The 115,343-nt window shown below is 29.5% G+C and carries 99 protein-coding genes, 11 tRNA genes, 4 pseudogenes, 2 CRISPR repeat arrays and 1 riboswitch (2 of these 117 only partly in view); of the genes and pseudogenes, 29 read left to right on the forward strand and 85 right to left on the reverse strand.

Annotated features, from left to right (window positions below; genetic code table 11):
- Nucleotides 1-729 carry the 5' portion of a pyridoxal 5'-phosphate synthase lyase subunit PdxS gene (gene pdxS / locus MTX53_RS12385; protein ID WP_244834053.1) on the reverse strand. The gene continues 141 nt to the left of window position 1, outside the view, so 729 of the gene's 870 nt are visible here — the first part of the coding sequence; the start codon lies at nt 727-729; its stop codon lies off the left edge, out of view.
- Nucleotides 730-903: 174 nt separating this feature from the next.
- On the opposite strand from pdxS, the gene ade reads away from it, so the two are divergent.
- Nucleotides 904-2,664, forward strand: a complete 1,761-nt coding sequence (gene ade / locus MTX53_RS12390; RefSeq protein ID WP_244834054.1) for an adenine deaminase — start codon at nt 904-906, stop codon at nt 2,662-2,664.
- A 13-nt stretch (nt 2,665-2,677) separates the two neighbouring features.
- Nucleotides 2,678-3,646 carry a small ribosomal subunit Rsm22 family protein gene (locus tag MTX53_RS12395; RefSeq protein WP_244834055.1) on the forward strand — a complete coding sequence of 323 codons (969 nt, stop codon included), beginning with the start codon at nt 2,678-2,680 and terminating at the stop codon, nt 3,644-3,646.
- A 43-nt stretch (nt 3,647-3,689) separates the two neighbouring features.
- On the opposite strand, the gene MTX53_RS12400 is transcribed toward MTX53_RS12395, so the two are convergent.
- The 4 genes from MTX53_RS12400 to MTX53_RS12415 all read right to left on the reverse strand — a co-directional run bounded on the left by MTX53_RS12400 (nt 3,690) and on the right by MTX53_RS12415 (nt 9,159).
- A complete protein-coding gene (locus MTX53_RS12400) occupies nt 3,690-4,628 on the reverse strand; it encodes a LysR family transcriptional regulator (RefSeq protein ID WP_244834056.1) in 939 nt (312 codons plus the stop codon).
- Between the two features lie 12 nt (nt 4,629-4,640).
- Nucleotides 4,641-6,311 carry an acetolactate synthase large subunit gene (locus MTX53_RS12405; protein ID WP_244834057.1) on the reverse strand — a complete coding sequence of 557 codons (1,671 nt, stop codon included), beginning with the start codon at nt 6,309-6,311 and terminating at the stop codon, nt 4,641-4,643.
- A gap of 160 nt (nt 6,312-6,471) precedes the next feature.
- On the reverse strand, nt 6,472-8,064 hold the full coding sequence (locus MTX53_RS12410; RefSeq protein WP_244834058.1) for a methyl-accepting chemotaxis protein: 1,593 nt from the start codon (nt 8,062-8,064) through the stop codon (nt 6,472-6,474).
- Between the two features lie 171 nt (nt 8,065-8,235).
- Complete coding sequence (locus tag MTX53_RS12415) at nt 8,236-9,159, reverse strand: 2-dehydropantoate 2-reductase (protein ID WP_244834059.1); 924 nt, start codon at nt 9,157-9,159, stop codon at nt 8,236-8,238.
- 115 nt (nt 9,160-9,274) lie between these two features.
- On the opposite strand from MTX53_RS12415, the gene MTX53_RS12420 reads away from it, so the two are divergent.
- Nucleotides 9,275-10,180 carry a LysR family transcriptional regulator gene (locus MTX53_RS12420; RefSeq protein WP_244834060.1) on the forward strand — a complete coding sequence of 302 codons (906 nt, stop codon included), beginning with the start codon at nt 9,275-9,277 and terminating at the stop codon, nt 10,178-10,180.
- Nucleotides 10,181-10,250: 70 nt separating this feature from the next.
- On the opposite strand, the gene ltrA is transcribed toward MTX53_RS12420, so the two are convergent.
- The 3 genes from ltrA to MTX53_RS12435 form a co-directional block, all read right to left on the reverse strand.
- Nucleotides 10,251-11,666 (reverse strand): group II intron reverse transcriptase/maturase, encoded by a 1,416-nt coding sequence (gene ltrA, locus MTX53_RS12425; protein WP_244833187.1) that lies wholly within the window; start codon nt 11,664-11,666, stop codon nt 10,251-10,253.
- Between the two features lie 459 nt (nt 11,667-12,125).
- Nucleotides 12,126-12,605 carry a hypothetical protein gene (locus tag MTX53_RS12430; protein WP_244834061.1) on the reverse strand — a complete coding sequence of 160 codons (480 nt, stop codon included), beginning with the start codon at nt 12,603-12,605 and terminating at the stop codon, nt 12,126-12,128.
- A 102-nt stretch (nt 12,606-12,707) separates the two neighbouring features.
- Nucleotides 12,708-13,706, reverse strand: a complete 999-nt coding sequence (locus MTX53_RS12435) for a YeiH family protein (protein WP_244834062.1) — start codon at nt 13,704-13,706, stop codon at nt 12,708-12,710.
- Between the two features lie 125 nt (nt 13,707-13,831).
- Here MTX53_RS12435 and MTX53_RS12440 point away from each other — a divergent pair, with 125 nt between their 5' ends.
- Entirely contained in the window at nt 13,832-14,704 is an 873-nt protein-coding gene (locus MTX53_RS12440; protein WP_244834063.1) for a LysR family transcriptional regulator, read from the forward strand.
- Here the strand turns inward: MTX53_RS12440 and MTX53_RS12445 are convergent.
- From MTX53_RS12445 to MTX53_RS12515, 15 genes and pseudogenes are all read right to left on the reverse strand, one after another.
- On the reverse strand, nt 14,701-16,059 hold the full coding sequence (locus tag MTX53_RS12445) for an MATE family efflux transporter (protein WP_244834065.1): 1,359 nt from the start codon (nt 16,057-16,059) through the stop codon (nt 14,701-14,703). The two genes, MTX53_RS12440 and MTX53_RS12445, sit on opposite strands and share 4 nt — an antisense overlap.
- Before the next feature lie 24 nt (nt 16,060-16,083).
- The gene (locus MTX53_RS12450) at nt 16,084-16,875 is read right to left on the reverse strand and encodes a TrmB family transcriptional regulator (protein ID WP_244834066.1); all 792 of its coding nucleotides are present in this window, start codon (nt 16,873-16,875) and stop codon (nt 16,084-16,086) included.
- 353 nt (nt 16,876-17,228) lie between these two features.
- Nucleotides 17,229-17,459, reverse strand: a complete 231-nt coding sequence (locus tag MTX53_RS12455; RefSeq protein WP_244834067.1) for a purine biosynthesis protein PurH — start codon at nt 17,457-17,459, stop codon at nt 17,229-17,231.
- A 76-nt stretch (nt 17,460-17,535) separates the two neighbouring features.
- A complete protein-coding gene (locus MTX53_RS12460; RefSeq protein ID WP_244834069.1) occupies nt 17,536-18,246 on the reverse strand; it encodes a response regulator transcription factor in 711 nt (236 codons plus the stop codon).
- Nucleotides 18,239-20,941, reverse strand: a complete 2,703-nt coding sequence (locus MTX53_RS12465; protein ID WP_244835500.1) for a sensor histidine kinase KdpD — start codon at nt 20,939-20,941, stop codon at nt 18,239-18,241. Before MTX53_RS12465 ends, MTX53_RS12460 begins: the two co-directional genes overlap by 8 nt.
- Nucleotides 20,942-21,038: 97 nt before the next feature.
- Nucleotides 21,039-21,929, reverse strand: coding sequence for a hypothetical protein (locus tag MTX53_RS12470; protein WP_244834070.1), 891 nt, complete (start codon nt 21,927-21,929; stop codon nt 21,039-21,041).
- 28 nt (nt 21,930-21,957) lie between these two features.
- Nucleotides 21,958-22,563: a potassium-transporting ATPase subunit KdpC gene (gene kdpC, locus MTX53_RS12475; RefSeq protein WP_244834071.1), complete on the reverse strand. Its 606-nt coding sequence runs from the start codon at nt 22,561-22,563 to the stop codon at nt 21,958-21,960.
- An 18-nt stretch (nt 22,564-22,581) separates the two neighbouring features.
- Nucleotides 22,582-24,647, reverse strand: a pseudogene (gene kdpB / locus MTX53_RS12480) (potassium-transporting ATPase subunit KdpB).
- Nucleotides 24,648-24,662: 15 nt separating this feature from the next.
- Nucleotides 24,663-26,405 carry a potassium-transporting ATPase subunit KdpA gene (gene kdpA / locus MTX53_RS12485; protein WP_244834072.1) on the reverse strand — a complete coding sequence of 581 codons (1,743 nt, stop codon included), beginning with the start codon at nt 26,403-26,405 and terminating at the stop codon, nt 24,663-24,665.
- Between the two features lie 277 nt (nt 26,406-26,682).
- Entirely contained in the window at nt 26,683-28,611 is a 1,929-nt protein-coding gene (locus MTX53_RS12490; RefSeq protein WP_244834073.1) for a [FeFe] hydrogenase, group A, read from the reverse strand.
- Between the two features lie 191 nt (nt 28,612-28,802).
- A CRISPR array of direct repeats spans nt 28,803-29,425; the repeat unit is 38 nt; unit sequence AGTTTTAATCCTTGTTTTAATGGATATCACTCTTCAAT.
- Between the two features lie 182 nt (nt 29,426-29,607).
- Nucleotides 29,608-30,411 (reverse strand): AAA family ATPase, encoded by an 804-nt coding sequence (locus MTX53_RS12495; RefSeq protein WP_244833337.1) that lies wholly within the window; start codon nt 30,409-30,411, stop codon nt 29,608-29,610.
- The gene (locus tag MTX53_RS12500; RefSeq protein ID WP_244833926.1) at nt 30,411-31,655 is read right to left on the reverse strand and encodes a DDE-type integrase/transposase/recombinase; all 1,245 of its coding nucleotides are present in this window, start codon (nt 31,653-31,655) and stop codon (nt 30,411-30,413) included. The genes MTX53_RS12495 and MTX53_RS12500 overlap by 1 nt, the downstream gene beginning before the upstream one ends.
- A gap of 81 nt (nt 31,656-31,736) precedes the next feature.
- On the reverse strand, nt 31,737-32,141 hold the full coding sequence (locus tag MTX53_RS12505; protein WP_244834074.1) for a DUF6431 domain-containing protein: 405 nt from the start codon (nt 32,139-32,141) through the stop codon (nt 31,737-31,739).
- Nucleotides 32,142-32,289: 148 nt separating this feature from the next.
- On the reverse strand, nt 32,290-33,558 hold the full coding sequence (locus MTX53_RS12510; RefSeq protein WP_244833863.1) for an IS4 family transposase: 1,269 nt from the start codon (nt 33,556-33,558) through the stop codon (nt 32,290-32,292).
- Nucleotides 33,559-34,057: 499 nt separating this feature from the next.
- Nucleotides 34,058-35,393: a CRISPR direct-repeat array (repeat unit 37 nt; unit sequence GTTTTAATCCTTGTTTTAATGGATATCACTCTTCAAT).
- 277 nt (nt 35,394-35,670) lie between these two features.
- Nucleotides 35,671-36,207, reverse strand: a complete 537-nt coding sequence (locus MTX53_RS12515; protein ID WP_244834075.1) for a GNAT family N-acetyltransferase — start codon at nt 36,205-36,207, stop codon at nt 35,671-35,673.
- A 182-nt stretch (nt 36,208-36,389) separates the two neighbouring features.
- Between MTX53_RS12515 and MTX53_RS12520 the strand changes: the two genes are divergently transcribed.
- Complete coding sequence (locus MTX53_RS12520; protein ID WP_244834077.1) at nt 36,390-38,057, forward strand: methyl-accepting chemotaxis protein; 1,668 nt, start codon at nt 36,390-36,392, stop codon at nt 38,055-38,057.
- A gap of 44 nt (nt 38,058-38,101) precedes the next feature.
- Here MTX53_RS12520 and MTX53_RS12525 read toward each other — a convergent pair whose 3' ends face one another.
- The 18 genes from MTX53_RS12525 to MTX53_RS12610 form a co-directional block, all read right to left on the reverse strand.
- Nucleotides 38,102-39,079: a tRNA-dihydrouridine synthase gene (locus MTX53_RS12525; protein WP_244834079.1), complete on the reverse strand. Its 978-nt coding sequence runs from the start codon at nt 39,077-39,079 to the stop codon at nt 38,102-38,104.
- A 72-nt stretch (nt 39,080-39,151) separates the two neighbouring features.
- Nucleotides 39,152-40,327 carry a phosphoribosylaminoimidazolecarboxamide formyltransferase gene (locus MTX53_RS12530; protein WP_244834080.1) on the reverse strand — a complete coding sequence of 392 codons (1,176 nt, stop codon included), beginning with the start codon at nt 40,325-40,327 and terminating at the stop codon, nt 39,152-39,154.
- Nucleotides 40,328-40,376: 49 nt separating this feature from the next.
- A riboswitch (ZMP/ZTP riboswitch) is annotated at nt 40,377-40,454 on the reverse strand.
- A gap of 36 nt (nt 40,455-40,490) precedes the next feature.
- Nucleotides 40,491-41,963, reverse strand: a complete 1,473-nt coding sequence (locus MTX53_RS12535) for a serpin family protein (protein ID WP_244834081.1) — start codon at nt 41,961-41,963, stop codon at nt 40,491-40,493.
- A 243-nt stretch (nt 41,964-42,206) separates the two neighbouring features.
- On the reverse strand, nt 42,207-42,917 hold the full coding sequence (locus MTX53_RS12540) for a PadR family transcriptional regulator (RefSeq protein ID WP_244834083.1): 711 nt from the start codon (nt 42,915-42,917) through the stop codon (nt 42,207-42,209).
- 275 nt (nt 42,918-43,192) lie between these two features.
- Entirely contained in the window at nt 43,193-44,740 is a 1,548-nt protein-coding gene (locus MTX53_RS12545) for a sodium-dependent transporter (RefSeq protein ID WP_244834085.1), read from the reverse strand.
- Between the two features lie 249 nt (nt 44,741-44,989).
- A complete protein-coding gene (locus MTX53_RS12550; RefSeq protein WP_244834087.1) occupies nt 44,990-45,859 on the reverse strand; it encodes a methionyl aminopeptidase in 870 nt (289 codons plus the stop codon).
- Nucleotides 45,860-45,888: 29 nt separating this feature from the next.
- A complete protein-coding gene (locus tag MTX53_RS12555) occupies nt 45,889-46,668 on the reverse strand; it encodes a class I SAM-dependent methyltransferase (RefSeq protein WP_244835501.1) in 780 nt (259 codons plus the stop codon).
- 112 nt (nt 46,669-46,780) lie between these two features.
- Complete coding sequence (locus MTX53_RS12560; protein ID WP_244834089.1) at nt 46,781-49,684, reverse strand: DEAD/DEAH box helicase; 2,904 nt, start codon at nt 49,682-49,684, stop codon at nt 46,781-46,783.
- 201 nt (nt 49,685-49,885) lie between these two features.
- Nucleotides 49,886-50,515 (reverse strand): cytidylate kinase-like family protein, encoded by a 630-nt coding sequence (locus tag MTX53_RS12565; RefSeq protein ID WP_244834091.1) that lies wholly within the window; start codon nt 50,513-50,515, stop codon nt 49,886-49,888.
- A 71-nt stretch (nt 50,516-50,586) separates the two neighbouring features.
- Nucleotides 50,587-51,849, reverse strand: a complete 1,263-nt coding sequence (locus tag MTX53_RS12570; protein WP_244834092.1) for a Zn-dependent hydrolase — start codon at nt 51,847-51,849, stop codon at nt 50,587-50,589.
- A 26-nt stretch (nt 51,850-51,875) separates the two neighbouring features.
- The gene (gene preA / locus MTX53_RS12575) at nt 51,876-53,396 is read right to left on the reverse strand and encodes an NAD-dependent dihydropyrimidine dehydrogenase subunit PreA (protein WP_244834093.1); all 1,521 of its coding nucleotides are present in this window, start codon (nt 53,394-53,396) and stop codon (nt 51,876-51,878) included.
- Between the two features lie 65 nt (nt 53,397-53,461).
- Entirely contained in the window at nt 53,462-54,826 is a 1,365-nt protein-coding gene (gene hydA / locus MTX53_RS12580) for a dihydropyrimidinase (protein WP_244834094.1), read from the reverse strand.
- 55 nt (nt 54,827-54,881) lie between these two features.
- Nucleotides 54,882-55,997 carry an ABC transporter substrate-binding protein gene (locus MTX53_RS12585; protein ID WP_244834095.1) on the reverse strand — a complete coding sequence of 372 codons (1,116 nt, stop codon included), beginning with the start codon at nt 55,995-55,997 and terminating at the stop codon, nt 54,882-54,884.
- Between the two features lie 54 nt (nt 55,998-56,051).
- Nucleotides 56,052-56,894, reverse strand: a complete 843-nt coding sequence (locus tag MTX53_RS12590) for an ABC transporter permease subunit (protein ID WP_244834096.1) — start codon at nt 56,892-56,894, stop codon at nt 56,052-56,054.
- Between the two features lies 1 nt (nt 56,895).
- Complete coding sequence (locus tag MTX53_RS12595; protein ID WP_244834097.1) at nt 56,896-57,738, reverse strand: ABC transporter permease subunit; 843 nt, start codon at nt 57,736-57,738, stop codon at nt 56,896-56,898.
- On the reverse strand, nt 57,738-58,532 hold the full coding sequence (locus MTX53_RS12600; protein ID WP_244834098.1) for an ABC transporter ATP-binding protein: 795 nt from the start codon (nt 58,530-58,532) through the stop codon (nt 57,738-57,740). Before MTX53_RS12600 ends, MTX53_RS12595 begins: the two co-directional genes overlap by 1 nt.
- 188 nt (nt 58,533-58,720) lie before the next feature.
- Entirely contained in the window at nt 58,721-59,875 is a 1,155-nt protein-coding gene (locus tag MTX53_RS12605; protein ID WP_244834099.1) for an iron-containing alcohol dehydrogenase, read from the reverse strand.
- A 20-nt stretch (nt 59,876-59,895) separates the two neighbouring features.
- Nucleotides 59,896-61,221: an aminotransferase class III-fold pyridoxal phosphate-dependent enzyme gene (locus MTX53_RS12610; RefSeq protein WP_244835502.1), complete on the reverse strand. Its 1,326-nt coding sequence runs from the start codon at nt 61,219-61,221 to the stop codon at nt 59,896-59,898.
- A gap of 318 nt (nt 61,222-61,539) precedes the next feature.
- Here MTX53_RS12610 and MTX53_RS12615 point away from each other — a divergent pair, with 318 nt between their 5' ends.
- Entirely contained in the window at nt 61,540-62,703 is a 1,164-nt protein-coding gene (locus MTX53_RS12615) for a PucR family transcriptional regulator (RefSeq protein ID WP_244834100.1), read from the forward strand.
- 146 nt (nt 62,704-62,849) lie between these two features.
- Here the strand turns inward: MTX53_RS12615 and MTX53_RS12620 are convergent, their stop codons facing one another.
- The 3 genes from MTX53_RS12620 to MTX53_RS12630 form a co-directional block, all read right to left on the reverse strand.
- Nucleotides 62,850-63,458 (reverse strand): hypothetical protein, encoded by a 609-nt coding sequence (locus tag MTX53_RS12620; protein WP_244834101.1) that lies wholly within the window; start codon nt 63,456-63,458, stop codon nt 62,850-62,852.
- Nucleotides 63,459-63,519: 61 nt separating this feature from the next.
- Nucleotides 63,520-64,989 carry a HAMP domain-containing sensor histidine kinase gene (locus tag MTX53_RS12625; protein ID WP_244834102.1) on the reverse strand — a complete coding sequence of 490 codons (1,470 nt, stop codon included), beginning with the start codon at nt 64,987-64,989 and terminating at the stop codon, nt 63,520-63,522.
- Nucleotides 64,970-65,674 (reverse strand): response regulator transcription factor, encoded by a 705-nt coding sequence (locus MTX53_RS12630; protein WP_244835503.1) that lies wholly within the window; start codon nt 65,672-65,674, stop codon nt 64,970-64,972. Before MTX53_RS12630 ends, MTX53_RS12625 begins: the two co-directional genes overlap by 20 nt.
- A gap of 149 nt (nt 65,675-65,823) precedes the next feature.
- Between MTX53_RS12630 and MTX53_RS12635 the strand changes: the two genes are divergently transcribed.
- A complete protein-coding gene (locus MTX53_RS12635; RefSeq protein ID WP_244834103.1) occupies nt 65,824-66,600 on the forward strand; it encodes a histidinol-phosphatase in 777 nt (258 codons plus the stop codon).
- A 52-nt stretch (nt 66,601-66,652) separates the two neighbouring features.
- On the opposite strand, the gene MTX53_RS12640 is transcribed toward MTX53_RS12635, so the two are convergent.
- From MTX53_RS12640 to MTX53_RS12660, 5 genes and pseudogenes are all read right to left on the reverse strand, one after another.
- Nucleotides 66,653-67,030 carry a hypothetical protein gene (locus tag MTX53_RS12640; RefSeq protein WP_244834104.1) on the reverse strand — a complete coding sequence of 126 codons (378 nt, stop codon included), beginning with the start codon at nt 67,028-67,030 and terminating at the stop codon, nt 66,653-66,655.
- 62 nt (nt 67,031-67,092) lie between these two features.
- Nucleotides 67,093-67,371 (reverse strand): annotated as a pseudogene (locus MTX53_RS12645) (MerR family transcriptional regulator); the annotation flags it as partial.
- An 84-nt stretch (nt 67,372-67,455) separates the two neighbouring features.
- Complete coding sequence (locus tag MTX53_RS12650) at nt 67,456-67,611, reverse strand: hypothetical protein (RefSeq protein WP_244834105.1); 156 nt, start codon at nt 67,609-67,611, stop codon at nt 67,456-67,458.
- 174 nt (nt 67,612-67,785) lie between these two features.
- The gene (locus MTX53_RS12655) at nt 67,786-68,037 is read right to left on the reverse strand and encodes a hypothetical protein (RefSeq protein ID WP_244834106.1); all 252 of its coding nucleotides are present in this window, start codon (nt 68,035-68,037) and stop codon (nt 67,786-67,788) included.
- A gap of 722 nt (nt 68,038-68,759) precedes the next feature.
- A complete protein-coding gene (locus tag MTX53_RS12660) occupies nt 68,760-69,455 on the reverse strand; it encodes a hypothetical protein (protein WP_244834107.1) in 696 nt (231 codons plus the stop codon).
- A 309-nt stretch (nt 69,456-69,764) separates the two neighbouring features.
- On the opposite strand from MTX53_RS12660, the gene MTX53_RS13105 reads away from it, so the two are divergent.
- A complete protein-coding gene (locus MTX53_RS13105; RefSeq protein WP_280527251.1) occupies nt 69,765-69,899 on the forward strand; it encodes a hypothetical protein in 135 nt (44 codons plus the stop codon).
- A gap of 55 nt (nt 69,900-69,954) precedes the next feature.
- On the opposite strand, the gene MTX53_RS12665 is transcribed toward MTX53_RS13105, so the two are convergent.
- Both MTX53_RS12665 and MTX53_RS12670 read right to left on the reverse strand, forming a co-directional pair.
- Nucleotides 69,955-70,395: a GyrI-like domain-containing protein gene (locus tag MTX53_RS12665; RefSeq protein WP_244834108.1), complete on the reverse strand. Its 441-nt coding sequence runs from the start codon at nt 70,393-70,395 to the stop codon at nt 69,955-69,957.
- Nucleotides 70,396-70,461: 66 nt separating this feature from the next.
- Entirely contained in the window at nt 70,462-71,364 is a 903-nt protein-coding gene (locus tag MTX53_RS12670) for a YafY family protein (RefSeq protein WP_244834109.1), read from the reverse strand.
- A gap of 266 nt (nt 71,365-71,630) precedes the next feature.
- Here MTX53_RS12670 and MTX53_RS12675 point away from each other — a divergent pair, with 266 nt between their 5' ends.
- Nucleotides 71,631-71,792 (forward strand): hypothetical protein, encoded by a 162-nt coding sequence (locus tag MTX53_RS12675; protein WP_244835508.1) that lies wholly within the window; start codon nt 71,631-71,633, stop codon nt 71,790-71,792.
- Nucleotides 71,793-72,200: 408 nt separating this feature from the next.
- On the opposite strand, the gene MTX53_RS12680 is transcribed toward MTX53_RS12675, so the two are convergent.
- The 3 genes from MTX53_RS12680 to MTX53_RS12690 form a co-directional block, all read right to left on the reverse strand.
- Nucleotides 72,201-73,004 (reverse strand): AAA family ATPase, encoded by an 804-nt coding sequence (locus tag MTX53_RS12680; RefSeq protein WP_244833337.1) that lies wholly within the window; start codon nt 73,002-73,004, stop codon nt 72,201-72,203.
- Nucleotides 73,004-74,248 carry a DDE-type integrase/transposase/recombinase gene (locus tag MTX53_RS12685; protein ID WP_244833926.1) on the reverse strand — a complete coding sequence of 415 codons (1,245 nt, stop codon included), beginning with the start codon at nt 74,246-74,248 and terminating at the stop codon, nt 73,004-73,006. Before MTX53_RS12685 ends, MTX53_RS12680 begins: the two co-directional genes overlap by 1 nt.
- Nucleotides 74,249-74,329: 81 nt before the next feature.
- On the reverse strand, nt 74,330-74,863 hold the full coding sequence (locus tag MTX53_RS12690; RefSeq protein WP_244833335.1) for a DUF6431 domain-containing protein: 534 nt from the start codon (nt 74,861-74,863) through the stop codon (nt 74,330-74,332).
- Between the two features lie 195 nt (nt 74,864-75,058).
- On the opposite strand from MTX53_RS12690, the gene MTX53_RS12695 reads away from it, so the two are divergent.
- From MTX53_RS12695 to MTX53_RS12705, 3 genes and pseudogenes are all read left to right on the forward strand, one after another.
- Nucleotides 75,059-76,327, forward strand: coding sequence for a recombinase family protein (locus tag MTX53_RS12695; RefSeq protein WP_244834110.1), 1,269 nt, complete (start codon nt 75,059-75,061; stop codon nt 76,325-76,327).
- Complete coding sequence (locus MTX53_RS12700) at nt 76,328-76,744, forward strand: hypothetical protein (protein WP_061106162.1); 417 nt, start codon at nt 76,328-76,330, stop codon at nt 76,742-76,744.
- Between the two features lies 1 nt (nt 76,745).
- Nucleotides 76,746-77,480 (forward strand): annotated as a pseudogene (locus MTX53_RS12705) (recombinase family protein); the annotation flags it as partial.
- Nucleotides 77,481-77,624: 144 nt separating this feature from the next.
- Here MTX53_RS12705 and MTX53_RS12710 read toward each other — a convergent pair.
- The 3 genes from MTX53_RS12710 to MTX53_RS12720 all read right to left on the reverse strand — a co-directional run bounded on the left by MTX53_RS12710 (nt 77,625) and on the right by MTX53_RS12720 (nt 81,979).
- The gene (locus tag MTX53_RS12710) at nt 77,625-78,893 is read right to left on the reverse strand and encodes an IS4 family transposase (RefSeq protein ID WP_244833863.1); all 1,269 of its coding nucleotides are present in this window, start codon (nt 78,891-78,893) and stop codon (nt 77,625-77,627) included.
- 274 nt (nt 78,894-79,167) lie between these two features.
- Nucleotides 79,168-80,436, reverse strand: coding sequence for an IS4 family transposase (locus tag MTX53_RS12715; RefSeq protein WP_244833863.1), 1,269 nt, complete (start codon nt 80,434-80,436; stop codon nt 79,168-79,170).
- A gap of 274 nt (nt 80,437-80,710) precedes the next feature.
- Nucleotides 80,711-81,979, reverse strand: coding sequence for an IS4 family transposase (locus MTX53_RS12720; RefSeq protein ID WP_244833863.1), 1,269 nt, complete (start codon nt 81,977-81,979; stop codon nt 80,711-80,713).
- A 115-nt stretch (nt 81,980-82,094) separates the two neighbouring features.
- Here MTX53_RS12720 and MTX53_RS12730 point away from each other — a divergent pair.
- The 7 genes and pseudogenes from MTX53_RS12730 to MTX53_RS12760 form a co-directional block, all read left to right on the forward strand.
- A pseudogene (locus MTX53_RS12730) lies at nt 82,095-82,937 on the forward strand (recombinase family protein); the annotation flags it as partial.
- Nucleotides 82,938-83,079: 142 nt separating this feature from the next.
- Nucleotides 83,080-83,304, forward strand: a complete 225-nt coding sequence (locus MTX53_RS12735; RefSeq protein WP_244834111.1) for a helix-turn-helix transcriptional regulator — start codon at nt 83,080-83,082, stop codon at nt 83,302-83,304.
- A gap of 18 nt (nt 83,305-83,322) precedes the next feature.
- On the forward strand, nt 83,323-83,565 hold the full coding sequence (locus MTX53_RS12740; RefSeq protein ID WP_244834112.1) for a hypothetical protein: 243 nt from the start codon (nt 83,323-83,325) through the stop codon (nt 83,563-83,565).
- Complete coding sequence (locus tag MTX53_RS12745) at nt 83,562-84,326, forward strand: Crp/Fnr family transcriptional regulator (RefSeq protein ID WP_244834113.1); 765 nt, start codon at nt 83,562-83,564, stop codon at nt 84,324-84,326. Before MTX53_RS12740 ends, MTX53_RS12745 begins: the two co-directional genes overlap by 4 nt.
- A 149-nt stretch (nt 84,327-84,475) precedes the next feature.
- Nucleotides 84,476-84,778 (forward strand): hypothetical protein, encoded by a 303-nt coding sequence (locus MTX53_RS12750; RefSeq protein WP_047001639.1) that lies wholly within the window; start codon nt 84,476-84,478, stop codon nt 84,776-84,778.
- A gap of 58 nt (nt 84,779-84,836) precedes the next feature.
- Nucleotides 84,837-86,684, forward strand: a complete 1,848-nt coding sequence (locus tag MTX53_RS12755) for a heavy metal translocating P-type ATPase (RefSeq protein ID WP_348521786.1) — start codon at nt 84,837-84,839, stop codon at nt 86,682-86,684.
- 95 nt (nt 86,685-86,779) lie between these two features.
- The gene (locus MTX53_RS12760) at nt 86,780-87,013 is read left to right on the forward strand and encodes a heavy-metal-associated domain-containing protein (RefSeq protein ID WP_012658662.1); all 234 of its coding nucleotides are present in this window, start codon (nt 86,780-86,782) and stop codon (nt 87,011-87,013) included.
- 1,243 nt (nt 87,014-88,256) lie between these two features.
- Here the strand turns inward: MTX53_RS12760 and MTX53_RS12765 are convergent.
- The 10 genes from MTX53_RS12765 to MTX53_RS12810 all read right to left on the reverse strand — a co-directional run bounded on the left by MTX53_RS12765 (nt 88,257) and on the right by MTX53_RS12810 (nt 96,603).
- Nucleotides 88,257-89,060 (reverse strand): AAA family ATPase, encoded by an 804-nt coding sequence (locus MTX53_RS12765; protein ID WP_244833337.1) that lies wholly within the window; start codon nt 89,058-89,060, stop codon nt 88,257-88,259.
- The gene (locus tag MTX53_RS12770) at nt 89,060-90,304 is read right to left on the reverse strand and encodes a DDE-type integrase/transposase/recombinase (RefSeq protein WP_244834115.1); all 1,245 of its coding nucleotides are present in this window, start codon (nt 90,302-90,304) and stop codon (nt 89,060-89,062) included. Before MTX53_RS12770 ends, MTX53_RS12765 begins: the two co-directional genes overlap by 1 nt.
- 81 nt (nt 90,305-90,385) lie before the next feature.
- Nucleotides 90,386-90,919: a DUF6431 domain-containing protein gene (locus MTX53_RS12775; protein WP_244834116.1), complete on the reverse strand. Its 534-nt coding sequence runs from the start codon at nt 90,917-90,919 to the stop codon at nt 90,386-90,388.
- Between the two features lie 130 nt (nt 90,920-91,049).
- Nucleotides 91,050-91,820: a nitroreductase family protein gene (locus tag MTX53_RS12780; protein WP_244834117.1), complete on the reverse strand. Its 771-nt coding sequence runs from the start codon at nt 91,818-91,820 to the stop codon at nt 91,050-91,052.
- Nucleotides 91,821-92,446: 626 nt separating this feature from the next.
- A complete protein-coding gene (locus tag MTX53_RS12785) occupies nt 92,447-92,674 on the reverse strand; it encodes a hypothetical protein (RefSeq protein WP_244834118.1) in 228 nt (75 codons plus the stop codon).
- Between the two features lie 100 nt (nt 92,675-92,774).
- Nucleotides 92,775-93,254, reverse strand: a complete 480-nt coding sequence (gene rlmH, locus MTX53_RS12790) for a 23S rRNA (pseudouridine(1915)-N(3))-methyltransferase RlmH (RefSeq protein WP_244834119.1) — start codon at nt 93,252-93,254, stop codon at nt 92,775-92,777.
- A gap of 73 nt (nt 93,255-93,327) precedes the next feature.
- Nucleotides 93,328-93,969 (reverse strand): lactate utilization protein, encoded by a 642-nt coding sequence (locus MTX53_RS12795; protein WP_244834120.1) that lies wholly within the window; start codon nt 93,967-93,969, stop codon nt 93,328-93,330.
- A 2-nt stretch (nt 93,970-93,971) separates the two neighbouring features.
- Nucleotides 93,972-94,475 carry an SEC-C metal-binding domain-containing protein gene (locus tag MTX53_RS12800; protein ID WP_244834121.1) on the reverse strand — a complete coding sequence of 168 codons (504 nt, stop codon included), beginning with the start codon at nt 94,473-94,475 and terminating at the stop codon, nt 93,972-93,974.
- Between the two features lie 55 nt (nt 94,476-94,530).
- Nucleotides 94,531-95,322 (reverse strand): MBL fold metallo-hydrolase, encoded by a 792-nt coding sequence (locus MTX53_RS12805; protein WP_244834122.1) that lies wholly within the window; start codon nt 95,320-95,322, stop codon nt 94,531-94,533.
- A 12-nt stretch (nt 95,323-95,334) separates the two neighbouring features.
- Nucleotides 95,335-96,603 (reverse strand): UDP-N-acetylglucosamine 1-carboxyvinyltransferase, encoded by a 1,269-nt coding sequence (locus MTX53_RS12810; protein ID WP_244834123.1) that lies wholly within the window; start codon nt 96,601-96,603, stop codon nt 95,335-95,337.
- Between the two features lie 425 nt (nt 96,604-97,028).
- On the opposite strand from MTX53_RS12810, the gene MTX53_RS12815 reads away from it, so the two are divergent.
- From MTX53_RS12815 to MTX53_RS12845, 7 genes are all read left to right on the forward strand, one after another.
- Complete coding sequence (locus MTX53_RS12815; RefSeq protein ID WP_244834124.1) at nt 97,029-97,568, forward strand: hypothetical protein; 540 nt, start codon at nt 97,029-97,031, stop codon at nt 97,566-97,568.
- Nucleotides 97,569-97,706: 138 nt separating this feature from the next.
- Nucleotides 97,707-98,183 (forward strand): dUTP diphosphatase, encoded by a 477-nt coding sequence (locus MTX53_RS12820; protein WP_244834125.1) that lies wholly within the window; start codon nt 97,707-97,709, stop codon nt 98,181-98,183.
- 49 nt (nt 98,184-98,232) lie between these two features.
- Nucleotides 98,233-98,664: a DMT family transporter gene (locus MTX53_RS12825; protein ID WP_244834126.1), complete on the forward strand. Its 432-nt coding sequence runs from the start codon at nt 98,233-98,235 to the stop codon at nt 98,662-98,664.
- Nucleotides 98,665-98,685: 21 nt separating this feature from the next.
- Nucleotides 98,686-99,501: an MBL fold metallo-hydrolase gene (locus MTX53_RS12830; protein ID WP_244834127.1), complete on the forward strand. Its 816-nt coding sequence runs from the start codon at nt 98,686-98,688 to the stop codon at nt 99,499-99,501.
- A gap of 65 nt (nt 99,502-99,566) precedes the next feature.
- Nucleotides 99,567-100,790 carry a S8 family serine peptidase gene (locus MTX53_RS12835; protein WP_244834128.1) on the forward strand — a complete coding sequence of 408 codons (1,224 nt, stop codon included), beginning with the start codon at nt 99,567-99,569 and terminating at the stop codon, nt 100,788-100,790.
- A gap of 75 nt (nt 100,791-100,865) precedes the next feature.
- Nucleotides 100,866-101,828 (forward strand): DnaD domain protein, encoded by a 963-nt coding sequence (locus MTX53_RS12840; RefSeq protein WP_244834129.1) that lies wholly within the window; start codon nt 100,866-100,868, stop codon nt 101,826-101,828.
- Entirely contained in the window at nt 101,821-102,798 is a 978-nt protein-coding gene (locus tag MTX53_RS12845; RefSeq protein ID WP_244834130.1) for an ATP-binding protein, read from the forward strand. Before MTX53_RS12840 ends, MTX53_RS12845 begins: the two co-directional genes overlap by 8 nt.
- A gap of 87 nt (nt 102,799-102,885) precedes the next feature.
- Here MTX53_RS12845 and MTX53_RS12850 read toward each other — a convergent pair.
- The 11 genes from MTX53_RS12850 to MTX53_RS12900 all read right to left on the reverse strand — a co-directional run bounded on the left by MTX53_RS12850 (nt 102,886) and on the right by MTX53_RS12900 (nt 103,876).
- Nucleotides 102,886-102,962: transfer RNA gene (locus MTX53_RS12850), tRNA-Asp, on the reverse strand.
- A gap of 19 nt (nt 102,963-102,981) precedes the next feature.
- Nucleotides 102,982-103,057 (reverse strand) — tRNA-Val (locus MTX53_RS12855).
- A gap of 18 nt (nt 103,058-103,075) precedes the next feature.
- Nucleotides 103,076-103,150, reverse strand: a tRNA-Glu gene (locus tag MTX53_RS12860).
- Between the two features lie 11 nt (nt 103,151-103,161).
- Nucleotides 103,162-103,236, reverse strand: a tRNA-Thr gene (locus MTX53_RS12865).
- A gap of 13 nt (nt 103,237-103,249) precedes the next feature.
- Nucleotides 103,250-103,326, reverse strand: a tRNA-Asp gene (locus tag MTX53_RS12870).
- 19 nt (nt 103,327-103,345) lie between these two features.
- Nucleotides 103,346-103,421: transfer RNA gene (locus MTX53_RS12875), tRNA-Val, on the reverse strand.
- Nucleotides 103,422-103,439: 18 nt separating this feature from the next.
- Nucleotides 103,440-103,514, reverse strand: a tRNA-Glu gene (locus MTX53_RS12880).
- An 11-nt stretch (nt 103,515-103,525) separates the two neighbouring features.
- Nucleotides 103,526-103,600: transfer RNA gene (locus MTX53_RS12885), tRNA-Thr, on the reverse strand.
- 13 nt (nt 103,601-103,613) lie between these two features.
- Nucleotides 103,614-103,690 (reverse strand) — tRNA-Asp (locus MTX53_RS12890).
- Nucleotides 103,691-103,709: 19 nt separating this feature from the next.
- Nucleotides 103,710-103,785 (reverse strand) — tRNA-Val (locus MTX53_RS12895).
- Nucleotides 103,786-103,801: 16 nt separating this feature from the next.
- Nucleotides 103,802-103,876, reverse strand: a tRNA-Glu gene (locus MTX53_RS12900).
- Nucleotides 103,877-104,346: 470 nt separating this feature from the next.
- Here MTX53_RS12900 and MTX53_RS12905 point away from each other — a divergent pair.
- Nucleotides 104,347-105,594: an NAD(P)/FAD-dependent oxidoreductase gene (locus tag MTX53_RS12905; RefSeq protein ID WP_244834131.1), complete on the forward strand. Its 1,248-nt coding sequence runs from the start codon at nt 104,347-104,349 to the stop codon at nt 105,592-105,594.
- A 62-nt stretch (nt 105,595-105,656) separates the two neighbouring features.
- On the opposite strand, the gene MTX53_RS12910 is transcribed toward MTX53_RS12905, so the two are convergent.
- Together MTX53_RS12910 and MTX53_RS12915 are read right to left on the reverse strand one after the other, a co-directional pair.
- Nucleotides 105,657-105,839: a DUF1858 domain-containing protein gene (locus tag MTX53_RS12910; protein ID WP_244834132.1), complete on the reverse strand. Its 183-nt coding sequence runs from the start codon at nt 105,837-105,839 to the stop codon at nt 105,657-105,659.
- 86 nt (nt 105,840-105,925) lie between these two features.
- Nucleotides 105,926-107,212, reverse strand: a complete 1,287-nt coding sequence (locus MTX53_RS12915) for an adenylosuccinate synthase (protein WP_244834133.1) — start codon at nt 107,210-107,212, stop codon at nt 105,926-105,928.
- Between the two features lie 230 nt (nt 107,213-107,442).
- On the opposite strand from MTX53_RS12915, the gene MTX53_RS12920 reads away from it, so the two are divergent.
- Nucleotides 107,443-108,609, forward strand: coding sequence for a malic enzyme-like NAD(P)-binding protein (locus tag MTX53_RS12920; protein ID WP_244834134.1), 1,167 nt, complete (start codon nt 107,443-107,445; stop codon nt 108,607-108,609).
- A 96-nt stretch (nt 108,610-108,705) separates the two neighbouring features.
- Here the strand turns inward: MTX53_RS12920 and proC are convergent, their stop codons facing one another.
- A complete protein-coding gene (gene proC / locus MTX53_RS12925; protein WP_244834135.1) occupies nt 108,706-109,506 on the reverse strand; it encodes a pyrroline-5-carboxylate reductase in 801 nt (266 codons plus the stop codon).
- Nucleotides 109,507-109,612: 106 nt separating this feature from the next.
- Between proC and MTX53_RS12930 the strand changes: the two genes are divergently transcribed.
- Nucleotides 109,613-109,942 carry a hypothetical protein gene (locus MTX53_RS12930; RefSeq protein ID WP_244834136.1) on the forward strand — a complete coding sequence of 110 codons (330 nt, stop codon included), beginning with the start codon at nt 109,613-109,615 and terminating at the stop codon, nt 109,940-109,942.
- On the opposite strand, the gene MTX53_RS12935 is transcribed toward MTX53_RS12930, so the two are convergent.
- The 4 genes in view from MTX53_RS12935 to MTX53_RS12950 are tightly spaced (at most 35 nt apart) and all read right to left on the reverse strand, a layout consistent with a single transcriptional unit that may run on beyond the window.
- On the reverse strand, nt 109,943-111,280 hold the full coding sequence (locus MTX53_RS12935) for a replicative DNA helicase (RefSeq protein ID WP_244834137.1): 1,338 nt from the start codon (nt 111,278-111,280) through the stop codon (nt 109,943-109,945).
- A 35-nt stretch (nt 111,281-111,315) separates the two neighbouring features.
- Complete coding sequence (lonC, locus tag MTX53_RS12940) at nt 111,316-113,193, reverse strand: Lon family ATP-dependent protease (RefSeq protein WP_244834138.1); 1,878 nt, start codon at nt 113,191-113,193, stop codon at nt 111,316-111,318.
- Between the two features lie 12 nt (nt 113,194-113,205).
- Complete coding sequence (gene rplI / locus MTX53_RS12945) at nt 113,206-113,652, reverse strand: 50S ribosomal protein L9 (protein ID WP_244834139.1); 447 nt, start codon at nt 113,650-113,652, stop codon at nt 113,206-113,208.
- Between the two features lie 4 nt (nt 113,653-113,656).
- A protein-coding gene (locus tag MTX53_RS12950; RefSeq protein ID WP_244834140.1) for a DHH family phosphoesterase crosses the window boundary here: on the reverse strand, nt 113,657-115,343 show its 3' portion. It continues 239 nt past the right edge of the window; the window shows 1,687 of its 1,926 coding nt (coding positions 240-1,926); its start codon lies off the right edge, out of view; its stop codon occupies nt 113,657-113,659.

Here is a 115,343-nt window from a genome sequence, read left to right on the forward strand (position 1 = left end):
CTTTTCTGGATTTTGTGATTTAAATATACCTGAACCTACAAATACACCATCACTTCCAAGCTGCATCATAAGTGCTGCATCCTGAGGAGTAGCAATTCCTCCTGCTGCAAAATTTACAACTGGAAGTTTTCCATTTTTCCAGACATATTTAACAAGATTATATGGTGCATCATACTTTTTAGCAATTGTCATAAGCTCTTCTTCAGATGCACTTTGTATTTCTTTTATTTGACTTGTCATTGTTCTCATATGCTTAACAGCCTGAACTACATCCCCTGTTCCTGCTTCTCCTTTAGTTCTTATCATTGAAGCTCCTTCGCCTATTCTTCTTAAAGCTTCTCCAATATTAGTTGCTCCACATACAAATGGTACTTCAAAATCTTCTTTATTTATATGATATTTATCATCTGCAGGAGTAATTACTTCACTTTCGTCTATAAAATCAATGTTTAGAGCCTGCAAAACCTGTGCCTCTACAAAATGTCCAATCCTTACTTTTGCCATTACAGGTATAGATACAGCTTCCTGAATCTCCTTTATCATTTTAGGATCTGACATTCTTGCAACTCCACCTTCTTTTCTAATATCAGAAGGTACTCTCTCAAGTGCCATTACTGCACAAGCACCTGCTTTTTCAGCAATAACTGCCTGCTCTTTATTTGTAACATCCATTATTACTCCGCCCTTTAACATCTGGGCAAGATTTTTATTAGTCTCTTCTCTTTTCATAATTAATAGCCCCCTCAATTTTTATCACTTTAATAATAAATCTCAATTACACATATTGCAAATGTATTAGTACAATTTGTCAAGATACATATTGGACAATTTATTAGTTTGATAATACTTTAATTACTGTTACAATATAAAATAAAGATTGTTTACAGAAAGAAGTGATTATTTATGAATAAAAGCCTTCTTGTAGATACAATAAAAGCTTCTACAGGCAAGCTTCCCTGTGACTTTTTAATTAAAAATATTACTATTATTGATGTATTTAATAAAAGACGTTTCATTAATTCAGTTGCTATTAAAGATGGATATATTGTAGGTATAGGAAAATATAAAGCGGATACTATTATAGATGGTACAGGAAAATTTATATGTCCAAGTCTTATTGATTCTCATTGCCATATAGAATCAAGCTTTGTAACTCCCGATGAATATTATAAAATAGCTCTCTTAAATGGAATTACCTCAGCAATTGCAGATCCTCATGAAATTGCTAATGTTATGGGTGTAGACGGAATAAAATTTATGCTTAAGTCATCTAAAAATATACCTTTTGATATGTTTTTTATGCTTCCATCATGTGTGCCAGGAACTAATTTTGAAGATTCTGGTGCTGTACTTAATGCAGAAGATTTAAAAGAATTTTATAATAATAAAAAAGTATTAGGTCTCGCAGAAGTTATGAATTATCCTGCGCTTTCTAATACTGAAGATTCAATGATTGATAAAATATATGATGCTATTTCAAATAATAAAATAATAGATGGTCACGGAGCAGGATTTACATTCAATATGAATAACTCTTACAGAACTGCCCATATTGAAACAGACCATGAATCCATCAGTAAAGAAGAAGCTTTATCTAAAATTAGTCTTGGTATGAATATACTAATTCGTCAGGGAACAGCCGCTAAAAATCTTAAAGAACTCTTTCCTGCAATTAATCAAAATAATAGCTCGCGATTTGCATTCTGCACTGATGATATGCATATAGATGATATACTTAAAAAAGGTTCAATAAATTCATCTATAAAATATTGTATAAAAAATGGTTTAAGTCCGGAAACTTCTATATCAATAGGCTCATATAATGGCTTTAATATATATGGTCTTAAAAATAGAGGTGCTATTGCTCCTGGATATAGAGCAGATTTTATAATACTTAATGATTTAAATAATTTTGTAATTGACAGTGTTTATAAAGATGGAAACTTAGTTGTCAAAAACGGTAAACTTATTAATATCTCTTCAAAAAATAGTACTAAATTAAATTTATCTATTCCTAATTCAATAAATATTAAGCGTAATCTCACAAAAGAAGATCTACAAATAAATATTACAAATAAAAGCAAATTAAATGCAATAAAGCTTATTCCAAATAAACTTGAAACAAAACATTTATCATTAGATATTACTGATGATCTTAAAGATAAATTTAATAACGATTATGTATTTAAACAATCTACCAAAAGAGATTTATTAAAAATTACTGTTATAGAAAGGCATAAAGCTACTGGGAAAATTGGAACAGGTATTTTAAATGGACTTCTTTTAAAAAGAGGTGCAATTGGAACTACTATAGCCCATGATTCTCATAATATAATTATTGTAGGAACAAATGATAATGATATGATAGCTGTACAAAAGCAGCTTTCAAAAATAGGTGGAGGACTTGTTATTATAGATAATGAGAAAGTTATAGCTTCTCTTCCTCTTCAAATAGGAGGACTTATGACAAATCTTCCATTTGAAGATATAAAAGAAAAACTTAATAATATTCATACTGCTTTAAACTATATTACTGATAATGCAGATTTTGATATTTTTCTCACAATGTCATTTTTATCTCTTCCCGTAATTCCATCATTAAGAATTACTGATAAAGGTCTTTTTGATGTTCAGAAATTTAAATTCATAGATACTGCATTTTAGAAAGGATTAAATAATGGATTTACCAGCAGAATTAAAAAACTATATTGAAAATCAGACTTTTAATATAAAAAATGAAACTCTTATTAATAGTAGAAAATCATTAACAGACAAATATAAAAATAAAAGTGGAAAAGGACTTAATCTTATTGATTCAGATAATGATGCATCAGTCTATTCAATTGTCAGGATGCCAGCTACCTTTGGTTCTGTTTATTCTGCGCTTAAATACACTTTAGAAAATATAGATTCTACATTTTCTTCACTCATAGATGTTGGTGCGGGTACAGGTGCCGCATCATGGGCAGCTTATTCATTAATTAATTTAGAAAAAATCACATGCCTTGAACGTGAAGATAAAATGAGAAACCTTGGATCTAAAATAATGAAAACTGGTCCTAACATATTAAATAATGCTAATTGGATAAAATATGATATAACAAAAGATAGTCTTAAAGAGAAAGGTGATATAGTCATAACTTCATATATGTTAAATGAATTAAGCGAAGATTTTCGTATAAAAGCTATAGATAAGCTTTATGACATGACAAACAATCTTCTTCTTATAGTAGAACCTGGTACCCCTCAAGGATTTAAAAATATAAAAATGGCACGTGAATATCTTTTAAAAGAAGGTGCACACATAATTGCTCCTTGTCCATCTAATAACACATGCCAAATTGAAGATTCTGACTGGTGTCATTTTTCATGTAGAATTCAGCGTAGTAAACTTCATCGTATATTAAAAAAAGGAGACGCTCCATATGAAGATGAAAAATTTTCATATATAGCCGTTTCTAAAAATGATTTTAAGCTTAAACCATATTCAAGAATATTAAGACATCCTATAATAAAAAAAGGACATATATCACTTCAAATCTGCACAGATAATAATAAAGTAGAAAATTTATCACTAACAAAAAAAGATGGAAGCTTATATAAGTCTTCTAAGAAATTAAAATGGGGGGATTCCCTTTTTAAATAAAATAAGACTGGTTTTTCAAGAAATTGAAAACCAGTCTTAATATCTAATTATATTTATCTTTTGCAATTTTTATAAACTCTTTAGCTGCTTTTGAAATATATCTATCTTTTCTATATCCTATAGCTAAAGTGCCATGTGTTTTTTTGTATTCCAAGTTATATATATTTATCTCTTTAAACATATCCCTAACAAATGTCAGATCTTTATTATTCATGAGTGTTCTTGGATAAAATGTTATCCCCATTCCTTTAACAGAAAGTGCAAGAACAGTTTCTATATTTTCAGTTTCTAATATTATATTAGGCTTAATATTTTTTTCTTTAAACATCTCATCCGCTATTATTCTTACTCTATTTCTAGCATTCACCATTAAAAACGGACAATTTTTTAGAAGCGAAATATCAATATCTCTTTCAAATTGATTTTTTATATTCTGATAAGTATTTTTGCAATATTTTTTTAAAATCTTATCAGGTACTATCATTAATATTTCTTCTTTACATAGCTTCTCTACCGCAGTATTTTCAGCATTAAATGGAAGCATTCCTACTATTATATCAACTTCATCTTTATCAAGAGCTACATCAAGTTCCTTTGAATTTCCTTCAAATATATGAAACTTTATATTAGGAAACTTTCTGCTATACTCTGGCAAAATATCTGGAAGAAGAGCACGTCCTCTTGTATGAGATACTCCAATATAAAGATCTCCTGTTTTAAAATCAATAATATCAGCTATTTCTTTTATAGATTCTTCTTTAAGATCCAACATTTTAGCTGCATTTTTAGCAAAACTCTTTCCTGCATGAGTAAGAGTAAGTGGATTTGAGCGATTAAAAAGCTTAACATTTAGATTTTTTTCAAGTTTTGATATATGTGAACTTAATGACTGCTGTGAAATAAAAAGTTTTTCTGCTGCCCTTGTAAAATTAAGTTCTTCTGCTGCTACTAAAAAATACTTAAGATTTAAGAAATTAATCATATATTTATCTCTCTATATCTCCTGATAAATTTTTTTAAGATGCTCTGTAAGTTTAACATTTTCTCCGTAATCAACAGGGCAATCTATTATAACTGGTACTGTCTGTTTAAATGCTTCTTCTAAAATAGGCATTAATTCCTCTGCTTTATTTACCCTATATCCTTTTGCATGCATACTTTCTGCAAGTTTAACAAAATCAGGATTTGTAAAATCAACGTAGCATGAAGTTCCATATTTATCCTGTTGTTTCCATTTTATAAGTCCATAACTTGAATCAGTAAATATAAGAACTACTATAGGAGTTCTAATACGAAGTGCAGTTTCCATTTCTTGATTATTCATCATGAATCCACCATCGCCTACAATAGCAAGTACTTTCTTATCAGGATTTATAAGTTTTGCTGAAATAGCTCCTGGTACTCCTATGCCCATTGTTGCAAATCCATTAGATATAATGCATGTATTTGGCTCATAGCAATTATAATGTCTTGCTATCCACATCTTATGAGCTCCTACATCTGAAATTACAATGTCTTCTTTTCCCATTACTTTTCTAACATCATTTAATATTTTTTGAGGTTTCATAGGATATGAACTATCATTTTCATAGCTTTCATGTTCTGCTTTCATTTTTTCCTTTATTTTAAGCGCATCTATAGGTTCTTCCTTTGGTGCTGTTCTTCCTAAAATACTATAAAGCGATTCAGATATATCTCCAATAACTTCTACTTCAGGCTGATATAATTTATTTATATGTGATTGACGAGTATCTATATGAAGAATTTTAGTCTTTCCATCAGGATTCCACTTAAGTGGTGCGTACTCAACTATATCATATCCTACCGCAATAACAAGATCAGCTTCCTCAATTATCTTATTTACATAATCTTTTTGAGGAATTCCTATTGTCCACATTGAATATTTATTATCAAATGGAATAATTCCTTTTGCCATCATTGTATTTATTACTGGTATTTTTAACTGTGTAGCGAATTCTGTAACTGCCTTAGAAGCTTTGTTTCTAATTGCTGAGCTTCCTGCAAGAACTACAGGTTTTTTTGCTTTAAAAATTTCACATGCTGCCTCTTCAACTGCTTTTAAATCCGCAGTTTCTTTTGGTGCAATTTTCTTTTTTAAAGGCATTTTGTTTTCCCCTACACTCATTTTTGCTATATTAACAGGTAAATCAATGTGACATGCCCCTGGTTTTTCACTTTCTGCATATTTAAAAGCAATTCTTACTATTTCATTTACAGTATCAGGACGAACTATCTGCTTACTTCTTTTAGTTATTGGTTCAAACATTTTTACAAGATCCAAAAACTGATGTGAAGTAAGATGCATTCTTTCTGTACCAACCTGACCTGTAATAGCTATCATAGGTGCTCCATCACTATCTGCATCTGCAACTCCTGTAACAAGATTAGTAGCTCCAGGTCCCAAAGTCGCAAGACATACTCCAGCTCTACCTGTAAGTCTTCCATAAACATCTGCCATAAATGCTGCGCCTTGTTCATGTCTTGTTGTAATAAATTTTATACTTGAATTTGAAAGTGCATTCATAACTTCAAGATTTTCTTCGCCTGGTATACCAAAAACATATTTTACCTTTTCAGCCTCCAAACATTTTACAAGCATCTGTGCTGTATTTAACTCATTTTTATTAGTATTTTCTATCTCCATAATTATATACATCCCTTCTTAAAAATTAATCGAAAGGATAACCCCATTGTTCTCCTGTCTCGTAATAAAGCATACTATTAAAAACTCTGTTTTTCCAACATTTTTTTATTTTTATTACCACAGCCATATGGCTGTGGTAAATTATAATTTCTTATCTATCCTATTCAATCAATAATTTAAGTTCATCAGCTGATTTATTTAAATTAGTAAGTCTTTCATTTACTTCTTTCATAGCATCCATTACACAATCTGAATCACTATCAAGCTTTTTAGAATCTGAATAGAATGTTTCAGATCTTTCTGTTATCTGAGAAAATAATTTAAGTATACCCTCTGTTCCCTTATTTATTTTGCTAAGAATTTCTGTTTCATTTTTAATTCTTAATGTAATCTTATCATTTAAAGATGAAACGCCCTTAAATGATTCCTCTGTACTTTTAACTATACTGCTTTGCTTTAATACATTATCTTTAGTAACTTTCATTGCATTCGATGTATTCTTTATTTCACTTTGTACATCATTTATAAGTGCTTTTATATCACTTGCTGCTTTACCAGTACTTTCAGACAATTTCTGAACTTCTTGTGCAACAACACTAAATCCTTTTCCATTTTCTCCTGCTCGTGCTGCCTCAATTGATGCATTAAGTGCAAGCAAATTTGTCTGTTCAGAAATATCAGTTATTGTTTCTATAATTAAATTGATTTTCTTTGACTTTTGTGAAAGGATCTCTATTTTTTTATCCACTTCAAATAGCTTGGCTGAATTTTCATTATTCTGATCTTTAAGATTTACCATTTTGCTAAGACTATTTTTATTCATATTTAATATAGAATCAGAACTTTTCTGAATTTCATTATTTATATCTGATGCTTTATGTATAATCTCTGCAAACTCTTCTACATTTTTGTTATTTTCTATTAAAATATCATTCTGATCTTTAGTTGTATAAGACATATTGTTAATAAATCCTTTTATAGATTCTATCTTATTAGCAGAATGATTTACTGATTTCGTAAGATTTGTAACTATATCCATTAAAACCACTGAAACATCCTTAATTTTTGAATTAATAGCTAATATTTTCTTATTTGATTCTTCAGATTTTTCAGCAAGTTCTTTCTGTTTTTTTAATAATATTCTAGGATTATTGATAATTGTATCTTTTATAAAAATAAGAACTATAAGTGTAAAAAATGCATTCATAAGTGTCATAGGAATAAGAAGTGTATTAACCATAGAAACAAATGCTTCTGAAAAACTCTTCTGTCCAAGTAAAGGTACAAAAATTAAAAGATGAATAATTTCAAAGCATGCTGTTACTAAGAAATATAAAATTACTTCTTTAAAAGTAAGTTTATTTATACTTCTTTTTCTTATTATAATTAGAATTGATGCTACTAATCCTGAAAATATTGTAGCCGTGCAGCATCCAAATGTTGTCCATCCTCCAAGCGTAAACCTATATGCTGCTCCTATAAAGGATACGATTATTCCTACAATGGGTCCTCCAACAATAGCTGCTACTACAGCTATACCATCTCTAATATTTATCGATGCTTCATTTATCCGCATAGCAAATTTTGATGTAAGAATAATAGGGATACTAAAAATAGTAACCATAAATATTCTTCCACAAACTGTTTTTAAATTATAATAAATATACTTGTTAACTATATTTACTTTACTCAAAACATAAATAACCAATAAACATAACGAAATAAATTCAAATAATTTTGTATAAATCTCCATAATAATTTCTCCTCCTCAAAAACCCTTTAACTATACTATAGTTTTTTTTACAAAAAAGTCAACATTTTCTTGTAAATGTTTTCGAAAGAAATAGAAAAAAGCACAAATATAGAGCATCTTTAATATACTAAGATGTTCTATATTCATGCCTTTTATTAAATTATTTATTTTTTATGCAGGTTGAAGCATTTTAAGACTTTCATATGCCATTTTACTATATGGTATTGATACTCCAACGTCATTTGCCATTCTGCACAAGTCTCCACAATATGCTTCAAGTTCAAATTTTCTACCCCTTATTAAATCCTTATGCATTGTACTTATTGCTTTTTTTGATAACTTTTTCAAACAATTTATTGCTATATTATATATGTTAGGATTTAATTTAATTCCCCTTGATCTTCCTACGTTTTCACATTCTTTTGCGATATTGCAGAATGTTTCAAACTTAATTCTATCCTGAAGAATTCCATCTGCTCCAACATCATAATATGAATCTGTAATATTAAATGCACAATTAAAAACATACTTATCCCATGCTTTAGCCTGTGCATCATCACTTATGATGCATTCTACTTTTGCATTATCTAAAACATTTTTCACTATATCAAGATTTATTTTATATACAGGATGATTGCTATTTGATGATATTATAAATTCATAACCATCATTAGCAACATAAACAATTCCTGTTCCAATTAGCCTTAAATTTGAGTGAAATGCAGAATCTATAATTTTTCCTTTTTTTAAGGATCTATATAATTTATCACAAGAATTAACTCCACTAACAACTGGAATAACTATAGTATATTCTCCAACAAAATTCTTTATCTTTGCTGCAGCTTTTTCTAAGCACTCAGATTTTACACATACAAAAACAATATCCATAAGCATATCTTGCTTTTCTGAAAAATCATTTATAAATTTAGGCATATTTTTATAATAAAGATTACCGTCTTTTAATGTTATTCCATCTCTTTTTAATAATGAAAGCATTTCTCCTTCTGCAAATAAATAAACGTCTTCCTCTGCTCTTAGAAGTTTAGATGCAATATATGTTCCATTAGCACCAATACCAATTATTCCAATTTTCATTAATATCATCCTTTCTATAAATTTATCACTATTTTTTAGTAACTATATTCTACTATATTTTGTGATATAATTAAAAGATATATTAGTTATGATATTAATAACTGGAGGTTATAATATGTTAGGTGATCTTAACCTATATAAATATTTTTATACTGCAGCTACATGTAGAAATATTTCTCGTGCATCTGAAATTCTTTATGTATCACAGCCTGCTGTCAGTAAATCAATAAAACAGCTTGAATCTGAACTAAATATAAAGCTTTTTGAAAGAAATTCGAAGGGAGTTTCTTTAACATCTGAAGGAAAAGAATTATATAATCATATAGAAAAAGCTTTTAGTGAAATTTTACTTGGAGAAAACATATTAACTAAACTAAAAAATAAAGAAGCAGGACTAATAAATATAGGAGTTAGTACAACTATAGGAAAAAATTATTTTCTTCCTATACTTCATCAATTTATTAAATATTATCCTCATTTTAAAATTAAAATCATTAATAGGCCTACATTTGATAATATAGAACTTATAAAATCTCAAAAAGTTGACATTGCAATTGTAGGGCTTTCAAATTGTAAAGATGAAGATTTAAAATTTATAAAATTAAAAAAACTCCATGATATATTAGTATCTTCTCCAGAATACTTAAAAAATTTAAATTTAAATAATATAGATGAAATATTTACTAAGGCAAGCTTTATGCTTCTTGAGAATCCAAATGCAACACGTCAGTATATTGATAAATATTTTTTATCTCAAAATCTTAATATAGTTCCTGATATAGAAGCAAGTAATATGGATTTTTTAATTGAATGTGCCAGAATTGGTCTTGGAATAACTTCAACACTTAAAGAATTTTTGTCTAAAGATTTAGAAAATAAAACACTACTAGAAATACCAGTAAATATACCAATACCTGAAAGAAATATCGGTATAGTATATAAAAAAAATAGTTCACTGCCTATATCAGTAAACTGTTTAATAGAGTTTTTAAAAGAATATTCTAAATCGAGTAGGAGCTAAATAATTATTTTATTTAGCGTCCTCTCACACCACCGTACGTACCGTTCGGTATACGGCGGTTCATCAGAAATTAATGTATCATTTGATATGTTTGTGTTAGACTAATAAATCCTAGAGATTCTAGGTATTTATTATTTAGAGAGTTGTTTAGTATAGGGCTTTTGGAGATTCTCCAATAGCCTTTTCTTGTATTTGCATATTCCCATGCTTTGTATTTATTGATTCCTAGTTTAGCTAAATTTCTTTGTTTAGTGCTAATCTTCTTCCATTGTTTCCATATGCAAGCTCTTAGTCTTCTTCTAATCCATTTGTCTAGTTCTACTAGCTTTCCGCGAGCGTTAGCAATTCCATAATAATTAATCCACCCTCTTGTGATTTGATTTAATTTTAATAGTCTGTATTCCATGCTAATTCCTTTATTTCTATTAGTATAGAATTTGACCTTCTCCTTAAATCTCTTTAGGGATTTCTCATGGATTCTTATTTCTGCTCCGCTTCTCGAAAAGTAAAACGAAAATCCTAAAAATTTTCGTTTAGATACAAAGTCTACTGCACTTTTATCCTTATTTACTTTAAGCTTTAAATTATTTTCAATTATATTTGTCATAGATTTCATTACTCTAAGTCCTGCTCTTTTACTTTTGACATATACATTATTATCATCTGCATATCTGCAAAATTTGTGACCTCGTCTTTCAAGTTCTTTATCTAATTCATCTAACATTATATTAGCTAATAATGGACTTAACGGACCACCTTGCGGTGTTCCTTCTTCACTTGTTACTGAAACCCCATTAATGAGAATTCCGCTTTTGAGGTATTTTCTTATTAATGCTAACAATCTTTTGTCTTGTATCTTCTTTTCAAGTTTACTCATAAGAATATCATGATTAACTTTATCAAAGAATTTCTCTAAATCCATATCTACAACCCATCTATTTCCTTGATTTATATATTGTTTTGATTTTGTTATAGCATCCTTTGCTCCTCTACGAGGACGGAATCCGAAACTATTTTCAGAAAATAAAGGTTCATATATTTTAGATAAAACTTGAGCAATAGCCTGTTGAATCAATCTATCTTGTACAGTTGGTATCCCTAATAATCTAATTCCACCATCTGGCTTGGATATTTCTTTTCTCCTTACAGGTGATGGGTTATATCTATTTTCTAGTAGTTTAGCTTTAATTGTTTCCCAGTGTTTCTTGATATGCTCACGAAGTTCATCGGTCTTCATTCCATCGACACCATGGCTACCTTTATTGCTAATTACTCTTTTAAGTGCTGAAAGCATATTATTTCTTTCTAGAACTTCTTCAAGTAATCTACTAGTATCAAATGCTCCATCGTTTACGCTTTCTCTATTTGGTAAAACCATAGGATTGCTCGGCACCTTTGATTTACCTTGAAGTTCCACTTCTACTTCCATCAATTGGTCTCTATATTGAGTTTTCTGCTTTCTTTGCAATTTCTTTGATTTATCCAAAGTTGTAAACCTCCTAACGTTCAGTCCTTCATCCGCTATCGCGATTAGCGGAGTTACTATGACTTCTGCTGACTTCTGATAGTTCAGCTATATATCACTATATAGGTTGTACCTAGAAACTTAATTTCTTTAGGCACTTATCTATCAGACCTCCCCAGGTAAGAACACGTACTTTCACCTCATCTATCTGCCACATTTACTCTTTCCGTTTCGGATAGTTATTGGGCTTTACTTTGTATAGCAAGTTCACCCACGGAATTGAGCCTCAGATGTGGTTCGTATTCCTCAGACCAAGGCTTTGCCGCCGACTTCCTTCAGATTCCACCTTGCGATGGACACCCTTGTCTTAAGCTAATGGTTGGCACTATCAGCCCCCATTACGGACTTTCACCGATTAGCACGTGCCCATGCTGGGCACACTATAAAAAATGTACAGCTTTAAAAGCTGTACATTTTATCCTACTTTGTAGCTACATCAACCATTCCGTTATCACCTTTATAATTTTCAGCACCAGGCTCTGTTATATGAAGAACAATAATCTTATACTTCATTTTTGCTGGGATTTTACATTTAAATTTTAAAGTATAAACTTTATTAGTTGAATCTTTAGGAGATATAGTTACGCTCTCCTTCTTTAATGAATTTTCTTTATCTTGTTTTCCATTTTTTCCAAGTGTTGCAATCGGACATGGCTTTTCCTCTGTAAGAGATTGAATCCAGTAATTTTCTGGCATGCAAGCCTTCTTTGGATCTACTTTTTTATCGTATGTAACTTCAATTGTATCTTCTGAAGCTTGACAAGCTGATACAATTTTAGGCATACTGCTTTTTTCTTTCTTTCCTGCCTCCAAAGCCTTTACATTTGCACTAGGAATTAGAAACATACCTAATGCTAATACTGTTGCAATCACTTTAATTTTTTTTAAATACTTAATCATTGGCTACTCTCCTTTTTTGATTTGTTTTACCCACTTAGTTTTTATAAAATTTAAAATTTTATTCATTTAAATTTTATTTTAAGAGTAACCTGCTATTTTTTCTTACCAAATATGTAATAAATGCTGCATAAATAATGATACAAATATTATTGCTATCCAGCAGAATAAACCAAGTATAATAGGCTTTCCACCTGTTTTTATTAATTTAACAATATTCGTATTTAATCCTATAGCACCCATAGCCATTGTAATGCAGAATTTTCCGAGTTCTGTTAATGGTTTTGTTATTGATACACTTAAATTTAAAAATGTACTTAAAACTGATGCTAATAAGAAAAATAATACAAACCATGGAAATACCTTAGTAAACTTTACTGAGGTTGCAACCTGCTTTTTAGAACGATAAAACGCAAGAAATAATGTAATTGGTATAATTGCAAGTGTTCTTGTAAGTTTAACTATTGTTGCATAATTTAAAGCAACATTATTTCCATACATGCTTGACCATGTTTCACCTGCTGCAACAACAGAAGATGTATCATTAATTGCAGTTCCTGCCCACATTCCAAATCCTGTATCACTAAAATGAAACATGCTTCCGATTATTGGGAAAGCAAATGCTGCTATTATATTAAATAGAAAAATTACTGAAATTGATCTTGCAATATCAGAATCGTCTGCATCTATAACTGGTGCTGTAGCTGCAATTGCAGATCCTCCACATATAGATGAACCAACACCTATCAAAATAGCAGTATTTGACTCTATTTTCATAATTCTGCTAAATACATATGAAACAATTAAAGATGTTGATATTGTTGATACTATGATTATTAACGACTGGCTTCCAACTCTATATATTTGATATAAATTCATTGAAAATCCAAGTAAAACTATTGCATATTGAAGAATCTTTTTTGAAGTAAACTTGATTCCAGTTTCAAAATATTCTTTTCTTGGTATAAATGCTATAATAAGTCCTAAAATTATTCCAAATACAGGTCCTCCTATAATTGAAAATTGCTTACCCAAAAACCATGCAACAAGCCCTATTAAAAAGCTTAACGCTATGCCTTGGTAATTTTTTTTAATAAAATCCATTCTTATTCCTCCCTCTTCGTTACTATCTTATCATCTAGCAATCATAATATAAAATTATTTATTTTTATATATCAATAAAAATATGTTATGATATATAAAATAATACAATTTTAAAAGGAGAAAACATGCTTGATTTTAGAATATATACTTTTCTTAACGTGTGTAAATATATGAATTTCACAAAAGCAGCTAATAAATTATGTATTACACAGCCTGCAGTATCTCAGCATATTAAATATTTAGAAAAAGAATATAATACAAAATTTTTTGAGTATGAAGGTAAAAAAATAAGCCTTACAAAAGAAGGCAGTATTTTTTATGAAGCAGCTCTTACAATGAGCCATGATGACAAATTTTTAAAAGAAAAAATTAATCAAAGAAACAAAAATATTAGAAGTTTAAAATTCGGAGCAACTTTAACTATAGGTGAATTTATTTTACCTAATAAGCTTCATAATTACTTAAAAGTTAATGATATTTCAGATGTCACTATGATAGTTGAAAATACATCAACTCTTTTACATAAATTAAAACATGGAGAAATAGATTTTGCATTAATTGAAGGATACTTTGTAAAAAATGAATATGACTATATAATTTATTCAAAAGAGAATTATATCTGTGTTTCTGGTCCTGAATATAAATTTAAAAAAAGCGCAAAAAAATTAGAAGATCTTTTATCTGAAACTCTTATAACAAGGGAAAAAGGTTCTGGGACACGAGATATACTTGAAAGGAACTTAGAAAGACATAACCTTACTATAAATGATTTTAACAAAAAATATCAGGTTGGCAATATAAATGCTATAAAAAGCCTTGTTAAAAACAATATGGGAATTACTTTTCTATATGAAGTAGCTGTAGAAGAAGAATTAAAAAAAGGACTATTAAAAAAAATAGAAATTGATGATCTTCAAAAAAATCACAATTTCTATTTTATATGGAGAAAAGGGAGTATATTTTCTAATCTTTATAAAACACTTGCTAAAAATCTTTAATTAGCAGTAACAGCAGTTAAATTAACCATCCATTTCTTTCTTCTAAGTACAACAATAGTAATTATAAATCTTACAAACTCTTCGAAAGATATGAACATATAGACAACAGGGAGAGATAAATTAAATACGAAAGCCATAATAAATCCAAGTGGAATTCCTATAACCCAAGTACCTAAAAGATCCATATAAAGAGTTATTTTAGTTTCTCCACCACTTCTTATAATTCCTCCTGCTCCTACCATGTTGGAAATCTTTATCCAAACTACAAAAGCATAAGCTATTACCATTTTATATGTAAGATTTACTACGCTTGTATCAACATTAAATAATGCTACATAGTATCTATTTACTATAAACAATATTCCTGCAAGAATTATTCCTCCAAATATACTAATTTTCATAAAGAATCTGCTATAATTATATGCTTCTTCCTTATTTCCTTCACCTAGAAGATTACCAACTATTATTCCAGATGCAGCAGCTATTCCTTGAAATAAACCTATACATGCATTTTGAATTGGATACGTAAGTGCCATTGCCGCCATTTCCGTTGTCCCCATTCTACTATATATAAGACTATAGAGTGTATCTCCAAGTCCCCATAAAAATTCATTAAGTATAACTGGTATAAGAATTATCATTATCTTTCTATAAAATGTTCCTTCTATCTTCATAATCGATTTATCAAACTCATAATTTTTTATCTCTTTTATAAATGATATTATAAGAATAATACATTCAACATATACACTTATTACTGTTGCTATTGCTGCACCAATATAGCCAAGCTTTGGCATGCCAAACTTTCCAAATATTAATACATAGTTAAGTCCTGTATTAACTGCAACAGAAGCCATTGATGCTAGTACAACTATTCTTATCTTTTTTATACTTCTTATATAAGCAGTAAGTAATGCTCTTAATGTCATAGGAATGAATGCAACTAAAAGAATTTTATAGTAATTTACTGCAACAGGAATTACATCTGTATCTTTTGTAAAAAATCCAATTATCTCTTTTGGAAAAATAAGCGATGGAATTAAAAATAATATAAATACCAATATAGCAAATATCAAATTTCCTACTAAAGATTCAATCATGCATTTTTTATTTTTAGCACCAAAATACTGACTGACCATTATACCTACACAAGTACCTATAGATGTTATAGTAATTACAAAAAGATTAGGTATCTTATAACCGATTCCGACACCTGCTACAGATGTAGTACCAAGCTGTCCTACCATAATCTGATCAATACCGCTTAAAGATGCGATAAGAATGTTTTGTAGTGATACAGGGACTGCAATTAAAAGTATTTGTTTCCAATATTCAAATAGTTTATTTTTTGACATCATCATCTCTCCTTCATTTAATTTTTAATCTCTTCTATTTTCAAGTAGAGTATTTAATTTAATATCATCATTTATTAGTTCTCTCTTTTCTTTTTGTTTAAGTTTTAACATATAGATATCATGATGAATATGCTCTGACACAATCTTTGCAAGCAGTTTATCTTCTGTGAATGTTCCTTTAAGATTTATATTTTCAGCATCTGATGAACATATAAGAGTATATTTTAAATCAGCAACCATCATAAGTCTTATTTCCTTAGGAAGATTATGATTATTTTCAGGATACCTATATAATTCAACTGGTAAATCGTGCTTATCCATAGGTCCATATGAGAAAATAATTATCCTGACATTTCTTTTTGATGCATTTAATATATCTTCCTTAAAAACATCTATATCGATACATGTATTGATATAAACTTCTTTTTCTGCTATTGATAAAAATTCTTTTGCTTTATTAATAAAGTTCTCAGTTCCTTTTAAATTGTAATAAACTACACTTTCTTCTTTACTTTTTAGATTTAAAAGTTCGTCTTTAAGATTTTCAGTATTTTTCTCAAAATTGCTTTTTAACATATTAATCAGCACATCTGGATTTTTAGCCTTATACATATTTGTTTTATCTGCTACAAGATAAACAATACCTTTATCGTAAAGATTATTTAATGCAGTATAAACAGATGATCTTGAAACATTAAGTTTCTTCGCTATTTGAGAACCATTAAGTTCATTAAATTTTATCAAAGCTATGTATATTTTTGCCTCAACATTGTTAAAACCAAGGTTTTGTAATTTTTCTGTTATATCATCATACATTTTTATTTCCTCCTGTTGTACATATTGTACAACTTTATTTAAACGTATGCAATAGTTTTCTAAAAATAAAAAAACTCCTAAATGCAGCATTTAAAAGTTTTTCTTGTTTTTACCTATATATGTTTTAATTTATATTGTAGACTTATTTTAAAATTAATGAAGATGTATTTTAATAATTACAAATGTGGTGAAAATTCCGTAGGAATTTCAATTTATGTTTTTTTGATCCTTGCGCAAAATACAAAAGCTTTCGCATAAAGCGAAAGCTTTTAAATTCTAATTTTCTGTGATTTAGCAGAAACCCCCATCTTTGTCATTTGTCATTTATTATGTCCTTTGTCCTTTTTCATTTGTTATTTTCCGCTGCATCCGCCTCTTTGAAATGAATCTGGTGATTCTTCCACATAATTAGTTCTATATGATGCTGATATTTCTGAAAGCTCCATCTTTCCATCTATATATGGCTGATACATATCGTATCCATCCACACATTCTTCACATCCTATATCACTATAACCTAAAGATTTTTTTACTATCTCTTCTCTTTGCTGTTTTGTAGTATTTTTAATTAAATATTCATCCATTACTGTTTTTCCTTTCCTTTCAATTCTACTCTAAGAAAATTAGCTAAAGAGCCGTAGTAGATTTACGGCTCTTTAGCTAATTTGCATTAATTCTAAGCATTCTATAACCAATTCCAACATGCGTTTGAATATATTTTGGATTAGAAGGTGTTTCTTCTATTTTCTTTCTAAGTGTTGCCATAAAAACTCTAAGAGATGGCACATCACTAGGAAGTACATTTCCCCAAACTTCTTTTAAAATAAAATTATGTGTAAGAACTTTTCCAACATTTCTTGCTAAAAGACACAATAATTTATATTCTATAGGAGTTAAATGAATTTCATTTTCTCCAATAAAAACACACCCTGCTAAATAATCAATCTTTAAATCTCCATTTATAAATAAATTTGAATCTTCCCCATTTTTCTTTTCCTCAATATAATTAATACGTCTTAGAGTTACTCTAAGTCTTGCTAAAAGTTCCTGAACACTAAATGGCTTTGTTATATAATCATCAGCACCCGAATCAAGCGCCTCTATTTTATCTTCATCTTCACTTCTTGCACTTACTACTATTATTGGTGTATTAGACCATGAACGCACTTTTTTTATTATTTCTACTCCATCCATATCAGGAAGTCCTAAATCAAGAATAATAATATCCGGTCTATATGATACAGCTTCTACAATTGCTATACTCCCATTTTCTGCAATTCTATATTTATAATTCTGAGTTTCTAATGTAGTAGTTATAAGATTTCTTACTGCTTTATCATCTTCTACTACTAATATCTGCGGTTTATTCACTATAATTTACCTCCTCAGCATACAATGTAAAACCAAAAATAGTTCCATTTGGAATATTATCTTTTACATATATTTTACCACCATGTGCATTTATTATTGATTTACATAATGATAATCCAAGTCCTAGTCCCCTTCTTCCATCACCATGATTATTATTTACAGTAAAGAACATATTAAATATCTTTTCCTTATCCGAGTCATCTATACCAGATCCATTATCTCCAATCTCTATATAAACCATTTTACCACGTTTTGTTGCTGCTATCGTTATATCTGAACCTGCTTTTGTATATTTTATTGCGTTATTTACAATATTTATTATAACCTGAATTATAAGTCTTGAATCCATCCTTGCCATTAAAAGATCATCAGATATATCAGTTGAAATATTATAATCAGAAGCTTTTCTATCAATATGATTTAGTGCTTCATGGATTATTTCATCAACAAGCTGAGGCTCAATATTTAAATCCATAGTTCCATTCTCTATCCTTGTTACTGATAATAAATTTTCAACAAGATTTATAAGCCACATAGAGTCATCATATATATCACTATAAAGATCCTGTTTTTTACTTTCAGATAAAATCTTTGAATTTTCCATTAAAATTGCTGAATTTCCAGATATACTTGTAAGTGGTGTTCTTAAATCATGTGAAATTGCCCTTAAAAGATTTGCTCTTAATTTTTCTTGCTCTGCTTTCATGAATATTTCATTTTTTACTTCATTAATGTTTTCTTTCTCTAAAGATAGTGCACTTTCACCTAAAATAGCTATAAGCAAATTCTTTTCTAAAGCATCTAACCCTTCATCTTTTTTTATTGGTATTGCTATTACAGCAAATGATTCCTTATGATTTTTTATCGCCATATATAAACATTTTGCAGCTGGAAGTGTATTAGTTGTAGCTCCAGCATGTTTTTTATTTTTAAATACCCATTGTGCTACTGCTTTCTCTTCTTCGTTTATATACTCATTAATATCCTCATCAGAGTTTGATTCTTTATAAATCATAGGTTCTAATAATTTACCATCTTTTACTGGATACAATATTATTGTTTTATCTAATAATTTCTGTGCCTGATTGGCTGTTTTTACAAATATATCTTCTTTATTCTTAGCTGCCTGAAGTTTTTGGCTTGTTTCCAATAAGACTTCAGTTCTATATGCTTTTTTTGCTGACTGTTTCGCTTCAGTTTTTGCTTTTGTTGCAAGATTTGTAGATATTAATGATGACAATAACATTACTATAAATGTAAGAGGATAACTTCTACCATAAGCCTGCATTGTAAATCTCGGATTTGTAAATAAAAAATTAAATATTAATACACTTAGTAATGATGATAATAATCCATATTTTTTTCCGTCTGTTATAATAGAAATAATCAAAACACCTAATATATATATAGTAATAATATTCGCTTCATTAAATCCAAGGTCATAAAAAATAAGTCCTATTATAGTAATTATTAAAAGAACTCCTATAGTCTTTAATATATCTATTAATGTAAATCTGCTCCAATTCACCTTTGTTCTATTTTTTTTATATTTTTTACTATTATCAGGTATTATATAAATATCAATGTTTGGTGCAACCCCAGTAAGTTGATCTACTAAAGTCTTTTTCCTATTAAATAATGTTTTTTTATTATTTGATCTTCCTATTACTATCTTTGAAACTCCACTAACTCTAGCATACTGTGCAATCTGATTTGCAACATCATCACCATAAACTGTAGCAATTTTTGCTCCAAGCTGCTGTGCAAGTTTTAAATTACTTTCAAGTCTCTTTCTATTTTCTCCTTCAAACTCCCTACTATTAGTAGTTTCAACAAATAATGCTGTGAAAAGTCCATGAAATGCCTCTGACATTCTCGCTGCTGTCCTTATTACTTTAGGATTGCTTGGTGAACTTGAAAGACATATAAGTACATGCTCTTCTGTATAATAATTTAAATTTTCTTTTTCTCTTTCTTTATCAGTTTTCTTATTAACTGCATCAGCTGTACGTCTTAATGCAATCTCTCTTAAAGCTATAAGCTTTTCTTTTGTAAAGAAATTATCCAAAGCCCTTTTTGCCTGATTTGTCTTATATATCTTTCCTTCATTAAGTCTTTCTATAAGATCGTCTGGCTCTATATCTACAAGTTCAACTTTATCAGCCTGATCAAATACATTATCAGGTATTCTTTCTCTTACAACTATTCCTGTTATTGAAGCAACGATATCATTTAAACTTTCTATATGTTGTACATTAACAGTAGTATATACATTTATACCATTATTCAAAAGTTCATGTATGTCTTGATATCTTTTTATATGACGCACCCCTTTAGCATTTGTATGTGCAAGTTCGTCAACAAGAATAACATCAGGATGTCTTTTTATTGCTGAGTCAAGATCAAATTCATTTAATATTATTCCTTTATATTTAACTTTTAGATTAGGAAGCATCTCAAGACCATCTAAAAGTTCTAGTGTCTCTTTTCTAGTATGTGGTTCTATATATCGTGCTACTACATCTATCCCAGCTTTTTTTAATTCATGAGCTTCTTTTAGCATTGCAAAAGTTTTTCCAACTCCTGCTGCATATCCAAAAAATATTTTTAATTTTCCACGTGTTTCAGATTCTTCTTCTTCTTCACATGAAATTTTTTTTAGTATCTTATCCGGATTAGGACGTTCATCCATAATACGCTCCCCTTTCATATAAAATAAATTATAGGCTGTTATACTAAAAATGTCGAATACCCATTTAATCTTTAGCATAACAGCCTTTTAAAATTTTATATCATTTAACTTCATTCTTAACTGGAAATAGTATCTTTAATAAAATCTTTTCCGCTGCTGAGAATGATTCAAAATTATAATATCTTCTTTTGCCATCTTTATCTATTATTTTAAAATCTCGTTTTGATTTTTCTACTTTTATATGTAGAGTCGATAATGCACTTCTTAATGCTAGCTCCCATGCAAATATACCATGCATTATGCTTCCCGAAACAAATCTATCATATAAAATTTCAAATTCAAATGCAGTATGATAATTACATAAAAAATCTACCCATAAATTTTCTATCTGAGAAATATTTAACGAACCTATATAATCTCCATCATAATCCTCATCATTTAATATAATATAATTATATTTTGTATATTTAACTGAATCTTTTTCTTTTTGAGAAAAATAAACATCCCATTTTCTTTTTACAGCAATACAATCTGAAGTATATTTTATGCTACTAACTGCTTCATTTAACAATTCCAGCTCTTCGTCATTAGATACCCTAATTCTAATGCATAAATCATAAATTATATCAAATTCTTTACCAGATTCACTATACTTATCTACTTTTAAACTATTGCCTTCATTAACAAATTTTATTTCACCAATCTCAAAATTATTAATTATTCCATTTACGCTAATAGACATCTTCTCTGATATATCTGCAATAATACTAGCATAATCATCAATTATTGAATTGCTGTCAAATGCTGAATCTTCAAATAGAACCCATACTGACTTTTCATCCTTTATACATTTAACTTTTGGATTAATACTTACTTCTTTGCTTAATTTATAGATAAGTTTCAGTATAAGCTCCATTTCTGATTTCTTATTATTCCTACTATCGGTTTTATTAAAAAAAGTTTTCTTTAATTCTAAAGCTAGACTTCTCATATTATCTTTCCTTTATTTTTATTAAATACTATTTTAATATTCCATCAAGTGCAAGATTTACTTCTAAAACATTAACAGTCTTTTCTCCAAGAACTCCAAATAGTTTTCCTTTTGTATATTTTTTAATTATATTTTCAACTTCAGTTTCTGACATTTCATTGTTTTTAGCAATTCTATCAACCTGATATTCTGCTGCTGCAACAGAAATATGAGGATCAAGTCCACTTCCTGAACATGTTACAATATCAACAGGGATATCTTCATCACCTTTTTCAGGATTAGCTTTTTTTATCATATCAATTCTTTCTTGTACCATTTTTTTATACTCATCACTTGCAGGACTCATATTAGAAGGTCCTGCATATGCTAATTTATTACCATTTTCATCTGTAAAAGTATCTGTATCTACGTTCATTATTCTTCCCCAGAGATGCTTCTCATCAGTATACTGCTGAGCTAAAAGTGTACTGCCATATTTCTTACCATCAATTTCTATTATGCTTCCATTAGCCTGTTTAGGAAATAGAATTTGTGAAACTCCAGTTATTGATAAAGTATAAATAACACCACATATAATTGTGAATATTATAAATAATATAGCTGCTCTAGAAAATATTTTTCCAAAATTATTCATGCTAAATTCATCCTTTCTTTAAACAAGACCTACAAATGTAATAATAAGGTCAATAATCTTTATTGCTACAAATGGTACTACGATACCACCTAAGCCATAAACTAGAAGATTTCGTGACAATAATTTTCCTGCTGAAACTTCTCTATACTTTACTCCTCTAAGTGCTAAAGGAATTAATGCTACTATGATAAGCGCATTATATATAATAGCTGAGAATATTGCACTATCGGCGCTATGAAGATGCATAATATTAAGTGCAGATAATCCTGGATATAATCCTATAAATAATGCTGGGATTATTGCGAAATATTTTGCAAGGTCATTTGCTATACTAAATGTTGTCAAACTTCCACGAGTCATTAAAAGCTGTTTTCCTATTCTTACAATGTCTATAAGTTTTGTAGGTGATGAATCTAAATCTACCATATTTCCAGCTTCTTTTGCTGCTTGAGTACCAGTATTCATTGCAACTGCAACATCAGCTTGAGCAAGAGCAGGTGCATCGTTAGTTCCATCTCCTGTCATTGCAACTAAATGTCCTTTTTTCTGGAATTCACGAATTGTTTTTAATTTTCCCTCTGGAGTTGCCTCTGCTAAGAAATCATCAACTCCTGCTTCTGCTGCTATTGCTGCTGCTGTAAGAGGATTATCTCCTGTAACCATTATTGTCTTAATTCCCATTTTTCTTAAATCAGAAAACTTTTCTTGAACACCCTGTTTTATAATATCTTTTAAATAAATAACTCCAAGAGTTTGTCTATTTTTTGTTACAACAAGAGGTGTTCCTCCTTTATTTGCTATCTGAGTACTATTTCATCACATTCTTTTGGATAATTTCCACCATTATCTGTAACATATTCTTTTATTGAATCTGCAGCACCTTTACGAATTTCATTATTTTTAAAATTAACACCGCTCATTCTTGTTTTTGCTGTGAATGGTACAAATTCCATCTTAAGTTCTGACATATTTCTTTCACGAATATCAAATTTTTCTTTTGCAAGAACAACTATACTTCTTCCTTCAGGTGTCTCATCTGCAAGAGATGATATCTGAGCTGCATCTGCAAGCTCTCTTTCACTCACACCACTTACAGGAAGGAATTGACATGCTTGTCTATTTCCAAGTGTTATTGTTCCTGTTTTATCAAGCATTAAAACATCAACGTCTCCTGCGGCTTCAATAGCACGTCCACTCATTGCAAGTACATTTGCCTGATTTAAACGGCTCATTCCTGCAATTCCTATAGCTGAAAGTAAAGCACCTATAGTTGTAGGGGCAAGGCATACTAAAAGAGCAACAAGCGATGTAACAGATGTTGGATTAGCTTTTCCCATCTGATTTGCAGAAAATACTGAGTAAGTATATAAAGAAACTGTTACTAATACGAATATCATTGTTAATGCTACTAACAAAATTTGAAGAGCAATTTCATTTGGAGTTTTCTTACGAGCAGCTCCTTCTACCATTGAAATCATTTTATCAAGGAAACTCTGACCTGGTTCACTTGTAGTTCTTATTACAAGTATATCAGATGTTACTGTTGTTCCTCCGGTTACTGCACTTCTATCTCCACCAGCTTCTCTTATAACTGGTGCAGATTCTCCTGTTATTGCACTTTCATCTACAGAAGCTGCTCCTTCAATAACTTCACCATCTGCAGGAATCTGTTCTCCTGCCTTTACAAGTACAATATCACCTTTTACAAGTGATGCTGATGATACTTTTGTTATTTGATCTTTCTTATCAGCTGAAGGAATTTTATGTGCCTCTACATCTTTTTTAGCTGCACGAAGTGAATCAGCTTGTGCTTTTCCACGTCCTTCTGCTATTGCCTCTGCAAAATTAGCAAATAAAACTGTAAGCCATAAAATTATTGTAATTCCAAATATAAAACCACAATTTGAATCTTTAACTCCAAATAATGAAACAACAAACAATATTGTTGTTAATATTGAAGATATATATACAAGAAACATTACTGGATTCTCCATCTGAGTCTTTGGTGAAAGCTTAGTAAAAGAATCTTTAATTGCTCTTATAACCATTTTTTTATCGGTAAAACTGCTTTTATTTTCATTCATAATTTCTCACCTCATCTAAGCAAACATTTGAAAAAATTCAGCAATAGGTCCGAGTGCCAATGCTGGGAAAAAGCTTAACGCTCCAATAAGTAATACTACAAATATTAAAAGACATATAAACATAGCATTGTGTGTAGGTAAAGTACCTGCACTAGCTGCAACATGCTTTTTCTGTACCATATTCCCTGCAATAGCTAATGTAGCTACCATTGGTACAAATCTTGCAAATAGCATTACAAGTCCAAGACTTACATTTAAAAATGGAGTATTTGCATTAAATCCAGCAAATGCTGATCCATTATTACCTGCACATGATGAATAAGAATATAAAACTTCTGAAAATCCATGTGCTCCAGTATTATGCAAGCTATCAGTTACCTGTGGAAGAATACTTGCTATACCACTACCTACTAATATTGCAATAGGTGTTGCAAGGCATACTAAAACTGCCATTCTCATTTCAAAAGGCTCTATCTTTTTGCCTAAATATTCAGGTGTTCTTCCAACCATAAGTCCTGCAATAAATACTGTAAGTATTGCAAATCCTAACATTCCATAAAGTCCACAACCTATTCCTCCAAAAATAACTTCTCCAAGTTGCATTTGAAGCATTGTAATCATTCCTCCAATTGGAGTATAACTATCATGCATAGAGTTTACAGAACCATTTGAAGCCGCTGTAGTAAAGGCAGCCCATGTAGTTGAACTTGCTATACCAAATCTTGATTCTTTTCCTTCCATATTTCCACCTGATTGAGTCTGTGTGGCCTCTATATTTATCTGACCATTTCCTGCAATCTGTGGTGTTGCATTCTGTTCATTAATTCCAATTGTTCCAAGTGCTGCAACAAGCATTATAGCCATTGCTACAAATATTGCTACTCCTTGTTTTTTATCTTTTATACTTTTTCCAAAAGAAAAGCATAATGATACTGGTATTAATAATATTGAAAGCATCTCAAATAAATTTGATAAAGCTGTTGGATTTTCAAGTGGATGAGCTGAATTTACTCCGAAGAATCCTCCTCCATTTGTTCCAAGCTGTTTTATTGCAATCTGGCTTGCTGCTGGTCCAAGAGGAACAACTCCCTCAGTAACTTCTGTTCCATCATCTAAAGTTATTGGTTCAGTAAGTGAAACTGTATCATACTGTTTGAAATTCTGAACAACTCCCTGAGATACTAAAACTAATGATACTACTATTGAAAGTGGTATTAGTATATACATAACTGATCTTGTAAAGTCAACCCAAAAATTTCCTATACCTTTTTGTTTTACTCTTAGTAATCCTCTTATTAATCCATAAAGTACACACATACCAACTGCTGGTGAAACAAAGTTCTGAACTGTAAGTCCTATCATCTGTGTAAAATAGCTTAATGCACTTTCACCTGAATATGCCTGCCAGTTTGTATTTGTTAAAAAACTTACTGCATTGTTAAATGCTAAGTCCCATTTGATTCCTGAGAATTTTTCAGGATTTAATGGTAAAACTCCCTGACATACATGAATTAAGAACAATATTACTAGATTTATAATAGAAAATAATATTACTGAAAGTGAATATTTTTTCCATTCCATATCTTCGTTTTTATCGATACGCATTAATTTATAAATTCCATTTTCACAAGGTACTAATATCTTTGATAAAAATACTTTTTCGCCATCCATAACTTTTGCTATATATTTTCCAAGTGGAATAGCTAATGCTACTAATATTATTAAATATAATGCATATTGCAATATTAAATTAGTCATTTTTTATCTCCCCCTAACAATATACATGCTAAATAAATAAAATATATGAGTGCCGCAACGCCAATTAGACAAATCACTACATTCATTTTTATCTCCTCCTTACTCTTGATGAATTTAGTGTAGCATATGAAAAATTAGCATAGTGTTATTATTCTTCTTATGGTATTAAGATTCTATTAATACACGTTTTTAATGTTACAAAGTTATCCTCACATTTAACTACAATATAATTTCCTAAAGAATAAAAAAAATACTGGCTTTTAACCAGTATCTTTAATCATCTAGAAAAATAATTTGTATGAAAAAGCTCCCGTGCTTTTTTACTTAAAGGACATTCAAGGTATTTTTTATAAATAATGCGAACTTGCGAATTTTCATTTGAACGACGTATCTGCATATTTTCATCTATATTATTTAAGCCTTCAGCTCTTGATTTTAAAACATTTTCCTTATTTTTTATAACTTTAGGCTGTCCGCCACCGCCAACACATCCATATTGACACGCCATTATTTCAATTGCATGAAAGAACTCTTCTCCTGATCTTATTTTATCTAAAAGTTTTTTAGCCTCTTTAAGTCCATATACAATTCCTATCTTTAATTTAACTCCTTCAATATCTAAATTGCATACTCTAAAATTATCCCATCCACGAAGAGGTTCAAATTTTATTACATCAATCTTTTTACCCGTAATATTTTGATAAGCTGTTCTTACTGCAGCTTCAATAACTCCACCTGTTCTTCCAAATATTATACCCGCTCCTGAATATTCACCAATAACTTTATCTATTTTTTCAGGCTCTATATTTTTTAAATCTATATTAAAATCTTTAAATAATTTTATAAGCTCTCTTGTAGTAACAACATAATCAACATCATAATTTAAATCCATTGAAAATTGTTCTCTTGAAGCTTCATATTTTTTAGCTACACATGGCATAATAGCTACTGAAACAAGCTTATCTCTTGAAATCTTATTTTCTCTTGCCCATATTTCTTTTATTACAGTAGCAACCATTTCCATTGGTGATTTTGCTGTAGATGGGACATCCATCATATCTCTATAATTTTCTTCTATAAAATTAATCCATGCTGGACAGCACGAAGTAAGTATTGGAAGTTTTACGTTTTTATCACCAGAAATATATTTTTTAAATCTTTCTACTAATTCTGCAGACTCTTCCATTATTGTTAAATCTGCTCCATACGTAGTATCAAAAACATAATTTACTCCAAGCTTTTTAAGTGCAGCACATACTTTTCCTTCAACATTATCTCCAGGTTTAAAGCCGAATGCTTCACCAATCGTAACTCTTATTGCAGGTGCCATCTGTGTAACTACCACATTATCTTTCAAAGACAAATCTCTTAAAAACTTAAGTGTATTGCTACCAGATGTTATTGCATCAACAGGGCAAGCAGATATACACGCACCACAATAAGTACATCTTGTATGATCTATATTATGCTTTTTCTTAATTTCTCCATCTATGCAATCTACTGGGCATACTCTTTTGCAGCTTCCACAGCCAATACATTTTTGTGTTATAGTGATCTTTACAAGATTATTACACTGATATGTATAACATTTCTTTTCCTTTATATGTTCCTCCATTTCACTATAAAAATTTTCTAATATATCTTCAATTACACTATACTCTTCATTCATTTTTTCTTTTATACTATTTGATAATATCCTCAAACAATATAAATCTCTCATATTAGCTGCGCCCTTGCTGATTCTATCTAAAATGTTATAAATTCTTATAATATCATCTTTTACCTCTTCATATTTTTTATAAAGTCCTTCATTTATTTTCTCAATTAAATATTCTATATAATATAATGCATATTGAACTATACAATCCTGCTTAGATAGTATTATTATTGATTTTTCTTCACTTTTATTAAATAAGTCAGCTTTAATTTCTTTATTAATATCATTTTTTAATATAAGTTTTCCAATAGGCATATTTATCTGAGCAGCCTTAAACTCATTTTTATCTGAAATTCCACCTACAGAATCTATTATCTGACTAAGTGTCATATTAGGAATAAATTTAATGATTCCAGGTTTATTAACTCTCCCATATACTGCAATTTTCATTTCTTTTTCAGATGATGTTTTCTCTGTGCTATCATCTTTTAATTCTGAAAATGCAAATCCAAATCTATTTTTTATTAACATATCATTTTTATCACTCATAAACTTATTTTCTCCTATTTATAATAGTAAAATATATACATTAATATGTTCTACAAATAGAAGAAATTTTATGCAGAAAGCCTCTTTCATATTAAATAAATAATGTTTATCTTTTTATATAACAAAACCCAAACTTATTTTGTCTAAGTTTGGGTTTTGTACTTATTTATCTTCTTCATAATTATATAGTTATAAAAATTATCTGTTTTAATGGATATTGCTCTTCAATATTCGTTTGGAGCTAAAATTACTCAAGTGGTCTGCAAGTTTTAATCCTTGTTTTAATGGATATCACTCTTCAATCTTGGGTTTGGATCTCTGTCTATATATTTGCTATATAGTTTTAATCCTTGTTTTAATGGATATCACTCTTCAATTTATATCCTGTTGTTGCTACAGCTGGGCTTAACGAGTTTTAATCCTTGTTTTAATGGATATCACTCTTCAATCTAATGCGGTACGTGTTTTACCAGTTCCTTGTTCCAGTTTTAATCCTTGTTTTAATGGATATCACTCTTCAATAATTACCTAAAAACGTGATTTTATTAGATTTTTAAGTTTTAATCCTTGTTTTAATGGATATCACTCTTCAATCCTACAAATATCTATTAGCAAGAAAATAACAAATAGTTTTAATCCTTGTTTTAATGGATATCACTCTTCAATAATGATAATTCTTATTTATATCCTCAAGAAATTTTAGAGTTTTAATCCTTGTTTTAATGGATATCACTCTTCAATCTTATGATGGATTGCAACAATCAAAACTGACATTTTGTTTTAATCCTTGTTTTAATGGATATCACTCTTCAATATGGTATTGAACGTCAAATTATTTGATGCTAATATCATAACTTTATTTGATGCTAAAAATGAATATATTCTTCAAAATCTTCAATGAAAATGAGGCTACTTCGTTACGGTTTATGATGATAAATATTCTGAATATTACAAAAAAATCCACAAATACCTTATTGATATTTGCAGATTTTACTTTTATCCAAGTTCAGTTTCATTAACAGCAAGCATTATTATGTCACTATCAATTGTATTCATATTTTTTGTATTGCCTATCATAAGGCTAGAATCACAGATTTTATTAACAATTCTAGGAACTCCGTTCGAAGCGTTAGCAATTGCTTCAAGAGCGGTATCATCAAAAATATCAGTATTACATTTAGCACCAGTAAGCTTTGCTAATATATAGTCTTTAGTTTCTGATTTTGTGAGATTATCTAAATTATAATTCATTGTTATACGTTGTCTTAAAGGCTCATTAGCAACTAGCCTCATGGTATTATTTAACTGAGGAAGCCCCACAAGAAGTACTATTGCACGATCTCTTGAATCCATGTCAAAATTAAAAAGCATTTTTAAATCATTAAGTATTCCATTACTTACATAATTAGCTTCATCAATAATTATTACAGGAGTTATACGTTTTTCAACTGAATATCTAGTTATTTCATTTTGGATAATTTTGAAATTATCAATTTTTCTGCACATTGGCTCTAGTCCAAGCTGGGCAGCCATATTTTTATAAAATTCTGCAACAGTAAGTGTAGAAAGGGAACTATAAATAACTTTATAAAGTGATGAATTAAGGCTATTAGACCAGTTTCTTATTATTGTAGTTTTACCTCGCCCTGGACCTCCGGTCAGGATTCCGAAACCTTTATTATTAAGTAAATAATTAAGTCTACAAATAACTTCTTTATAGTCAGAAGTTTCTACTACTATTTCCTTAGAATTTTTTATAAACGGATTAAAATCCATTCCATATCTACTTATATAATCCATTATTCTTGACCTCCAGTAAGTTTTATTTTTTCCCTTTTTATAACAGAATTATCATGCTTATTTAAAAGCTTTATTTCTGTAAGTTCAGAAGTGTTTTTATCAACTACATAAATTTTGCTTAAATCAGGTGAATATCTTAGGGTTATTCTTTGTTTTGAGTATCTATAATCAACTTCATATTCTGTTTCATCTATCATAACTACGTTATCGGCTGATACTCTTCTTTCATATTCAAGTAAAAAGGAAGTTTCAATTTGTTCATCTGTAAGCCTTTTAATCATGTGAGATTCCTTGAAAAACCTGTCCTGTGGAGATAGTCCATCTAGAGAAGAATGTATATGCTGATTATAGCTATTAACATATGAAATAAGGCTTATCCTAAGTTCATCTAAATTATTAAAATCATTCATATTAAGCTGGGACATCCATTGATCTTTTAATGTGCGAAACCACCTTTCAATTTTAGCTTTTGATTGTGGGGTATAGGGTGCACAATAACTAATAGTTGTACCTATTCTAGCTGCTAAAAGTTCCATTTGCTTGTTCTTATATGAAGCACCATTATCAAAGTTTAAGATTTTAGGTTTCCCGAATCGTGTAACAGCAGATTTTAAAACAGACATAAGATTTACAAAATTATCATTAAAAAATACATCTATTCCTGTTATGTATCTTGAAGCATCATCAATAAGTGCTATTATGTAAACGCGTTTCTTTTTACCATCTACCTTCAAATAAGGTCCAACGCTGCTGTCACCACACCATACTTCATTTATATGAGCACGCTCATATCTTTTCATATCTTTATTTTTAGAATATTTATTCTCAAGCTTAAGAACATTAACATACCTATTAATTGTTGAAAGTGAAATATCTCCTTTAACAATAGTTCCATTGTTAATAAGCTTTTGATAGATAAGTGTTGCTGGGATTCTTGGATATTCTTGTTTTAAATATTTAATCTGTTCTGTAATATCAGAATCTAATTTACGTGTTCTTCCAGTGTCGCATCGTTTTACAGGTATGAGTGCCTCAAAGCCCTTATTCTTGTAATTGTAATACCAACGTTCAAGAGTAGCAGCAGCTACCTTAGTATCTTCACCATCTGGAGTCTGATATACTTTGCCTGCGGCATCTCGGAAAAATTGTTTAACACTTTTATTTTCATCATAAGTACCACTTATCAGAGGAGCCAAGATTCCGTACCTGAAAAGTGCTATTTCTTTTCTAGTTTTTTCGTCCATATTTTGAAAAAGCCTCCTTTGTTTTATTACAATATAAGCTTATATCTACATAAATTAACAGTAAAACTAAGTTATGTGGTTTTACGAAAATAAAATATTATTGATGCATTTAATTTGCATAAATTGTCTTTTAAAGTTTTTTAAACATTGCTTTGAAATACTTAAATCTAATGAAATTTTAAATGAAGTAATACGTTCCTTCCAATGCTCTAGATATTGTTTTATTATATAAAAAATATTGCTTTCATCGATAAATTCATTAGCTATCATAATGGGTTCAAAAGAAGCTTTGGAATTATAAGCATTAATAATTGAAATATGATCACATAAAAGAATTTGAGAATAAGGTACAATACACTCTGGAAATATAGCATGAGTTTTATTGCAACATGTACACTTTGCTCTAAGAATTGTTATAGATATCTTGCCATCACTGTTTTTAACAGTTCTCTTGTAATAACCATGCTTTACAAGCTGCCCGGACAATGTCGTCAACTTAGTAGATTAAGCTATGCAAAAATAAATTGAAAGAAATCATTTTTGATGTCTATTTTAATTTATCTTAAAAAATGGTACACTAAATAAATCCACTGGATAAAGTGAATTTTAAATATGTATTTATTTATATTTAATATTAAAAACAGGATTTAATATTATGATGGTGCTTTTTTCTTGGATGTTTGTTTTTGCGCTCACAAGATCGGTTGCAACGTATTTGTGAGCGTATTTTTATAGCTTTTTCAAGTATTAATTCTAACAGCTTATTTCTTAATCTAGATTTAACTAATAAAGCTATAATTCGTTTGAATACCTGTCCCAAAATAAAATTCCTATTTGATTGATATATTGAATTTAAATCTTTATCCTTATTATCATTTGATATCGCAGCATCGGCATCTTTTTTTATAAGAGCTGCAATCATCGATAAATAAATAGAAACGTAAAAATCTTGCTTTATGGCAATTGGCTTAGTACCTGAAAATTCTTCGATTTTAAGACTGCATTTTAATTCTTTATATTTAGATTCAACGCCCCATCTTAAGAAATAGAGTTCTTTGAATTTTAAAGGCGTAATAGTATCATCATAGATGTTAGTCACTAAAGTTTCTGTCACCTCATCTGACAGCTTAACTTTTACTACTCTTATTTTTTTTATTTCACCTTTAACTTTATATTTTAAAATAAAGTCAGGGGAATCTATTGATTGTGCAAGTTTAAAAGATGTTGATACTCGCATTAAAAATAGTAATTCCTTGGAATTTAAATAATCAAACATATCATATGAAGGATAGCCTCTATCAAAAATAACAATGCTTTTTCGAGGACAGAATTTATCTCCTATTGACTCTATATGTTGTTTTGCAATATGTCTTTCACTTGTCTTATATTTAGTAATTCTAGAATCTACAATAATGTCATTTAATACATCATATAAGGCTGACGCCGTCGCAATAGCAGTTCTTGTCTTATTTTGATTACTGCTTAATCCAAAATATTCACCACATTCTTTTGTATCTGGCACTTGTAGACTAGTTCCATCTACAGCTAGAATATTAAAACCATTCCAAGTGTTTAAATTTTTATTTATACTATAAAATTTATCAACAAAAAGTCTGCATAATTCATTAAAGGCTTCTGGTGATATATTTTGTCTTGCCTTAGAAAATGCTTGTTTTGTTATTGACGGAAATTTTAAACATTTATGATCTTCAATAAAATTATCAATTTCAGAAGAGATGGATTTTCGCAATGCGGAGCAAATAAAATGAACCGTATTTGAAAAGGATAGTTTTCTATTCCTTGAGAATGAGTTACCTAAGCTGTATGCTTCTTTGTACTCACTTGAAGTAATTAAATCGTTTGTTTCTTTTAAAATTAAAGATAATAATCTAGTATTTTTCATAATGTAAAACCTCGCTATAAATTTATTTCTCTATAGCGAGGCTGCAAAATTTTCCACTATTGTCAAGTGTTTTTTTTATTAAATTATCATTTTCTCTTAAGTTGACGACATTGGCTGCCCGGACCTTCCGCAGGAACAAGTAAGTTTGTGAAAATCTATGTCTTTAATAAATTTATCATAGGATTTTTACGTTAATGACTTGATTTTTGAATCTAAATTAGATATGATTTTTGTATCATAAATATTAGTTATCATAGAATTTATGGTTAGCAGAGCAACAAAACTTTGGTCGGTGGTGTTGCTCTGCTTTTTTCCTTTCTAAGAATAATATAAAATAATAATATACTAAAAAAGGCAAGCATTAAATACTTTGACTAAAATTTAGTCATGCAAATAATGCTTGCTCTTTATTTATTTTGAAGATATTTAAATTTTTTAACATCATATAAAATGCTATTCTATAATATGGTATGCCAGAAGGAAAATATATAAGGAGGGAGTTTTAATCCTTGTTTTAATGGATATCACTCTTCAATATTGCTATTGATAGTGATGGAAAACCATATTCTAGTTTTAATCCTTGTTTTAATGGATATCACTCTTCAATATATTACTCAAGCAAATAATAAGAGAAATAATATGTTTTAATCCTTGTTTTAATGGATATCACTCTTCAATTTATATATAGAAAGTGGAAGAGATATAGTTCTAGTGTTTTAATCCTTGTTTTAATGGATATCACTCTTCAATCTTGTCCTTTTCTTCTTAGAAACTAAATCTACAAAGTTTTAATCCTTGTTTTAATGGATATCACTCTTCAATAGAATCTGTATTTCCTATATCTTCTGTTCCTATAAGTTTTAATCCTTGTTTTAATGGATATCACTCTTCAATTACACCAATAGAAATTGATTCTAGCTTAGCCTTAGGTTTTAATCCTTGTTTTAATGGATATCACTCTTCAATTTGACTAATTTCGTTTGGTTCAATAAGTTTACTTTCTGGTTTTAATCCTTGTTTTAATGGATATCACTCTTCAATCTGATATAGATAATATAGATAAGCAACTAGGGAAGTTTTAATCCTTGTTTTAATGGATATCACTCTTCAATTAAAAATCATCTACTCTTTAAAAGATCCGTCTGAATGTTTTAATCCTTGTTTTAATGGATATCACTCTTCAATCTTAGCAATATACCATTTGCTCTTATATTGTCCCCAGTTTTAATCCTTGTTTTAATGGATATCACTCTTCAATGGTCATTCCATGGGACTTTCTCGGATTATTGTTGAGTTTTAATCCTTGTTTTAATGGATATCACTCTTCAATTTATAGGAATACTTTTGCTCCTTTATGCGTAAATAGTTTTAATCCTTGTTTTAATGGATATCACTCTTCAATATATAAGATTTACAAGTGAAGTCCAATCCTTTCCTATAGTTTTAATCCTTGTTTTAATGGATATCACTCTTCAATTGCATCTACTGCAAATTTTTGTCCTCTATCATAATGTTTTAATCCTTGTTTTAATGGATATCACTCTTCAATTTGAACCATATCTGATCTAGAATTATTTGTATTATGTTTTAATCCTTGTTTTAATGGATATCACTCTTCAATGAATGTAAAGCCACCGAATAAGTATAAGGGTACTGTTTTAATCCTTGTTTTAATGGATATCACTCTTCAATGATGGAGAAGTACATACAGGAACTATTTCTACAAGTTTTAATCCTTGTTTTAATGGATATCACTCTTCAATGCAACAAGAACAGTTGATAGTACAACAAGAACAATGTTTTAATCCTTGTTTTAATGGATATCACTCTTCAATAGCAAAATTTAATACATCCCGCTGTTTCTAACTGCTCACACCAATTTTGAGACTAGCTTAAAATTCATGTTTTTGATAAATAAAACAGCATAATTGACGCTTTTTTATATAGCTTTACATACCTATAACTGCCTCTAAAGTCAGTATTCATCACATATCTAGAAAAATAAAATTATTTTTTCAAAAAATTATATATAATTAATCTCTCTATCTATATTATACTATTATTTTTTCAGCTATCAACTATATTTAACATTTATAGTAAATATTAAAATAATTATCTGCTTTCTCTTTTTGCCATAATAATATCAGGCTTGCCATATCCATTTGCATCAGGCATAACACCAACTATTTTAAATCCATTTTTCTGATAAAATTCATATGGATTATTTTTTAAATTTTTAATTGATTCAACTTTCTTAAATGTATCTTCATATAAATCCACTCCTCCTATAGAAGTTTCATTATTAGCATCTGCTGTAGTTAAAATAATTGTTGTTCCTTTTCTATGTATTACTTCCTGTTCAAATTTTTTTATAAGTTCTGTACCAATTCCTTTTTTATGAAAGTCTTCCTTTACAGCTATAGGCTGAATCTCCCATATATGTGCGTTGTACTGCTCAATCCCACATATAAATCCAAGCACATTATTTTTATTATCAACTGCTATCATACTGATTTTTGAAGGATTTATACATCCTCTTACAAACTGCTTAGTATATTCAAGGTCAGTAAAATCTTTAAAATACTTCATTATAAGTTTTGCACATTCTAATACTTGTTTTTCATTATCTATTAAATTTATTATTTTCATCTTTTTTATTCCTTCTCATTAATTTATTCCTATCTTTATATTATCGCACTTTTTATCCATATAATGATCTAATTAGACTTTTTTGTTATATATTTCATATATTGTTGATAAGAGTTTATTATTTACTATATAATTATGGTGTTGGATTAATATATTTTATTAAAAAAAGGAGAATAGTACTTATGAAAAAAAATAATTCTTTAATTACAAATTTAACAAAAATAATTATTGTATTAATTATTTTAATCTTTTCTCTCACAACTTTATTAAACATATTAAATATCAAAAAAAATATGACTTCCGTATTACTATCCAAATCAATAAATACAGCTGATGAAGTTAAAAGCCTAATAGAATATATTATCGAAAATAAAGGTGAAGATATTGAAGAACTTCAAAACCTTGTTGAAAAGAAAGCTTCATCAGATAATATTTGTTACGCCGTCATCATAGATAAAAACTGTGAGGCAATAGCACATAGTGATTCACAAAAAATCGGTAAAGTCTACGATGATGATTATACGCAAGACGTCGTTAAAAATGCTAAAACATCATCAATCAAATTTTACGCGGACGTTCAAAAAGTATGGTCATATGATATTGTGGTTCCAATAATGGTAGATGGCAGTCAGTTTGGCTCACTCGATATTGGTATACCTATAAGTGGAATAAACTCTGTAATATCAAGTTTTGTTATTCTTCAAATAATAATTGCTATTATTGCTACAACTTTAGTTGCTATTATTATTCTTTTATTATTAAAGAGAACTTTAAATCCTTTAAAACATATAACCCAATTAATAAATGAAACTAGTGAACTGAATTTCAATAATAATTCTTTATTAAATAAATATGTAAATAAAAATAATGAAATTGGTATTATATCAAAGTCTCTTATAAATATGAGAGAAAAACTTAAATGTATGATTTCAACAATTAAAAGCACTTCTGATGAAATAAACAGTTTTTCAACTAATTTAGGAACAACTGTTGATAATTCAATAAATTCTTTAAATAATATTTCAAATGCTATTTCAGACATAGCTAAAAGTTCTGAAAATCAATCAGAAGATATTCAAAACGAAGTTAACCAGATTGATACTTTAAGCTCGCAAGTAGATAATATTTCAAATAAGACAGAAGTAACATTTGATAAAATAAGTAATACTGCTAACTTAAGCAAACTTGGAAGTACAGTTGTACAAAATTTATCAGCATGTTCTGAAAAAAATGAAAATGTATCTAATAATATAAAACTAATAGTTACTGATGTTGATAAAAATTCAAAAGAAATAGGAAGCATAATTGAAACAATTGATGAAATTGCAGAGCAGACTAATCTTCTTGCTTTAAACGCATCTATTGAAGCAGCACGTGCAGGTGAAAGTGGAAAGGGATTTACTGTTGTTGCAGAAGAAGTAAAAAAGCTTGCAGAAGAGACTTCTAAATTTACTAACGAAATTAAAGAAAAGATTAAAACAATACAAACAAAATCAGATAGTGCAGTATCCTCTGTAGAAGAAAATATTAATATTGTAAATGAAAATACCGAGGCAGTTCAAAAAACCGAAAATATTTTTAAACAATTAACATCTGAAATAGCTTTCTTATCAAAAACAATCACAGAAATTGTTGATTCAAACAAAACAATGCTTGAAAATAAAAATGCTATTTTAGATATTATACAAAATACATCTTCTGGATCAGAAGAAACAACTGCAGCAACTCAAGAAATAAATAGTATAACTAAAAAACAGATGATAGATATAAACAATCTATCATCTGAAGTAAATAAACTTCAAGAATTTTCAGATTCTCTTACTACTGAAATGAATAAGTTTAATATATAATTCTTTTATATGATAAAGGCGGCTCAAAGCCGCCTTTATCATATTTATAATTTAAGTTTCTGAGCTGAAAATCCTCTCTTATCTATACTCTCTATTTTAAGATCATTAAATATACAATTTACTATTGTTTCATATTCATTAATGTTCATACATTTTCTTATTTTCTTTTTATACTTCTCATTATCATAAAATAACTGTATCATATATGACCAAAATTCTTTCATCTTAAATAAAACATTCTTATCGCCATATAGAACTTCTTTATATCCACTATAGACTGTCTTATGAAATAACCTTAATTTATCATTATCTGCTCCAAGTCCATCTCTAATTTCCAAAATAAGTCCAGGATTACATATAAGTCCACGTCCAAGCATAATCCTTTCTAAAGATGGACATCTTTTTATAAGATTATTATAGTTATTAATATTAAAAATGTCTCCATTATAACAAACTGGATTTTTACTTTCTTTAAGTGCATATTCAAATATATCCATATGAATTTCGTTTCTATAAAAATCCTGCTGCGTTCTGGGATGTATTATAAGCTCCTCTAAAGGATATTTATTATATATCTTAATAAGTTCATAAAACTCATCAGGCTTATCAATGCCTATACGTGTTTTGACTGATATTTTTACTTTTGTCTTTGAAAATACTTCATCAAAAAATCTATCAAGTTCCTCTCTTTTTTTAAGGAAACCTGAACCTTTAAATTTAGATACAACAGTTCCAGATGGACATCCAAGATTTAAATTTATCTCATCATATCCAAGTTCTTTTAGTTTTTCTTCAGTATTTATAAAATACTCTGCATTATTTGTTAATATCTGAGGTATTACATTTATATTTCTATTGTTTTCAGGCTGTACATCTTTAAGCTCTCTTGTCTTAAATTTTCTGCTTTTATTTGCTACAACAAAAGGAGTAAAATACTTATCTATCTCTCCAAAAACTGACTCAAATGCATTTCTATATATATATCCTGTAATCCCTTCAAGGGGTGCAAAATAAAATTTCATATTAAAAAGCTCCTAATTATATATTTTCATATATAATATAATACAAAAGAGTACGTTATAGCAAAAAAGTTTTTAATGGTGGAATAAACGTATTCCTGTAAATGCCATAGCCATATTATACTTATCACATGTTTCAATTACATTATCATCTCTTATAGATCCCCCAGGCTGTGCAATATAAGAAACACCACTTTTTGAAGCACGCTCTATATTATCTCCAAATGGGAAAAATGCATCTGAACCAAGTGAAACTCCACTTATACTTTCAAGATATTCTTTTTTCTCCTCTTTTGTAAATACTTCTGGTTTTTCTGTGAATACTCTCTGCCACTCTCCATCTTTTAAAAGATCCATATAATCATCTGATACATATACATCTATAGCATTATCTCTATCTGGTCTTTTAAGTCCTTCTTTAAATGGAAGATTTAACACCTTATCGCTTTGTCTTAAGAACCATATGTCTGCTTTATTTCCTGCAAGTCTTGTGCAGTGTATTCTTGACTGCTGTCCTGCCCCTATTCCTATTGCCTGACCATCTTTAACGTAACATACAGAATTTGATTGTGTATATTTTAAAGTTATTAAAGAAATTAATAAGTCTCTTCTTGCATCTTCAGGTATATTCTTATTTTTAGTTGGAATATTATCTTTAAGAATTTCTTCTGATAATTTAACATTATTTCTATGCTGCTCAAAAGTCACTCCAAAAACCTGTTTCCTTTCTATTTCTCTAGGTGTATAATCTTTATCAATTTTAATTACGAGATAATTTCCCTTGCGCTTTCTCTTTAAAATTTCAAGAGCTTCATCTGAATATGAAGGTGCTATTATTCCATCTGAAACCTCATGAAGTAAAAATTCTGCTGTATCTTTATCACATTCATCAGATAATGCTGCAAAATCTCCATATGATGACATTCTATCTGCACCTCTTGCTCTTATATAAGCAGTAGCCATTTCAGAAATCTCTTTTCCTTGAGCCATATACATTTTTTTAAGCTTATCATTAAGTGGAACTGCAACAGCTGCTCCTGCAGGACTTACATGTTTAAATGATGCTGCTGCTTTAAGATTTGTTGCTTCTTTAAGCTCTTTTACAAGTTGAAAACTGTTAAAAGCATCTAATAAATTAATATATCCAGGTCTTCCATTTAATATTTCAATAGGAAGTTCACCTTTTTCCATATAAACTCTTGCTGGTTTTTGATTTGGATTGCATCCATATTTTAACTGTAATTCTTTCATTTTACTTTACACACTCCTTTTAACAATAGAAAAGCCGGCCATCTGGGCTTTTCTCTGCCCAGACGGTCGGCTAAAATTTGTTATACTCCATGTGGTAAATCCACTTCCGTCAGTCATATAACTTTATACTTAAAAAATATCATCAGTACTTCTATTTGTCAAGTTACTTTGCATTAGGATTATTTACCACTCCTAAAAATAGTGGTGTATTATCATTATTTGTTATTGCAAATATAAATGGTCTGTTAAGTTTCATATCGTAATACTCTTTATTAAAATCAGGAGCTGCACTAGAAACCATAGATATTTCAGTATATGCGGCAGCTTCTGCACCATATTCATCTATTGATACCCTGCTCTGCTGTTTTACATTTGAAACATAAAGTTCTCCATCTTTACTGTATTTAGAAAAGTCTGCAGCACTAGTATTATAAATATTTTCAAATCCAATTTTCTTTAACATATCATTTAAAGTATATGAAGATGAAAAATCAAATTTAGGAAGTGATAATGAAAGTTCTACTCTCTGTGAAGTATCAGAATCAAGAGAAGATAAAGCTTCATTTAATTCCTCTTTATTATTTAACATATAGTCACAATTTATATCTTCATTTGGAAGAATAAACATCATTTTCTGTCCATTTCTAAATGGAATTGAGCATGATACATAATTGTTTCCTTTATTAATTGAAGTAGAATATGTCTTATTCATAAAATCAGTAGATACTTTATTTCCATTTTCTAAAGTAAAATAATCTTCTGCAGTATCATTTTCATCAAATGCTTTAAGCCATGAATCTTTGAAATATACTGTATTAAATATGTCCATAACCTCATTATCTAATGCTTTAAACTGAGAACTTTCTAAATTTAACTTATCATCAGTCTGCTCATTCAAATAAGAGGCTATCTCCTTTGAAGTTTCACTGTCTTGAAGATCTCTTTCAAATATTCCAGCATTATAATTGTTCTGAACTTTTTTTAATATATCTTTATTAAAAGAAACTTCTTTATTATTATTATCTATCCACACAGAATCAGCTATTTTGCACATTCCAGTATCATTTTTAAAAATTTCTTTTTTATAAAGGTTCATAAAATCTGTGCTTAGTTTATCAGGTTCACTTATATTTAAACCTTTCATCATGTCCACTTTTGTATCATTATCTGCACCTTCACTTAATACTGCAAGTGCCATAAATAAACTTACAGGTGAATAAGTGTAGTTATTATCTTTATTGCTGCCAGTTAAAAGCTGTGAAGATGAATCAATGCAGAATTTATTTACTCCTTCATTAAAGGTATACTTCTTCTCTTTTTCAATCCAAGCTCCATCAGAACCCACTTCGAAATCACCAATAAATGTATCATGAGCCATTGAACCATCAGAATAAAGATAATACCACTTTCCTGCATCTTGAATCCAACCTGTCTGCATTTCACCAGTAGCGCCTAAATAATACCAGTCATTGTTATATATTTGCCAGCCTTTTAAAACATTTTGATCTTCATAATAATACCATTTGCCATTATTATTTTGCCACACATATCTATCATCTGCATATGTTCCTATTGAACAAAAATTTGTTATTCCTAAAACAAAAATTAAAGTCAATGCTATTTTTTTAATTATCATGTATTTTTCCTTCTTCCATTTCTATTAACATCTCTTTATAAATATACAACATAACTTTTCCAATAAAGGTACTTATCTTTAAATTTTAATTTTTAATTTAGAATTACAAATTCTTCAAATTGACTGTGTTATTAATATTTCTTTTAACATAGCAATATAACATATACAACATTTTATACATATATATTTTATATATTGTATATATTATAAAATAATATATACTTAATATTTTTTATTTTATTCCTAATTTTTCATCATAGAAATTAATTTTTCAAGAGCTTTTTTTGAATTATGAGAATCACTTAAAATTATATTTTTTAATTCAGATATTTTGTTTTCATCTAATGATGTATTCTTTTTATTATCATTTGAAGCTTTATCAAAATCAGTATTTCTTATTATTTTTTCTTCTTCAACGCTGCATTTAATATGTTCATCATATTCTTCCATAAGAGCTTTGTGCCATCTTATTGAATCTTCTATGACATTTATTATCATATCAAACGATATCTTTTCTGTCTTTAATGACTGATCAGTTATCTTAATGGTTCTTAAGTATTTCCAATAATCAAGTTTCTTATTAAGTTCTTCTATATGCTTTGAAATTATAGTGTATCCGTCTTCCTTATCTAATCTTTTAAACGTAATTGGTAGAATAAATTTATCAATAGATATAGGCATAAGCGGCTGTGAAAGTTCTTCTTTTATACATTCTTTAAGTTCTTTTTTCCCTTTTTCAGTTATGCCATAAATTTTTCTTACCTTAGAATCTAATGTTTCTTCTTTTAAAAGTTCTACTTGTCCTTCTTTTTCCATTTTATTTAAAGCATAGTATATAGATCCCGATTTAATTTTTGCCCATTCATCAAGTCCAGTAGCTTGCATAAACTTTTGAATTTCATATCCATGAGTCGATTTTATGTTTAAATAGTACAGAATTATTAATTTTACCATATTTTTCTCCTAATATTTTATTATTTCTTTTGTATATATTTATATTATATATACAATATTGTATATAGTCAACTAATTATAAGTTATTGTATAATTTCTTGCTGAAATTAATAATTTTTTGTACATAAAAACAGAGGGAGAGATTTTTTATGTTAATAAATGTAATGTAAAATTATTCCTTATATTATATATCAATTTATCTCCCACTAACTCAAATAAATCAAGAAAAATAATTAAAGCTTTCACCTTAAGCGAAAGCTTTATAATTTTAATTATTAATCCCACTTTTTAATATGATCGTCTTCAAAACCGGTATTCTTCTTATGCTTTATAATAGCTTTCGCTACAAAGCCACTAAAGAATACAAAGAATGTTACAGCCCATCCTGCTACTATATTAGACCAAAGCGGATAGCCTGACTCTGCTCCATATACTCCTCCACTTGCAAATAATGTATGAAGGTTCCAAATGCAGAATACTACAAGTGCAATAGGAGCTATACATTTAATAGAGCCTCTAAACCACCATTTTGGAATTTTATATTTAGATGTATTTCTATTAACTTCATCTAATACCTTCTGAGGACTAAATACCCATCCAACAACAATACATTCTAATGCTCCTATTATTATCATGTTATATTGATTTGTCCAGTTATCTAAAATATCAAGCCATGCAAGACCAGACTGAGTTATAAATATTATTGATATAATTCCTGCTATAATACAGATTGTTTTTGTAGTTCTTCTTGCATTTAATTTGAATCTGTCTGCTAGTGCTGTTGAAACACCTTCTAAAATAGAAAAAGCTGAGTCTACTGCAAGTGAACATAAGCATAAATAAAATATCATTCCAAATAATGCATTAAACCATCCTATATTAGTTAAATTGACTATTGCCTGTGGAAAAATAACAAAAGCTGTGGCAATGCCTGACACTGACATATCATCGACTGTCATTCCTACACCATACATTGTTGTAAACATAACTATTCCAGATAAAATACTAACTCCTAAATCTGCAAATGCAATTATTGTTGCATCTTCTGCTATATTAGAATTCTCTGAAAGATATGAACCATATGCAATCATTATAGCCATCATTATTGAAAGACTATAAAATACTTGTCCTATTGCATCTATTATTAATTTTGACCATAATCCTTTTGCTGTAATTTCCCCAAAATCAGGAACAAATAATTTAACAAATCCTGTAGGTCCTCCTGGCATTGATAATCCTTTAAGGGCCATAATAATTAAAAATAATAATGGAAGAGTAAGTCCTGTGTATTTAACAACTTTACCAACACTTACTGTACCTTTACGAATACATATATATATTAATATCCATGCTATTGCAAGTGCGAAAGCCATAGACATTGGAACGCCCACTCCTTTTATTGTCCATGAAGTCTGAGTAATCTGACCAAATAAATTACTTGCAGCCTCTGAATCTTTAACCATGCCTGCAAATTTAAAACTAAATATTGCCATTGCTATTACCCAGCCAAATACTGCCGCATAATATACCCCTATAGCAAAAGCATTTGTTGTAGCCGCCCATCCTACATATTCTACTTTCTTGTTCATTGATCTAAATGCACCAGGTGCTCCCTGCTTTGTTTTTCTTCCTATGGCTATTTCCATAGCAAGCATTGGTATCCCAAGTACAATCATTGCTATTATATAAGTAATTAAAAAAGCTCCTCCGCCATATTTTCCTGCAAGTCCTGGAAATCTCCATGCATTTCCAAGCCCAACAGCCGATCCTATTGCCGCTAAAATAAATGTCATTCTAGACGACCAAGTATTTCTATTCTTCATTATTATCACCTCCCATTAATTATACTCCCATTTATGGTAAAATATTAATATAATAATAAAAAGTTATTATTACATTAATATTTTCAATAAAATCTTTCTATTTATATACATTTTGATAAAATACTTTACTTATTTATGCTAAATTGTGAAATAGGTTTTTACCAATTAAAAACTTTTCATGAATTTATAGCACAAAAAAAGACACTATTATTATTAAAAAATAATAGCATCTTTTTAATCACATATATTCTATTTTGAAATTATTTCTACTCCGTCTTCAGTTACAAGAAGTGTATGTTCCCATTGTGCTGAAAGTGAACCATCAACAGTACGCACTACCCATCCATCACGCTTGTCGATGAATATTTCGTGTCCTCCCTGATTTATCATAGGTTCTATTGTAAATACCATTCCTGGTACTAAAATCATACCTGTTCTTCTTCTTCCATAATGAAGAACTATTGGATCTTCATGCATAGTAAGTCCAACTCCATGTCCACAGAATTCTCTTACTACTGAGTATCCATTACTTTCTGCATGCTTTTGAATTACTTCTCCTATATCTCCTAAAAATGTTCCAGGTTTTACGATCTTAACTGCTAATTCAAGACACTCTTTAGTGACTTTAACAAGTTTGTCTGCTTCTTCTGAAACTTCACCTATCTTAAACATTCTTGAAGCATCTGAAAAATATCCATTAAGATTAGTTGTTGCATCAACATTTACAATGTCTCCATTTTTAAGTATCTCATTTTCATTTGGAATTCCGTGGCATACAACATCATTAACAGATACACATATGCTCTTAGGATATCCTTCATAATTAAGATCTGCTGATACAGCACCTTTAATTGTTACATATTCCTGTGCCATTTTATCTATATCATTTGTTGACATTCCTTCTTTAATCTCACTTTGGATTAAATCAAGAAGTCCATTATTTACTTTAGCACTTTCTCTTATTCCTTCAATCTGCTCTTTATTTTTTATTAAGTTTCTGCCTGGAACAATATATCCTTTTCTTCTTAATCTTGATAACTTCTCATCAAATTCAAGATGACAGTTTTTATACTTTAAGCCACTTTTACACCAGCATAAATCATTTCTACCTAATCTCATTTAAAACTTTCCTCCATTTAAAATAATATTTATTCTTTAATTAATATATCTAAAGTATGTGCTCCCGCCCCCAAAAGTTCAGGTCTTTCACATGTTGATAAATGATATTTTATAAAAAGCTTAAATGTTTCTTCATCCATATTATGAAGCATTGGTCTTAAATAATCAGCAGGACCATCAGATGAAATTATTTTTTCCCTTTTAAGTCCTGAAATCGCACTATCAATTTTATCAATATCTTCAAGCCTTACATAATCATATAAATCGTGAATTTCTGATAGGCAGTGAAAATCCTTTGAAATTTTCCCTTCGGCAATACATCTTGCTATATTATTTTGTTTGAACCCATAAGTAAGTATACTATATTCATTCATACAGTATGCAACAAGAATATATCCTTTACTTTTCGTAACACGCTTTGCCTCATTAAGTACTTTTATCTTGTCTTCTTCTGAATATAAGTGATACATTGGACCAAATACTAATGTCATATCAAAAGTATTATCATCAAATCTTGATAAATCAAGTGCGTTCCCTTGATATGCCTTTACACTGCTTTTTTTTGATTTTAAAACTCCAAGATTATGCTTTACAAGTTCTAATGCTGTAACATCATATCCCTCATTTGCAAGAGCTACTGAATATCTCCCAGTACCTGCCCCAACATCAAGAATTTTAGGGTTTTGTACACCCTTAATATATTCATGAATATATTTCATAGAAGTTATATATTCAACCTGTCCATGCCTTCTTGTAAGTCTTTTATCTTCACAGAATTTATTATAGTACTTTTCAAGTTCCTCTGTTATTTCATCAATATTCTCTTTCACTTCATTGCCACCTCATTATTTCATATATATATTGTACCATAATTTAAAACACTTTATTTGCTGATGTCATATAAGCTTTGAAAAGAAAATTTTATACATCTTGCGATAAAAGATATTTTATTTCATTTTTTGTAAGCTTAGTATTACTCATGCAATAATCAGTATCATTATCTAAAAGATTATTAAACATACTGCTTTTTTCTTCTTTTAGCTTTAATATTTTTTCTTCTATTGTATCTTTTGATATTATCTTTATTACCTCTACATCATTTTTCTGTCCTATTCTATACGCTCTATCTGTTGCTTGATTTTCTACTGCAGGATTCCACCACGGATCAAAATGAATAACAACCTGTGCTGATGTTAAATTAAGTCCTGTTCCTCCTGCCTTTAGCGATATTAAAAATATATCTGCATCATTAGTGTTATTAAATCTTTCACATAAATTCACTCTTTCAGAAGCTTTTGTTGAACCATCTAAATAGAAATATGATTTATTATCTTTGTCGAGTTTTTCTTTAAGTTTTTTTAAAACAGTTGTAAACTGTGAAAAAATAAGCACCTTCTTATTGCTTTTCTTACACATATCTATAATCTCTAAAACTTTATTAATTTTACTACTTCCGCCTTTATATGTATCATCAATAATTGATGGGTCTAACGCAATCTGCCTAAGCTTTGTCAAAAATGATAATATGGATATCTGATTTGTCATTCCTTCAGATTCTTTTATGATTTTTTTTAAACTTAACTTATAGTATCTTTTCTGCTCTTTTGTCATTTCAACATAAAATGTTCTTTCAATTTTATCAGGTAGTTCTTTTAAAACCTGAGATTTAGTTCTTCTTAAAATAAATGGTTTTATCATGATTTTTAGATATTTAATCTGATTTTCATCTCCATTTAAAAACCTTGTTTTAAATTCCTTTTCTGAAAATAAATATCCTTCCTTTAAAAAATCAAATATACTCCATATCTCTAAATAATTATTTTCTATCGGCGTTCCAGTTAGTGCAAATCTTACTTTGCTTTTAATATTTTTTACGCTCTTTGTAACTTTCGATTTATGATTTTTTATAAATTGTGCTTCATCTATAATAAGATTATCAAAGATGCAGTCTTTATAAAAATCTATATCCATATTAAGAGTTCCATAAGAAGTTATTATCACATTATATGAAGATAAACTTTTTATCATTTTCATACGTTTATCTTTACTTCCATGAACACATGCTATTTTTAAAGTAGGTGCAAATTTTTTAAATTCAGCTATCCAATTATAAACAAGTGATGATGGTGTAACTATCATAGTTTTTTCTTTTCTATTTTTTAAAATAAAGCTTATTATCTGAATGGTTTTCCCAAGGCCCATATCATCAGCAAGTATACCAAAAAGTCCTTTTACTTTTTTATTCTGAAGCCATTTTAAGCCTTCTTTCTGATAATTTCTTAAGCTGCCTTTAAAATCTTTTATCGTTGTTTTAAAAATTCTATTTTTCTTATCATCTTTATTTATAACATCTATATAATCTACATTTTTAATAGCTTCATCAACCAAATCTTCATATCCTAAAGGTAGACTTATTTTATCTCCTTTATAATTAATTATTTTTAAGAAGTTCATAAATTTCCTTATATTTTCATCATTAAAATCAAGGAAATTATAATTGTTAAATCTATAAAATTCTTTTCCCTCTGAAAAACTATCAAGTGCAGAATTCCATTCATCATTTTCTATGTTAGAAATATTTAAATCAAACTTTAATTTATCTTCTTCATCTTCCAGTTTAGCTATAATATCATCAGCATCCAGCACTTTTATTTCACCAATATCTTTGGATGTTTTAATATCACATAAGTTCGATATGTTACTTTTTATAAGCTCTATCAGACTTTCATCTTCACCTACAAAATAATATAAATCATCTTTTTTAGTAAAACTATTTAAGAATAAAATTTCCTCTATTTTTTTTACTTTTGCTGATTTTTTCAAAGATGCTTTTTCCTTAGGAATATTAAATTCACAGTATAATTTTTCATTATCTTTTTTAAAATATAGATTAAATTTATACTCTTCTGACACCATATCAATCACATCATCATTTATCTTAAGTTTTCCGATTCTTCTTAAAGCTTTTATTACCTTTTGAGCTGAACTTTTCTTTATGTAGCAGTAGTGTCTTTCATGAAGGACATCATAAAATGGGGTATATAATTTATATTGCTTTATAGAAGGCAGGTAAATACATCGATTATATAAAAATACTGATTTTTCAGTGTTTAACGCTTCAATTTTTGTCTTAAAGGTCTGTAACTTTATCCGTTCATCTTCCAGTTTAATAGTAAAATTAAGAGGAATATTTTCATTTTTTATCTTAGAAATATATTCAGAATTTATCTTCATAGCAAAATCTATATAAGTACATTCCATCAATATATTTCTAATATCTTCATCTTTAATTTTAAAATTAGTATTTTCAAGTATTCTTAAAAGATTTTCATTCTTTTTTAGAAAATCACCTTTATAATTTTCTATATATTTTTTAAGAGCCATAGGACTTGCTATTTTAGTTCTCTCATTTCCTATTAAAAACAAAATAGCATCAAATTTATATGGAGAATTAAACTTTTCTTCAAGCCTAAGTTCCACTTTTATATTTTCGTTTTTATTTAAAGTATAATCTTCACCCTCTGTTAGCTTTAATAAAGTGGCAATTATATGTTCACATATAAAATTTCCAGAATATCTTTTTGCCTCTTCAGATAGCTCACAATTACATATAAAATCAATTTGTTGAGTAGCTTCATTTATTCTTATTTGAGTAAAATATGATTTTGATTTATCATAAACTCTTCCATATATATTAGTAAAACCGTCTGTTTCTTTTACCTCTACAGACTTAACATTTTCATTTAGAAGATGTTTTTTCCCCTTTTTGTAGCTTATACTAAATTTGTCTTTTAAAATATTCTTTATTACTATTTTAAGATTCACATAGTCACCCCCTAAGCCTTATCGTAATATTATCTACTAAAAGCAATTTAACATAAAATTATTTTACCATAAATATTATGTTCTTAGAATTTGATATTTATTTTTTACGCAAAATGAGCTTTGCACTAATTATTTAATGCAAAGCTCAATACTACATTTAAAATATCTAATTTATAAACACTTTTATATACTTAATTACTTCTATTTATCGCCAAATTTTATTTTTATTATTTCTTTAATTGTCTCTACACACTGTTCTCTTCCTAATTTATCACTATTTAATACCACATCATAATTTAAAGGTTCAGTCCAATCTAGTCCTCCTGAATAATAATTATAATATTGAGAACGATATTTATCTGTGCTACGTACAATTTCCTTTGCTCGTTCTGTAGATACATGCATTTTATTCTTAATAGATTCTGTGCATGTCTCATATGGTGCTTTAATATAAACTTTAAGAACGTTTGGGTAATCTATTAAAATTTGATCTGCACATTTACCAATAATAATACAGCTTTCAGTTTTAGCAAGACTTTTAATTATTTCTGCCTGAATTTTAAAAAGATTGTTATCAGATATAAATTTTTTCTCTTGTGGTTCAATAACAAGGGCTCGTGGCAATCTTCTTAAAAAATTTGCAATATATTTTCCCCTTAACCTCTCATCAGTTTCAACAAACATACTTTCATCTATTCCACTCTTGTCAGACGCCATTGTAATAATTTCTCTATCATAGCACGGAATATTTAATTCATCTGATAGTCTTGTCCCAATATATTTACCACCACTTCCAAATCCTCTAGCAATTGTAATTACATAATTCTGCATCTTTTCCCCTCCCCATATAGTATTTGGGTAAAATCTTTCTATTATTTTTATAATCTTGGGGTTATGATTAATTAATCATTATCAGCTTTTAAAATTGCATTAAGCATAACCGATGCTCCTTCTGTACAATGTTCTGGCTTTGAATATTCTGGTTCACAATGAGATAATCCATCTTTTGACTGTACGAAAATCATAGTTGTTGGAATCATATAAGATGCAAACTGTGCATCATGTCCAGCTCCTGAATGAATATATTGATGAGATATGTCAAGTTCTTCGGCAGACTCTTTTACGTAGCTAACTAACTTTTTATTCCAATATACTGTATCTCTATTCCATGCTTTTTCAACTTTACAAGTACATCCATCCCATACTTTATCAGCACAACTTTTAACAATTTCAAGAACTTTTTCTAACACTTTAGGATCCTCATGTCTAGAATCAAATGAAAAATCAAAATAATCAGGTACACATGTATGTACACATGGATGACATACAACTTCACCAGTTGTATATACTAAGTCCTTATATCCTAATTTATCTATTTCTTCATGAAGATAACAAAGAGCTTTTGACGCTGCTAAAAATGCATCTTTTCTCTTAGGCATTGGAAAAGTTCCTGCATGAGTAGTCTGACCGTAAAATTTTAATCTATAATTAAACATACCAAGTACACAATCAACAACTCCTATATTCTTACCATTATCTTCAAGAATTGGTCCTTGTTCAATATGTGTTTCAAACATATACTCATATCTATCAGGTGATAATCTATATTTTTTATCTCCTTTAAATCCAGATTTTTCAAGAGCTTCTCCAAAAGTGCTTTTCTTATCAACAATACTCTTCGAATTCATCATGTCTTCATATCTGAATCCAGTTTTTATATCTTCTGGTAAATAATCATAACATACAATTCCCGAACACATCATTGCTGGTGGGTATAAAGAACCTTCCTCATTTGTCCAAATCATTGCAGTTAATGGATGTTTATGTGGAATATTTTTTTCTACAACTGTTTCAAGCACTTCCATTGCAGACATAACTCCAAGTATTCCATCATAATTTCCACCATTTTTAACAGAATCAATATGTGATGCCATTACAATTCTCTTAGCATTTTTATCAGAACCAGCAAGTGTAGCATACATATCTCCTAAATCATCTACTTCAATTTCTGCTCCAATTGCTTCCATTCTCTTTCTATATTCATTTCTAGCTTTAATTGCTGCTTCTGAAAGAGAATATCTTGTTATTCCACCATGTCCAGCATCTCCATATTTCGAAAATGTTTCTATTTTATCCTTCATTCTTTCTAAATTACATTTATACATATATTAAGCACCTTCCTTTAATAATATTAATTTTCTTTGTTTTTCTTTATTTCAACTCTTGTTCCTGCTGTAATTGAACCAGTAGGACATACTAATTTACACAATTGACATCCAACACATTTATTTGCATTAAGAATTGGCTGTCCCGTTTTTTCATCTAAATATATAGCTTGATGTCCTCCATCAAAACATGATAAATAACATCTTCCACAAGAAACACATGTTTTTCGGTTAAATTTAGGATATTGAATAGTATTTCGATTTAATACATCTGTTGAAAATACTTTTGGAACTGCTTTTCCAATAATTTCTGACACTGATGAAAAACCTTCAGTTTTCATATAAGTTATCAGTCCTTCAATCATATCTTCAATTATGCGATAACCATACTGCATTACTGACGTAGTGACCTGAATTGTTCCACAGCCTAAAGCTATAAATTCTGCTGCATCTTTCCACGTTTCAATTCCACCCATTCCACTTATTGGTATATTTTTCAATTCACTATTTGTTTTCATATCATATAAAAAACGTAAAGCAATTGGTTTTACAGCTTTTCCAGAATATCCACCAACAGCAGATTTTCCATCAACATTAGGTGTTGATACAAAATTATTATATAAATCAACATTCATAATACTTTTTATTGTATTAATTGCTGCAATTCCATCAGCTCCTGCTTTAACAGCAGCTAAAGCAGGTATTTCCATATTGGTAATATTAGGAGTCATCTTTGCTAAAATAGGAAGTTTTGTACCTTTTCTTACTGCTTTCGTATATTTTTCAACTAATTCAGGTTCTGTACCAACATCACTTCCAAGTCCATCCTTTGTCATATTAGGACATGAGAAATTACATTCAACTATATCAGCTCCAGCTTGCTCCATTTTTTGTGCAAGATAAGTCCATTCCTCTTCATCTTGTCCCATAATTGATGCAATAATAATTTTTGTAGGATAATTCTTTTTTAATTTTTTTAAATATGTGATGTTTTCTTCTAATGTATGATCTGAAATTTGTTCAATATTTTTAAAACCAATAAACGGATTATTTTCTTTTTCAAGACTTGCAAATCTTGGAGAAACTTCTTTAGGAACAAATTTACCAATTGTTTTAAAAGCTACGCCTGCCCAACCCATATCAAAAGCTTTTGCTACCATTTCATAATTACTTCCAACAACTGAAGATGATAGAAAAAACGGATTTTCACAATGAACTCCACAAAAGTCAACAGATAAATCTACTTTTATTGAATCTGAAAGTTTTTTCTCTGTTTTTATAGCATTTGTTTTTATAAAAATTTCTCTTATATTAACTGAACTATCAATTTGATTCCTTCTGCACATTTTCATACATGGAGCATCACAGTTTAAACATTCAGCACCTTTTTTTAGTTTTTCACCTGCTCCAACATAATTTTCAAAACGTAATGAACGTATAATATTTGATACATTAATACCTTTTTTACAAGCTTTACTACAGGGAGCATCGTGACATAGAAGACACCTTCCACTCTCACTTTTTATAATCATTTCTTCGTATGCCATAATATTAGCCTCCTAATTTCTAATTATTTTTTTATTAAATCATATAAATATCATTTAATTTAAAATTATTTTGGTTGTCTTTTTACATACTTACCAATACCAGGTTTCCCAACATATTCTCCATTATCATACACAAGCTGTCCTCTTAAATACGTCTGTACTGGATATCCATGAAGTTTTTTGCCTTCCCAAATTGTATGATCATAATCAGAATGCATATTGTTAACACTTATTGTAAAATCTTTATCTTTATCATAAATAACAATATCTGCATCTTTTCCTATTGCAATAGCGCCTTTATCCTTGCATCCAAATATTTTTGCTACATTTGTTGAACATACTTCAACAACTCTTTCAAACGAAAGTTTTCCGTTATTAGCAGCATCAAGCATATATGGATATAGATTTTCAACCCCAGCACAACCATTAGGAATCTTTGAGAAATCATCTTTTCCCCAATCCTTCTCATAACTTTGAAATGGGCAGTGATCAGTTGCAACAGTATCAATAAATCCTGCTTTTAAAGCAGTCCACAATGCATCTTGACTCTCTTTACCTTTCATAGGTGGAGAACATACAAAGTTACGTCCATCTTCTCTTTTATATACATCGCAAGTAAATTCAAGATATTGAGGGCATGTTTCAATATATATATCCTTGCCTTTCTCTTTAGCCTTAATACATTCCTCAAGTCCTTCTTTATCTGCCATATGAACAAGATATACAGGTGTATCTAAGTGGCTAGCCCAGTGAACAACTCTCTTATCAGCTTCAGCTTCTACAAATTCTGGTCTACTCATATAGTGATACCACGCAGATGTCTTTCCTTCTTTTAAATATTGTTCAGTACGAAGATCTATTAAATCCGGATTTTCAGCATGTACATTAATCATTGCACCAAGCTCTTTTGCCCTAAGCAAAAGAGTTGTTAAAACACCATCATCAACCATCATTTTTTCTTTTTTATATACAAGAAAACATTTAAAACTTGTAATTCCTTCCAAAACAGCCTGTTTCATCTCATCTAATATTTGACCATCATTAAGATTTGTTATACAACAGTGAAATGCATAGTCACAACAAGCATCTGTTTCAAGTATTTTCTTTTTAGAGTTAACAAGCCCTAATATAGTTTCACCTTTATGTTGTACTGGATAATCAAAAACTGTAGTTACACCACCACATACAGCTGCTCTTGTTCCTGCTAAATAACTATCAGCTGAGACTGTACCCCCAAATGGCATTTGCATATGTGTGTGTGCATCTAAAGCACCAGGTAAAACTAATTTTCCATCAGCATTTACAACCTTAGTAGCTGTAATATTTAAATTTTCACCAATATCAACAATTTTCCCTTTATTAACAGCAACATCAGCTAAATAACTTCCTGTTGCTGTTACAACAGTTCCTCCTTTAATTAATAAATCCATACTATAAACACCCCTATTTCTATCTTTTTACTAAACTAATAAATATTAATTAACTTTAGCCCTGAAAATTTTTATGCTTATATACAAGTGTAAGTCCTGATCTTTGGAATATTTGTGCTATCTCTACAAGATCCATTCCACTAGCATCTGCAACAGCCATATTAGTAGGCCATGTTACACCAAAATCAACAGTTCCGTTATTTACTGCAGTAGTTTCAGAAATATCTCCACCACCAGATATTATGTTAACTTTTAGTCCAGCATCTTTATAATATCCTTTTGCATTTGCTACAAAATATCCCATAAATTGAGCATCTGGCAACCATTTTAACTGTATGCTTACTTCATTTTTTTCAACACTGAATTTTCCATCAGAAGCTTTTGCCGCATTATAATATGAGCTATCACGAATATCATCAAGAGTTAAACTTTTAAATTTTTCTTGAGCTGATGAATCATCTAATGTTACATATTTCTTTGCAATATCTAATGTCTGTTGCATTGCAGTATCGTTAATTTTCCCTATATCTTCTAAAACATCATTGCCTGACATATCTTTTTTAACAAGCTTTGCTACTTCATCTGCCATATATTTTTGATGCTCTTTGGAAACAGAAGAACCTGCTTCATAACATATTTGAGCTGCTTCCTCCGGATGTTCAACTCCATATTCCCATCCTTTTAAAGATGCATATAAAAATGCTTTTACTGTATTTGGGTTCTCACGTGCAAACTTTTTAGTGCAAAAAATATTGTCCTCAAGCATTGCAACTCCTTCATCATTCATATCAATGATTCCTACCTCATCCCCATAACCATATCCGCCATCATAATTATTCTTTACAAGACCAAGCTCATTGTATGTCATTGCCGATGCAAGAGTGCTTGAATCATCATCAAAAGAATCCATTGTAAAATCTTGACTTAAATAATCGGTTGGAAGATTATATTTTGCTAATAAAGCTTTAACCTCATATTCATTTCCAAGTCCCCAATTGCTAACTTTACTTTCACCTGCTGCTTTTTTAATAATTTCTTCTTTGCTTAATTCTCCTGATCCTGAAGATGTACTAGCAGTTGATTTTTTATCAGATCCGCATCCTACCATCATTGAAATTGACATTGTTGCAGCCACAATTATCCCTAATAATTTTACTGTTCTTTTTTTCATGTTAATTCCTCCTTATTTTCTGATATAAGCTTTTTTATAATTCATTTTTTAAAACTAATGATAATATTTTTTAAAAATAATATTTTCTATAATTACCAAAATAACATATGAAATAATACCTATAGCACACGCTATTACAATATATGCCCACGCTGTAGGATACTGCGCAAGAACAATATTTTCTCTTATCTGTCTTCCTACACCTATGATATATTCTGCAAAGTATTCACTTACAATAGCAGTCATAATACTTGCAGGAACTGCTACTTTTAAAGCAACAAAAATATATGGAATTGAATTTGGAATACAAAGTTTAAATAAAACCACTCTTTTCTTAGCTGCATATGTGTCCATCAAATCCTCTGAATATGGTTTTAATTCTGTTAAACCACGATATGCATTAAGACACATATTAGCTGCTGAAATAAGCATAACTACAATAATTTTTGCTATCATACTTCGTATATTTGCATCACTTGATATTCCTTTTGTCCAATTATTAAAAACAGGTGCAAGTGCTACTACTGGAATTGATGCAAAAGCACCAAGTACACTTAATCCCCCTTTGCCGATTCTCGGAAACAGTGCAGCGATAACTGCTCCTCCATATCCAAGTAAACTCCCAAAAAATAAACCTAAAAGTGCGACAATCATTGTAGCAACAACATTCTTATATATATTTCCTACATTATCAGCTATAATGCTGCCAATTCTATCAAGTAATGGCAGTGTAAATGTATCTGTACTTAATAGCTTGTGCAGAATCTGTGTCTGCCATAAAATAACAATTATTACACTTAATATAATTGGAAGAACAATAGCAGACATAGCTTGAACTTTCTCATTTTGCTCTAACCTGCGGTATAAACTTTTTTTTCTTTTTATTTTCTGCTGCATATTAATTTCCTCCCCTTATTTTTTTAGCTTTTCTAAGTGCTCGTTTCTCTGGTGATACTAAATTCTCTATCCATGACATCAAAACTCCACTAAATATTCCAAGAAAAGCACTAAGAAATACTATTATCCAAAAAACATATATTGACATGGCATGCTTCAATGATTGTGAAAGCATACATCCAAGCCCTCCATCTCCCTGCAATGTATCTACTAAGAAAGATGCTGTAAGTGCCATAGGTGCAGCAATCTTAGCACCAGTAAAGAAATAAGGTATTGCAGATGGAATTAATACCTTTAAATAAACTGTTCCCTTTTTTGCTGCATAAGTTTTCATAAGTTCATATTTATCTTTTCCTACAGATTTAAAGCCTGCAAGTGTATTTGTTGCTACTGGATAAAAACTTAATAGTGCTGCAATTATAATACGACTCTTATTTATATCCCCAGTAATTGCTAAAACAATTGGAGCTAATCCAAGTACTGGAATAAGCTGAATTAACATCAAATATGGGAATAATATTTTTTCACAAATACCTGATAATTTCATTAACAATGCCAATATAAAACCTGCAAACGCTCCAAGTATAAATCCAATCATTGCTCTTATAACAGTTGCCTGTGCACTTACGAATACTACCATTGAAGCACTCATTCCACCTGAAACTTTCTTTGAAGAAAATATAGACATAATAATTTTATAAAGATGTGGCAATATGTTTTCTGGCGATCTTTTTGTTACTGATACAATAATTGCTCCAATCTCCCATAAAATAATAAGAATTGCAACCCATAAAATAATAGAAACATATTTCTTATCAAATAATTTATTAATCTTACTCTTCATCAAACACTGCCCCCTTCAAAGCCGTCACGAACTTTTTTAACTAATTCGTTAAAATGAAGTGTTTCTTTCATTTCAATTGTTCTTGGTCTTGGAAGATCAATATCTACAATAGCTGTAAGTCTCCCTGGATGTGGTGATAAAACACAAATACGATCTGACAAAAAAACAGCTTCTTGAATATTATGTGTTACAAATACAACTGTCTTATGTGTCTGGCTCCACATATGAAGTAAATCTTCATGCAATTTTTCTTTTGTAAATTCATCTAATGCTGAAAACGGCTCATCCATAAGAAGTATCTCTGGACGTATCCCAAAAGCTCTAGCAATATTTACTCTCTGCTGCATACCACCACTTAACTGTTTAGGGAAATGATCTTTAAACTCTTTAAGTCCAACCATTTTTAACATCTCATCTGCTCTTTTAGATGCTTCCCCTTTTTCGTAATACATTATTTCCAATGGAAGTTCTACATTTTTCTTTACAGTTCTCCAATCAAATAACACTGGTTGTTGAAAAACAAATCCAAATTTTTGCTTAAGTCTTACCTCTTTAGGTGTCATTTTAGCAACTTTAATTTCCCCCTCAGTAGGCTCTTGCAAATCTGCAATACTACGAAGCAATGTAGTTTTTCCACATCCTGAAGGTCCTAAAAGTGAAATAAATTCACCCTTATATATATCTAAATTAACATCTTTAAGAGCTTGTACAGTCTTGCCCGCATTGTCCTTAAAGTTTATATTTAAATCTTTTATTTGTATTTCTTTTTCCTTTTCTTTCTGTAATTCATTCATATAGTTACCTCCATTACTTTTTAATAAAAAAATACAGCCAAAAGCACTTAATTTTTTAGCGCCTTTGCTGTATTTACAATTATCTGTATTTATTTATAATTTATTTATATCTTGATTATACTCTTATTAAAAACTCAAGCAATGCTCTGTAGCACATATTTTTTTATGCTATAGCACATTTAATACTTTTATGAAAAATAAATCTTCTTATATATATTTATACAATCTTCTTTAGTTATAGTTTTTATTGTATTTGCAGGACTACCAGAAAGAATTGCATCTTCCGCCATTTTAGGAATATATTTGATAAACTTATCTTCTTCGATTCCATATTCTCTTAAACTAGGGATTTTGCAAATTTTACATAGTTCTTCTACTTTTAGTATCAATTTCTCTGCTGCTTCCTTATCACTATCATCTTTTCCTGATATTTTTATAGCACGGGCTAAGCTAGCAAATCTATCATATGCACCATCTAAGGCAAATCCAAGACATTCTTTTAAAATCATAGCATTGCTCATTCCATGAGGCACATGAAATAAAGCTCCAATAGGACGGCTCATTCCATGTACAATAGTTACGCTAGAATTATTAATACAAACTCCTGCTTCAAATGCAGCAATTGCCATCTGTTCGCGTGCCTTTGCATCATATCCATTTTTATAAGCTATAGGCAGATATTTCATTATTCTTTTTACTGCAGAAATCGCATATATATCAGTCAATTCAAATGCTTTTCGAGAAGTATATGCTTCTAATGCATGGGTTAAAGCGTCTAATCCTGTTGATGCAGTAACGCTTTTTGGCATATCCACAGTAAAATCAAAATCAATAATCGCAATATCTGGGACTAAAGAATTTCCTTTTAAAAGCATTTTAATATCTTTTTCTTTATCTGTTATAACTGTAAATTTTGTAGCTTCTGAACCAGTTCCAGATGTAGTTGGTATTGCAACAATAGGAATCATATTTCCTATAATCTCTTTTCCATTATAATCAGATATTTTTCCACCATTTGCTACTAATGCTGCAATTGCTTTGGCTGAATCAAGAGGACTACCCCCACCTATACCAATACAAAACTGACATGAATTTTTTTTGTAAAGTGAAGCTCCTTCTTCTATCATTGTATCAATTGGTTCGCCAATAATTTCATCAAATACATAATAAGAAATATTTTCTTCTTCTAGTACTTTTTTTAATTGATTCATCATTGGAGATTTTCCAACATGCTTTCCTGTAACTATAAAAGCTTTATTTCCTAAATTTTTAAAATATGCTTTTGCTTCTTCTATTGCATTTTTTCCTATTATTACATGTGACGGTATTGAAAAATGAGACATACACATCTCTCCTTACATTATTATATAAATTCTTTATCTACTATTGTTAATACTTCATCTAATTTTAATAGTTCCTCTTTAAGCTGATCTTCTGTAATTATAAGTGGAGGACATATAAAAATCATATTTTCATGAGAATAAGTCATAAATTTCTTTTCCTTAAGCATACCAATTATTTTTCCCATAGTGCCTTCAAGATCTTTACCATAAGGAACAATCGGTTCTTTTGTTGTCTTATCTTTTACAAGTTCAACACAAGAAAATAAACCAATATGACGAGTATCTCCTATAGAAGGATGTTTTTCTTTCATGAAATCCAACTCTTTTGCAAGTACAGCACCAACTCTATTAACATTTTCTAAAATATTAGCTTTGCTATAATAATTTACACAAGCAACACCTGCAGCACATGCAAGAGGATGTCCACTATATGTAAGACCACATGATAAAAGGTGGTCATCAAAATATGCTGCTATTTTTTTGCTTACAGCAACTCCTCCTAATTGTACATATCCACATGTAACACCTTTAGCAAATGTTACAATATCAGGAATTACATCAAAATTTTCAAATGCGAACATTTTTCCTGTTCTTGCCCATCCAGCCATAACTTCATCGCATATCATAATTATTCCGAATTCATCGCATATTTTTCGTATTCCTGGAAGATACCCTTTTGGTGGAATAATAATACCATTTGAACCAGTAATTGTTTCTATTTCAATTGCTGCAACACTATCAGCACCTTCGTATATAATTTGTTCTCTTAATTTTGCTAAATAGTATTTTGTTGCTTCCTCTTCAGATTTAAAATCAATTGGTTCACGATACATATATGGATCAAAAAATTTAACAAATCCCGGGATTCCAGGTTCTAATGGATAACGTCTTGGTTCTCCTGTTAAATTACCAGCTCCGAATGATGATCCATGATAACTCCTATAACGACTAAATATCTTGTTTCTTCCAGTAACCATTCTTGCAATTTTAATTGCATTTTCATTTGCATCTGCACCTGCATTAGTAAAAAAAACTTTTCCAAATGTATCTGGTAAAAGATTTATAATCATTTTTGCTAATGTAACTCTTGATTCAGCTGCATATGATGGTCCTATAAAACAATATTTATCAACCTGCTTTTTAATTGCTTCTGCAATATCTGAATTGCCAAATCCTAAATTTAAATTTACAAGTTGTGAGGACATATCTGTATATCTATTTCCATCATAATCATAGAAATAAATTCCTTCTGCTTTTTTTATTGGTAATGGATTAATCGAATTTTGCTTACTCCATGATTGTAATACATATTTTTTTGCATTTTCTTTTATTTCTGCTGCTGACATTGTCATATCAATATCATCCTTTCTCTAATTAATAAATATATAAATTATTACATCTGTAGTTATTTTTCTTGATTGATTTTTATTATATTCTTTTGACTAGTATAAACAACATGCTATCGCCTAATTTCATTTGTGCGATAGCACAATCAAATTCATTATTTTAAATATAATTTAATATATGAAATAAACTATCCAAATAATTTGCAATTATTTTAAATAATGATATAATATTGATAATAAAAGCAGGCAAAGAAGCTTATTATGGTTTTCTTTGCCTGTTTTTTTATATTTATACTTAATATAAAAAGGAGAATGATTATGTCAGTTGAACTTTATAAATTAATTAAAAATTTAAATAATATGGACATAACTTTAGCTGCTGGAGAAAAAGGTATGCATAATATTGTAAGATGGGTTCATATGGTTGAAACCACTGAAGCTTCTTCTTTTTTGCAAGGAGGAGAAATTGCTTTTGCTACAGGATTTGGACTTAGTAACAGACAAACCTTATTAGAATTAGCTAAAAGTATTTATAATAATAATGCAGCAGGACTCATATTAAATACTGGACCATTTTTAGAAAAAATATCTGATGATGTATTAGAATTTGGTAACAAAAATAATTTTCCTATTTTTATTGTTCCTTGGAAGATTCATTTAGCAGAAATAATGCGTATCTTCTGTCTTTCAATATTAAAAGATGAGCAGAAAAATATAGAAATATCTGCTGCATTTAAAAATGCAATATTTTTTCCAAAACAAGAAGAATTATATGTTATTCAGTTATCTCAAAGAGGATTTAATATTAGCTGGCACTATGCTGTATGCGTAATAAATTTAAAAAATTCAAAAGATTCTATTTCAAAAAAGTTAAATTCCATAATAATAAATTTAGAAAATCATATGGCTCATAATTATAACAATTTTGCTATTTTTCTTCATAATACAGAAATATTTATTATTTTAGCAAATTATTCAAGCGAGGAATTGCATAGTTATATTGAGGAATTAATTAATCACTTAAAAATATTATTAAACGGTAGAGAAAATTTCACTATAGGAATTGGGAAACAAACAAAGAGCATACGCTGTCTTTGTAAAAGTTATCGACAAGCAAAAAACATACAGACGCTCCAGACAAAAAATAAAATTGATAAATCTCTTATTTTTTATTCTGATATGGGTATTTTTAAACTTCTTATGAATATTGAAGATAGCGATATACTGTATGAATATTACGAACATACAATAAAACCAATACAAGAACATGATAAAAAAAATGATTCTTCACTCGTAGCAGTTTTGCGTTCTTATCTTAAAAATAATGGAAGTGTAAAAGAAACCGCTGACGAACTATTTATTCATCGTAATACTGTAAATTACAAAATCAATAAAATAGAGGAATTACTCAATATGGATCTTTCTTCATTAGATTCTAGAATACAACTCAGTGTAGGACTTATGCTTAAAGATATGCTTTAAATAGTCAATATTTAATTTTTAAAAGCTGCACCAAATTAAGTTTTTAGCTTAATCTGATACAGCTTTTTTATACATCCTAATTATTTTTTAATATTGTAAAACTTTTTTTATTAACCATTATTAAATATAATATAATTTTTATTTAATTAAACTTCAGGTGAACTACTTTCATCTGAAGTATCTGTTGTTGTTGTAGACTTTGATTCTGTTTGTGAAGACTTTTTATTAGGCTTTGAATCTTTAATTGCGTTTTTTACTGCATCTTTAGCTTCTTCATCAGTCATTTTTGATATATCTATTCCTAATTTTTCTGCAGCCTTTTTAACTCTTTCAACTGAATTTTCTTTTCCCTTCGCTTTCATAGCATCTTTTACTGCACTTCTAACTTCTTCATCAGTCATTCCTGATATGTCTATTCCTAATTTTTCTGCAGTTTTTTTATCTCTTTCAATTGATTTTTCTTTTCCTTGTGCTTTCATCGCATCTTTTACTGCTTTAATAGAATCTTCCTGACTTAATCCTGTTATATCTACTCCTAGTTCTTTTGCTTTTTCAGCATAATTATCTGCTGTAATTTTAAATCTTTCTGCTTTGCCTTTTCCCTTGCAATGTTTAGTTGTATTTGTTGTGTTTTCAGTCTGAGTCTCTACTGATGCTTCTGTACTTGTTGTTAAATCAGCTGCAAATACTGGGACACTACTTGTTATTCCTATAAAACCTGCTACAAATAATCCTAATAATTTTTTCTTATTCATATATAATTCTCTCCTTTTAAATACTTATTTTTATATATTTGTTTTTACAAGTTTATAATAACTATTTAATGTGAAATTTATGTGAAATAGAAAAAATTTTTTTAATATTAGGAATTTCAATTATGAAAATAACTCCGTTTTCAAGATTAACTACACTGCATTTCCCTTTGTGAAGTTTTGATATAAGTTTTACTAAAGATAATCCTATTCCATGTCCACCATACTCTCTTGTTCTTGCTTTATCTACTCTATAACATACATCCCATATTTTATTTAGTTCATTTTTTGGTATATTGTTGCCAGTATTAAATACGCTTAATAAAAAATTATCCTCTCTTAATATGCCTTTTATATTTATTTCTTTTTTATTTTCTTTTGCGATGCAATAATTAACCGCATTTAAAAGATAATTGTTTAAGGCTTTTTCAAGAAGCTCTCTATCTGCATTTAAAATAATATCCTCTCTACATTCTATATTTACATCAATGTTTTTCTCTTCAAATAAAGGCTTAAACCTTTTTACTGCATCTTCTATAAAGTCATTTGCATTGAAATTTGAAATATTTAAACTTATAAGACTTCCTTCCATCATCGAATAATCAAGAAGTTGTTTTATAAGTTCATCCATTCTATCACATTCATTTACAATCACCTTATAATATTTGTCTCTTTTTTCATCATTGTTTGCTACGCCATACTTAAGCCCTTCCACATATCCTTTTATAATAGAAATAGGTGTTTTAAGCTCGTGAGACATATCTCTTACAAGCATTTTTCTTCTCTCAACATCATGCTTAAGATCGTTTATATTCTTACTAAGTTTATCTGAAATTTCATTTATGCTTTTTCCGAGAGTTCCTATTTCATCATTTGATTTTACATTTACAATCTTATCAAATTTAAGATTTGAGATGTTTTCAGAAACCTTACTCATTTCTACTATAGGTTTTGTAATTTTTCTAGAAAATATAAGTATTATGACTGAACCTAAAAGTATAACTATAAATCCTGCAATTATAAAAAACTCATTTGCTATGCTAGCATTATTCTGAATTCCATTTATATATTTAATAAGTATAAGATATTTATTACTATCTATCCTTGTAATGCTCATTATCTTTGTCATATTATCTTCTTTTGCTTTTGTTTGATGAACAAAATACTTATCCTTAGCAGAGTTCTCTTTCTGCTCATCTAAAATCATTCTTTTTAAATCAATGTCTATCAATTTCTTTTTCTGGCTAAGCCTCAAATTCAATGAATTATATTCAATATTCAATGAATTATCAACTATTATGGTGCTTATGCCATCAGATTTTGATATTGAATCTATATATTCGTATATATAATCAATATTATTCTCATAGTTATCTACTATAGTCATGCTTATATTTTTCAAAATACCTTTTGTTTTATACGTATAAAAAGACTTCAGAAAAAAAGTATTTAAAAGTATTACAGCTAATATCATTAAAGACATAAGTGTTGTAAATATTATAAATAATTTAAATTTAATTGTTGCTGTCTTCATTTTTATCTGTCTGGAATATATATCCAGTCCCCCTTACTGTCTTTATATAATGTCCACAGTCTTCAAGCTTAGATCTTAATGTTTTTATATGCGTATCAATCGTTCTTATATCTCCATCAAAATCAAATCCCCATATTTTATCTAAAATCTGATCACGATTTAAGACATTATTTTGATTTTCAATAAAATAAATCAAAAGGCTGTACTCTTTATTGTTAAGTTTAACCTCTAACCATAAATCATTTTTCTTTATCATAACTTTATGGCTTCCATTATCTACAATAATATTTTCTAAACATATTTTCTCTGATAACTTTTTCTTTATTTTTTTTGCAATATTATTAATTCTAGCAATAAATACTTCATAGCTAAATGGCTTTGCTATATATTCATCTGCACCCTTATTAAATCCGAATACTTCATGTTTTTCATCTCCAAGGGCTGTGAGCATAACTATAGGTACATCTGATTTTTGCCTTATTTCTTTAAGAACTTCCCATCCATCATATCCAGGCATCATTACATCAAGTATAACTATATCTATATCATTTCTGCTAAAAAATATATCTAATGCTTTAACTCCATCCCCTGCTTCTATAGGAATATATCCCTCTGATTTCATTATGTCACACACAAGCTCCCTTATTATTCTGTCATCTTCTGCTATAAGAATTTTTATATCTATTGTTCTCACACCCTTTTTTCAATATTTATATACTATTATAACAAAAAAATAATGCTCTCTTGAGAAATTTATAGTATTGAAGTATATTTTATAATGTATATTTAAATTAACAATAATACTTAAGACTAAATGAAGGAGATATTATAATTATGAACTCAAAAGTGAATTATCATACTCATACATTCAGATGTAAACATGCTGATGGTACTGAAAAAGATTATGTACTTGAAGCACTAAAGAAGAACTTTAAGAAATTAGGTTTTAGTGATCATGGTCCTTACCCAGATGATAGATTTGGTTTTCGTATGGATTACTGCGAACTAAATGATTATGTTAATACGGTAAAAAATCTAGAAAAAGAATTTGAAGATAAATTAAATATTTCTGTTGGCTTAGAGATTGAATATGATCCAAATAGCCATGAATACTATAAATATCTATTAAATGAACTTAGAATAGACTATTTAGCTTTAGGACAGCATATGTTTTTAGAAAATAATGAATTTACTAACACTTATTTTTTAACTGATACAAAACAATATTTAACTTATGCAAAATCTATTAAATCTGCATTAAGTACAGGCTTTTTTAAATTTGTTGCTCATCCAGATCTTATTTTTATTAATGATTTACCATGGGATGATAACTGCGACAAAGCTTCTAGCATTATAATTGAAGCAGCCAAAAAATATGATTCTATACTTGAACTAAATGCTAATGGTATTAGAAGAGGTTTGAACACTTATTGTGATGGTACACGTTATCCTTATCCTCACAGAAAGTTTTGGGACAAGGCTAGCTCAAATAATATAAAAGTATTAATCAATTCTGACTGCCATTCTCCTAATCAATTATGGGATGAAAAGATGGATGATGCTTACTCATTAGCTAATGAATTGAATTTAAATATTGTTTATGACATATAGTTATATATCATCTTACATATTTTACTATTTAAATTAGTTTAGTAAAAAAAGCTTAGCGATTTAATACTAAGCTTTTCTTATTAATATATTTATCACTATTAACAAATTCTATGGCAAACTTATCTTCACTTATACGATTAATGCTATTTTCATCAACCCATGTTAAAAGAATATATACATTATTCCTGTTGTTGCAAAAACCAATTTCAATTGCCTTTGACATTTTAAATGGTAATGTATTACATTTCTTAATAAATTTAAACTCTTCTATTTTATCATAGTAACTATCTGCATCCGAAATACGTAATAATAGCTTATTTCCCTCATAATCTTCTATGTAAAACTTTGAATCAGAAGACCAACCTTCATTTACTTTTTTTATAATTCTCCAACTTTTGAAACTAGGAATATCTTTTAATTCACTGTACATTCTATTTTCTCCTTTGATATAAACTTTTGCTTAAATCAGCTGTAAGCTTTTCATATAATTCTTTTACAACTTTCAATAAATTGATTATATTTATCTATGCTACCATACATTTTAATTGCTTTATCTTCGTGTTCTATTTTAAATTCTTCCAATACTTTATAATATTCACTCATATCAAATTCTTTAAAATTCATAGTTCTTTCACCCTTTATAGTTTTATTTATAAGATCTATTAAACCATTCAATCTTTTTTGTTTTAACATAAGCAGCTTTTTTTGATTTCTTAGTGCTTCCATTTTATCAAAGTACGGACTTGACATTATATCTTTAACTTCTTTCAAAGAAAAAAGCACCCATCCAATAAAGAATAATGCTTCTTTTTAATTAAATTTTTAATATAATACTTTTACCCATAAAAACGGATCTTATTTAAAAGATAGTTTCATATCTTGTAAATTTATAGTTGCATTAAGAGCTTTTAATATATCAAGGCCTATTAGTAAATCAATATCTATTCCATAATCCATATCATTAATTTTAGAATCATTTATTTCAATAGTATCGAATTTCTTCGTAACCACCTACACCATGCGCAGTATTTCTAATCTCATTACCATCTAATAAAATATAATCAGCATTAATCAGTGTAGTGGCGGAACCTGTATCAATTAATACTTTATTTAAATGCATGTTTGAGTTATTTAGTTTACAATCTAATTCACAAAATAATAATTGTTTATAATATCGCAATTTAATCATCTTATTAATCCTATCCTTTTTATTTCATATTCAAGCTTATCTTTTCTAGTATCATCAAAACTTAATTGACGTAACTTATCTTTTCTGTGCAGCATACGGTAATATTTAAATGCTTCATTAATATCATCGAAAACTTCTACTACTGCAATATCTTCAATAATTAATTTATTACCATCTTCATGTTGTTTTAAACTGTCAAATACAATCCATTTGTTAGGATATGTTTTTCTTGCTTCACTCCATTTCATATTATCAGCTCCTTATATAATACTTGTTCTCGTTAATGTCTTTGCTTTTATATGACCATAAATATATAAGTAAATAATATCATGGCGTAAAAATAGTGTGAAGTTATATATCAGAATAATAATGAATGTAAATTAAACTTGAAAAGTAGAGATTTTATTTATTCCTAAATTCTATGTATTGAAAAAATATCTATAAAATGATAAAGAAAAAAGCACCCATCCAACAAATTATTTTTTTATCCAATGCAGACTTCAAAAGATACTCTGATTGAGGATATGTTTTGGGGCAAAAATAAAGCAAAAAATAATGGGGTGAATTGCAAAAGGGGTAAAAAAATTATGGCAGCTGCATTCCATTTTTTAATGGATCATGCTGCCATAATTTTTTTTTTACAGAGCTTGCCCCTTTTCAAGAAAGGAATTTTTTTATAATTACCACACCCAAAACAATCTACTCTATTTTTTTATATATATAACTTGTTAGATGTGCACAATATGGCACAATTACGCAAAATATTGGATTTATATTATAATATCTCATTAGAATAACAAATATTATGTTTCCAAATCCTAATATTAAACCAATTATTCGTTGAACTTTATATGGATTTTGTAAATCTTTCAAAACAAATAATTTAATAAATATATCAAATTTATTATAAAAAAATAAACTATAAACTATAGATACAATTCCTACTATTAATAAAAATATTGTAATCATGTTAATTATAACTTATACTCACAACTTTTTCGCTATGCAAACTTGTATCTAATTCATGTCCATTCCAATAATCAACCCTATATAATGTTCCATAACTAGTGTGTATAATTCTAAGTCTTACTTGTTCATCATCATCTGTATAATTACGAATATCAGATGCGGTCTCTGATCTTTGACCTTGACTTAGTAACAGCTCTAAACTCGGTACTTGCATTCCAGGAAATAAACCAAAAATAAAAGATGCAATAGTTTCTATACTAGACACATCAAATTTGTTTGCAAGTTCACGTGCATGTCTAGTAGTTAGATACATATCTATAGTTGTTTGTGAAAATCTTGGTACATTTATTAAATCTTTAACTATAGTTACTTCATCATACCTACTTGGTAAAGTATTTGGTATAGAATTACTATAGCTCCTCATTAAACTACTTTTATTAATATTACTAGATTTTTTAGCAGATTTTGAAAAATCTTTTGTTATCATTCCATTTTCATCAACATCATTTTTAGTAATAGCTTGTCCATCAAGATATGCTATTACCTCACTAGAACTATCTGATTTTTTTGTTTCGTTAAGTTCTATAGTATTTTTATTTTTAATTGTCGCTGCATTTGCTCCTACAGAAGGAACTAAAGTTGTAAAAGTTGAAGCTATCATAAGGACCCCAATAATTCTTTTTGATAAACTTTTCATGATATAATATCATCCCTTTCTATAAATTTCACTTAAAGTATATCATATAAATTATGAAAATATTGTAAAATTATGTTTTAATATTACATTTTATTAATGAATCCTACTGCGACCATAATTTTTTTTATAATTACTACACCCAAAAGATAAATCTCCTACTCTTAGATATTTTTTTATTATCTTTATTTCCTCGTACACGGTAAAAAACAAGTACCTCGTGTTAATGTTATTTTTTGAGATAATTAGCATAAGCTTTAAAAAACTAATTAGCTTTTTTAAAGTTGTTAACTTAGTTTTATGGAGGTACTTATGGATAAAAGCACTAATGAGATTAGACTAATTAAATGGGCATCTATAATAAAGGAATGTAGAAGTAGCCAAATGACCGTTACATCATGGTGTAATGAAAATAATATTAATACAAAGACATTTTATTATTATTAGATAGTATCCCTTTTGCTATCACCTCATGCATATAATCGTAACTCCCTTCTAATAATTACTTCAATGAAATATAAATATCAATTTTAGCATTATTAAAATCTGAATTTAAATACTCTTCAAAATCCGCTTCATAACTTCTATCTAAATCCATTTGCCAAATTTGATTCCAAGCTTCTGAAACTACTTTTTCCATATCTCCTTCTATAGAAAACTTAGCATATTTTCCTGCAGGAATTTTCTTTATTGTAAGTTCTTCATTTTCAGCCTTACATACCTCATTTCCCGCTGTAACTAAATACTCGTTATCTTCATAGTCTGAATAAAGTCCTATGGCATATTCATTCACCTTATTTTTTATTGTTTCACTAATGTCACCTTGATATAAACTTTTCCAAAGGTCTCCAATTATTTTTCCCATATTAGGATCATCATTGCTTGTAACCGCACTAACCCCTACTACTATTTTTTCTTCTAAATTAACAATTTCATACTTCATATTTATAACCTCCACATATTTGATAAGGTTATTATACTTGGATTAATATGACAGCTGTATGTCATATTAAGAATAATTTAAAAGCATTTTTTCAATTCTATTTTTTATTTCTTTTCTTATTTCTTGTGGCTCTAAAACTTCACATTCTTCTCCAAATGAAGATATATAGTTAAAAAGCCATTCTCCTTTTGGATGTTTAGTAGTAACAATAAAACTGCCATCATCTAGCTTCTTAAAATATTCAAATTCATCATACACTCTATATGCCATTTTAGAATAAATTCTCATTTTTAAAGTAACAAACTCATCATTAAAAATATTATCTTCCTTAATTATATTTTTTGGTGCTTTAATATCAAAGCTCTCTTTAGAAGTGCATAATCCCTTTATCCTTCTTAATTTAAAAAATCTGTAATCATTTCGCATTCTACAATATCCATACATATACCAACTTTGACCTTTAAAATATAATTTTAACGGACATACTTCCCTACTAATATTTTCACCTTTACCACTGCTATAATCAAACTTTACTACTTTTTTAGTTAATATTGCAGATTTAAGATTATTAAAAGTTTCTTTTTCACTTTCTGCATTTGACCAATTTGAAAAATCAACTTCTATCCAATCAGTATCGTTTTCACCCAATATATTATTTAATTTTCTAAGAACCTTTTCAGACTCTGCATCACTAAAACTTACAGCATTAACTGCTCTTATAGATGATAATATTTCTGATTTTTCTTCTTCTGTTAATATGGCTTTATTTAATATAAAGTCTTTTAATATAGATATCCCCCCACCTTTTCCTTTACTCATATATACTGGAATCCCTGCTGTAGACAGTGTTTCAATATCTCTATAAATAGTTCTTTGTGATACTTCAAATCTTTCTGCTAACTCTTTTGCAGTTATAATATTCTTTTCTAAAAGAATATATATAATTTCAAATAATCTATTTACTTGCATAAGTTTTTCCCCTTTATTATACATGTCTTCGAGTAATTAATCTTACTATTTGCTATTGCACAAATTTGTTCATAATTTTATTTTATCATATTCTTCAGACAAACCTTTTCCATTTTATTCTTGTGTATATATTCTACATAATTATGGTATAATTCTAAAGTACAAATTTAAGATTCCGTAGTGGGATGGCTACGGGGGTTTTGAACGTTTTATCCCCCTTGGACTATTGGTGAATATTTCATCATAGTTAGGGGGTGGTATTGGATATGTTTAATACTTTGATAAAGTGTATATCAGTCATTTATGTAATTAGATTAATTCTAAAACATAATCTTTTTATACATCATTTAAAAATTAAGATTAAGTTTCTTGGTCTTGACATAGAAGTTAAAAGCAAAGAAAAAAGTGCCCCATCCTGCGAAGATTAGCACTTTTTTCTAAGATTCATTGTTTATAATATAAATCTAATCCAATAGCCCTAAAACAAAATAAATGTTCTAAGACTTAGCTTAGCGCTCTAGCACTAAGCTTTTCTTATTTATATTATATCAAATTTTTATAGAAAATAAACATAAATAATTTATATATTTAAAAACTGTAATTAAAGTACATTGTATACGGCAATAAGTATTAAATCAGATTTTCCTTCTTCCTTAGGTATTGAACGTCAAATTATTTGATGCTAATATCATAACTTTATTTGATGCTAAAAATGAATATATTCTTCAAAATCTTCAATGAAAATGAGGCTACTTCGTTACGGTTTATGATGATAAATATTCTGAATATTACAAAAAAATCCACAAATACCTTATTGATATTTGCAGATTTTACTTTTATCCAAGTTCAGTTTCATTAACAGCAAGCATTATTATGTCACTATCAATTGTATTCATATTTTTTGTATTGCCTATCATAAGGCTAGAATCACAGATTTTATTAACAATTCTAGGAACTCCGTTCGAAGCGTTAGCAATTGCTTCAAGAGCGGTATCATCAAAAATATCAGTATTACATTTAGCACCAGTAAGCTTTGCTAATATATAGTCTTTAGTTTCTGATTTTGTGAGATTATCTAAATTATAATTCATTGTTATACGTTGTCTTAAAGGCTCATTAGCAACTAGCCTCATGGTATTATTTAACTGAGGAAGCCCCACAAGAAGTACTATTGCACGATCTCTTGAATCCATGTCAAAATTAAAAAGCATTTTTAAATCATTAAGTATTCCATTACTTACATAATTAGCTTCATCAATAATTATTACAGGAGTTATACGTTTTTCAACTGAATATCTAGTTATTTCATTTTGGATAATTTTGAAATTATCAATTTTTCTGCACATTGGCTCTAGTCCAAGCTGGGCAGCCATATTTTTATAAAATTCTGCAACAGTAAGTGTAGAAAGGGAACTATAAATAACTTTATAAAGTGATGAATTAAGGCTATTAGACCAGTTTCTTATTATTGTAGTTTTACCTCGCCCTGGACCTCCGGTCAGGATTCCGAAACCTTTATTATTAAGTAAATAATTAAGTCTACAAATAACTTCTTTATAGTCAGAAGTTTCTACTACTATTTCCTTAGAATTTTTTATAAACGGATTAAAATCCATTCCATATCTACTTATATAATCCATTATTCTTGACCTCCAGTAAGTTTTATTTTTTCCCTTTTTATAACAGAATTATCATGCTTATTTAAAAGCTTTATTTCTGTAAGTTCAGAAGTGTTTTTATCAACTACATAAATTTTGCTTAAATCAGGTGAATATCTTAGGGTTATTCTTTGTTTTGAGTATCTATAATCAACTTCATATTCTGTTTCATCTATCATAACTACGTTATCGGCTGATACTCTTCTTTCATATTCAAGTAAAAAGGAAGTTTCAATTTGTTCATCTGTAAGCCTTTTAATCATGTGAGATTCCTTGAAAAACCTGTCCTGTGGAGATAGTCCATCTAGAGAAGAATGTATATGCTGATTATAGCTATTAACATATGAAATAAGGCTTATCCTAAGTTCATCTAAATTATTAAAATCATTCATATTAAGCTGGGACATCCATTGATCTTTTAATGTACGAAACCACCTTTCAATTTTAGCTTTTGATTGTGGGGTATAGGGTGCACAATAACTAATAGTTGTACCTATTCTAGCTGCTAAAAGTTCCATTTGCTTGTTCTTATATGAAGCACCATTATCAAAGTTTAAGATTTTAGGTTTCCCGAATCGTGTAACAGCAGATTTTAAAACAGACATAAGATTTACAAAATTATCATTAAAAAATACATCTATTCCTGTTATGTATCTTGAAGCATCATCAATAAGTGCTATTATGTAAACGCGTTTCTTTTTACCATCTACCTTCAAATAAGGTCCAACGCTGCTGTCACCACACCATACTTCATTTATATGAGCACGCTCATATCTTTTCATATCTTTATTTTTAGAATATTTATTCTCAAGCTTAAGAACATTAACATACCTATTAATTGTTGAAAGTGAAATATCTCCTTTAACAATAGTTCCATTGTTAATAAGCTTTTGATAGATAAGTGTTGCTGGGATTCTTGGATATTCTTGTTTTAAATATTTAATCTGTTCTGTAATATCAGAATCTAATTTACGTGTTCTTCCAGTGTCGCATCGTTTTACAGGTATGAGTGCCTCAAAGCCCTTATTCTTGTAATTGTAATACCAACGTTCAAGAGTAGCAGCAGCTACCTTAGTATCTTCACCATCTGGAGTCTGATATACTTTGCCTGCGGCATCTCGGAAAAATTGTTTAACACTTTTATTTTCATCATAAGTACCACTTATCAGAGGAGCCAAGATTCCGTACCTGAAAAGTGCTATTTCTTTTCTAGTTTTTTCGTCCATATTTTGAAAAAGCCTCCTTTGTTTTATTACAATATAAGCTTATATCTACATAAATTAACAGTAAAACTAAGTTATGTGGTTTTACGAAAATAAAATATTATTGATGCATTTAATTTGCATAAATTGTCTTTTAAAGTTTTTTAAACATTGCTTTGAAATACTTAAATCTAATGAAATTTTAAATGAAGTAATACGTTCCTTCCAATGCTCTAGATATTGTTTTATTATATAAAAAATATTGCTTTCATCGATAAATTCATTAGCTATCATAATGGGTTCAAAAGAAGCTTTGGAATTATAAGCATTAATAATTGAAATATGATCACATAAAAGAATTTGAGAATAAGGTACAATACACTCTGGAAATATAGCATGAGTTTTATTGCAACATGTACACTTTGCTCTAAGAATTGTTATAGATATCTTGCCATCACTGTTTTTAACAGTTCTCTTGTAATAACCATGCTTTACAAGCTGCCCGGACCTTCCGCAGGAACAAGTAAGTTTGTGAAAATCTATGTCTTTAATAAATTTATCATAGGATTTTTGCGTTAATGACTTGATTTTTGAATCTAAATTAGATATGATTTTTGTATCATAAATATTAGTTATCATAGAATTTATGGTTAGCAGAGCAACAAAACTTTGGTCGGTGGTGTTGCTCTGCTTTTTTCCTTTCTAAGAATAATATAAAATAATAATATACTAAAAAAGGCAAGCATTAAATACTTTGACTAAAATTTAGTCATGCAAATAATGCTTGCTCTTTATTTATTTTGAAGATATTTAAATTTTTTAACATCATATAAAATGCTATTCTATAGTAATACAGTAGATTGTCTAGAGTTAGTAAGAAAACTGATTGATATCGGTGTTTATATTTATTTTGAAAAAGAGAATCTAAATACGGGTGATATGGAAAGTGAACTGATGCTTTCTATTCTTTCAGGGTTTGCTGCAGAAGAGTCTGCATCTATTTCACAAAACTCAACATGGTCCATTCAAAAGAGATTTCAAAATGGCAGTTATGTTGGTACTCCACCCTACGGCTACACCAATACAGATGGTGAAATGGTAATCGTCCCAGAAGAAGCAGAAATCATCAAACGTATTTTTACTGAGTGCCTTTCAGGGAAAGGTGGAGGTACTATAGCAAGAGGTTTGAACAAAGACAAAATTCCTGCAAGTAGAGGTAATCACTGGAGTGCAGGCACGGTGATAGACATGCTTCGAAACGAAAAATATATGGGTGATGTCCTACTGCAAAAGACTTACACCGATAGTAACTACAACCGCCATCCAAACACAGGGGAAAAAAACCAATACTACTACAAGGATAATCATGAACCTATTATAAGTAGAGAAGACTTTGCTAAGGCACAAGATCTCATTGATGAAAGAGCCAAGATGAAGTGTAAGGGCGTGAAAAAGAACGTTTATCTTAATCGATATGCTTTAAGTGGCAAGATTGTCTGTGGAGAGTGTGGTCGCAATTTTAGGAGAAAGACAAACTACTCAGCTTGTAGGAGTTACATTGCTTGGAGTTGCATCGGTCATATTGAAGACAAAGAGAGTTGCTCCATGTTGTTCTTGCAAGATGGGGAAATCAAAGCCACATTTACAACCATGATGAATAAGCTTGCTTTCAGTAACAAACTAATCCTAGAGCCACTTTTCAAATCAATTAGCCAAATTGATGAAGAAAGCGACCGTGAAAGAATGGATGCTATTGATAAGCGAATGGAGCAACTAATGGAAGAACGCAATACCCTTATTACACTGATGGCCAAAGGTTTCCTTGAGCCAGCTCTTTTTAATCAGGAACGAAATGTTTTAGATAGTGAGATGAAAAATCTTTCAACTGAAAAAACAAACCTTGTATCAAATTCCGCGAGTGAGATTTTGCGAGCAAACGAGATAAAGGACCTCATTAATTACGTGTCAGCAGATAATTTTAATGGTGACTACACGGAAGAACTATTTGAAGAATTTGTAGAGAACATCATTGTAAATTCCAGGGATGAGCTGACATTCAATTTAAAATGCGGTCTTTCCCTGAAAGAAAAGGTGGTGAGATAAATGGCATATATTCCATATGGATACAAAATTCAAGATGGAGTGGTTACTGTCGATGAAAAGGCAGCAGGTCAAGTAAAGGTATTCTTTGAGAAATACATATCAGGACTATCCCTTACAGTGGCTGGCGAACAGGCAGGTATTGATAAGACACATTCTGTGATGGGTCGCATTTTGAAAAACGTCAACTACCTTGGAAATGATACATATCCAGCAATTATTGATAAAGAGATATTTGATAAAGCTGAAGAAGTTAGAGATAAGCGTGCAAAGGATTTAGGACGAGTGGTAGAGCTTGCCGCTTTCACCTCTCCCCCTCCCAAAGAACGATTCAAAATGAAAAAGGCAGATAATAAGATGCCAGTTGATCCTTTTGAACGAGCAGAATACTTATATAGTCTGATAGAAAGCGAGGAATAAAGTGACAGAGAAAAATATAATGGTTATTCCTGCTCGTAAAAGAGTAGGAAGTACAGCCGCAAAAGAAAAGATAAAGAAACTTCGTGTTGCTGCCTATTGCCGTGTTTCTACAGAAACAGAAGAACAAAATTCTAGCTATGAGGTTCAGGTCGCACACTATACAGAGTTTATAAAGAAAAATAATGAATGGGAGTTTGCTGGCATCTTTGCAGATGATGGTATCTCTGGTACGAACACTAAAAAGCGTGACGAATTTAATCGCATGATTGCAGAGTGTATGGACGGTAACATTGACATGGTTATTACAAAATCCATCAGCCGATTTGCGCGTAACACCCTAGACTGCCTTCAATACATTAGACAGCTCAAGGATAAGAACATATCCGTCTATTTTGAAAAAGAGAACATCAACACCATGGATGCCAAGGGTGAGGTGCTACTTACCATTATGGCATCTCTAGCACAACAGGAAAGCCAGAGCCTTTCACAAAACGTTAAGCTTGGCCTACAGTACCGATACCAACAAGGAAAGGTGCAGGTCAACCATAAGCGATTTATGGGCTACACGAAAGATGAAGATGGAAATTTAATTATTGTCCCCGAAGAAGCTGAGATTATCAAACGCATCTACCGAGAATACCTTGAAGGTCAGAGTCTAGTGGGTATTGGTCGAGGTCTTGAAAAGGATGGTATATTAACAGCAGCGGGAAAACCAAGATGGCGACCGGACAATGTCGTCAACTTAGTAGATTAAGCTATGCAAAAATAAATTGAAAGAAATCATTTTTGATGTCTATTTTAATTTATCTTAAAAAATGGTACACTAAATAAATCCACTGGATAAAGTGAATTTTAAATATGTATTTATTTATATTTAATATTAAAAACAGGATTTAATATTATGATGGTGCTTTTTTCTTGGATGTTTGTTTTTGCGCTCACAAGATCGGTTGCAACGTATTTGTGAGCGTATTTTTATAGCTTTTTCAAGTATTAATTCTAACAGCTTATTTCTTAATCTAGATTTAACTAATAAAGCTATAATTCGTTTGAATACCTGTCCCAAAATAAAATTCCTATTTGATTGATATATTGAATTTAAATCTTTATCCTTATTATCATTTGATATCGCAGCATCGGCATCTTTTTTTATAAGAGCTGCAATCATCGATAAATAAATAGAAACGTAAAAATCTTGCTTTATGGCAATTGGCTTAGTACCTGAAAATTCTTCGATTTTAAGACTGCATTTTAATTCTTTATATTTAGATTCAACGCCCCATCTTAAGAAATAGAGTTCTTTGAATTTTAAAGGCGTAATAGTATCATCATAGATGTTAGTCACTAAAGTTTCTGTCACCTCATCTGACAGCTTAACTTTTACTACTCTTATTTTTTTTATTTCACCTTTAACTTTATATTTTAAAATAAAGTCAGGGGAATCTATTGATTGTGCAAGTTTAAAAGATGTTGATACTCGCATTAAAAATAGTAATTCCTTGGAATTTAAATAATCAAACATATCATATGAAGGATAGCCTCTATCAAAAATAACAATGCTTTTTCGAGGACAGAATTTATCTCCTATTGACTCTATATGTTGTTTTGCAATATGTCTTTCACTTGTCTTATATTTAGTAATTCTAGAATCTACAATAATGTCATTTAATACATCATATAAGGCTGACGCCGTCGCAATAGCAGTTCTTGTCTTATTTTGATTACTGCTTAATCCAAAATATTCACCACATTCTTTTGTATCTGGCACTTGTAGACTAGTTCCATCTACAGCTAGAATATTAAAACCATTCCAAGTGTTTAAATTTTTATTTATACTATAAAATTTATCAACAAAAAGTCTGCATAATTCATTAAAGGCTTCTGGTGATATATTTTGTCTTGCCTTAGAAAATGCTTGTTTTGTTATTGACGGAAATTTTAAACATTTATGATCTTCAATAAAATTATCAATTTCAGAAGAGATGGATTTTCGCAATGCGGAGCAAATAAAATGAACCGTATTTGAAAAGGATAGTTTTCTATTCCTTGAGAATGAGTTACCTAAGCTGTATGCTTCTTTGTACTCACTTGAAGTAATTAAATCGTTTGTTTCTTTTAAAATTAAAGATAATAATCTAGTATTTTTCATAATGTAAAACCTCGCTATAAATTTATTTCTCTATAGCGAGGCTGCAAAATTTTCCACTATTGTCAAGTGTTTTTTTTATTAAATTATCATTTTCTCTTAAGTTGACGACATTGGGCGACCGGACAATGTCGTCAACTTAGTAGATTAAGCTATGCAAAAATAAATTGAAAGAAATCATTTTTGATGTCTATTTTAATTTATCTTAAAAAATGGTACACTAAATAAATCCACTGGATAAAGTGAATTTTAAATATGTATTTATTTATATTTAATATTAAAAACAGGATTTAATATTATGATGGTGCTTTTTTCTTGGATGTTTGTTTTTGCGCTCACAAGATCGGTTGCAACGTATTTGTGAGCGTATTTTTATAGCTTTTTCAAGTATTAATTCTAACAGCTTATTTCTTAATCTAGATTTAACTAATAAAGCTATAATTCGTTTGAATACCTGTCCCAAAATAAAATTCCTATTTGATTGATATATTGAATTTAAATCTTTATCCTTATTATCATTTGATATCGCAGCATCGGCATCTTTTTTTATAAGAGCTGCAATCATCGATAAATAAATAGAAACGTAAAAATCTTGCTTTATGGCAATTGGCTTAGTACCTGAAAATTCTTCGATTTTAAGACTGCATTTTAATTCTTTATATTTAGATTCAACGCCCCATCTTAAGAAATAGAGTTCTTTGAATTTTAAAGGCGTAATAGTATCATCATAGATGTTAGTCACTAAAGTTTCTGTCACCTCATCTGACAGCTTAACTTTTACTACTCTTATTTTTTTTATTTCACCTTTAACTTTATATTTTAAAATAAAGTCAGGGGAATCTATTGATTGTGCAAGTTTAAAAGATGTTGATACTCGCATTAAAAATAGTAATTCCTTGGAATTTAAATAATCAAACATATCATATGAAGGATAGCCTCTATCAAAAATAACAATGCTTTTTCGAGGACAGAATTTATCTCCTATTGACTCTATATGTTGTTTTGCAATATGTCTTTCACTTGTCTTATATTTAGTAATTCTAGAATCTACAATAATGTCATTTAATACATCATATAAGGCTGACGCCGTCGCAATAGCAGTTCTTGTCTTATTTTGATTACTGCTTAATCCAAAATATTCACCACATTCTTTTGTATCTGGCACTTGTAGACTAGTTCCATCTACAGCTAGAATATTAAAACCATTCCAAGTGTTTAAATTTTTATTTATACTATAAAATTTATCAACAAAAAGTCTGCATAATTCATTAAAGGCTTCTGGTGATATATTTTGTCTTGCCTTAGAAAATGCTTGTTTTGTTATTGACGGAAATTTTAAACATTTATGATCTTCAATAAAATTATCAATTTCAGAAGAGATGGATTTTCGCAATGCGGAGCAAATAAAATGAACCGTATTTGAAAAGGATAGTTTTCTATTCCTTGAGAATGAGTTACCTAAGCTGTATGCTTCTTTGTACTCACTTGAAGTAATTAAATCGTTTGTTTCTTTTAAAATTAAAGATAATAATCTAGTATTTTTCATAATGTAAAACCTCGCTATAAATTTATTTCTCTATAGCGAGGCTGCAAAATTTTCCACTATTGTCAAGTGTTTTTTTTATTAAATTATCATTTTCTCTTAAGTTGACGACATTGGGCGACCGGACAATGTCGTCAACTTAGTAGATTAAGCTATGCAAAAATAAATTGAAAGAAATCATTTTTGATGTCTATTTTAATTTATCTTAAAAAATGGTACACTAAATAAATCCACTGGATAAAGTGAATTTTAAATATGTATTTATTTATATTTAATATTAAAAACAGGATTTAATATTATGATGGTGCTTTTTTCTTGGATGTTTGTTTTTGCGCTCACAAGATCGGTTGCAACGTATTTGTGAGCGTATTTTTATAGCTTTTTCAAGTATTAATTCTAACAGCTTATTTCTTAATCTAGATTTAACTAATAAAGCTATAATTCGTTTGAATACCTGTCCCAAAATAAAATTCCTATTTGATTGATATATTGAATTTAAATCTTTATCCTTATTATCATTTGATATCGCAGCATCGGCATCTTTTTTTATAAGAGCTGCAATCATCGATAAATAAATAGAAACGTAAAAATCTTGCTTTATGGCAATTGGCTTAGTACCTGAAAATTCTTCGATTTTAAGACTGCATTTTAATTCTTTATATTTAGATTCAACGCCCCATCTTAAGAAATAGAGTTCTTTGAATTTTAAAGGCGTAATAGTATCATCATAGATGTTAGTCACTAAAGTTTCTGTCACCTCATCTGACAGCTTAACTTTTACTACTCTTATTTTTTTTATTTCACCTTTAACTTTATATTTTAAAATAAAGTCAGGGGAATCTATTGATTGTGCAAGTTTAAAAGATGTTGATACTCGCATTAAAAATAGTAATTCCTTGGAATTTAAATAATCAAACATATCATATGAAGGATAGCCTCTATCAAAAATAACAATGCTTTTTCGAGGACAGAATTTATCTCCTATTGACTCTATATGTTGTTTTGCAATATGTCTTTCACTTGTCTTATATTTAGTAATTCTAGAATCTACAATAATGTCATTTAATACATCATATAAGGCTGACGCCGTCGCAATAGCAGTTCTTGTCTTATTTTGATTACTGCTTAATCCAAAATATTCACCACATTCTTTTGTATCTGGCACTTGTAGACTAGTTCCATCTACAGCTAGAATATTAAAACCATTCCAAGTGTTTAAATTTTTATTTATACTATAAAATTTATCAACAAAAAGTCTGCATAATTCATTAAAGGCTTCTGGTGATATATTTTGTCTTGCCTTAGAAAATGCTTGTTTTGTTATTGACGGAAATTTTAAACATTTATGATCTTCAATAAAATTATCAATTTCAGAAGAGATGGATTTTCGCAATGCGGAGCAAATAAAATGAACCGTATTTGAAAAGGATAGTTTTCTATTCCTTGAGAATGAGTTACCTAAGCTGTATGCTTCTTTGTACTCACTTGAAGTAATTAAATCGTTTGTTTCTTTTAAAATTAAAGATAATAATCTAGTATTTTTCATAATGTAAAACCTCGCTATAAATTTATTTCTCTATAGCGAGGCTGCAAAATTTTCCACTATTGTCAAGTGTTTTTTTTATTAAATTATCATTTTCTCTTAAGTTGACGACATTGGGCGACCGGAATCAGTTAAAAAAATCCTCCAAAACGAAAAATACATCGGAGATGCCCTTCTGCAAAAGACTGTCACAGTAGATTTTCTGACCAAGAAACGAGTTAAGAATGAAGGTCATCTTCCCCAGTATTATGTTGAAAATAGCCATGAGGCGATTATTCCTAAAGAGTTATTTTTGCAGGTGCAGGAAGAGATTCATCGAAGAAGCAATATCTACACAGGAGAAGGCAAGAACAAACGAATTTATAGTAGCAAGTACGCTTTAAGTGCCATCACCTTCTGTGGAGATTGTGGCGATATTTATAGGAGAACCTATTGGAATATTCATGGTAGAAAAGAATTTGTCTGGCGATGCGTGACTAGAATCGAGCAAGGTCCTGAAGTTTGTAAGAACCGAACCGTAAAAGAAGATGAACTCTATGGTGCTGTAATGATCGCAATTAATAAGCTACTTGCAGGTGGCAATAACATCATAAAAACCTTGGAAGAAAATATTCATGCGGTGATTGGCGAAACCACAGAATACCAAATTTCAGAGATTAACAACTCACTAGAGGAAAAACAAAAAGAACTCATCAAGCTGGCTAATAAGGGGCAAGACTATGAACACTTGGCAGAAGAGATTGATGAGCTGAGAGACAAGCGACAGTTCCTTTTAGTAGAAGATGCCTCCCTCAGTAGCGAGAACGAGCGAATCAATGAGCTGATTGAATTTATCCGCAAGAACAAATTCCGTACCTTAGAGTACGATGATAAGCTTGTAAGGAAGATAATCCAGAGTGTTACAGTCTATGAAGAACACTTTGTCATATCCTTTAAATCTGGTATTGAAATTGAAATATGAAAACCAGAAGTAAATAGCCCATGACTCTGAAGTAGAGTTGTGGGTTTTCTTTTACTTGCTGATTATAATAATATTTTAATAACTATTGTATTTATCAACCAAACGGTTTATAATATTCTTAGCGTAAACTTGGAGGTGTTGTATGACTACGGCAGAAATGATTAAAGAACTGTGTGAGCAAATGAATATAAGCGTTTCTGAACTTGCTAGACGTATTGGCCAGACTCCACAGAATTTCAATAAGAAATTGAAACGGGAAACGGTAACCTTGGATGAGTTGAAAGCCATCGCTGATATGCTTGGTGTCAAGTTTGTGCAGGCATTTGTTTTACCTGATGGTGATGAGATAAAAATATCTAACGAGTAAAGGAGGCGGTCTAATATAATGATTAGTCCGGAAAGTTACTATGAAGAGTATCTCAAAGGAAAGACAAAGGAAGAAATAATGACCGCCATCCGAGGACTTAAGCAAGAAATAGGACGTCTAAAAAGTACACTGGAAAATCCTGACTATGATGATAACGCAATTATTCATCCGGATAAGTTTACCTACATTTACTGGACTCGTGGATACTTGGAAAAAGCTAAAGAGACCTTAAGAGAGAATATGAAAGGGGCATTCAAATGAAAAAAAAGGATTTGATGCATGAAATTAAAAATCAATATATAGAAAAACAAGGGTATCACGATGTTACTCACACTCATCATCAAGGACATGAGTCAGCTTCACATGCTTCATGTATCACTGTAGTTCCGATCTTTAATCATTTAGAAGGAGAACAGATGGATGAAATTATGAAAGTAACGAAATCGACCTCTTTTAAAAAGGGTGAAGTAATTTACCGAGAGGGAGATATATCCGACTTGTTATATATTGTAAGTAAAGGGAAGATTCGAATTTACCGTTTGTCTGAATCAGGAAAAGAACAATTAGTGAGAATATTAAATCCAGGCGATTTCACTGGAGAGCTTGCCTTGTTTCGCGAATCAATTCAGGAAGCATATGCAGAAGCAATGAGTGATACCGATGTATGTATGATTAGTAGAAATGATTTACAAGAATTTTTATTAAAGTACCCTACTATATCTTTGAAGATTTTATCGGAATTCTCTAACCGATTAGAAACATCAGAAAAACAAACAACTAGATTTGCCATAGAGAAGGTAGATACTAGATTAGCACTGTTTCTTGCAGAATGCATGGAAAGCGGAGATGGTCCAATGGAAATTGAATTGCCAATGAGTAAAAAGGATTTAGCCTCTTATCTAGGAACTACTCCAGAAACTATTAGTAGAAAGTTAGCTGACCTTGAAAATGAAGGATATATAAAACAAAAATCAGGTAGAAAGATTGAGATTTTGGATTTAGATGGATTGTTGTTGGTATAGATGTGATAATATAAAGTAAAATAGTAGTAAAAATTATTAAAACATTTAAAAAAGACTAAACTTGATTTAGATCAATTTAATTTCTTTCAATCTATAGTATTATATAATCAAGATAAAGAAAAAATAAAACAAGAAAGAAGGAAAAAAATATGTCAAGACAATTAAATTTTAATCAAGTAAAGGAAACTCATTTAAAAACATTAGCACAATATGTTCCAGTTGTAGCAAAAGTTCATGGAGGAAATCATCCAGAATTCTACCAGGTTCGTAAAGTATATGATGAACTTGCAAAGAAAGCAAAAGATGCGGGAGTAGAAAAGCCGGACTTAAAAGAGGAGTTTGTAAAATTACGTGAAATCACAGATAATTATACAGTTCCAGGTGATGTATGCGAAAGTTATGAAGCAGTATATAACATGTTAGCAGAATTAGATAAAGCATATGAAGCATAAAAGAAAATAAACAAAGCAATGAAAAGATATAAATAATCTAATAGGGAGGAGTATGAATGTGCAAAAATTTATATTAGGAAGAAAAAACCATATTACAATAGTAAGTGCAATCTTAATAATAATGGCATTTGTCAGTAAATTAGGCTTCGAAAACGAACAAATAGCCATATGGGCATTAGTAATTGCTTCAATTTTGGGAGTTTTACCTATTGCGATTCAAGCGTATCAAGCATTAAAAGTCAAAGTAGTTAGTATTGATGTTTTAGTTACCATTGCAGTTATCGGAGCCTTTATAATTAGAAACTACGAAGAATCAGCAATTGTTACATTTTTATTTCTATTTGGAGCTTATCTAGAACAAAGGACACTTAATAAAACACGTTCTGCAATTAAAGAATTAACTCAAATAGCACCAGAAAGTGCCTTAAAACAAGTGGAAAATGGTGAGTTTGAAGAAGTAGAAATAGATGAAGTTGATGTAGGAGATATTTTGCTTGTTAAAACGGGTGCAAAAATCCCAGTTGACGGTACAGTGTTAACAGGAGAAGGGCATATTAATGAAGCAAGTATTACCGGAGAAGCGGTTCCTGTAAGTAAAAAGGAAGGTTCGAGGGTATATGCCGGAACAATTTTAGAAAATGGAACTATTCAAATCACTGCTGATCGTGTAGGTGAGGATACTACTTTTGGTAAAATCATTGAGTTGGTTGAAGAAGCACAGGATTCAAAATCAGAAGCAGAACGTTTCATTGATAGATTTTCTAAATACTACACACCAGCTGTTTTGGTTCTCTCTTTTATTGTATGGATATTTTCAAGGGATATTGAACTTGCAATTACAATATTAGTTTTAGGATGTCCAGGAGCATTGGTAATCGGTGTACCGGTTTCAAACGTCGCGGGGATTGGCAATGGAGCACGTCATGGAGTCCTTCTAAAAGGTAGCGAGGTTATTAGTGATTTTAGCAGACTAGATACCATTGTATTTGACAAAACAGGTACATTAACAATAGGAAATCCCAAAGTAGCTGATAAAGAAATTTATGCAGATAATGTAAATGAAGTATTAGGGTATCTAGCAAGTGTTGAAAAGGAATCAGATCATCCATTAGCAAAAGCAGTTGTAGAATATATTGGAGATATAAAATTATATACAGTTGAAAAAACAGATGTTGTAAAAGGTGGAGGAATTGTAGCTCATGTAGAAGGTCATAAAGTTGCAGTCGGTAATGTGGCACTAATGGAGCAAGAAAATGTTCTTTTAAGTGAAAAAGCTCGTGCAGATATTGCCAGATTTGAGAAAAATGGAAATTCACTTGTTTTAACATCAGTTGATGGTGAATTAAAGGCATTGATGGGTATTCGTGATCAAATTCGCCCGGGTGTAAAAGATGATCTTAAAAAGTTGAAAAAACTTGGTGTTAAAAATCTAGTAGTTCTTTCTGGTGATAACCAAGGAACAGTTGATTTAGTAGCACGTGAACTAGGACTTACAGAAGCTCATGGACATATGTTGCCAGAAGATAAAGCAACATATATTAAAGAGTTACAAGAAAAAGGTCAAATTGTGGCATTTGTTGGAGATGGAGTAAATGATAGTCCTTCACTAGCTCTAGCACAAATTGGAATTGCCATGGGAGGCGGAACAGATGTAGCCATAGAAACGTCAGATGTTGTTTTAATGAATTCAGATTTTAGTCTCTTGCCACATGCACTAGGTTTAACAAAAGCGACAGCTAATAACATGCGACAAAATATTTTTATTGCAGTTGGAGTTGTATTAGTCCTGTTAGCTAGCGTATTTTTTAGTGACTGGATGAATATGTCAATCGGAATGTTAGTACACGAAGCAAGCATATTAGTGGTCATTTTAAATGGCATGAGGTTGCTACGCTACAAACTATGAAAATAAACAACAAATTAAGCTGTTGATGTAAATCAATTTAATGATGATAATAATCGAGTATAATAAAATCGATATAAACTAAAGGAGAGAAGAAAATGCAAAAAGCAACGATTCAATTAGAAACATTAACATGTCCGTCTTGTATGCAAAAAATAGAGAATGGTGTGAAATCTTTGGACGGGGTAAGTAAAGAGAGTTTAAAAGTACTATTTAATTCAAGTAAGGTGAGGGTGGAATTTGACGATGAAAAAGTATCTATAAAAGACATTGAACATGTTATCGACAAATTAGGTTATGAAGTATTAAAATCCCAGGTCAAAAATATTTAAGTAACGAACCACTTAAGTTTATATGGGAGATAGTGTTTGGGAAGCATTTTTTCCTAAGAACTGTATTAGAGGAGCTATGTAATAAAACCATACTTTGACTGATATGTTCTCACATACGAATTCCCTCTGTGGATATGTTTCCACAGAGGGAATTTTCGATAAAAGCATTTGAGCCAATATTTCTTGACAGCTATAAACTTGTCTCAAAACATGTGGAGACGTGCGTCCTTTTGTCCCAACAAATGTAATTAAATAACAATTCCCCCGTTTCTCCCCGAAAACCAGCCCAAACCCCATAAACCCTGAACAAAACCAAAAACCCAATGGAGAATAAAGCCTGGAAACCCAAAAGGGAGAAGCAAAAACAGAATAAACCAAGCAAAATAGAGAGCTAATGAGAAAATCCCTAGCTCTTTTTTTCATGCTTCGAAGTAGCAAATAGATAAGAAAATAATAGGAAATACTCAATCAATAGAAATGCCAGGAACCTAGGAATAAAGCCATTCGGAGCGATAGCTAGTTAGTCCTATTATAATAATGAAAAAGTTCTGTTCAATCTTTAATGGAAAAGACACTAAATCTTAAACAGATAAGAAGTATCAGATACTACTTATCTGTTCAAACTTTATGGGGATAAATGAAGAAGAAAACAGGACTAAGACCAGTAATAATGAGAGATACAAGGATAAATACAAGGAATATATGAAGAAGCTCTTATGACACTAAACCTTGAACAAAACCTCATAAACCTTGAATTATTGATGCTTCGCTATCCGACCTGAAAGGGGAATTATTGCAAGAAATGAAGGAAAAATAAAAAGACTGTAAACCTAGATAAATACATGCTTTAGAGGTGATTTGATAACAGGATGAAAACAGGGAAATATGAAGAATTTCTATGGGAAATAAATTGGAAATTTAAAAGGGGCAAAATGTTCAAGGTTTAAGGGAAATTACACTAAACCTTGAACGCATAAGTGGTATTTGATACCATCATTTTTGGTCAAAAATAGTGTTCAAGGTTTATGGGTATAAAAATTGAAATGTAGGAATGGTGGGAGATTGTATTGAACGTCAAATTATTTGATGCTAATATCATAACTTTATTTGATGCTAAAAATGAATATATTCTTCAAAATCTTCAATGAAAATGAGGCTACTTCGTTACGGTTTATGATGATAAATATTCTGAATATTACAAAAAAATCCACAAATACCTTATTGATATTTGCAGATTTTACTTTTATCCAAGTTCAGTTTCATTAACAGCAAGCATTATTATGTCACTATCAATTGTATTCATATTTTTTGTATTGCCTATCATAAGGCTAGAATCACAGATTTTATTAACAATTCTAGGAACTCCGTTCGAAGCGTTAGCAATTGCTTCAAGAGCGGTATCATCAAAAATATCAGTATTACATTTAGCACCAGTAAGCTTTGCTAATATATAGTCTTTAGTTTCTGATTTTGTGAGATTATCTAAATTATAATTCATTGTTATACGTTGTCTTAAAGGCTCATTAGCAACTAGCCTCATGGTATTATTTAACTGAGGAAGCCCCACAAGAAGTACTATTGCACGATCTCTTGAATCCATGTCAAAATTAAAAAGCATTTTTAAATCATTAAGTATTCCATTACTTACATAATTAGCTTCATCAATAATTATTACAGGAGTTATACGTTTTTCAACTGAATATCTAGTTATTTCATTTTGGATAATTTTGAAATTATCAATTTTTCTGCACATTGGCTCTAGTCCAAGCTGGGCAGCCATATTTTTATAAAATTCTGCAACAGTAAGTGTAGAAAGGGAACTATAAATAACTTTATAAAGTGATGAATTAAGGCTATTAGACCAGTTTCTTATTATTGTAGTTTTACCTCGCCCTGGACCTCCGGTCAGGATTCCGAAACCTTTATTATTAAGTAAATAATTAAGTCTACAAATAACTTCTTTATAGTCAGAAGTTTCTACTACTATTTCCTTAGAATTTTTTATAAACGGATTAAAATCCATTCCATATCTACTTATATAATCCATTATTCTTGACCTCCAGTAAGTTTTATTTTTTCCCTTTTTATAACAGAATTATCATGCTTATTTAAAAGCTTTATTTCTGTAAGTTCAGGAGTGTTTTTATCAACTACATAAATTTTGCTTAAATCAGGTGAATATCTTAGGGTTATTCTTTGTTTTGAGTATCTATAATCAACTTCATATTCTGTTTCATCTATCATAACTACGTTATCGGCTGATACTCTTCTTTCATATTCAAGTAAAAAGGAAGTTTCAATTTGTTCATCTGTAAGCCTTTTAATCATGTGAGATTCCTTGAAAAACCTGTCCTGTGGAGATAGTCCATCTAGAGAAGAATGTATATGCTGATTATAGCTATTAACATATGAAATAAGGCTTATCCTAAGTTCATCTAAATTATTAAAATCATTCATATTAAGCTGGGACATCCATTGATCTTTTAATGTACGAAACCACCTTTCAATTTTAGCTTTTGATTGTGGGGTATAGGGTGCACAATAACTAATAGTTGTACCTATTCTAGCTGCTAAAAGTTCCATTTGCTTGTTCTTATATGAAGCACCATTATCAAAGTTTAAGATTTTAGGTTTCCCGAATCGTGTAACAGCAGATTTTAAAACAGACATAAGATTTACAAAATTATCATTAAAAAATACATCTATTCCTGTTATGTATCTTGAAGCATCATCAATAAGTGCTATTATGTAAACGCGTTTCTTTTTACCATCTACCTTCAAATAAGGTCCAACGCTGCTGTCACCACACCATACTTCATTTATATGAGCACGCTCATATCTTTTCATATCTTTATTTTTAGAATATTTATTCTCAAGCTTAAGAACATTAACATACCTATTAATTGTTGAAAGTGAAATATCTCCTTTAACAATAGTTCCATTGTTAATAAGCTTTTGATAGATAAGTGTTGCTGGGATTCTTGGATATTCTTGTTTTAAATATTTAATCTGTTCTGTAATATCAGAATCTAATTTACGTGTTCTTCCAGTGTCGCATCGTTTTACAGGTATGAGTGCCTCAAAGCCCTTATTCTTGTAATTGTAATACCAACGTTCAAGAGTAGCAGCAGCTACCTTAGTATCTTCACCATCTGGAGTCTGATATACTTTGCCTGCGGCATCTCGGAAAAATTGTTTAACACTTTTATTTTCATCATAAGTACCACTTATCAGAGGAGCCAAGATTCCGTACCTGAAAAGTGCTATTTCTTTTCTAGTTTTTTCGTCCATATTTTGAAAAAGCCTCCTTTGTTTTATTACAATATAAGCTTATATCTACATAAATTAACAGTAAAACTAAGTTATGTGGTTTTACGAAAATAAAATATTATTGGTGCATTTAATTTGCATAAATTGTCTTTTAAAGTTTTTTAAACATTGCTTTGAAATACTTAAATCTAATGAAATTTTAAATGAAGTAATACGTTCCTTCCAATGCTCTAGATATTGTTTTATTATATAAAAAATATTGCTTTCATCGATAAATTCATTAGCTATCATAATGGGTTCAAAAGAAGCTTTGGAATTATAAGCATTAATAATTGAAATATGATCACATAAAAGAATTTGAGAATAAGGTACAATACACTCTGGAAATATAGCATGAGTTTTATTGCAACATGTACACTTTGCTCTAAGAATTGTTATAGATATCTTGCCATCACTGTTTTTAACAGTTCTCTTGTAATAACCATGCTTTACAAGCTGCCCGGACCTTCCGCAGGAACAAGTAAGTTTGTGAAAATCTATGTCTTTAATAAATTTATCATAGGATTTTTGCGTTAATGACTTGATTTTTGAATCTAAATTAGATATGATTTTTGTATCATAAATATTAGTTATCATAGAATTTATGGTTAGCAGAGCAACAAAACTTTGGTCGGTGGTGTTGCTCTGCTTTTTTCCTTTCTAAGAATAATATAAAATAATAATATACTAAAAAAGGCAAGCATTAAATACTTTGACTAAAATTTAGTCATGTAAATAATGCTTGCTCTTTATTTATTTTGAAGATATTTAAATTTTTTAACATCATATAAAATGCTATTCTATACTTAGGTAAAGACCTTTGAAAAGAAATATTGTTATGCACAAAAGTTACTTCTAAAAAATATAGAAAAATTCCCATATCAATTGAATTATAAAATGGTACTTTGTCTTTAGGCATAATAGATTTAATATTGGTTGTTCTATATATTTTCAATTTATTCTTTTCACACACAGCTCTCCATGGTTGTGTGTTACAGGCACTTGGAGCATATTTTACAACATCTGCTATGGTTTCTAACCCTGAAATATCTGTCCAAATTTCCTGTGTTTCTTTTCTCTTGCATTTTGTATAATCTTTTCTAAATTCACTAGGGTTACTTTTACCCAAAGCCATCATAATCACAAATTTCAAGTTTTGATATTCTGATTCTTCTGTTTTACCCATTCCATACCAACATACACCAATATCCTTAGAAGCCAAATATAAATCCAACTGTTCAAACATATATCCAAGGTTTAACAAGTAATTTACTTTTTCTTCACTATAAATTAGCAAACAATATTCCCCTCGTTTACAAGTAGTTTCAGCTCTTGGTACAATCCTGTATTTAACTTCTATATTATCTACAAGGGATATTAAACCTTTAATTTTTTCTTCAATATCATGTAATTCTTCATTGGATAACTTAATGGTGTCGTTAAATCTTCTAAATGATTTTCTTTTAAAAATCATTTCATAATATTCCTCATCTATCATCACTGATTATTCTCCTATTTTTTAGTACACCGATGTCTGAAATAATCATATAATGCTTTAAAATAAAAAACAATCTAATTTTTAAAATTTTCCAGCAAGATTTTATCCTATTATTTGTGATATGGCATTTTTCTTATAAAAATAGCCTTAACCAAGTAATGTCAATAACTAAGAGTTAATGAAGTTTTTCCATTTTATTCTTGTGTATATGTTCTACATAATTATGGTATAATTCTAAAGTACAAATTTAAGATTCCGTAGTGGGATGGCTACGGGGGTTTTGAACGTTTTATCCCCCTTGGACTATTGGTGAATATTTCATCATAGTTAGGGGGTGGTATTGGATATGTTTAATACTTTGATAAAGTGTATATCAGTCATTTATGTAATTAGATTAATTCTAAAACATAATCTTTTATACATCATTTAAAAATTAAGATTAAGTTTCTTGGTCTTGACATAGAAGTTAAAAGCAAAGAAAAAAGTGCCCCATCCTCACAAGATTAGCACTTTTTCTTCTTAACATATTTAGTTAAAATCCAATAGCCCTAAAACAAAATAAATGTTCTAAGACTTAGCTTAGCGCTCTAGCACTAAGCTTTTCTTATTTATATTATATCAAATTTTTATAGAAAATAAACATAAATATTTTGTTTTTTGTTATCTAATTGCTCAATTGCGGAATAAAAATTATATGGTTTTACATTTAAGGCTTTTCTCATATCAAAAAAACATTGATTATATGTTTTTTCATATTCTAAATAAAAATCATCGCTAAATGATTCTAACTTTATATCTGCTTCTTGGACAGTTTTACTTGAAAACTGCATTTCATATGCTATTATCTCTATCATCTTTTCTATCCTACAAGTTCCTAATTTCTAACTTGAAATTTAGAATATTTACATAACAATACTACATGTATTCAATTAATCTAACTGCTAAAAAGCACATTTACTTATGATACGGTTCATTCTTCATAATTCTAAAAGCTCTATATATTTGTTCAAGGAGCATTACCCTAAAAAGCTGATGAGGAAATGTCATTTTAGAAAAACATAATTTATAGTTTGCTCTTTTAAGAACCTCACTCGAAAGTCCAAGACTTCCGCCTATTACAAATGCTATATCTGAATTTCCCATTACCGTACAGTCAGATATAAATTTAGAAAATTCTACTGAAGTTAAATGCTTTCCTTTAAGGTCAAGAGCTACTACGTATGAATTATCTTTTATTTTATTGAGTATCAGCTTTCCTTCTTTTTCTTTTATATTATCCTCTTCTTTTTCTGAAGCATTTTCAGGAGTCTTTTCATCTTGAAGTTCTATTATATTAAGTTTGCAATACCTTGAAAGTCTTTTTGAATACTCGTCAACTGCTTGCTTTAAATATTTTTCTTTAAGTTTTCCTACCGTAATTAACGTTACGTTCATAATTTATCTCCTTAATTTATATGGAAAAAAAGAGCTATGTGTACTAACTATTTAGCACAATAGCCCCTTTTTTCTAATATCCTAAGTCTTCGTTTAAAAATAATACATGCATTCTTGAATCATCAGACTGCCTTTTTATAACAGTATACTCATTACATATTCTTTCACTGCTATTACAGTTCATACAATGTCCAACAGAAGCACATGGAGTTTTCTTATTAAGCCTTACTGCATTTGCAGGTGCTGCAATGGTTTTAAGTCTTTTAACTGCATCTTCAATAGAACATACAATCTTATTTACACCTACAACTAGTATGACTTTTTGAGGCCCAAATAACATAGCTGCAACTCTGTTACCATTACCATCTACATTGTAAATCTCTCCATCTTCAGTTATCGCATTTGTACTTCCAAAATAGCAATAACTTGAAAAAGCTTCTCTATAAATTTTCTGTATATCTTCTCTCGAAAGTCCTTCTTTATCTCTGTCTAAATAATTGTACCTTCCGCTTCTTAAATGATCTATTACTCCAGTTTCAAATAATGTCATTGAACCACCAGAAGCAACAGTCTTTCCTTCTGGTACAATTTCTTTTATCTTTTTAATAAGTTCTTCTTTTGATGAAATATAATATCCATTAATATTGTTTTTCTTTAGTGAATCAATTGTTCTTTCAATTCGCTTTTTATTAATTAACAATACATTTTCGTCCATATTTATTTTGCCTTTCCACAGCAGTTTTTATACTTCTTGCCACTTCCGCAAGGACATGGATCATTTCTTCCAATTTTATTTAAATTTCTTACTGTCTTAGAATCTTTAAACTTCTTTTGAATTTCATGTCTTTTTTCCTTTGAGAATATAGCTTCCCACTGAGGAAGATCATATAAATAATCTGCTTTAGCATCTAGCATATTATAATAAAGTTTTTCTAAGTCTAAGTCTAATACTATCTCTGTATTCTTTTCTAACTTTTCAAGATCGTACTCTTTTTTTAAGCTATCATTTATTCCATCAATAAATCCCATTACAAATTCAATTGAAGAATCATATTCTTTAGCTAAATCTTCTATTGTTGTTTTCTTAACAGTCTTATGATTTCCTAAAAGATCCTTATAAATTGATTTCTCAAGCTTACTATATTCAGCCCAGAAAGCTTTCTCCCCTTTAGTTTTAACATACTCTATTACCATGTCAGTCCAATCTTTATATAAACTCATTTTTTTGTCCTCCTTAGGTTTCTTTATATATAATTTTTAATTTTAAACTAATACATTACATCTCTATATACTGGCTTGGATTATATCTATTTGCCATAGTCAATTTAATATCTTGTTTATGATCAATTCCATTTTCATTTAAAATATTAACAACAGTCTGATAAGCTAAATCCGGTTGATTATTTGTTTTACTTAAATGACCTAATATTATTCTTCTATTTTCTTTTACCTTAAGTAAATCTACAACTGCACTTCCACAGTCATCATTCGAAAGATGACCAATTTCACTTAAAATTCTTGTTTTTAAAGAATATGGATACGGTCCAAATTTTAGCATATTTACATCATGATTGCTCTCTAAAAGAACAACATCTGAATCTTTTGTATTTTCAAATATCTCACTTGTAAATGTTCCAATATCTGTTGCTATGCTTACGCTTTTTTCCCCATCTGTTATTGTATATCCCATAGGTGAAACCGCATCATGAGGAATATTAAAAGAAAGAATATTCATATCCTTTATCTCAGTAACAGATCTCTTTCCTATTAGCTTAATATTCTTTTCTTTTATTTTACCGAGCTGATCCTTCATTGCGTCCCACGTATCTGCATTTGCAAAGATAGGTAAATCGTATTTTCTAGATAATATTCCAGCCCCTTTTATATGATCACTATGTTCATGAGTTATGAATATTCCATCGAGTTCTCTTGGATTTTGATCAATTTTATCTAAGGCAAGATCTATTTTTTTACCAGAAAGCCCTGCATCAACAAGTATTTTTGTTTTTTCTGATGCTATAAACATACTGTTTCCGCTGCTTCCACTATATAGTGAACAAAATATCAAATCAATCTCACCTTATTCCTCTTCATATTCAACTCTGCTTATATCTGCACCAAGTGCCTTAAATTTTCTTTCTATATGATGATATCCTCTATCTATATGTTCTATGCTTGTAATTTCAGTAGTTCCTTCAGCTATAAGTCCAGCAATAACCATCGCTGCACCTGCTCTTAAATCTGTCGCTCTTACTACTGCTCCTGTAAGCTTTTTTACACCATCTATTATTGCAACTCTGCCTTCAACTTTTATATTAGCACCCATCTTTTTAAGTTCATCTATATGCTTATGTCTATTTTCCCATATAGATTCAGTTATAAGACTTCTTCCCTTAACTACACTTAAAAGTGCTGACATTGGTTGCTGTATGTCTGTTGGGAAACCCGGATATGGGCTAGTTTTTATATTAACCGACTGAAGAGGTTTATTAGCAGATACTCTTATAGAGTCATCTCCCTCTTCAACTGAAGCTCCCATCTCTAAAAGCTTTGCCGTAATAGATTCTAAGTGCTTTGGAATTACATTTTTAATTTCAACATCTCCGTGTGTTGCAACTGCAGATATCATAAAAGTACCAGCTTCTATCTGATCTGGTATAACACTATATGAACATCCTGTAAGTTTCTTTACACCTTGAATCCTTATTATGTCAGTTCCTGCACCTTTTATATCTGCACCCATGGAGTTTAAAAAGTTTGCTACATCTACAACATGGGGTTCTTTTGCAACATTTTCAAGTACAGTCATTCCTTCTGCAAGTGTTGCTGCTATCATAACATTAATTGTAGCACCTACTGATACTACATCAAAAAATATATTTGCTCCTTTAAGTTTTTCTGCATGAATTACAACAGCCCCGTGTTCTATTACTACGTCCGCTCCTAATGCTTCAAAACCTTTTATATGTTGATCTATAGGTCTTACTCCTATAGGACATCCTCCTGGAAGTACTACTTTCGCATGCTTAAATCTGGCTAAAAGAGCGCCTATAAAATAATATGAAGCCCTCATTCTTCTTACGTCATCTGTAACTGCCTCACAATTATCCAATTCGGCGCTATCTATTTCTAGAGTATTATTATTTATCTTAACTACATTACACCCTAAACTTTTAAGTATTCTTTCTAAGCAATGTACATCTTCTATATCTGGGATATTATCAATTACACATTTTTTGCTTGAAGCTAATATAGCTGCTGGTAATATGGCCACTGCTGCATTTTTAGCTCCATCTATACTTACAGAGCCTTTAAGTCTTATACCGCCTTTTATAACTAATTTTTCCATTGAATCCACCCTATTCATCAATATACATATTTATTATATCTAAAACTGTATCATAATTTACACAGTATATTTTTATTTTAATTTCTATCTTAATTATTATAACATAAAGTTTAGTTATTTAAATAACTTTTTATCATAAACTCTCACTTTTTTAGGTGTAAATTTACTAGAATTAAACGTTATGTTATAATTTAAATAAATTCGGTCTTATTTTGATTAGAAAGGATAATAACGGGACTGTTATTATTGAATATTTATTTACTATATTGTATAAAATAAACAATAAATTACAAAAGTTTGTTTATAATATTTAAAGAGGTTATCGCTTATAAATTTTTATTAATGCGAAAGCCTCTAAATTTTAAATAACATTTATATTTTAACCATTTATTTTATATTAATTAATCAGTCCCTGGTGATTTATTATGAAATATTATATCGTAGCACTATTTGATGAAAAGACTTATGAAACTATACTTCCCATTCAAAGAAACATGTCAAGAAAGTTTAAAGGAAGTAGAAACTCTCCATGCCCATTTATTCCAATATTATCTTTTGATAACAATGACATAGAACATGTAGATTCTATTGTAAAAAAAATAATAAGCCCTCATAAATCATTTAGAATTGATGCTTTAAATTCCGTATCTGCATCAGAATCTAAAAAAAGTATAAATTTAAAAATTGATAATAAAGGATATATAGTTAAGATAGCAAATGAACTTGAAGATTTTCTTTCGCTTAGTGGAATAAATGTAAAAAGATATAATAACCTTTATGTTTCTCTTGCAAATTGCAACTATGTTCCAAAGGATTTAAAAAAACAAATAGTAAAACTTAATTTTCCTGAACTTTTTGATAAAGACAATATATTGAAATTAAGAATAAAAAAGTTTGAAATTTGGAAGACTCCTTTAGTGAAAAAAGTATACTCGCTAAAAAATTATGAGCTAAAAAGTTTTTAATATATTCCATTATTAGAAAGCGAAGTATTTAAATACTTCGCTTTTTTTTAAATATTTTTTTTGTATTCGTTTTCCAGGCTTTCTTTTATAATTCAGATTTTGTAAAATAGAACTAGTTAACTTTTTAGGAGGTTTTATATGGACATTCAGTCAATGTTTAATGCACAAAAAAATTTTAATAATACTTTTAAAATAAGTCCTGAACTAAATCTATATAAATTATCTGCAAGAAAACATCTTGAATTCGAAATTAAACTTGGTCAACTTGCAGATGAAACAAAATGTTTCAATTATTTATTAAATAAAAAAAATATTATAGATATTGATTCAGTATTTAATAAATACATAACGTGTATTTCTATGGCATTAACCCTTGGACTTGATAATAACTATACTGATCTCATATCGGCATCTACATATCCTAATGACTATTGTCTTAGCGATCAGTTTTTAAATCTTTATATAGATATAAATGATCTTTTAGCGTCACCATCATTCGATCATTATATAACTCTTATAGAAGATCTTTTAAGTCTTGGACTTACATTAGGATTCTCAGAAGATAAGATAGAACAAGAATTTATAAATAAATCATTTGAAAAAATAGTTCTTTAAAAGGACTATTTTTTTTTATACTGGTAATACTATTTCCGAGGTGACTTTCATGTTTGGAATTTTACTAGCTATTATATCTGGTTTATCAATGACTATTCAGGGTGTATTTAATACACAACTTGGTGAAAAGATTGGTATTTGGGAAACCAATGTTATCGTATCAACATCTGCCTGTCTTATTACGGTTATATTATCATTTTTTTTTAGAGACGGAGATTATTCCATGATAAAGGATTCAAATAAACTATATCTTCTAGGTGGTGTATTAAGTATTGTTATTACATTTACTGTAATGAAAAGTATTTCTCTTATGGGACCTTCATATGGAATCGGCATAATATTAATTGCACAAATATTTTCAGCCGCTGTAATAGAAGCTTTAGGTCTATTTGGCAGTGATAAAGTTAAGTTTTCCTTAAATGAATTCATTGGTATTGCTATTATGATACTTGGTATTGTAATATTTAAATGGAAACATTAATTAAAGGAGAGTTACAAAACTTTGAAAATATTATCAAATATAAATTTTTTATTTCATCTTACTTTAAACAATATACATCAATACTTTGTAAAAAATGAGTTATCAAAAACTGATAAACTTTTAAATAACTCAATAAACTGGTATGGCCATGCAACAACACTTATTAATATGTCTGGCAAAGTAATAATTACAGATCCTGTTCTTGGTAAAATGCTTGGCTATTTTAAACGTGTTACAGATATTCCTTATAAAATAAACGATAAAAAAGTTGATTATATACTTTTATCGCATGGTCATATGGATCATATGAGTTTTACATCTCTTGCAAAACTTAATAAAGATGCTGTAATAATAATCCCAAAAGGCTATAAAAAAATAATTAGACTTCTAGGTTTTAAAAAAATAGTACTTCTTCATCCTGGTGATACTTATGAGGACAAGTATATAAAAATCAAGGCTTTTAAAGCTAATCATGATGGGAGACGTTTTTATATTGGAATAGATAACGAAAGTATTTCTTACCTTATAGAAAGAAATAATAAAAAAGTTTTCTTTGCAGGTGATACTGCCTTTACTCATAACTTTGATGGAATTTCAGCTGATGTAGCATTAATGCCAGTTGGATGTTACAAGCCAGAAAGATTTTTATCAATGCATTGTAGTCCAGTTCAAAGTTACAACATGTTTAAAAAACTAGACTGCCCTATTATGATTCCAATTCATTATAAAACATTTAAAATATCACTTGAAAATTTTAATGAAACATTAGAGCAGTTAATAAGTTTTCATGATAGTTCAATTAAAATTATAGATATTGGAGAAACATATAAATTCTAAATTATATTTAACATTATCAAAAAATTTCATATAATATAATGAACTAATATAATTTAGAGAGTACTATGTTTCATATAAAAAATAAATTTGACAACAATCTTAAATATTACATTTCTAACGGCTACTATAGAAAATATAGAGTGCTTATAAAATATAAGAAATTTGAATCTTCTATAGCTAAAAAAATTAAAAAGTTAAACGGGGAAGTTATATGTGACATTCCCCTAATAAATCTTATATGTGCAAATATGTCTTCTAAAGCATTAAAAAGAATTTCTGAATATCCTGAAATTATAGAAATACATTTAGATGAATTTTTTATTCTATCTTCAGTTTCATCATCATTTAAAAAGAAAGTAAATCTTTCTCACAAATTTACTCTTAAAGGTAATGGAATTGGAGTTGGAATAATAGACAGCGGTGTATATCCTCATAATGATTTAATGTACCCATCCCATAAAATTAATTTTTTCTTAGATACTATTAATAATTTAAACTACCCTTATGATGACAATGGTCATGGTACCGCCGTAGCAGGGCTTATATCAGGAAGTGGTATCTTATCAGAGTATAAATATAATGGTATAGCAGAAAAAACCAAACTCTTTTGCATAAAAGCATTTGACTGTTATGGTAAAGGATACGTTTCAGATATTTTATATTCTATAGAAGTCTTAATAAATATTGCATCTGAAAATAATATAAAAGTAATATGTCTTCCCTGTGAAATGATGTCTGATAATACATTTATACTTTCTCTTTTTGATGAAATTTTTGCCTTTGCAGTATCAAAAGGATTAATTCCTATAGTTCCTGCTAAAACTATATCTAATTCTGAAAATTTACCTGGTAATTTAGGAATCGGACTATTAAAAAATTGTATAACCGTAGGAGGCGTTGATACTTCTCATAGAGAAATAGATATATATAAATATTCTTCTCGTGGATGTTTATTAGGGAAAAATATGAAACCTGATATTTCTGCGCCATGCAGTAATATAATATGTCTTTCATCAGATACTGAATATATATCAGAAAGAAATGGTTTAAAATTATATCCTAGAAAATTAGATAAACCTTACAGAATTCTTAGTGGAACTGCTCTTGCTGCTTCTTATACTGCAGGATTATGCTCCCTTATATGCGAAAAATATAATGATGTATGTTTAAATGATGTTTTATCAATACTAAAGTTATCAACTGATGAAACTTCTGATATATCTGATTTAATTATAGGAAATGGTGTTATAGACGTTAATAAATTATTTAACTCCAAATCAGAATATTAGTAATACTATTTATGATATAATAACCTTTAGATATAAATTTAATGAAAGGCTGGTAACAAACTGTTGAGTACACTTATGCTGAAAAACAGATTTCTTGATTTTACACCGGTAAGTAATATATTTATAGAAAAGTATATGGTAAAAGCACGTGGAGAGTTTGTAAAAGTATATCTCCTTCTTCTAAAGCATACTATATTTGGCGAACCGGGAGTAAATACTCAAATGCTTGCATCTTCACTCAATCTTTTAGAGTCAGATGTAATGAATGCTCTTAATTACTGGAATGATGAAACTGTAATAAAATTTCGTAAAATAGATAACTTAGGTAATTTTAGTATTGAATTTCTAGATCTTAATGAAGACTTTGAAAAATCTAATAAAAATCTAGATTTATTAAATGAACTTGATAATTCAAATACTAAAGATATGTTAAAAGATATTGAAAGCCTTCTTGGAAGACCTCTTTCTCCAAATGAAATGTCTATGTATCTAAGCTGGCAGAAAGAATTTAATTTTTCATCAGAGCTAATATATATTCTGATGGAATACTGTATATCACGTGGTAAAAGTGATCCTAGATATATAGAAAAAGTGGCAATAAACTGGCATGATATGAATATAACAACTGTTGAAGAAGCTCAAAATCTAATAAAAAGAAATGAAGACAAATGGGTAAGCATAAGAAAAATTCTTGCTTATCTTGGACTAAATGATAAACAGATAATGAAGCCACAGCAAGATATGATTGAAAAATGGCTATTTATTTATAAATTTCCACTTGATGTTATATACAAAGCATGTGATATATGCTCAGAACGTTTAAATAGAGCTGATCTTAAATATATTGATGGAATTCTTTCAAAATGGAATAAAAATAATCTTAAAACAATAAAAGATATTGCACTAAAAGATACAAGACCACAAAAGCCAAAAAATAAAAACACTAATTCAAAATTGAAATTCAATAATTTTAAACCACGAGAATATGATTATGATGAATTAGAGAAAAAACTGTTAGGATGGGATAAAGATGATTAAAGGCTATCAAGCAGAGATAATGAAGATATATCAGACTATACGAGATAATGAAGATAAAAAACAAAAAGAAAGAAGAAATGAAATTAAAAAAAAATATCCTGAAATAATAGAAATAGAAAATAAGATTTCAAAACTCTCTCTTAATATGGCAATAGATATTTTAAAATCAAAAGATAAAAATAATATTATAGAAAATTATAAAAATAAAATGACAGATTTAAAAATGAAAAAATGTGAACTTTTAGTTTCAAAAGGATACGATTCTGACTATCTAAATCATCATTACGACTGTCCAAAATGCAAAGATACTGGTTTTATTGGCACAGATAAATGTTCATGTTATAAAGAAAAACTAATACGTCTTTACTATAAGAATTCAGAACTTCAAAACATAATATCTGATAAGAATTTTGATACTTTTGATATTAATCTTTTTTCTACTCATAGAAATGAAAATGAGAAATATTCTCCAAGAAAAAATATGGAAAATAATCTTGATTATATAATGAAATCATATATACCCGATTTCAATAATATAACAACTAATCTTTTATTCTATGGTAATCCAGGAAGCGGAAAAACATTTTTATCATACTGCATAGCAGAAACACTTTTAAACGCAGGATATCTTGTTGTATACAGAACTTCTGAAGAACTAATTGATAACTTAAGAGATGTTAGATTTAATAATGATAATAATATTGAGGAACTTCTTCTTGATTGTGATCTTCTTATAATTGATGACTTAGGATCGGAACATTTAAATGAATTTTCAGTTTCTGAATTATTTTCTTTCCTAAATAAAAAAATATTAACAAATAAAAAAATGCTTATTTCTACAAATCTTACATTACCTGAAATTGTTAAAAATTATAGTGAAAGAATTTCATCAAGACTTATTGGAGATTTTAAACTTTGCAAATTTTATTCTGACGATATACGAATAAAAAAGAATTTAAACAATAGATAAACTAAATATTATGCTATTTATAATAAAAAGAGGTTTTCTCTTTTTTTATAAATAAAAAAAATACCGATATAAAATATCGGTATTTTTTGGCGACTCAGGAGGGGATCGAACCCTTGACCTCCGGCGTGACAGGCCGGCACTCTAACCAGCTGAGCTACTGAGCCATATTATATATTATACTTATGGTGGGCACAACAGGGCTCGAACCTGTGACCCTCTGCTTGTAAGGCAGATGCTCTCCCAGCTGAGCTATGCGCCCATAAGTTTTTAATTAAAATGGTGACTCCTACGGGACTTGAACCCATGTTACCACCGTGAAAGGGTGGTGTCTTAACCACTTGACCAAGGAGCCATATATTTATTTGGAGCTGGCAATAGGAATCGAACCTACAACCTGCTGATTACAAGTCAGCTGCTCTACCGTTGAGCCATGCCAGCTCATAAGTAAAATTGGCGACTCAGGAGGGGATCGAACCCTTGACCTCCGGCGTGACAGGCCGGCACTCTAACCAGCTGAGCTACTGAGCCATACTATAAATTTTACTTATGGTGGGCACAACAGGGCTCGAACCTGTGACCCTCTGCTTGTAAGGCAGATGCTCTCCCAGCTGAGCTATGCGCCCATAAGTTTTTAATTAAAATGGTGACTCCTACGGGACTTGAACCCATGTTACCACCGTGAAAGGGTGGTGTCTTAACCACTTGACCAAGGAGCCATATATTTATTTGGAGCTGGCAATAGGAATCGAACCTACAACCTGCTGATTACAAGTCAGCTGCTCTACCGTTGAGCCATGCCAGCTTATAAGTAAAATTGGCGACTCAGGAGGGGATCGAACCCTTGACCTCCGGCGTGACAGGCCGGCACTCTAACCAGCTGAGCTACTGAGCCATACTATAAATTTTACTTATGGTGGGCACAACAGGGCTCGAACCTGTGACCCTCTGCTTGTAAGGCAGATGCTCTCCCAGCTGAGCTATGCGCCCATAAGTTTAATTAAAATGGTGACTCCTACGGGACTTGAACCCATGTTACCACCGTGAAAGGGTGGTGTCTTAACCACTTGACCAAGGAGCCATATTGTTTAAGTTACGCTTAATTTATTGTGTCAAGCGCTAATCACATAGACTATAATACCTAAAATATTCGATTGTGTCAACACATTTTTTAAAAAGTTTTTATTTTATTTTTTTATTTTTCTATTTTTCTACTTTTTCTGCGCTATTAAAAATAGATGTTATCCCACTTATAGAGCCATTTATAATTATATATTACTTTTAAAAATTTCTATTTTTTATTGATATAAATTAATAAAAACTTCTTTCTAAAAATTCTATTAATACTTATATTTATATTTATATTTTTGATAATTGTTCCAAATAAATCTATTTATAGAAAATAATTTTACTCTAAATAAAATGTTTTAAATTATATAAATTTTTATCTTTATATGTGGTGTTCTTTATACTTATTATTAATATTCCTCACTTTTAACTTTATTATTACTGTGATAAAATTTATTTATATAATTTTGATGGAGGTGTACTATGTTTTTTCACGACTTAATAATACTAGGCGGCGGTGCATCCGGTCTTACTGCTGCAATTTGTGCAAAAGATTTAGGAATGGATGTTGCTATAATAGAATCTAACGATAGAATAGGAAAAAAGATACTATCCACAGGAAATGGAAGATGTAACATATCAAATAGTAAAATTGAAAGTCCATATATTAATTACCATAGTTCAAATAAAAATTTTTATAAAGAAATCTTAGATAATTTTTCAGTTTCAGATACAAAAAATTTCTTTATGTCATTAGGACTTCCTTTTACTGAACTTAGTGACGGAAAAATGTATCCTTCATCTCTTCAAGCATCCTCTGTTGTAGATATTTTAAAACTTGCTTTAGATGAAAGAGAAATACCCGTGTATACATCATGTAAGGTTAAGGATGTATCAAAAAATAAAAATTTTGTTCTCGTTACATCTAACGATGAATATAAAAAATTTACCTGTAATAAATTAATACTCGCATGTGGCGGAAAATCAGCTCCAAATTCAGGCTCAGATGGATCAGGATTTAAAATAGCTAAAATGTTAGGTCATTCAATAGTTGAGCCTCTTCCAGGGATTGTACAGCTTAAACTTGATTATCCTCACCTTAGAGCTTTATCTGGAATAAAATTTAATGGAAATGCATCACTTTTTATAGATAAGACTCTAAAAAGAACATGTTTCGGAGAAATATTATTTACTGACTATGGTATTTCAGGTCCTCCTATACTTCAGCTTTCATCAGATGTATCAAAGTTCCTTTCAAAAGGACATAAAGTATATATAAATATTGATATGTTTCCAGAAAAAACTCTAGATTCATTAACTGATCTTTTAATGAGTCACTTTTCAGTATTTAGTTATAGGGAAATAAGCTCATCTCTTATTGGAATAATAAATAAAAAGCTCATTCCAATAATTTTAAAAGATACAGGTATTGCTAATATTCATGAAACATGTGATATGATAGACTGGAATCTTATTAATGACCTTATTAAAAAATTTAAAAGCTGGAATTTTATATGCACAGGTACTAAAGGCTTCACAAACGCTCAGGTAACCGTTGGAGGCGTTAACACTAATGAAATAGATAAATATACTCTTGAGTCTCTAAAATGCAAAAATCTGCTGTTTTCAGGCGAAATTATGGATGTAAACGGAGACTGTGGTGGATTTAATCTTCAATGGGCTTGGAGTTCTGGATATATAGTAGCAAAATCTGCATATAATTTAAAATAATTATTATATAAAAAAAGAGAATCTGATTATTAATATCAAATTCTCTTTTACTTAATGTATTATTATTTATTTAAAGCTGCAACTAAATCATCAATATTTATTCCATGAACCATTGCTGCTTCTTCAAGAGTTTCTGCTTGAGCAGATGGACATCCAACACATCCCATACCAAAATTCATTAATATTGGCACTTTAGAAGAATCTGTTCTTACTAATTCACCTATTGTCATATCCTTATTTATCATAAATTTTCACCTTCTTTTTATTTATCTGCATTAAAATTATATTTTATAAAAAAAGAGAAGTCAATACCCGACTTCTCTTATCATATTTATATGTTATCAACTCTTATTGTCTGATCTCTTCCTGCTCCAACACCTATTAATGATACTTTTGTTCCTGTAAATTCACTTATTCTCTTTAAATATTTCTTTGTTGTATCTGGAAGTTCATCAAAGCTTCTTGCATCTGCTACTTTTTCGTCCCATCCATCAAATTCTTCATAAATAGGTTCGCACTTTGCAACATCTTCAAGACTTGCTGGGAAATAATCAATTATCTTGCCATTGAACTTATATCCAGTACATATCTTTATCTTAGAAAGACCTGCAAGTGTATCTATCTTTGTAACTGCAAGTGAAGTAAGTCCACTTACTCTTGCTGCTGTCTTTACTATAACAAGGTCAAGCCATCCACATCTTCTTGATCTTCCTGTAGTTACTCCATATTCGTGTCCGCTTTCTCTTATCCAGTTTCCTGTTTCATCATTAAGTTCTGTTGGGAATGGTCCTTTACCTACTCTTGTAGTATATGCTTTAACTATTCCTACAGCGCTGTCTATCATATTAGGTCCTATTCCTACACCATTTGCAACTCCTCCAGCTACAGTATTAGAAGATGTTACGAATGGATATGAACCATAATCTATATCAAGAAGCATTCCCTGTGCTCCTTCAAATAATACGCTTTTATCTGATTTTATAGAATTGTAAACTTCAACAGAAGTATCTTTAACAAAAGGTCTTAACTTTTCTGCATATTTTAAATAATCATTTAAAATAGTATCATAGTCTAATGCTTCCCCGCCTAAAACTTTTGTTATATAAGCATTCTTCATATCTATGTTTTCTTTTAATTTTGCTTTAAATACATCTTCATGCATTAAATCACATACTCGTATTCCACATCTTTCGAATTTATCTGTATAACATGGTCCTATTCCCTTACATGTAGTTCCAATGTCATTTTTTCCTCTTGCTATTTCTTTTAATTTATCTAAGATTTTATGATATGGCATAATAAGGTGAGCTCTATCACTTATGATTAACTTTTCTGGCGTAACCTTAACCCCTACACCCTCTAAATACTCAATTTCTTCAAATAAAGCGCTAGGATCTACTACTACACCATTTCCTATAACATTAAGTTTATCATCATAGAGTATCCCTGATGGAATAAGGTGAAGTTTATATTCCTTGTCTCCAACAACTACTGTGTGACCAGCATTATTTCCTCCTTGAAATCTAACAACAACATTAGCTTCTTCTGCTAAATAATCTGTCATCTTTCCTTTTCCTTCATCGCCCCACTGTGCACCTAAAACTATAAATGCTGACATATTTCTGCCTCCCTTAAATAGATAAGCCTTTGGCTCCTATTTATAATTATAAATTAAGATTGACTAATAATTTTTTAGTCTCCTTATAAATAGTAGCAAAGTAAAATTATTTGGTCAACTATGTATCGAATATTTTTTTGCTTTTTTTAAAAAATATTCGTATAATTAATTTATATGTTTAAACTTAATATATTAATATCGTTTACTAGGAATAAGGGAGGATGCTGTTTATGAATATTTATGAAGAATCTTTAAAGTTTCATGAAGAAAAAAAAGGTAAATATGAAATAAAGCCAACATGTGAAGTTAAAAACGCAAAAGACTTAAGTCTTGCTTATACACCAGGAGTTGCTGAACCTTGTAGAGCTATTGCTAAAGATCCTGAAAACGTATATAAATATACAAGAAAATGGAATACAGTTGCTGTAATATCAGACGGAACAGCCGTTTTAGGACTAGGAGATATAGGTCCACTTGCTGCACTGCCAGTAATGGAAGGAAAAAGTGTTCTTTTTAAAGAATTTGGAAACGTAGATGCTTTTCCAATAGTTCTTAACACAAAAAACGTTGATGAAATAGTTTCTACAATAGTTAATATTGCTCCAACAGTTGGAGGAATTAATCTTGAAGATATTGCAGCTCCAAGATGTTTTGAAATAGAAAAAAGATTAAAAGAAATTTTGGATATTCCTGTTTTTCATGATGATCAACATGGAACTGCAGTAGTAGTTTTATCTGGATTAATAAATGCATTAAAAATTGTTAACAAAAAACTTACAAATATAAAAGTAGTTATAAATGGTGCTGGTTCAGCCGGAAGCGCAATTTGTAAATTATTATTATCATCAGGCGTAAAAAATATAGTAATGTGTGACATAAATGGAATAATCAGTAGAGATAAAGATTTAAGTGATAATAAATACATGGAAGAACTTTCAAGAATTACTAATCCTAATAATGAAACTGGATTTCTTAAAGATGCAATGAAAAATGCTGATGTATTTATTGGAGTATCTGCTCCTAAAATTGTTTCAAAAGAAATGGTAAAAACAATGAATAAAGACGGTATAATATTTGCAATGGCAAATCCTACACCTGAAATCTTCCCAGAAGATGCTAAAGATGCAGGAATTAAAATCATGGGAACTGGAAGATCTGATTATCCAAATCAGATAAATAACGTTCTTGCTTTTCCAGGAATATTTAGAGGCGCTTTAGATGCACGTGCAAAAGAAATAAACGAAGAAATAAAGGTTGCAGCTGCATATGCAATTGCAAATTCTATAGATGAAAAAGATTTAACAGAAGATAATATAATTCCAAAAGCTTTTGATTTAAAAGTTCAAAAATTAGTTGCTGAAGCTGTAAAAAAAGCAGCTAAAAATAGTAACGCTTAAAGAGCTTAAAATTTATCCACAAAATTAAATAAAAAATATCCACAATGTTGAAAACTTTCTTTCTTCATTGTGGATATTTTTTTATTTATAAGTTATTCACATGTTCATAGATTTTTCTGCACATTTAATAACAGCCTGCATAGCTGCATTTCTAAATCCTAATTTCTCAAGTTCGCATACAGCATCTATTGTTGTTCCTCCAGGTGAACATACTGCATCTTTAAGTTCTCCAGGATGTTTTCCTGTCTCAAGAACCATTTTAGCTGATCCTAGAACAGCTTGAGCTGCCATCTTGTAAGCTTTTGATCTTTGAATTCCAAGCTTTACTCCTGCATCTGCCATTGCTTCAATAAACATATAAACATATGCTGGTGATGATCCACATAAAGCAGTAAATGCATGAAAATCTTTTTCTTCAATCTGTACACATTCTCCAAAACTTTCAAAAATCTTAACAGCTTTATTTAATTCTTCTTCTGTTACATTCTTATTTGGACATAATGCAGACATTGATTCTTCAACTGATGCTGGAGTATTTGGCATTGTTCTTATTACCATTACATCTTTTGAAATAAATTCTTCCATATTCTTTAAACTTATTCCTGCTGCTATTGTTATTATTAATTTATCTTTAGTTAATTTATCTTTTATGTTTTCAATAATATCCTTATACATATAAGGTTTTACTGCCAATACAATTATTTCAGATTTTTCTGCTACTTCTCTATTATCTAATGTAGCTTCTATTTTTAGTGATTCTCTAACTCTTTTTGCAGATTCTTCACTTTTAGTTGATACAATTATTTCATTTTCTTTTATAATTCCAGATTTTATAATCCCTGAAACCATTGCACTTCCCATATTTCCACAGCCAATAAATCCTATTTTTTTACTCATTTTTTAGCCCCCATTAATTTTTTGAAATTTTTAATACAGTCTCCATTTTAATCATAGCATATGATATGTTTTATCCCATAAAATATATATGAAAGGAGGAGGTTATATGAAAAATTCTCTTTTAGTTTATAACAACTCTTTATTTTCTATTGAATCATTCGTTGATTCGATTTTAAAAAATATTTTAGAAATAAAGTGCTCTGTTTATGAAAGTCCATGCTTTTATTATATATCGCTTAAACACCCAGATATAAATGACTATTCATTAGAAGTGAATTTTAAAAATAACTTTTTAATCCTTAAAGTTACTGATAAAAAATACAGAAATACCATATTTCTAAAAAGGATTTTTTATCTAACAAAAATTGAAAAATCACATATATTATTTGAAAAAAGTTTTAATAAAAATACTCTTATAATAGAAAAAGCAGCTTAATTATTCTTTATGTACAACATCCAAATTACCAAATTTACTGAATTGGCCCATCCATGCAAGTTTTGCACTTCCGACTGGGCCATTTCTTTGTTTTGCTATTATGCACTCAGCTACATTCTTATCTTCAGTATCTGGATTATAATATTCATCTCTATATAAAAACATAACAAGATCAGCATCCTGCTCTATTGATCCTGATTCTCTTAAATCTGAAAGCATAGGTCTATGATCAGCTCTCTGCTCTGGCGCTCTTGAAAGCTGAGAAAGTGCAATTACCGGACATTGCATCTCTTTTGCCAAAGCTTTTACCGATCTTGAAATTTCTGAAACTTCTTGCTGTCTATTATCAGTTTGAGTTCCTCCTGACATAAGCTGAAGATAATCAATTACTATAAGATCTATTCCGTATTCTAGCTTAAGTCTTCTACATTTTGAACGCATTTCCATAATAGTCATTCCTGCTGTATCATCAATATAAATATGAGCATTAGAAAGTGGTCCTGTTGCTAATGCAATGTTCTCCCAGTCTTTATCTTCTAGATCACCAGTTCTAAGCTTAAGCATATCTACATTAGCTTCTGAACATAAAAGCTTATACGCAAGCTGTTCTTTTGACATTTCAAGAGAAAAGATAACTACACTCTTTTTTTCTTTAAGCGCAGCATGTTCTGCAATGTTAAGTGCAAATGTAGTTTTTCCCATAGAAGGTCTTGCTGCAATAAGAACCATATCTCCTTTTTGAAATCCTGATGTTTTTGAATCTAAATCTGCAAAACCAGAACCAACTCCTGTAATCTGGCCTTTATTATTAAATAATTTTTCAATTTGTATAAAACCTCTTTCAAGAACATCGCTTAAAGGTTCAAAATCTTTTGAAGTTTTATTATCTGCAATATCAAAAATTTTCTTTTCAGCTTCATCTAAAACACCCTGCACAGTATCTTGCTTGTTATAGCTGTCTTCTATTATTTTCGTAGACGCTTTTATAAGTTTCCTAAGGACTGATTTTTCCTTAATTATCTTTATATGTGCATCTAAATTAGCTGTTGTAGCAATAGATGCACTTAATTCTGTAATATAAGTTATATTACCTGCTTTTTCAAGCATATTAGTGTTCTTAAGATATTCTATAAGAGTCAAAAGGTCTACTGCTATATCTTTTTTAAACATCTCACATATAGCTCTAAAGATTATCTTATGACCATCTCTATAAAAATCTTCTTCTTCAAGTTCTTCAGTAGCTTTTCCAATAGAATTTTTGTCTATTATCATGCTTCCTATTACAGACTGTTCTGCTTCAATACTCTGAGGCAGACTTCTCATCGCTGTCTCATCCACGTGCTCATACCTCCAATTCTATTCAGATACACTTTTTAAAAAACATAATTTAAAATATCATTTATATTTTCTATAGTTTTTACTTCTATTCCAGTTAAATTTTTAGGAATTTCATTTTTATTTTCTTCTGGGACAAGAACTAATCTTATTCCCATTCTCTTAGCTCCATATATCTTTTCAAACACTCCACCTATAGGTTTTACATCTCCATATAAAGATACCTCTCCTGTAAGCGCAATATCCTGTCTTATAGGTTTATTTAAAAGTGCACTTATTATACATGTTGTTATTGCCGAACCTGCAGATGGACCATCTATTTTTCCTCCACCTATTACATTAACATGTATATCATAGTCTTTTATATCTTTATCTGTTATATTTCTTATTACTGATGCAGCATTATATACTGAGTCTTTAGCCATTGAACCTGCAGTCTCATTAAATCTTACTGTTCCAGTTCCTTTTTTCTTAGCATGAAATACACATGCTTCTATTTCTATTGTAGAACCTAAAAATCCACTTACTCCAAGTCCATAAATATGTCCTACCTTTTTCTCATTTAAATCTTTTATTCTTTCAAAAGGAACATATCTTCCTATTGATATTACTTCATTAAGATCTGACATTCCTATTGTAATTTTATCATCTAATTTTTTCTTAGAATATAATGAATATCCATAGGCATCTGTAAGAATATTTATTGCTTTTCTTCCTTCAAATGTATATGAACTTATTTTTTCTGCTACACCCTCTTCTAAATTAACATTTAGCTTACAGGCTGCATCTTTCACTATATTAACTATATCTTCAGATGATAAAGGTTCAAAATATACTTCTGTACATCTTGATCTTAAAGCAGGATTTATTTCTGATGGACTTTTTGTTGTTGCTCCTATAAGAACAAAGTCTGCTGGTGCACCATTATCAAAAAGATATTTTATATATTTAGGAATACTTTCATCATCTGGATCATAATAAGAAGATGAAAATTCTACTCTTTTATCTTCTAATACTTTAAGAAGTTTATTCTGAAGCATTGTATCAAGTTCACCAATTTCATCTATAAAAAGAACTCCTCCATGAGCTTCAGTTACTAAACCTGTTTTAGGCTCTGGGATTCCTATTTCTGCTAAATCTCTCTTGCTTCCTTGATATATAGGATCATGTACTGAGCCTAAGAGAGGATTTGTAATTTCTCTTGGATCCCATCTTAAAGTTGTTCCATCTACTTCTACGAACTTTGAATTATCATCAAAAGGAGTAAATGAAAGTTTCTTTACTTCTTCAAGTGCAAGTCTTGCTGCAGTAGTTTTTCCAACACCTGGAGGTCCATATAAAATTATATGTTGTGGATATGGCGAAGAAAGTTTTGATAAAAGAGATTTAACTGCTCTCTTTTGTCCTATAATTTCGTCAAAATTAGATGGCCTTAAAAAGCTCATTATATTTTTACTAGTTATTTTTGAATCTAAATTTTCTAATGTTTTTAATTTTGTTTTTGTTCTCTTATTTTCAAATCCTTTTTGTTTGTTTATAATTGACATTCTGACATCATCGATATACTTTTCTTGCTTCTCAGCAACTGATCTTTCAACTTCTTCTTCGATTTTGTTTTGAATATATCTTCTTGCCAATAAATCAGATATTAGGCTTTCAGTTCTATCTATAACATCTGCTAATTCTTCTTTTTTAGGAACGGACTTTAAATCTCTTCCTTCTGCTAAAATGACATTAAGAGCAAAAATTCTTTTACATAAATCTTCTGATTGAATATATTTATCAAGTTTAAATCTTATTGTCCTAGCCTTAAATGCACCCTTATCTAAAATATTTCTAGTAATAATATATAGTTGTTTTACCTGAGACTCAATTGATAAATTTTCTTCTATTATTTGCTTAGTGTCAAGTTCCACCTTAAAACCTCCTTAAGCCTGTTTGACTATATTTATTTTCATTTTTGTGCTTACTTCAGGATATAATTTGACTTCTATCTCATATTCGCCTTCAACTTTTATTGCATTCATTACAATTTTCTTTTTATCAACATCAACTTTATAATTTTTCTTAATTAATTCTGCAACATCCTTACTTGTTATTGCTCCAAATAACTTTCCATTTTCTCCAGTCTTAGCTTTAATTGTTACTGATTTTCCTTTAAGTTCTGCAGCTAATTTTTGAGCTTCTTCAAGTTCAGCAAGCTTCTGTTTTCTATCATTTGCTATTTTGTTATTTAAAATATGTAAATTAGAATCAGTTGCTTCCTGTGCTAATTTCCTGGGAAATAAAAAGTTTCTTGCATATCCATCTGATGTATTTATTACTTCTCCTTTTTTACCTATCTTTTTAACGTCTTTTAATAAAATAACTTTCATAATCTTATTCTCCTATCCTTAAACATTTATTTATTGCCTCATCAAGTTTTAATATTGCATCATCTATAGAAATATTACTCATCTTAGTTCCTGCAATATTCATATGACCTCCTCCGCCGAGTTCTTCTAATACTACCTGCACATTTATATCTCCAAGAGATCTTCCGCTTATAAGTACATTATCTGCTATTTCTCCAAGTACAAAGCTTACTTCTACTCCTGCAATATTAAGAAGTTCATCAGCAGCCTTAGCTATAATTACATTATGCACATTTGCAGGTGCTACTGCAACAGCTACACCTTCTTTTATTCTTGCTGACTTAATTGTATCCGCAATTTCAGTATAATCTTCTATATTATCAGCAAACATCTTTTTTATTTCAAGTGGTTCTGCTCCATATGACTTTAAAAACGATGCAGCATCAAAAGTTCTCACTCCAGTTTTAAATGAGAATTTTTTAGTATCAATTATTATTCCTGCTAAAAGTCCTTCTGCTTCAAGTGGAGTAATAGCAGGTTTATCTACCATATACTGTATTATCTCAGTAACCATTTCAGCTGTAGAGGATGCATATATCTCAATATATTTTAACATATTATTTTCTATAATATCAGGGCTACGCCTATGATGATCTATAATTACTTTTCTATCAGCCATATTAACAAGCTGCATACTTTCAACATAACCTTTATTATGAACATCTAAAATTATAAGAAGAGTATCTCTATCAATATTACTCTCTGCTTCATCTACTGAAAGAAATGTATCATTATATTTTTCATCTTTATTTAACATATCAAGATAATATCTTATATCATTTGTTTCTTTTGGAAGCACTATTTTGCATTTTTTACCTAGCTGTCTTATTACACTCATTAGCCCAACTGCTGAACCAAAGCAATCCATATCAGGATTTTTATGTCCCAATATAAATACTTGTCTGCTCTCATATATAAGTTCACTTAATGCTCTTGCAATAACTCTGGCTTTAACTTTTGTTCTTTTTTCTATCTCTTTTGAGTTACCACCAAAAATTTTTAAATCATCTTTAGATTTTACAATTGCTTGAGCTCCTCCTCTTCCAAGTGCAAGTTCTTTAGCTTTTTTAGCATTATTATAATTTGCCATAGGAGACATTCCAAGCCTACCCACACCTATACTAAGTGTTACACGCATAGTATTTCCTTTATTTATCTTAGAAATATCATCTATTATTTTAAATTTTTCACGTATCTCTTTTTCTATATATTTATCTTGAACTGACAATACATATCCAGAAGCATCATATTGCTGTATCATCGCTTTCATGCTTTCAGCATATGTTCTTATATATTTTCCTATTTCCGCTATAACAAGAGGTCTATTTCCTTCATCAGTCTTATTAAGAACTTCTGTAAGATTGTCAACTTCAATAAGCATAATACTCTCTTTTGTAGTTTCATAATCTATAAGCTTAGTAATATCATTAAATGATAAAATATAAAAAGATGTTTCATCGTTTGCTTTTACAGTTCTACTATATACATCATAAAGTTTATCGCTTACATGAATTCTCTGATGATCATTCTTTTTATATCTTTCAATAAGAGATAAATCTAATTCACTTGCTATACTTAAAATATTCATTTCATTTTTTTGCTTTAATGATTCAAACATATTATTATTCCATATAATATCCCCAGATTTATTT

It is taken from the genome of Clostridium sp. BJN0001 (assembly GCF_022869825.1).
GTDB lineage: Bacteria > Bacillota > Clostridia > Clostridiales > Clostridiaceae > Clostridium.

Coding starts and splice junctions, on each gene's coding strand:
- ade (WP_244834054.1), top strand. CDS start 904: ATGAATAAAAGCCTTCTTGTAGATACAATAAAAGCTTCTACAGGCAAG.
- MTX53_RS12395 (WP_244834055.1), top strand. CDS start 2,678: ATGGATTTACCAGCAGAATTAAAAAACTATATTGAAAATCAGACTTTT.
- MTX53_RS12400 (WP_244834056.1), bottom strand. CDS start 4,628: ATGATTAATTTCTTAAATCTTAAGTATTTTTTAGTAGCAGCAGAAGAA.
- MTX53_RS12405 (WP_244834057.1), bottom strand. CDS start 6,311: ATGGAGATAGAAAATACTAATAAAAATGAGTTAAATACAGCACAGATG.
- MTX53_RS12410 (WP_244834058.1), bottom strand. CDS start 8,064: ATGGAGATTTATACAAAATTATTTGAATTTATTTCGTTATGTTTATTG.
- MTX53_RS12415 (WP_244834059.1), bottom strand. CDS start 9,159: ATGAAAATTGGAATAATTGGTATTGGTGCTAATGGAACATATATTGCA.
- MTX53_RS12420 (WP_244834060.1), top strand. CDS start 9,275: ATGTTAGGTGATCTTAACCTATATAAATATTTTTATACTGCAGCTACA.
- MTX53_RS12430 (WP_244834061.1), bottom strand. CDS start 12,605: ATGATTAAGTATTTAAAAAAAATTAAAGTGATTGCAACAGTATTAGCA.
- MTX53_RS12435 (WP_244834062.1), bottom strand. CDS start 13,706: ATGGATTTTATTAAAAAAAATTACCAAGGCATAGCGTTAAGCTTTTTA.
- MTX53_RS12440 (WP_244834063.1), top strand. CDS start 13,832: ATGCTTGATTTTAGAATATATACTTTTCTTAACGTGTGTAAATATATG.
- MTX53_RS12445 (WP_244834065.1), bottom strand. CDS start 16,059: ATGTCAAAAAATAAACTATTTGAATATTGGAAACAAATACTTTTAATT.
- MTX53_RS12450 (WP_244834066.1), bottom strand. CDS start 16,875: ATGTATGATGATATAACAGAAAAATTACAAAACCTTGGTTTTAACAAT.
- MTX53_RS12455 (WP_244834067.1), bottom strand. CDS start 17,459: ATGGATGAATATTTAATTAAAAATACTACAAAACAGCAAAGAGAAGAG.
- MTX53_RS12470 (WP_244834070.1), bottom strand. CDS start 21,929: ATGAGAAGTCTAGCTTTAGAATTAAAGAAAACTTTTTTTAATAAAACC.
- kdpC (WP_244834071.1), bottom strand. CDS start 22,563: ATGAATAATTTTGGAAAAATATTTTCTAGAGCAGCTATATTATTTATA.
- kdpA (WP_244834072.1), bottom strand. CDS start 26,405: ATGACTAATTTAATATTGCAATATGCATTATATTTAATAATATTAGTA.
- MTX53_RS12490 (WP_244834073.1), bottom strand. CDS start 28,611: ATGAGTGATAAAAATGATATGTTAATAAAAAATAGATTTGGATTTGCA.
- MTX53_RS12495 (WP_244833337.1), bottom strand. CDS start 30,411: ATGGATTATATAAGTAGATATGGAATGGATTTTAATCCGTTTATAAAA.
- MTX53_RS12500 (WP_244833926.1), bottom strand. CDS start 31,655: ATGGACGAAAAAACTAGAAAAGAAATAGCACTTTTCAGGTACGGAATC.
- MTX53_RS12510 (WP_244833863.1), bottom strand. CDS start 33,558: ATGAAAAATACTAGATTATTATCTTTAATTTTAAAAGAAACAAACGAT.
- MTX53_RS12515 (WP_244834075.1), bottom strand. CDS start 36,207: ATGAAAATAATAAATTTAATAGATAATGAAAAACAAGTATTAGAATGT.
- MTX53_RS12520 (WP_244834077.1), top strand. CDS start 36,390: ATGAAAAAAAATAATTCTTTAATTACAAATTTAACAAAAATAATTATT.
- MTX53_RS12525 (WP_244834079.1), bottom strand. CDS start 39,079: ATGAAATTTTATTTTGCACCCCTTGAAGGGATTACAGGATATATATAT.
- MTX53_RS12530 (WP_244834080.1), bottom strand. CDS start 40,327: ATGAAAGAATTACAGTTAAAATATGGATGCAATCCAAATCAAAAACCA.
- MTX53_RS12535 (WP_244834081.1), bottom strand. CDS start 41,963: ATGATAATTAAAAAAATAGCATTGACTTTAATTTTTGTTTTAGGAATA.
- MTX53_RS12540 (WP_244834083.1), bottom strand. CDS start 42,917: ATGGTAAAATTAATAATTCTGTACTATTTAAACATAAAATCGACTCAT.
- MTX53_RS12545 (WP_244834085.1), bottom strand. CDS start 44,740: ATGAAGAATAGAAATACTTGGTCGTCTAGAATGACATTTATTTTAGCG.
- MTX53_RS12550 (WP_244834087.1), bottom strand. CDS start 45,859: ATGAGATTAGGTAGAAATGATTTATGCTGGTGTAAAAGTGGCTTAAAG.
- MTX53_RS12565 (WP_244834091.1), bottom strand. CDS start 50,515: ATGCAGAATTATGTAATTACAATTGCTAGAGGATTTGGAAGTGGTGGT.
- MTX53_RS12570 (WP_244834092.1), bottom strand. CDS start 51,849: ATGTATAAATGTAATTTAGAAAGAATGAAGGATAAAATAGAAACATTT.
- preA (WP_244834093.1), bottom strand. CDS start 53,396: ATGGCATACGAAGAAATGATTATAAAAAGTGAGAGTGGAAGGTGTCTT.
- hydA (WP_244834094.1), bottom strand. CDS start 54,826: ATGGATTTATTAATTAAAGGAGGAACTGTTGTAACAGCAACAGGAAGT.
- MTX53_RS12585 (WP_244834095.1), bottom strand. CDS start 55,997: ATGAAAAAAAGAACAGTAAAATTATTAGGGATAATTGTGGCTGCAACA.
- MTX53_RS12590 (WP_244834096.1), bottom strand. CDS start 56,894: ATGCAGCAGAAAATAAAAAGAAAAAAAAGTTTATACCGCAGGTTAGAG.
- MTX53_RS12595 (WP_244834097.1), bottom strand. CDS start 57,738: ATGAAGAGTAAGATTAATAAATTATTTGATAAGAAATATGTTTCTATT.
- MTX53_RS12600 (WP_244834098.1), bottom strand. CDS start 58,532: ATGAATGAATTACAGAAAGAAAAGGAAAAAGAAATACAAATAAAAGAT.
- MTX53_RS12605 (WP_244834099.1), bottom strand. CDS start 59,875: ATGTCTCATTTTTCAATACCGTCACATGTAATAATAGGAAAAAATGCA.
- MTX53_RS12610 (WP_244835502.1), bottom strand. CDS start 61,221: ATGTCAGCAGCAGAAATAAAAGAAAATGCAAAAAAATATGTATTACAA.
- MTX53_RS12615 (WP_244834100.1), top strand. CDS start 61,540: ATGTCAGTTGAACTTTATAAATTAATTAAAAATTTAAATAATATGGAC.
- MTX53_RS12620 (WP_244834101.1), bottom strand. CDS start 63,458: ATGAATAAGAAAAAATTATTAGGATTATTTGTAGCAGGTTTTATAGGA.
- MTX53_RS12625 (WP_244834102.1), bottom strand. CDS start 64,989: ATGAAGACAGCAACAATTAAATTTAAATTATTTATAATATTTACAACA.
- MTX53_RS12635 (WP_244834103.1), top strand. CDS start 65,824: ATGAACTCAAAAGTGAATTATCATACTCATACATTCAGATGTAAACAT.
- MTX53_RS12640 (WP_244834104.1), bottom strand. CDS start 67,030: ATGTACAGTGAATTAAAAGATATTCCTAGTTTCAAAAGTTGGAGAATT.
- MTX53_RS12655 (WP_244834106.1), bottom strand. CDS start 68,037: ATGAAATGGAGTGAAGCAAGAAAAACATATCCTAACAAATGGATTGTA.
- MTX53_RS12660 (WP_244834107.1), bottom strand. CDS start 69,455: ATGAAAAGTTTATCAAAAAGAATTATTGGGGTCCTTATGATAGCTTCA.
- MTX53_RS13105 (WP_280527251.1), top strand. CDS start 69,765: ATGGATAAAAGCACTAATGAGATTAGACTAATTAAATGGGCATCTATA.
- MTX53_RS12665 (WP_244834108.1), bottom strand. CDS start 70,395: ATGAAGTATGAAATTGTTAATTTAGAAGAAAAAATAGTAGTAGGGGTT.
- MTX53_RS12670 (WP_244834109.1), bottom strand. CDS start 71,364: ATGCAAGTAAATAGATTATTTGAAATTATATATATTCTTTTAGAAAAG.
- MTX53_RS12675 (WP_244835508.1), top strand. CDS start 71,631: ATGTTTAATACTTTGATAAAGTGTATATCAGTCATTTATGTAATTAGA.
- MTX53_RS12680 (WP_244833337.1), bottom strand. CDS start 73,004: ATGGATTATATAAGTAGATATGGAATGGATTTTAATCCGTTTATAAAA.
- MTX53_RS12685 (WP_244833926.1), bottom strand. CDS start 74,248: ATGGACGAAAAAACTAGAAAAGAAATAGCACTTTTCAGGTACGGAATC.
- MTX53_RS12690 (WP_244833335.1), bottom strand. CDS start 74,863: ATGATAACTAATATTTATGATACAAAAATCATATCTAATTTAGATTCA.
- MTX53_RS12695 (WP_244834110.1), top strand. CDS start 75,059: ATGCTATTCTATAGTAATACAGTAGATTGTCTAGAGTTAGTAAGAAAA.
- MTX53_RS12700 (WP_061106162.1), top strand. CDS start 76,328: ATGGCATATATTCCATATGGATACAAAATTCAAGATGGAGTGGTTACT.
- MTX53_RS12710 (WP_244833863.1), bottom strand. CDS start 78,893: ATGAAAAATACTAGATTATTATCTTTAATTTTAAAAGAAACAAACGAT.
- MTX53_RS12715 (WP_244833863.1), bottom strand. CDS start 80,436: ATGAAAAATACTAGATTATTATCTTTAATTTTAAAAGAAACAAACGAT.
- MTX53_RS12720 (WP_244833863.1), bottom strand. CDS start 81,979: ATGAAAAATACTAGATTATTATCTTTAATTTTAAAAGAAACAAACGAT.
- MTX53_RS12735 (WP_244834111.1), top strand. CDS start 83,080: ATGACTACGGCAGAAATGATTAAAGAACTGTGTGAGCAAATGAATATA.
- MTX53_RS12740 (WP_244834112.1), top strand. CDS start 83,323: ATGATTAGTCCGGAAAGTTACTATGAAGAGTATCTCAAAGGAAAGACA.
- MTX53_RS12745 (WP_244834113.1), top strand. CDS start 83,562: ATGAAAAAAAAGGATTTGATGCATGAAATTAAAAATCAATATATAGAA.
- MTX53_RS12750 (WP_047001639.1), top strand. CDS start 84,476: ATGTCAAGACAATTAAATTTTAATCAAGTAAAGGAAACTCATTTAAAA.
- MTX53_RS12760 (WP_012658662.1), top strand. CDS start 86,780: ATGCAAAAAGCAACGATTCAATTAGAAACATTAACATGTCCGTCTTGT.
- MTX53_RS12765 (WP_244833337.1), bottom strand. CDS start 89,060: ATGGATTATATAAGTAGATATGGAATGGATTTTAATCCGTTTATAAAA.
- MTX53_RS12770 (WP_244834115.1), bottom strand. CDS start 90,304: ATGGACGAAAAAACTAGAAAAGAAATAGCACTTTTCAGGTACGGAATC.
- MTX53_RS12775 (WP_244834116.1), bottom strand. CDS start 90,919: ATGATAACTAATATTTATGATACAAAAATCATATCTAATTTAGATTCA.
- MTX53_RS12780 (WP_244834117.1), bottom strand. CDS start 91,820: ATGATAGATGAGGAATATTATGAAATGATTTTTAAAAGAAAATCATTT.
- MTX53_RS12785 (WP_244834118.1), bottom strand. CDS start 92,674: ATGATAGAGATAATAGCATATGAAATGCAGTTTTCAAGTAAAACTGTC.
- rlmH (WP_244834119.1), bottom strand. CDS start 93,254: ATGAACGTAACGTTAATTACGGTAGGAAAACTTAAAGAAAAATATTTA.
- MTX53_RS12795 (WP_244834120.1), bottom strand. CDS start 93,969: ATGGACGAAAATGTATTGTTAATTAATAAAAAGCGAATTGAAAGAACA.
- MTX53_RS12800 (WP_244834121.1), bottom strand. CDS start 94,475: ATGAGTTTATATAAAGATTGGACTGACATGGTAATAGAGTATGTTAAA.
- MTX53_RS12810 (WP_244834123.1), bottom strand. CDS start 96,603: ATGGAAAAATTAGTTATAAAAGGCGGTATAAGACTTAAAGGCTCTGTA.
- MTX53_RS12815 (WP_244834124.1), top strand. CDS start 97,029: ATGAAATATTATATCGTAGCACTATTTGATGAAAAGACTTATGAAACT.
- MTX53_RS12820 (WP_244834125.1), top strand. CDS start 97,707: ATGGACATTCAGTCAATGTTTAATGCACAAAAAAATTTTAATAATACT.
- MTX53_RS12825 (WP_244834126.1), top strand. CDS start 98,233: ATGTTTGGAATTTTACTAGCTATTATATCTGGTTTATCAATGACTATT.
- MTX53_RS12835 (WP_244834128.1), top strand. CDS start 99,567: ATGTTTCATATAAAAAATAAATTTGACAACAATCTTAAATATTACATT.
- MTX53_RS12840 (WP_244834129.1), top strand. CDS start 100,866: ATGCTGAAAAACAGATTTCTTGATTTTACACCGGTAAGTAATATATTT.
- MTX53_RS12845 (WP_244834130.1), top strand. CDS start 101,821: ATGATTAAAGGCTATCAAGCAGAGATAATGAAGATATATCAGACTATA.
- MTX53_RS12905 (WP_244834131.1), top strand. CDS start 104,347: ATGTTTTTTCACGACTTAATAATACTAGGCGGCGGTGCATCCGGTCTT.
- MTX53_RS12910 (WP_244834132.1), bottom strand. CDS start 105,839: ATGATAAATAAGGATATGACAATAGGTGAATTAGTAAGAACAGATTCT.
- MTX53_RS12915 (WP_244834133.1), bottom strand. CDS start 107,212: ATGTCAGCATTTATAGTTTTAGGTGCACAGTGGGGCGATGAAGGAAAA.
- MTX53_RS12920 (WP_244834134.1), top strand. CDS start 107,443: ATGAATATTTATGAAGAATCTTTAAAGTTTCATGAAGAAAAAAAAGGT.
- proC (WP_244834135.1), bottom strand. CDS start 109,506: ATGAGTAAAAAAATAGGATTTATTGGCTGTGGAAATATGGGAAGTGCA.
- MTX53_RS12930 (WP_244834136.1), top strand. CDS start 109,613: ATGAAAAATTCTCTTTTAGTTTATAACAACTCTTTATTTTCTATTGAA.
- rplI (WP_244834139.1), bottom strand. CDS start 113,652: ATGAAAGTTATTTTATTAAAAGACGTTAAAAAGATAGGTAAAAAAGGA.